Below are 115343 nucleotides of genomic sequence, written 5' to 3'. Positions count from 1 at the left end.
GTAGTGTTTACAAAATTCAAATAAGATACAGGTTATCTACCTGTTAGAAAGAGGAAATAAAATGAAGCATACTAAGAAAATCTTGTCGAAATTTTACAAAGAAGTTATTGTCGGTAACAAGACTTTTGAAATCCGTAATGAAGATGATTGTAGATATGAAGTTGGTGATGTAATTGAACTTGTCGAAGTTGAAGAAACTTCCAGATCGACAGGACGTAAACAACTTGTTGAAGTTACTTACCGATTAGACAGTAAAGACTTTTCGGAAGGCATTAAAGATGGCTATGTTGTTCTCGGAATTAAATTAAGGGGTGATGGAAAATGAAACAAGTAACTTATGAAGAAGCCACATTATCGTTTTTAGAAATACGTAATGGAAACGATGACATTGAATTGGTGAAAACAGTTCTTGATTACATGCACCAACACAAGCCCCCTACATGGGAAGAAGTTGTTAAGGCTTGGGAAGAAGTGGATAAAGATTTGAATGTGTACATCCATAATAACGAATTGTGCGTAACTGATATTGATGAAGAAGAAACAAGTGTATTTTGGTATGACATTATAACAGGTGGGTATGAATTTGAGTGTTCTTCTATGGAAATGATTAACGCAATCAACCTAACAATCAGATACTTAGAAGCACAAAAACATCATGATTTATAAGAAATAGGTTATTTTCTAAAACAATCATTTAAACCGCTTAAATAGTCGTTCATATTACATTATTAAAATTCAAGAAAAGATATACGTATTCTTGAATAATCTAAACAAAGAAAAGAGGACGAATTATGAAAGTTTTAATCGGAAATGCAATCATTGAAAAAGAAAGAATTGAAAGAGTATCAATCGATAGACGACACAACTTTTTAGGATTCAGGTATGTAGATGTTGATGTACTGATGAAGCGTCCATTACCTCAAAATGCATTAGTTTCTCCGCTGCAATTTGATTATCAAACGATTACCGTAGCAACTTTTAGGGGTAGACGTCAAGAAGAAAAGGTATCGAAACTAATTGAAGAAATATACACAATAATCAACCAAGGTGTGACGATCAATGGAGATGAAGAAAAATGATACGTGACACATTTAATAGTTATATTAGCTGCAAGAGATGGCTAGAAGGATATCCAGATTTGCGACGAAGATTTTTTGAGTCATTGCCAGGAACAGGAATATCGGGCATTTCATATGAAGAGTTTGTGTCTACAGGGGCCAACCACGGTATGAAGTTGTCAAAGATATCTGATAAGATGGCTGAGTTCGACAAAATCAATAAGCAAATGATTACTCAATGTAAGAGCACGATACAGATTTGCGAAATATGGTTGGAATTAGCAAGACCTAAAAATAAAGATCTACTTATACAAAAGTTTATGATTGAAAAAAGGACGGATGAAGAAGTTGCTAATATCGTGGGGTATGAACGGTCATGGGTAAAGAGAAGAATTGATAGTGAGATAGAGTACTTGTTGTCAATAAAATAAAGCACAATTGGGCTAAGAAAATCATGATACTATGATAGCGTGAAGTTGTTGCGAACTTCACATCTCCATATTGCCCTTGTTCGCAAATTTCCTCGTTAAGACACACTAGTTGTGTCTTTTCTTTTTGGTTACCATCGGAGGATTGATGGTGATAACGATTAAGAAAGGATGTACATATGTTTATATGCAAAATACACTGTGTTGCTAAAACGGACCATTTAGAAACAATTCAAATTGTTCCAGGTGACATTATTAGTGTTGGGAAGACGATACGAAACAAAGTTAGAGTATTGGTTACAAATAAGGGGATTGGTTATTTGGATTCTGCATTAATTGAAACTAATTTTAACAATTATGGTTAAGCAGAAGAAAAGAAGAGCAAGACGAAAGCCACCAAAGGATTGGATTGTCGAGATCAACAAAGGGAATGTTGATGCATTTTATAAATCAACAGATTGGGATATTGCACGAGAGAGTGCACTGATTCGTGATAAAGGTGTTTGTCAGTGGTTTCTAGGTAAATTCAAACATGAAGTCACTCCAGATCATATAAGCCTTGTAACCGCGACTACAGTCCATCACATTAAACCTCTACGAGAATATCCAGAGTTGGCTCTCGATGTATCAAACTTAGTGAGTTTATCTTTTGAAGCTCATGAGCGTATTGAAGGTAGATGGCGTGATAATTTCAAAAAAAAGAAAGTAATTACGGAGGAGAGGTGGTAATTATGAATACAGACAAGTTAATTAATCTCTTGAAGGTAAAAGGATTTAATCCTGTACTTCAATCTGTAGAACAATACGCATCGGTAATTAATATCACACCTAAGGTTGCTGCAACTATATTCAATGATCATGAAGTTGTAACTGGCTTTATGATTTTTATTGAACCAGGCAATGATCAAGAACATTCAATGATTGCTCTTACCTTGATGGTATTGCTAACCACAACCGTTACTAACTTAACGAATGGTCAAGCTACAGATGTATTAAACTATCTTGGATTAAGTGATGATAAGTTACCAAAGAAACGAAGTGTAGAGCTAGATGGATTTCTATTTACTATCGAATTATTTGGTGGATTAATTTCATATCGCGCAACTGAAGTTACTTGTTTAAGCTAAGATACCCCCGTCAAAATCTACGAATAAAATATTTGTTAATAGGAGCGGATGTGGTGGTTGACTGTACAAAAAAATCAAAACTCTCGTGTGAAAGGGGGTGGGGTCAAAATGCCTAAGAAAATGCCAACTGAAACAAAGAATTCCTATAATAAGGAAAAATCGGGAAAAACAAACCCATCAAAGATTGGTAAAAAAGCTGAAGAAACTCAAAAGAGACTTTCTATCAAAGAAGATCTGATTTATCAATTAGAAGACTCCGGAAGACTGCAAAGTTTTTATACGAATCTTATCGAAGATTATCTTTTCTATTATGACCTCAAAGAAAGATTTCGAAGGGATATTGAGAATCGTGGTTTAATCGTTACAGTTACATCTGGTAATGGTTTTCCAAAGAAACAAACTAACGAATCCGTAAAGGAACTTCGAGAAACAAGTAAGATGATGCTTAAAATACTTCAGGATTTGAAACTACAGGAACCCTCGACTGGAGTAGATAAATACGATGAATCGGATTATACATAAATACATCGATGAATACATTCAATTTGTAAAAGATAATTCAAATGAAGTATCTAGTGACGTCTTGTTGTTAATTGAAAACGTAGTAGAGCCAATCTTGATTGACGAAAATGTATATTTCGATGTCGAAACATACGAAAAATGCATCCGATTTGCTGAGCGTTGGTTCTATAAACTCTTTCCTTATCAAAAGTTTCGGTATGCTTTTGCATTTATGTATCGTAAAGACAATCAAGATATTGTAACCTTTCCTGAACAACTTGATATTATGGCGCGTGGCAACGGCAAAGATGGGTATTTGATGCCACTTGCTTGTTTCCTCCTAACTCCGATGTATGGTGTAAAGAACTATAACATCGATATTGTTGCGATGGCAGAAACACAAGCTCTAGATTCATTCAATGTAGTTTATGACATGTTGGAATCAAACGCGGAGGCCATGAAAAAACTCTTTTATTGGAATAAAACAGTGATCATTGGAAAACAAACAAAATCTAAGCTTCGATTCAATACAACAAATGCAAGAACCAAAGACGGTAAAAAAACTGGCATGGTAATAATCAATGAACTTCATGCTTACGAAAACTACGATCAGATCAATGTATTTACATCAGGTCTCGGGAAAGTTAAACATGCTCGAACGTGGGTGATTTCCACAAATGGAAATGTGAGAGGTGGCCCATTCGATGAAAAAATTGATAATTCTACATCAATTCTGAATGGAGAGCATAACCATTTAGGTATTTTTCCTTTTATCAATAGAATTCGATTAGATGAGGAACCTCTTATCCATGAACCAATGAAGAAGTACTGGGAAACACATGATGAGGCGGATGTTGATATTACACCGTGGTGTAAAGCGAATCCAAGTCTACGTTATATGCCGGTATTGAAGCATCAAGTGATTCAAGATTACAAAAAAATGATCAAACAATCTTCATACAAATTGGAATTTTACTCAAAACGTATGAATTTCACATTAAATGATGAAGAAGTGGCAGTAACAAGTTGGGAAAACATTAGACGTGCTTCATATTCCGATGTAGATCGAAAAATTCCAAGAACACATGATGAATTACGTGGGAAAAATGCTGTAGTAGGAATAGACCTTGCTACGTTCAATGATTTTGTATCAGCAGGATTTTTGTTTAAAGAAAATGATGAATACGTATGGAAATCAAAAACATGGATATGTAAGCGTAGTAAATTTTTCACGGGTATAAAGTTTGATTTTGGTTCTATTGGAAGTAATGGCTTCACAGATTTCGAAATCGTTGATGAAGATTACATTGACGAAAATGATGTTGTTAAATGGATTACAGACGGTATGAAAGAGTATAATGTCCTGAAAATTGTCAGTGATAGCCATAGATTTCCAATGCTCAAAAAGTCGTTCAATGAGTATGGTTTCGATGTTGAGTCTAGAGACAATTCATTTGGACTGCTCAGAATGATTCGTCTTAATACTTCAGTTTACAATATTTTAGGCCCGATGATTGAGCGCCTCTTCGCAGAAGGGAAAATCAATATTGGAGATTCAGCAATGATGCGCTGGTCTATTAACAATACAGCTCTAACGCGTAATAAAAACGGTGATATTACATTTGAGAAAATTGAACCTAAGCTACGAAAAAACGATACATTCATGGCTTTTGTACATGCAATGCAAGCTCATGAATTATTGGAGCAACAAACAATTACTGTCTATATCTAGGAGGTGAGTATGTCACTATTTAGAAAATTATTTAAACGTGATTCAGGCGGTACAATGGTATTCGATGATGGCGATGATATTGCAAAAAAACTTCACATCAAAGAATTTTGGATAGACCATGCGGTGACGCTAATATCCGAAACTATTGGTAAAGCCGATTTTAAAATAAGTAGTAAAAAAGAAATGGGTGGTCAAACAAAATCAGCGCTCTATATACTCAACGTTCAACCAAACCCTAATGAGTCGTCTACAGAATTTTGGATAAAAGTTATTCGAAAAATGATGCTTGATGGGGAGTGTTTAGTATTAAATACAGGAACCGCTCTATTTAGGATTAAAAGTGCCGAAGTAAGCAAATCTGTTACCGTTGGTAGAACGTATTCAAAAATAGTAATTGAGGGTCCTGGTGATGAAATAGAGGAATTAACAAAGTCTTATTCATACAGTGACATTCTTAAATTCACAGTTCCGAATGAGAAATTTCAAAACCTCGTCAACAATTATTATGAAGATGTTGGTAATTACATTGCATCTGCTGCAAAGTCATATCGACGCTCTCAATCACGTAAATCAATATTGAGAACACAAAATCAAAATATTCCTATCGCAGATCAAAAGGGAAACCCGATAACATTTAAAGACTACGCAGATAAACTTGCAGGACAGGTCAATAGTGAAAATGATGAAATTATTCTTCTTCCAGCTGCAATTAATTTGGAAGATCTATCAGATAAAACTTCAAAAAATTCTGAAGATATCACGAAATTCATGAAGCAATTTGGTGACGCGACAGCCGCCGCCGCACGAATACCTCTAGATGTATTTTACGGAACTAAAACTGAAAAATCAGACGGAACCGCAGATCTTATTAACTTTGCATGTATGCCTTATATCAAAATCATCCAGAACGAACTAGATGGAAAATTAAGCACTGAGAAAGAGTATTTTGAAGGGACACGATTTATTTTGAATAAATTTGCGCTTCAATACTTCAATATTATTTCTCATGCAACGTCTATCGATAAATTAAGAAGCGTTGGCTTTAGCCATAACGACATTATGAAGGCATTGGACGAACCGTTGGTTGATGAAGAGTGGGCAAATCGTCGTTATGTTACAAAAAACTATATGAATGTCGAATCGGATGGAAAGGAGGAAGAGAATGAAACAAAAGAGTGATGTATTTCAATTTGTTAAAGAAAATGAAATGAATACTAACATCTACGTTTACGGAGAAATTCGTAAAGGTGACTTTTGGGAGAAAGTATTTGGCCCAGATGAGACACGAGTAGATGCCTATTCATTTAAAGATTTACTTGCATCGGTAGAAACACCTAAAGTCACAGTTCGTATTAATTCTATGGGCGGTTCAGTATCTGAAGGACTTGCGATTTACAATCAACTTACTGATTTTCCTGGAGAAGTGGAAACAATCGTGGATGGATTCGCGTGCTCGATAGCAAGTGTTATTTTTATGGCGGGAACGAAACGTGTTGTTCCTGAGTCTTCATTGGTAATGATCCATAACGCTTGGTCATCTGCTGTTGGTGATGCTAATGCAATGCGAAAAGCCGCTGAGTTACTTGAAAAAGTCACAACTCCAAGCATTAACATCTATCAGTCAAAGACAGGTCTTGATGAAGATTATATTAAGTCTTTGATGGACAACGAAACGTGGCTTACTTCTAAAGAATGTTTTGATTTGCGTTTTGCAACAGCAGTTGAGCGCAATGATGTAAAGCAATCCTTAGATGAACAATATCTTTCTAAGCTAATTCTTGAAAACAAAGAATTACGCAGTCAGATTGGAACAAGTTTTACAAACGAAGTAAATAAAACAGAAATAAAATCATCATGGGATGGTTACTTTGAATAACTAGGAGGACCTTATGAAATTAGGTAAATTAAGTATTGAAGAATTAGTACAATCAGTTGAGAATGCTCCTAAAGAGCATAAATCACAAGCAATCATCGATGCAATTCAAGCATCAGTAGATCAAAAATATCAAGATGTAGTTAATGAATTTGTAACACAATCACAACAAGTGGCAGCAGATGCATCATTAGCTGATAAATTTGGATTACGACAACTTTCAAAAGATGAAGAATCATTCATCGATGCAGCAATTAAACAGGGACTAACTGGATCAGATTCTGCCTTGTTCCCACAAACAACAGTTGAATTCGTGTTTGAAGATCTCAAGAAAAACCACCCATTGTTCATGCATTTGAACTGGGCGCCAGCAGGACTGAAAAAATGGATTTTATCTGAATCTACAGGGAAAGCTGTTTGGGGGAAAATTACTTCATCAATTACATCGGAATTAGAAGCAACAATTAGTGATATTGATCTAACTGCTGCAAAACTCACAGCATTTTCCTTTATTCCTCGTGGAATTATTGATCTTGGGTATAAGTGGATTGATAAGTTCATGCGAACAATTCTTGAAGAAGCACTTTCAGAAGGTGCAGAGGAAGGGTTCATCACTGGTAATGGTAAAGACTCGCCAATCGGAATTGATCGTGATTTGAAAGGTTCTGTGGTAGATGAAGTATATCCAAAACGTACACCTGTTGCGATTACAGACTTTGGTCCAGAATCATTTGGTAAAGATGTATTGCCAGTTTTAAACCGGAAAGGTGATCGTAACGTGGATAAAGTTATTGTTATCGCTAATCAAAATGAAATTGACACACGAATTTTTAAAGCAACTCATGTTCTTGGACCGCAAGGCTATGTAAAAGCGAAGTTACCAAAAGAATTTGTATTTGTTCCAAGTAAACACGTTGAAGATGGGCAAGCACTTGTTCTATTGCCGAAAAAATACAACGCTGGCTTCTCAAAAGTTAACGCAGAATCATCTGATCAATTTAAATTCCTAGACCACACACGTACCTATATCATTGTTGCGTATGGTAATGGTCGTCTTGTATCAAATGATGATGCGGTCTTATTAGACATTAATAAGCTCGAACCGTTAATTCCAAGCGTTATCACTCAAGCAGCAGAAACTGCACCAACAGTTTAGGAGGGTCTTATGCCAAAAGTTAAAAACAAAAAAAGTGAAGTGGGAACTTCAGAAATTGCAACGGATTTAACTAGCGACAATACACCAGAAGCAAAACCTATTGACGTGTCTGAAGATACGCCTAAAGATGAAGTTGTAAATACAAAAGAATTTGTAGTTGTCGTTAGATTTATTGATGCAATTTCTGGAAAAGTTTATGAAGTTGGTGAAACTTATCCAGAATCATCTAATGAACGTATTGAAACACTTCTGGGGAAAAATATGCATCAAACTGCATTTATTAAACTAAAAGCTGATTAGTATGAATGAAATTATCAAGAAAATCATTGAGGAGGTAAGGCAAGAATTTGCTTTATCTCCTTTTGATACTGATTCGATGATTGCGACATACTTAAAAGAAGGCATCTATGACATTGAGCGCATAGCAGGGTCACAAATAGATTACGACAAAGATATGCAGGCTCGTGTGTTGTTGAAGAATTATGTTAATTACAGACGACATGGGCGCCTAGCGGAATTCAAGGAGGTGTATGCTGGTGAATATACCGAAATCCAAATCAAGTACTTCAATCCCATCTTACACGAGCGGAAAGATTGAGCTTTATGAAGAAAATCAAACTAGAGGAGATTATCCGTTAGATTATCTTAAACCTTTGTTTGTTGCAATTTGGTATAACGAAATATCAATCGGGGACAAATTAAAATTTGAGTTTGAAACTCGAAGCAATCATGAAGTTCGAAAAATCCGGATTCAACAGATTCCGAATATTGACTCCAGATATGTAGTCAAATTGGAAGAAGTTTACTATCGAATTTTCAACATTTTTCACGGTTACGATAAAAATGGGTTTGCAATCAGTGACATTACGCTAACATATTACCCAAATCCAATACTGGAGGTATAAGTATGGAGTTTTCTAAAGGAAAATTGAGTGAAATACTCAATGATTTAAAAATCCCTGTTGCCGATTCAATGTTCAACAAGGACTTTGAATCAAAAATACCGCGAGTTGTGTACTGGGATTTTCTGTGGGAACCTAATAATGCATCGGGCTTATCATCATCAACGATAGTTACATACCAGGTGTCATTTATTTCTAAAACACCGCGTAATCCCAAGCTTATGGAGTTATTGCAAAAGTTAAATGAAATAGGAATTACTCCTGTTGTATCTCATGAGCATGATATTGAAACAAGAACCGTACACAGTGCCTTTGCAATACAGGTGATTGAAAATGTCCTTTGACGGACTGTTAGATTTATCTGATCAATTATTAGAGATTGCTAGAAAGCTTGAAAATACAGAAAAAATGCGTGAAGCTGGTGCATCAGAGCTAGTAAAGCACCTAAGGCGATTACCTAAACCGATGTCTAGTATTAGAAGTCCTGGATATACACACCTTATTGATACATTTTCTTATAAGCATGTTGGAAACGAGACAATCGTAGGATGGGGGAAATGGTACGGGCCTCTTGTAGAATTCGGTACTCGAAAATCAAGGGCTCAACCGCATCTAGTTCCAACATTTAATAGAAATGCAGCGAAAATAAACAGAGCCATGCTCGATGTAGTAGGCCTATAGGAGGAATTATGAAACAAAAAAAACCAAAGTTAAAACTTACTGTTGGCGCATTCTTTTATAACATTATGAATCAAGTCGAAAATGATGACTTTGATCCTGTAAATTATCAAGAAACCATTAAGTCACCTATTATTAAATCAATAGGTACTAGTGAAAACGCAGAAAGTACAACAGTCAATTCAAGTGGTATCGATTACGATACAGTAGATCAGAGTTCAAGCATCGAATTAGAAGTTGAGGTCGTAGCATTTGATCCAACTGATCTTGCAAAACTGCGTGCCGAAAAAGTAGATGCAAAAGGTCTAGTCCTTAGCGGGCGATCTGCAACGCGTCCTTACTTCGCGGTTGGAGTTCCTGTGATTAAAAAAGATGGAGTGGTTCGGTATACATGGTATCCGAAGTGTAAACTAGTAAGTAACACAGATGAATCAAAAACATCGGAGGAGTCTTTCTCAGAGCAGAACGAAACACTTTCCATTCGTGCTTATGCATTCAATGAAACAAAAGACTTCAAGACTTATGTTGATACTGAAATGGATATTGCCCCTGAAGGACTTACAGAGGATAAGTTCTTTGCAAAGCCTATTCTAACCCCACAAGATTTAGCTGTTGCTTTAGGAGAAGCACCATTGCCAGAAGTGTAAGAGAGCGTAAGCTCTCTTTTTAATTACAAAAGGAGTCAAATATGACAATCATTACATTAAAAACAGGTGAAAATATTAAACTCGATTGGTCGTTTAATACATCAATGTTACTTGACGAGTACGAAGGCGGTGTTAAAGCGTTCGAAAAAGATATTAAGAATCCTAAGAACAGGGTAAAAGCATATGGTCATTTGGTTTACGCGGTAATCGCATCAAATGTTGACGAAGTCTTAACTGTTAAACAAGCACAACGCCTTATTGGAAACGACCAAACAGAACGCATTAACAAGTTTCTAAAGTTAAATGAGGAAAAAGTTGATGCATTTCAAAAAAAGCAAACATCGTCGAGTACTACAACCCGCAAGAAGAAAAAGAAGAAACAAATTACACAAAAATAAAGTATGCAGGACTTCAAATGGGACTTTCAATTGAAGAAGTTATGAACATGAATCCAACTGACTTTTACGAAATGGCACAATATCACGCTTCAATTAAAGGAGACAAATAATGTCAAACGATATGACAAGAGCAGGGGTCATATTTGATGAACAAGGTGCACAGCGTCTCGTTGGAACACTCAAGGAAGTAAGTTCTGCAGCCAAAGAGAATTATCAATCCTTTCGACTTGCTTCATCCCAATGGGATGAAAACACGAAAACATCTCAAAAGCTTGCAGACAGACTGACATTTTTAAGTGATCGATACACAATTCAAAGTGATAAAGTTCGAATTCTAACTGAAGAACACAAGAAACTACTTGAGGCTGAAAACAAGGACGTCAATGCAATCAGGGATAAAGAAGCACAGCTTAAAGGTGCCCAGGCAACCTTAAATAAATACGGAAAAGATCTAGAGTCGGTACGAAAAGAAATTGATGCAGGTACCGCATCACTAAAAGATATGTCCGATAAGTTAAGCAAGCAAGGGGATGCAATAACTAATGCAGGTAAAAAAATGTCAGTCTTTAGTGCTGCATATGCTGCTGCAAGTGGCATATCAGTTAAAAGTGCTATGGATTTTGAGAAAGCATTTACAGGGGTTAAGAAAACGGTTGACGGAACACCAGAGCAACTAAAAGAAGTTGAACTCGGTATTCGAGATATGGCAAAACAAATGCCAACTGCAGCTGTAAGTATTGCAGGGGTTGCAGAGACCGCAGGTCAACTCGGAATCAAAACTGAAGACATTTTAATGTTTACCGAGACAATGATAAAACTCGGAGAAACAACAAACTTATCTGCAGAAGAAGGTGCAAATGCAATTGCTAGATTTACTAATGTTACGGGAATGTCTGTGTCAAATACTGATCGCCTTGTTTCTTCGTTGGTTGCATTGGGTAATAACTCAGCAACAACCGAAGCAGAAATTATGGCAATGGCATCAAGACTTGCAGGGGCAGGGTCTCAAGCTAAACTTACTGAAGCGCAAATACTTGGTATTAGTGCCTCATTATCGAGTGTCGGTATTGAAGCAGAGGCTGGAGGAAGTGCATTCAGCAAATTACTATCTAATATGCAAATTGCAACAGAATTAGGTGGGGACGATTTAGAAGCCTTTGCAAAAATAGCAGGCATGACCGGTCAGGAGTTTAAAGAAGCCTTTGAGGATAATGCAGCCAATGCGTTGCTAGCGTTCATTGACGGTCTTGCAAATGCTGAAAAGCAAGGCACTAGCGCAATTGTTATGTTAGATGAAATGGGCATCAAAGAAGTGAGAATGCGTGATGCGCTTTTAAAAGCAGCAGGTGCGAATGAGTTATTCTCAAATTCATTGACGATGTCTCAATCTGCATGGGAAGAAAATACGGCACTTACAAACGAGTATGCAAATATTTTGGAAACTACAAGTGCTCAGTGGGAAATAACAAAGAACAGCCTGAATGATCTAGCGATAACAGTAGGAAATATTTTGCTTCCAAGTATTAACTCTATGCTTGAAAAACTACAAGGACTAGCGACGTGGCTATCAAATTTAGATCCTGCAATTCAAAAGATTGTCGTCGGATTTGCAGGTGTAACCGCAGCAATCGGTCCAATCCTAATATTTTTAGGGAAAATCATTACGAGCGTCGGTGCTATTGTTGGTTTGGTTGCAAAAATTATGCCAATATTAAAACCCGCATTTGTGGCCATTAAGGGAGGAATAGCAGCAGTAGCAGCCGCTCTTGCTTCCCCAGTCGCCGCAGTGGTCGCGATTGGAGCTGCAATTGCAGCGTTTGTTGCTATTGTTGTTCTTAATTGGGATGCTATTGCATCATATACAAAGAAACTGGCTGAATCAATGAGTAAAGTATTTGATGATTTTGGGAAGTGGTTTAATGAGTTGGTAACAGGGATTGTTAATTGGTTTATGAGTTCATTCGAATCAATGGCTTCCTGGTTTCAGGGGCTTTTTACAACAATTCGTGCAAACATCGAATTATTTATCGCTTCTATTTCTGAAAAATTCGGTATATTTAAACAATTTATCTTAGATTTTATGACACAACTTATTGAGACTATAGTTACAAATGTTAGTGAATTTATAAGTTCATTACTAATTTTATTAAATGGACCTATTGATTTTCTCAAAAATGTTGGGATTCTAATCGTTGCACTCGTTGCCATGCTTTTAGAATCACTATGGAATATGATCAGTTCATTTATCGATACTTTGATAGTTGGTTTTACTAACTTCAAAGTATTCATAGCAGAAACTGTTGAGTCTATAAAGACATGGTTCAATCAATTTATTGAATCTGTACAGTCTAATTTTGACTCATTTATTGAAATAGTATCTACTAATATTAAATCATTCATAGATGCAGTTACTGAACATTTCAATAATTTTATGAATGCAATTAAGAACATTCTTGAAATAGTAAAAACGACATTTACAGACATATTCACTGCAATCCAATCGTTTGTTATCGGAATATTTACTAATATAAACACGTTCATTCAAAATGTTGCTAATGCATTTAGCAATGCTTGGTCGAGTGCATCGCAGTATGTACAGACTAATGTATTGAATCCGCTCGCAAATTTCTTTAGAAACATATTCAACACAATCTCATCGATTGTTAATGGTGTTATTTCATCAATAATTGATGGATTCAAATACGCCGGTGACTTTATTTATCGGACATTTACGAATATTCGTGATTCGATTGCGACGATTTTCTCTTCGATAGCTGGAATTATTAAAGGACCTATTAATGGTGTCATTTCAATGATGAATGGTGTCATTCGTTCACTCAACAAAATTAAGGTGCCAGATTGGGTGCCTGGCATTGGGGGTGCAGGGGTTAATTTTGGAGAAATCGCATATCTTCAGCATGGAGGGAATCTTGTTCGTGGTTCAGCAATCGTTGGTGAAGCAGGAGCGGAACTTTTAACAGTTGGTGGTGGAAATGCTCAAGTAACGCCATTGACGAGTTCAGGTGGAGCGGCCCAGCATGACCTTATTGATTATGAACAATTTGCCTCTGTGATGCGACGCGTATTCACAGGGTTAAAATTCGAAGTCGCCGACGATGGAATCGCAAAACTAGTAGACAATCGACTCTTGGAGGTAATGTAATGATTAAATTTAATGGAATAACTGAAAAAGAACTTGGAATCCTCATAAAGGAGCCTCATCACATTGTTGGTAGGGCTCCTTTAAAAGTTGAAAAGACTGATATTGAAGGTTCTTCAGAGCAAGTTTATGTTGAACTTGGGTATTCATCTATCGAGAAATCATTCGATATTCAAATTCTCGACATTTCAAAAGTCGATAGATTACTTCAGTTGTTTACTGGAAAGGTAAAAATAGAGTACCAGAATCGGTACACTTTCGGTCACTTTTATTCGCAAATCGATGTCCGAAGGGTTGTAACAATACGAGAAGCGAAAATATCATTTATTCGAGATGCATTTTGGTATGCAGAAGATATATTTGATAAAAGTAGCATCAATACTGGAACAGTATATTCGGAACCAATTATCCGATTAGAAAAAAAACTTGCTGCGAAGGTGGATATTAGTATTAATGGAACAAGGTTTGATTATGAATTTCCTGCCGGTGAAGATTATGTCTTGATCGATTGTCAAACGAAGAATGCTTTATTTGAAAACCTCCTTCGTAATCGCCAACTTAAAATTGGGTGGGAGTATCCGAAATTAAACGTAGGGGAGAACGAGGTTAAATTACATAGTGGTGACTGTAACGTCTTGTTTCGGCGTAAGGATAGATGGTTATGATTCGCATATTTAATCCTACTGATAAAGATTTTAGTAGTAATGGTAACATTGCAATCAAACCACTTAAACTGATCGAGACAAAAAAGAAATCATTGAATGGTTGGTATATCGATGTAGAAGTATCGGTTGAGTATGCAGATCATATCAAACAAGATAATCTCTGCGTTACAAAATCAAAGTCGAAAATTAATTTACAAGCATTTAGAATTGATGGGATAAAGGTTAAAGGAAGAACAATCGTATTTAAGGCTCATCATGTTATGTTTGATGCAGATCGGTTATTCCTTAAAGATGTTCGGCCAGTTAATATGAGTGCTATAAGTGCACTAAACTATATTAATGATGCTACGGATAATCCTAGTCCTTTTACGCTCACTTCAAATGTAGTTGGGGCAAACACAGCATATTTCATTCGCAAAACATTGATTCAAGCTTGGTCTGTAATTGAAGAGCGGTGGGCTGGTGTATTCGATGCAGACAACTTCAATGTAACATTTAAAGAAGATGTGGCAGTAGATCGACAAGTTAGTTTAACTTATGGTTCGCAACTCGAATCCATAGAAGTTGTAGAAAACTGGAACCAGGTAGTAACCATGCTTTATCCCACAGGTCGAGATGGAATCATGCTTCCTGAAAAGGTTCTTGTTTCAAATATTCAATACCCCCAGCCTTATAGCAAGACAGTTTCCTTCGACACAAAACTTGATGATGAAGAACAAACAGAAAATAACATCATTGAAGAACTTCGCGCAAATGCTCTTGCTTATTTGAGAGAAAATGAGGTTCCGAAGGTAATGTATACCGTCAAAAGTGATGTAAATCAAAACTTGGCTATTGGTGATTTAGTTGTTGTGAAACATCCACAATTGGAAATCAATACGACTGTGCAAGAATATGTCTATAATGTCATGACAAATCGTGTAGCGACACTTGTTTTTGGTAACTACAACCGTGATGTAAAAAAACAGTTTGATTCAATGAAAGAATCTATTAATGACGCTGTAGAAAAAGCAAGCACATCAATAAAGCTCAGTAAAGAACAAACTGATTTAATCAATAATCTAAATAAAAACGGTTATGTATACATTGATGATAATGAAATATTGATACTTGACAAACTTCCGAGAGAAGATGCAATAAATGTATGGCGTCTTGGACTTGGAGGTTTAGCGTTTTCTCCGAACGGTTACGAAGGGCCTTACAGTTATGCCTTGACACAAGACGGTAGGTTTAATGCTAGTTTTATTGCTTCTGGTGAAATAACGACTAATATGCTCGCAAGTGACGTTGGTTCGAGTTTAGATATATCTTCAAATAATGCAATCAACATGGAAATTGCTAATAGAGAAGCTGGAGATGAGTTCGTAAAGTCGAGTCTTGAGCAGACAATTAGTGATTTTAATATTCAATTTCAAAAAGAAATTGCGGATCAAAATGGAAAAGTTAATCTACTTACTTCATATTTCAACTTCAGTGATGAAGGGCTAGAAATTGGGAAAAGCGACAGCGATTTTTCGATTCTACAAACCAACGACGGCATCAGCTTGAATTACAAAGGTACCCCAATCTCAAGTTGGAAAATTGTAAATGGGGTTCCGCAGATGGATGTAACCGCACTTATCGTCCTGGAACGAATCGTAATGGGGAATCACATTATTATGAAACATAAAAATGCCAATGAAGCGAAAAGCGGAACGATATGGCAACACACTAGAAAGATTGGGTGATTGAATGGCGTGGATAAAAGCAGAAAGTAGACCGTTTCCAAACGATAATCGATATGTTGCAGAGATTTGGTATGAACTGGGTTCTCAAAGCATCCAAAATAATACAACACCAGTTCGGTGGGAACTCGGTGTTCGGAAGTTAAGCGGAGACGGATATTGGGATAATAGTACAAATAGTAGTATCACTTCCCAATGCTACGGAGAGAGTTACACTACTAACTTTAGTTATGATTTTAGTGGATCTAGTTATAAAGCCGTTGATTCGTGGGGATGGAGATCTGTAGCCCATAATGATGATGGGACAAAGTCGTTTACGATGTGGACAAAGTTCAATCTTACTCGTCTTGGCTATTTAGAATTTGGATTTAATTTGACATTGCCTACAATCCCAAGACATGTGATATTTACTCCAAACTGGAATAAGAGTCTAAAGGCTAGGTCTTTTGGGTATTCCGTATCAATGCCAAGCTCAGTAAGCTCATGCAAAATTACACTTAGAGGTAGCACTGATATTTGGAATAAAATGTTAAGCACCAATGAAACTACAACAGTACCCTTATCAGATTCGCAATACAAAACGATGGTAGAAAGTTTTGGTAATGCTAATGTAAAGGCATTCTCATATATTGTTGAAAGCTTTGTAAATGGAAAATCTATCGGTACTAAAAATTATACATCAAATATAAACTGGGATATTTTTTATAAACTTCCAACTCTTCGTCATGAGTTAGTACAACCTTCATCAATGCACAGTGATGTTAAAGGTCTTGTAATTTTTGGCTTTACTCAGATTAAAGTAACTGCATCATCAACTCCTCAACAATACTCAAATCTATGGGTTGCTGATTCAAACTGGAAAACATCTTTAAATGGCGAGTATAAGAATGGTGCAATTTCTACACATGCGGTTTCTAAAAATCCTTTAGTGATTGGAGTTCAATGGACTGATAACCATCAAAAACCCGGATCCATAAATCAAAATACAGATTTAACTGGGATACCGTATACTCGGCCAACAGTAAAAATTGACCAGTTAAAGCGCGTTAATGCAGCAGGAAACGATGATTTGCTAGGTACTAATGTTTTTGTAAAGGCCAACATAAGTTTTAATCCCCTTCAGCAAAGAAATGGAATACTTTCAGTGCAAGTTGGGATTGGATCATATACGACAATTACACAAGAACAGCTTGCAGTGGGGTATACGATCACTAATGTAGATGTCAATAAAGCACATGTTATAAATATAAAAGTTGCGGATAAAGTAACAAGTGATAATGTACACTCATTTAGTGTATCAAGCGGAAGTGTTGATTTATATATCGGAGGCAATGGCGAAGTCGGCGTTGGTATGATTAATAACAAAGAACCTAACTCACTACAAGTTAAGGGGCAATCATATCAAAATGAAAACGATCCAATTAAGGATTTCTTTGCTCAACCCATTCCATTAACCACCACTATAAATTTCAATGATTATTGGAAAAGAGGAATCTATTCGTTATCAAACACAGTCAATGCAAACAATTCGTTAAACAGTCCTGGAGCAGGTGCTGGTTTCTTGGTTATAAGAAACCTTGGTGATTACTCAGACTTGCAAAACCCTAATAAAACATGGCTTTATGTATGGCAAGAGTTTGAAAGCCTATCAGGAGCAGTTTACTCAAGATACATGGGAACCAGTTCGGGCACAACTCCGGTTTGGTCTAAGTGGCGTAGGGTGGATGTTCCAATTCAACCTGAAGACTTTATTGAAGAACGTGGTTCAAATTATATCAAGTGGTCAAGCGGTGCACTTGAACAGTGGGGGCAAGCGTCGATAACAACTCCAATTAATATTGGATATGGTGGTGGTTTCTATGCAGGAACAAGACCTAATGTAAAGTTTCCGGTTCCGTTTGTTGGAGGTGGTGTAAACTTGCAAGTAACGATACTTGATAATTTCGCAATGGCCGGTGCCCCATATGAATTAAGTAATACAGGTTTCAATGTTCTATATTTGTATTCACTTACAAAGGTAGACGCTTCAGCTGCACGCGCCTACCACTGGCGTGCATTAGGGAGGTGGAAATAATGTTACAGGCACATATTAGTAAATTAGAGAAAGATTTGAAGGAACTTGACCCTGATTTAAAAAAACTTAATGAAATTGTTGAATCAGAGCAATTGAAACTTAGTGAGGCAATGAATAATCGGAATCTTATTAAAAATCAAGTTGATGAATTAAATTCAGAAATTCTTTTCTGGAAAACAGTACAAGAGAAGATTGTTGAAATAAGCAATGAACCAACACAATCAGATGTCGACAACGACACAAAGGAGCAATCATGAACGAAATCATATTATTTATTAAAAGCGATCCATTGTGGGTCGCTTTATCATTATTACCGTTAGCAATCTTAGCGAAGAATTTACTAGGTGCAGGTCATGCACAACAATCTAATCAATTGAATTGGAACTATCTGAAACGTGGATTGTACAAAGGATTACTAATTTACACGGCTATCGCAGTACTATCCGTCATGGCTGCTCTAAGTAATGATTTGAGTGTCAATGTTAACGGAACGAGTTTAACACTCGTACAGGCGGTTACAGTCGTTATTATGGGTGCGGTTGCCGTATACGTGAAGGATATCTTTGCATTATTTCTATTAATCTTTAAACAACCAACAACTATTGATGAAAATAAAATAATTAATACAGAAAGCGGTACGTATGAGTACCTGGAGGACAAGTAATGCCGTGGAATGATAATGGAACATTACGTACAAGCGGTAATGCAGGTTATGTTTTACCGGATAATCCATATCCTGAAGTACCCAATTGGCAATGGGAAAGACGAAATATAACTGGTGGGTTTTGGAGGACAGATCCTAATTACCCTTACCCTCCGCATAGTGGAGTTGATTACGGCGCGAATAAAGGTGAAACAGTAACAACTTATGATTATGGTGAAGTCATTCATTGCGGGTGGGATGACGTATTCGGAAACATTGTTATGGTATATCATCCAGCTATTGATAAGACCACATTGTATGCACATCTACATAGTATCGATGTGTCTAAAGGTCAGCATGTCAATGCACAACAAAAAGTCGGTACAGTTGGTAATACAGGATCAGTAAATGGCGTTGGATATGGAGACCACCTACATATTGGAATCCAAGATGGAAAATCAACCAACCTATTCAAATACGGGAATAATTGGCACGACTTTGATACATTCAGTTATCAAAGTAATTTAATTCAAAAGGAGGAGTCTCAAATGATTCTATTTGATACAAGCAATGGTAAAGATGGTAACTTTACATTTACCCAAGATGCTCATGTCCTAAGTGAACCGAACTGGACAACAGGTACTCGTCTTGCAACATATAAAGCAGGAGAAACTGTTCAATTCGAAGGTATGACCTTTGCGGATAACCACACATGGCTCTTTTATACTAAAGATGGCGCTAAGCGTTATGTCCCAATTCAAAAAGGGAAACCTTTCGGAAGCTTTGTGTAGATAGTCCTATGACAAACTATGAATTTATGGGAATGATTGTTCTTGTTGCTATTCCTACAGTTACAAGTATCTTCAAGTTATCAATTTCAATTGCAAAGTTTGCGAATGCGGTAGAGAACCTAACTGCGTGGCAAAAAGTGAAGGATGATAAAGACGAAGAGCAAGACCGTCGACTAAACAATCATCAGCAAGAAATCGATAAGATTAAGAATACTCATTTTGAGAAAAACAGAATAAACTAGATGCAAGCCACTCTTGATTTGATGATAACATCAGATTGAGGGTGGCTTTTTTACTATGTAAATAGTAGAATTGTATAAAATGATATATCGATTATCATTAAATATATAATTATAAAGTTTGTGAAATGCTGTACTTAAATAAAACTAGTATAAATTACTTGACATATAATTATGTGAAATATTCAATTGTGTTGAAAATAATTCCAAAAGTGGTATATTAATCACAGGAAGATTAACAAATCTAAAGTTGTTCATTTGTTAACCTCCTTTCTAATTGATAGGTTTTACATCTATTAAACTATAATGAAGATAGGCTGCACCAAGCTCGAGTGATCTTCTAGTTTACGAAGGGTTGTGCGTTTTACCTCTACTTGGTTAGAATATTAGATATAGAAGTCTATTATTTGAACGAAAATGCTCGAAAAGGGGTCGTAAGACCCCTTTTTTATTAAAAATTACTAGGAGTGTGTAATTTTGATTGAAAAATGTGTAAGAAGCTACGATAAAATGACAACTAATGTGTATCGTTTTGATTTGATTAAGAAAAAATCTAGACGGAAATTAAATATCGTTTTTAATGATTCTGAATTTTTTCACCTAACTGGACTTCACTATTTAAGAGATATTAAGAATTCTTTAAATGGAAAAAGATCAAAAATATTCGAAAAATTAAAAAATGGGGAAATTGATTTTGATATCATAAGGAATAGTGCTTACTATGAGGATATCGAGTCTAGAGTTTTGCTATGCTTAAACTTGGATAAAATACTTACTGGTCCACTAGAAATATATTCATACAATAAAAATGCAGCAGGATTTTCAAAAATTAAGTCTGATTATATAATTAAGTTTAAATACGATTGGAAACAAGGATACCTATTTATTGTTAAAAGAGATGAATATTTTGAAATATGTAATTGTTTGATAGAGGACAAAAGAGATTTTTGCCAGTTCATGTCTCCTTATGGAATTGAACGTCGAATCGTAAAAGATAAATCCACCTTCGATGTAAAATTTAAGTCTTACAGGTAAATTTTTAGCCAAACTTGTTTAAAGATCAGTTGCATTAGGTTTAATATACAGCAAACCCACTTCTTTTATAGAGGTGGGTCTTTTTTTCTTTGTGTTTAGTAAGTAATACAACAAAAGTGCAATAGGAACTAGGAGCTAATGTGCTATGTTTAATATGGTTGTATACCTTTAAATACATTCTGTTTTTAAAAGACAACCAATATACTCCCGCTGGAGTGTTAGCAGCAGACTTATTCCCGTAAGTTTGCAAAAAAAGAAGGTAACCCCTTCTTTTTTGTTATGAGGAACAAGACAAATTTTGAATATTCCAAATCAATAAAACTACTAATTTTTTTATTTTCGGAATTAAATTATCATAAAATTGAAAACCTGGGTAATGGTTGTGATATAATGGTCACGCTAGGCACAACCTTAACTTTCTTTTTTTTCATACATTAAAAAGAATTTAGCACCTAGCACAATTCAAATTACCGTGGGGGTTATTTGATGAAAGGCATCTTAGAAATAAGGTGCTTTTTACATTTTAATCATCGATTGTGACATTTTAGACAAGTTTAGTAGTTCACAAACAAATGTTATGTTAAGTTTTGTACATAACCGAAAGGTAGAAGGAGGCAATATTTTGAATAAATTATTTAAGATGTTTAGCGTTTCCGTTTTATCTGTATTGATGTTGTTGGTCATGGTTGTTCCTGCAAGTGCAGAAGAAGACGTTGTATCTACATGGTATGACGTTGATATAATTGGGGTAAAAAGAGATTCAATCTTAGAAGAAACTCCAAATTTGTCTGAAGAAGATATAAATTCAATATTAATCGACTATATTTTCTCCGATGAATTTAAACATGACAAAGAAAATCGTGTTCAGGCAAGAAATCTGTATGATCAGTATAGTAGTTTAACGAGTGCTGAAAAAGATTTGGTAAAAAGATATCCATTCCAAGCAGTAACAGTAAGAAAGATTGCCCAGGATGCTGATAGAGCTACAGTTGAGTATTATGCGAATGCACCTTCACATGAATTTCATAACGGTAATGCAGATGCTTACAGACATTGTGTTTGGAATATGTTTATGACTATTCATCTTTCTAGGAGTGAAGCAGAAATGTGGGCAACTGCACATGAACAAAATCCTAATCAACCTCAAATTGAAAAAGAAATGGATTTAATGAATAATTCAGTTGGGAGAAGCCAAGCTCCTAGTGGAGGAAGTGACGTTTTCTATAGAGCCAAGGAAAGAAGTAAGGAACTAGCTAGAAATGGCTCGTTGACAAGGATTTCAAATGGAGTATTAGTAAGAACAAATAGTTAAAAAAGAGGTTTAAACCTCTTTTTTCTTGGTTGAAATTAAAATAGTGTGCAGAGTCAATATAAAAAGTAGTAATTGTAAGATAAATGCGATCCAAAACCAATGATTGATATACGTTTGTGATAAGTCAAGAAGGTCTATATTATTTGTGTTTCCTTCAAAAGAAAGCATCGCAATTGAAAACTGCATAAAGTTCAATTTCATAAGAAAATAGTATAAAAGAACTAGATTTGCAATAATTGTACCACTTAAAAGTATAATTCTTTTTTTCATCATTATCGTATCTCCTTAGTTAAAATTATAACACTAATTTATTTGTTTGGTGTGCAATATAGACGTAAAAAACAACAGTTTAGGCGTTTTTTGATGATTGGAAACTGATATATGTGGCTTGGAACTTGAAAATGAAAAGTTAGAATTGTTTACTGGGTTGATAAGCGTTTTGAAGTTGCTGAGTTCGAATCTAGAGCTCTTTTAAAAAGCGAGACTGGCTACACATGCGAAATGTACCTCGCAACGATTGATGAAAACAAAAGAAAATATACTTCTATGAAGGATTGTTCTTCGTAGAGATTGTAAGATAAGAAAAGGCACGATAACTCGTGCCTTTAATAACCAAAATTGAATTTGTAGGTGTTTTGTAGGTGGTTATGTCCACAAAACCCACTTAATAAGCGATTGGTGGAGTCGGCGAGAGTCGAACTCGCGTCCAGAAAGTGTTCCACATCTCAACGTCTACAGTTTAGTCTCGTGTAAATAATCAAGGCAAGGACATAAGACCAACCATTAACCTTGATGTGCTCTTAGATTTTCGTGTGGTACATCGAGCAATGCAACACCTTATCCTTTGTAGGTTGTTAGATACTATTTGCCCAAAGGCTAAAACGCATAGTATCTGGCTGCAGCGTTAAACGCTAATTAAGCAGCGAATTGTAAACTGTTGTTTCCAGTTATAAGTTTTTTGGCCTTTAGGTAGCCACACCACTGCAATTGAGATCAAACGAAATCCTGTCGAAACCATGACGACCCCATAGAACTATTATATCATGAGATAATAAAGCACACAATTAAGTATGCATATCGAGCTGAAAAACCTCAAAGTTTTTCAGTATAATTGGCAAAACTATCTAGAATGGCTTGCCATCCCGCTTGCTGAAAGGCAGCAGGGTTTGTCGCTTCAGGGTCAAATGTTTGCGTTATAGTAGTAGAGTCGTAGTTTTCAGAAAAGATGACCGAAACCTCACGTCCATCGTCCAAAATGTAGTCAATGCGCGAGAGTGGAATGATTGTAGTGTATGTACCGCCAAAGTCAAAACCCATACTTCCATCTTTTGCTTCCATTCGTGACAATAATTGTCCACCAACAGTTAGATTATTCGAGGCACGGACAGTATGCCAGTCTTCAGATGCTTGGTTCCATTTCATAATGTGCTGTGGATCATTCCAAACCTCCCAAACAAGGTCAATAGGTTGATTAATCCGAGCTGTAATTGAAAGCTTTTCCATAAAGATCCTCCTATATTTACATTCTAGCACTATAGGAAGAAAGAAGACTTGCATAGTGCACTGTATCCAATAAAAAAACTCCTATCATAGGAGTTTTTGTTTATTGTTTATCTTTGTTAATGGTTGCGCGTACCGCTTTACGGACAGTATCTTCAAAATGATTGGCGTCGAGTGAACGGACACCTTCAATCGTTGTACCACCAGGTGAGCAAACACGCTCTGTTAAAATCTGAGCATCGACGCCACTAACACGCAAGTAGTTTGCGCTTCCGGATACAGCGTGGCTGGCAATGCTTAATGCGTCGTCGTAAGCAAATCCCTCTTGCATCGCTTCACTAACCATTGCATCAATAAATTTAAATACAAATGCGGGTGAACTTCCTGCAAGACCGATAAAGCCACTCATCTGCGATTCGTGGATGAGCACAGTTGAACCCAAATTATCAAACATTTCGCGAACATATGTCGCAACTTGACTGTCAACATTATCCGAGGCAGTAATGGCAGTGATGCCTTGTTGGATGGCAACATTTAAATTGGGCATTGCGCGAATTATAGGAACATCGCCAACTTGTTTTTGAATCATCTCAATCGTAAGTTTTGCTGCGATAGACACAATGGTTTTACCTCGTAAATAGGGCCCTATTTCTTCAAAAATAGCACTGAACATTTCTGGTTTGACCGACATCACAATAATATCTGATTCGATAACCAACATATGATGATTGGCAGCAGGGGTAACGTTCAGTTTATTTGCTTTAAACAGCGTATCATCATGCGTTCGTGCGCTAATAATGATATCTTCTTTGTTCGGCATTCCGTGAATGATTGCCTGTGCCATGTTTCCAATTCCAATAAATCCTATTTTCATGATATCACTCCTTTATTTCATTGTGTTCCGAATACAAATAAAAAGCAAGATATCTTGCTTTTTATTTTCGCTTCATTGAAAGGTTCTTGGTTTACCAAGGTTTGGAATGTCGTTAAACGCTACAACCCTTCATTCCTATATCTATTATGCACTTATTTGTTCGAGAATGAAAGTAAAGTGATAACCAATATCATCGAGTGATTAAAAAAAGACTCACACCACTAGGGTGTAAGTCTAAAAATAACTAATTTTTAGAATGTTTGCGTCGTTTCGCAATGATTAAAGCACAGAGTCCCATTAAGGTTAGTGCAGAACCAGAGAAGAGAACTGTATTAGAAACACCAGTTTGTGGGAGTGTTTCAGATGGTTTCTTCGGTTCTTTGCTTTCGCCAAGAACAATTGGTTCTTCATCATTTTCAAATGCAATAGTAATTGATTCGAATTCGCCTGCATAAGTTTCTGGAATTTCGATGGTAATGATTTCCTTCGAAAGAACATAACCTTGCGGTGCAATCGTTTCGCGTAAGCTGTAGGTTCCAGGAGCCAAGTCTTCAAAATGTGCCACACCATCAACAGTTGTTACTGTTGCGACAGAATTTAAAGATGCATCCAATAACTCAAATGTCGCTTCGCCAATAATATTTCCTTTAGGATCAACTTTAGTAACTGTTAATGATCCTTGGTAATTAATATGGTGTGCAACGACAAGAGATGGTTCACCAGCCAATTCAGATTCAATTGTGAATGCTGTTGGGATAGTGTTGATCATAAAGCCGTTTGGTGCTGTTACTTCAACGAATGTATAAGCTCCAGGGGCAAGATCAGAAACTAAGATCGTACCTTGTGCATCCGTCGTATATGTATCGCCGATTGGTTGCTTATCTGCATCGTAAAGTTTATAAACAGCATTTTGAAGACGGTTGCCATGAGCGTCTTCTTTGATCAGTGAAACAGACCCTTTGTAGTTGATATGGTGTGTAACGACAGAGGTTGGTTCACCGTTGGTTTCAGCTTGAATGGTAAATTCAGCAGGAACGGTATTGATAATATATCCGTTAGGTGCTGCAACTTCTACAAATTGATAGGTTCCTGGTGCAAGGTCAGAAACAGAAATCAAACCTGTTTCATCCGTAACATAGGTATCGCCAATTTGCTTCATTGTAGCGTCGTAAAGTTTATACGTTGCGCCTTCAAGTGCATGGCCGCTTGCATCTTGTTTGACCAATGCAGCAGAGCCTTTGTAGTTGATATGGGATGTTTCTACACGTTTTGGTGCGCCAATTGCTTCAGCATCAATCACAAAAGTAATCGGTGTTGTATTAATGACATAACCTTTAGGTGCTGAGATTTCCACAAATGAATAAGTACCCGGAGCTAAGTTTTCGACAGTGATCAAGCCATTGATATCTGTCGTATGCGTATTCCCAATTTGATTCATTGTTTCATCAAAGAGTTGATAGGTCGCACCTTCAAGGACATCTCCGTTTGCATTTTGTTTTGTTAAAGAAACGGATCCTTGGTAGTTTACATGTCGTGCAATTGTATTTGTTAAGTTATCCACTGCTTCATCCATAACCGTGAATGAAACAGGTATTGTGTTAATGAGGTAGCCTTGTGGTGCTTGAATTTCAACGAATGAATACGAACCTGGGGCTAAGTCTGCAACGGAAATAATGCCATTGATGTCCGTTGTATACGTATCCCCAATTTGGGTGTTCGTTGCATCGAAGAGTTTATAGATTGCACCTTCAAGAACAGTACCATTTGGACTTTCCTTAATTAAAGAAACCGTTCCTTTATAGTTAATGTGAGTTACTGTTGTTTCTGTTTGGTTTCCGACGGCTTCAGAAGCAATTGTAAAGCTTGCTGGGACTGTATTGAGTAGGTAACCATTTGGTGCAACTATTTCTACAAATGAATAGTTACCAGGAGCTAAGTTTTCAACAGAAATCAAGCCATTGATATCCGTTGTGTACGTATCGCCAATTTGGTTGTTATTGGCATCGTAGAGTTTGTAGATAGCGCCAGCTAAGACGGTTCCATCTTTATTTTCTTTTGTGAGTGTAACAGAACCTTTGTAATTGATATGGTGAGCTGTGATAGCGATGGGTGTATCAATCGCTTCAGAAGCAATGGTAAAGGTTGCTGGTACGGTGTTAATAAGGTAACCATGCGGTGCACTTACTTCAATGAATGCGTAAACGCCAGGCGCTAAATTTTCAACAGAAATCAAGCCATTGATATCCGTTGTGTATGTGTCTCCAATTTGGTTGTTGTTTGAATCATAAAGTTTATAGACAGCGCCTTCGAGGACATCGCCATTTACGTTTTCTTTTGTGAATGAAACGGATCCTTGATAGTTTACATGTTTTACGACCGTATTTGTAAGGTTGCCCTCAGCTTGAGCCATAATTGTGAAGACAGCTGGTGTTGTATTCACAAGATAGCCATGCGGAGCTGTAATCTCTACAAATGAGTATGTACCAGGAGCTAAATCAGATACAGAGATAATGCCATTAATATCGGTTGTATATGTATCTCCAATTTGGTTGTTGCTCGAATCGTAGAGTTTGTAGACAGCACCTTCAAGGGTTTGACCTGTTGGGGTCTCTTTTATGAGTGAAACTGAACCTTTGTAGTTGATATGGTTTGTAACGACAGGGGTTGGTTCACCGGTAGCACTTGATGCGATTGTAAAGGTAACAGGAATTGTATTTAAGAGATAACCATTTGGTGCAACTATTTCTACGAATGAATAAGTACCTGGAGCTAAGTTTGGAACTGAAATCAAGCCATTGATATCCGTTGTGTACGTATCTCCAATTTGGTTGTTAGATGCATCGTAGAGTTTATAGACGGCACCTTCGAGGACATCCCTGTTCGCATTGTGTTTTTTTAGTGTAACGGAGCCTTGATAGTTGATTCGTGAATCAAGTTCAACTTCAAGCGGTGCGTGAAGGTCGACAACAACTGGTGTAATTGTATTATCAAGAACATAGCCAGGTGCTGCTTGGGTCTCTTTTAAATAATAGTTACCAACAGCAACATTTTCAAAGGATACACGTCCTTGTGTATTTGATGTCGCTTCGTAAACTTGTTGTGTTGCGCCTGCATCGGTAAATAATCCGAATGTTGCACCACTTAGTGTATTGCCAAGCGCGTCCGTTTTCGCAAAGCTTAGTTTCGCTTTGTGGTTAATAACATTGACGGTGGTGAGACCGTTATGGTTGACGCTGACTGTTACAGGGATGTATGCATCATTGTGGATAAATCCATCGGGAGCGTGTGTTTCTTTAAGATAGTATGTAACTCCTGAAGCGGGATTAATATCGTTTGTAAAGACGATACGGCCTTGTGCATCAGATGTTTGTGCAGAACGGAATAAAGTATAACCATCACTTTCAGAGTAGGTATACAGTTCGAATGTTGCACCGGCAAGTGCAGAACCATCCGCAGATGCTTTTAGAACTTCGATTGATAGTGGATAATTAATAACTGTTTCGTGCTTTTTACGTTCTGCCTCAGTATTTGCTGAGAGTACGATGTCACGGGGGGCAATTGAAACATATCCCGGGTATGGAGCAACTTCTTCAATACGATACTTTCCAGGATAGAGGCCTTTAAATGCAAGCTTGCCATCCGTATCGGTCGTTGCTTCACGGATTGTACGTCCGTTCGGTGTGATTAATTTAAATTGAATATTTTCAAGAGGGTCGCCACCATTGAGGGGTTTTCCATTCTTGTCAGTAATATTGCTTTCTGATATTTTGAGAATTTCGAGTTCGAGATTCACAACACCAGAACTACCGCTTCCATATGTATAGGAGTTGTGACTGGAGTCCGTTACAGTTTTTGAGCCACTGTCTGTGATGATTCCTTCCATCGATACATTATTTGTCCATTCAACACGACCTTCAGAGACAATTGATTCTGTTTGGTATGTGACTTTGAATGATGCGTATTCATTATCTTTGGTTACGGGTATTTCGAGTTTAAATCCTTGTCTGTGGGGTTCGTTAATGGGCCCATCTAAAACAGTCTTACCATCGGCGGCATAGTTTAGATAGGTTACAGAGTATTGGTTGGGTTCAAGTAATTCAGCTTTCTCTGGAATTTCTCGTCCCACGCTGTCGTAAACGACTTTGTAAACCTTCAAGGTTTCAGGAAGATAAAGGTGTGTGTCATTCAATAAATCCTGAACTTGAACGGTTTTTTGTAACTTCGAACGTCGTTGGTTGATGTCAATTTGCCATGGAATTTTAACATTTCCAGACGCATCGATATCAATCGCTCCTGGACTGGACTTCACGACGTGATGTCCATCAGAGACTTTGACTTTCGCAGTAATTTCGGTGGGGTAGTCATCGTACGTTACCTGAGCGGTATTGATGACTTCTTGGGGTGCTTCTACATCTTTAATATCGGTTTCAAATATAATTGCGATACGTTGGTCTGGGCCTAATGCCTTTAGGTTAGCGCCATCGATTCGAATAGTTAGTGTTGTTGTTTGTGATTCGGTTTGGTCTTCATTGATTGTTTTAGCGATATCGACAGTGGGGGTAATCGAAAGATCTTTGGTGATATCGTCGCCTAAAACCGTACGACCATTTGAGTCAACCGTATAACGGAAGAAGTTAAGTGATTCAGGATGATAAACTTGATTGTTTTGGAGCACATCAGTGAACACAATAGCGTCTTTTACCGGACGGTTGTTGAAGTTGAGATAGTTTTCCCATTTGATAGTTTTCTTCGAATCGTTGAAATCAAAATGACCACGTTTCTCACCATTGTGTGAAACGGTTGTTTTGATTGAGTCAGAAACGCGTGTTGTATCAATTAAGGTTGTGCTGCCATTTGATAATTCGACAGCGGCATTATTTGCAATACCGATTGATTCACTTGTCTCAAACTTACGAGCGTCAAACTTCGTTGTGTAGGTGAGTACATAACGTTGTTTGGTTGGCTTGCTCGGGTTAATCTCGAATGCGAATCCAGTTACATTGTCACCAGTTTTACTAAATGTTAGCGAACTGTGCGTCGCAGTTGATATTGGGACACCGTCAAGTTTAAGTGAGTCAGTATCGATCGAGAAAATGTTATGGGTTCCTTGTAGCATATCACTCACAAGAAGTTTATCGTGAAGATATTCTTTGTTGTTAATTTCGACGGTCCATGTCATGGTCTCTGTTGTATAATCAATCGCTGGTCTTGATTTCGAAATAATTCGACCGTGGTATCCAGCACCGGTACCGCCACCACTACCAATAACTGTATCACCTATTTTACCAATAATTTGGTTGGTGACATTGCCATCAGGTTGAGTTGTTACGTTGTCACTGTTTCCTTTTTCAGGAAGCGTCACAATTGTATCGTAAGTAATATCTACACGTTCTGATGAATTGCTTAGGTAGGTTAGCTCAAAGTGGGGGTTTGTGCTGCCGTTATTTAATTCAAAACTAAAACGTGTTGTAGTATCTGAACTCGTAAATGTATATTTATTCGGGTTTGTGCTATCTTGTTGTAAATCAGCAAGAGTATACGTTTGGGTTCCAACTTTAAATTTGAAACTGGATGAATCATAGGTACTTGCAATGCCTGAAAGTGTATCTTTGAAGACTGTACCAGTTTTTAAAGTGACTTTATGAGGATTTATCGCAACTGCCCATGAATCTCTGCCGGAATTTTCAACACCTGCTGTATGCTCCTTGGTTACTTTTTCAGGAAGTGTATATTTGAATGATGCTGAATCTTCAGTTTTGGAACCAGGTTTGATTCCTTCGCCAGTAAGTTTGGCATGGTTAATGAGTGTTTCAAATTCTTTACTTTGGTCAATCGATGCGTCATCTGTTTTGGTAGTAACATGAATTCGATATGGTTTATCGATATCGCCTAAGCTAATCTCGACATTACGTCCTGTTTGAGACGCTACATCAAGGGATGTTGTGGTATTAGAAACGGGTTCTAATGATAAATTACCATTTTTTAAGATCGGTTTTAATTCGGTTTTTGTCACAGATACTAATGAACTATGCTCGGGGAGTGTTTCAAGAAGCTTGGCATTGGTAATTGATGTACTACTACGGTTTATATCAATTTCCCAAGTGATTGTTTGCCCATTTGCTTCAGCTGAAAGTACTTTTTTGGTAACATCGTCTTTCACATCCAAACGTGGATTTAAGGTTAAGACGTTTTCATCGGTATAAGGAATGGTGATGTCGAAGGGAACATTTAAATCAACATTATTAAGATCTGCTCGTAAATTTAAATTGAGTTTTCCTTCTGGTAAACCACTCGATGTTGATCCTGAATTGAGCGCTTCGTTGAATGTAAAGCGTACTTTACCATTTTCAATTTTATACGTTCCAAATTCAGTTATAAACAGATTTGCAGTACTTGTAAAATGCTTGGGTAATTCAAACTCGAGATAATCGTGCGGTAAGACAGGGTCATCAGAGTTCGCAATTGTTTCATCAATTTTCCAATTGATTTTGAAACTAAGAACATCGCCATCTTCAATGTTTAGAGGTTGATCAAAATCAGTGATTTCTTGACTGTCTCGATAGGTGAGCTCACCATTATTGTCGATAACATTGTCCTTCTTAGTATGTAATAACGTCAGCATTGGTGCGGTACCTGGTATGATTGCTTTTGACCAATCTTTAGGCACACGTTGGGAACGTGGTGCAGCTTGCTGAGGTTTCACGGATTCAGTCGATGTTTCAGTTGCATTTCGAACTGCATCGCCATCGGTAGAAATCTCACCCTTCTGTGGTTGGGGTGTATCCACAGCAGGATCTAAATCTATATTTGATGTTTTGTTTGTGTTTGCATCATGACTAGTTTCAGAAAGAACTGTGGGGGCGATTTCGTGGGTTGTTTTATCCTCAGCAAGTACGGATACTTGAGAGAATGCGACAAGTAGCGCTAAGGCTAGCGCCAGAAATCTATTCTTCTTCATGTGTATTTTCTCCTTTAGACACAAGGCTCATTATATCGAATTGATGGGTACAAAAGTAGTGATGTGTCTCGTTTCCACAGTCAAAAATGTGTTATTCATACATAATGTAAGAAAATAAACATATTAAATGGGGTAACGCAGAAAAAGATCCGGGGGCGGATCTTTTTAGCTTAATACATGTCAGATGTCGAAGACGTTCTGTACTAAGTCATATAAATGGTGGGGTAAAACGTCATCTTTCGATGATAGTTTTAGTTTACACCACTTTAGGAAGCGTCGTGCATTAATGTCCTAAACACCAATTTTAACGTTCCCAATGCTTAGTAATTGTTTTTGTTACGTGTGTATCGGACAACTTTTGTATAGTCGTCGATCAGCACGTATAACGTATTCGGTTCTGTTTTTAATGGATGCCCATACACACCCGATTCGTAACGACTACGTACGTTATGGTTCGGTTGAGTTGGGGAAATCTCTTCAATACCGGTGACTGTGAATTTATAATCTTTGATATTTGTCACATAAACTGAAGGAGGTTCTAAGTGATTCATCGTATCCAAAGAATCAAGGGTTAGAATACTTTGGCCAGAAAATTTAGAAACAATATTTTCGATAATGTTCAGCATCGGCATTTGATGGAGATAGTGGTCAAATTGGTCATAAATGACGGTGTTTCCCAACATCAGTTCCACAAAGCTGATCGACATCGATAAAACATGTGTCAAACCAGATGGAAGTTCGTTCGCTGGAACATTTACGATACCTAAATCTGTTCGTTTGGAAACCACAAGGTCGTATTGCCATAAATTAGGCTCGATTTCAATGAAGGTATAGTCCACAGAATCAACCAATGGAAAAATACTTTTGATCGTGTTATTCAATACGGGTAAAGAACTTAGAATAAACTGTTTCAACTCAATATCTGCACGTCCACCGAAAACTGAAATATTGGAATTCCAGACAAAGTTATGGAAGTCTAATTGCATATAATGGTTTGGAATTACAACACGCATATGCGCAATGTATTCAATGAAGTCAGAAAGTGTCGATTTAAAGACAATGTCTTTGTGTTCGTAGCAAATATAATTAAGAATGGATAACATTGTGTATTCACCAAATGATTTTTTGTGGAAAACATTGATGGTATCAATATCGCGGACTAAGACCATACTGCGGCCAAAAACAACACCGGCGCAATCAGCTTTATAGATAATATTTTCTTTATTGTTGACACGTTTCATGAGCGACTCTTGAATGAGATTATGACTGTTGTCAAATTGTACTGTATATACAAATATTTGGTTTTTAATTGAGACTTCGAAGGCTAAGACCATGTCTTCACATGCTAGTTTTCGATAGTGTTTTGCAACTTCTCGTTTTAAGTCAAATGGATCTACTTTGGGTGTATGTCGGAAGTGTGTGCGGGTCCGGTAAATATCATTGACACGATATCCATCGGTGAGCCGTCTTAGAAATCCAAAAGCTAAAAGAAACGACGTCTTACCACTTGAATTTTCTCCAAATACACTGACTTGTTGTTTGAATGATCCGCGCTTGTTTTTCAAAGAAACGGTCGTTTCATCGAAACAACGAAAGTTTTTTAAATAAACAGAACCAAACATTTCATCACCTCACATACGAGTATGATACCAATTCTCAAAAGAAAACGCACGACATTTATCATGTCTATGCGTCTAAATCATATTCAAGCTGTTTATCTAAGTCTGGAGGCACTGGTGCGAATCGGTGCATGATTGGAACCAATACTGCAGCAACAATTCCAACAGAAAATCCTGTGTTATAAAGATTCATACCTGCGTGCATCTGTCCTGAGTTTAAGGCCACCGAGGAATTGATGTAACTTGCAAGGATTCCCCAACCCCAACCAAAATGTCCAGCAATCGGTGCAAGCGCTGTTCCGAACAATGCGGCAAAGACAATCGTTGGTGTATCTAATGTCCAGTTTTGGGTCAAACTTCCCAACACAACGCCAACTAAAATAGGCCAAATATTACGGGCGTGTTTCCCCAACCCGGAAAATCCGACAACGGTAAGAATCGCACCAATATAAGGACCGTTCAAACCTGCTTTGGCTATAAATAGGACATAGCCCATCACGATAAAACCGTTAATAGCCATATTAATGAGAACTGTGGAAAGGCCATACATTTTAAGGTAGTCATGGTCTAGATAACCAGGTTCCTTCAGTAGTTGACGATAGTTTTTAAATGAAAAACCATCAAGATAAAATCCATACATAAACATCGCTAGTAATAGTACTGAGAGTGATAATGCGTAAGGCAACGTATTACCGGTATCAAGAATTAAACGCTTTACCGGCTCATAACCATACGACTTCATAATGGATACATATAAAGTAGCTAATATTCCAATCGAAAATCCTGTGTTATAAAGGTTGAATCCTTCATGAACCTTAAATAAATGACGTGATACCGGTTTAATAATAAAACCAGCGGAGATACCAACAATCATACTCAGTGATAAGCGCATCGATAAGGGGGCAGGAATATAAAACAACAATTCTGTAACAATCGGTGCAAAGCTCGTAGCCAGTAGCGAAATGTGGACAATGTCACAATAGCGCTCTTTTGTTATCTTAGAATAAAGGTAGGTACCAAGCAAAATCGGTAAGACATTGAAGATGTTTTTTCCAAAAAAGGCAAAACTTCCCATTAAGTAGACTGAAGCAATCGCTGTACCATTAATTTCTGCTCCGGAGTATTGAATCATCCAAACCGCAAGCAACGATATCAACCCTACATTCAGCAAACTGGCTCCTAACCCTCCAATGGCTATGTAATCTGTGATAAGAATGTCTTGTGCTTGAATAATTGCGATAATACCATTAAAAAGCTCCGTAGGCGAAGCTATCAAAACCGCAAGTACTATCGGTAAAATACTTGAGAATAATAAGAAATTTAGAGTATGGCGTTTCATAAATCACTTCCTTTTCTATATTCTACATAATATTGCAATGCGCTTACAATTCATAAACCCTAAAAAAACAATCGATACAGTAAAAATTACAGAAAAAAACCAGAATGCTGGTTAGCGTTCTGATTTAGTGTGTGTTATTCTTCGTGTTTTTCATCACCATCATCAATGAGTGAGCGAATATCAAGCATTTTTTGATCTGTTTCGGCAATCGTATTGGCACAGTCCATTAATGCTTCAGCAACACTCTCTAAATGCTTGTGTGATTTTTTGTAGCGAATCTCATGTTCAAGACTTGCCCAAAAATCCATCGCAATCGTGCGGATTTGGATTTCGACGCGGACATATTCTTTCCCTGATGAGAGAAAGACCGGTACTTCAACGATCATGTGTAAGCTGCGGTATCCATTGTCTTTAGGATGGGTGATGTAGTCTTTGACTTCAATAATTCGGATATCGTCTTGCTTCTTAATCATTTCAGTAAGTGCAAAAATATCATCGATGTAAGAACAGATAACACGAACGCCAGCAACGTCGTTGAGGTTCTCACGAACCGAATCGACATTCACAGGTTTTTCGATGCGGATAAGTTTGTCAACAATACTTTGTGGACGCTTAACGCGTGACTTTATGGAAGAGATGGGATTGCGTTGTGATACAAATCCTAATTCTTTATCTAAAATATTTAATTTTGTTGTGATTTCGTCAACGGCACACTCGTACAGCAACATCATCTCACGAAAGCGTTTGGCTTGTTGAAGAAAAAGTGACGGGATATTAAAACGTTGGTCACGGTTAATTATGATTTCTTGTAAAGTCTGTTGTGTCATAGTAAAACTCCTTATACCAATATTGTACCAAATAGGTATAAATAAAAAAGGGCGTTCGCCCTTATTTTACAATAACTTCATATTCTGGTTCGTAACCATCTGCACGCATTTTGATGTTAACTTCTTTATCATTAAAGAACCACTCATCAAATTGTTCGACGTAGAAATTTACGCCCTCTTCCGTGATAAGCATAAGTGGGTTGGTAGGCTCCTCTTTAGCAATCGCGAATGAAAATCCACCATGTGGACCATATACTTTACCGAAGAATTTGATGCTATCACCAGGAACTAATCCCATTTCTTCGATATACCATTTTGCGGCCTCGTTTGTAATTGTTAGTTTCATATCAATCTCTCCTAATTTCTAATATCATCATAGCATATTAATCAATGATACGGGTTTAAAGTGCACAGGAGGTACACTAACGATACGATTGCATAATTCCTTTAAAAAGACTTGCAGTTGAAGGTGGTGTGTAGGTAATCGCGTTGGCACCGGCTTCAATTGTTTCTTGAATAGATTCTTCGGTTGGACCACCCGTTGCAATAATCGGAACATCCGGATAGGATTCGCGAATATGACGGACAATTTCTGGGGTCTTAGCGGCAGCAGACACATTTAAGATTGCTGCACCAGCATTTATACGTGCTGAGATATCTGTATCAATATCGGTGATCGTGATAATGATGGGAATCTCAAGACTCTGTTTTGCAAGACGGATAATTGTATTTGAGGTCGGTGCATTCACGACAACACCATGTGCGCCTTGACGCTCTGCATCCATAGCGAGTCCAATGACTCGAGGTCCACGCGTGGTACCACCACCAACACCAGAGAAGACCGGTTTGTCAGACGAAGCAACAATCGCATCCGTAATAATTGGTTGCGGTGTAAACGGATAAACTGCCATGACCGCATCAGCATTGCAATTTCGGATAATTGCAATGTCTGTTGTAAAGACAAGTGACTTAATGACACGGCCGAACACACGAATGCCGCTTGCCGTATCGATAATATCAGGAACACGTAGGATGTGTTTTCTTAGGTTACCACTATATTCTGGAATATTTTTCATTATAGACTCCACTTCTAAATAAGACGTTTTTCGAAACCACCATCAACCTTAAGGTTTTTGGTTACAATAACAAATGCACTCGGATCATGGTGACGAATTAAGCGTTTAACATCACTCAATTCGGATTGCGCAACAATTGTAACAAAGACATCCATACTTGTTCCTGTATAGGCTCCAAAACCTTCCCAGTGTGTAACACCACGGTGAATCTCGGAGATAACATGTGCTTTAATATCTTTGTTTTTTGTAAAGACCATGACACTGGCTTCCAAGTTATGTTCATGGAAACGATCAAGTCCCCACGAAAACACAAAGGAATATACCAACGAATAAATTGCAGTCTGAACATCGTAAACAATGAGACAGATTAAGTATATGATACTATTAATAATTAAGTAGATTTTACCAAGACTTCCCTTTCTCTTCTGGGAATAGTAGAATCCGATAACATCTAAACCACCACTAGATGCTTTTGCACGAAAGGCAAGAGACGCACCAAATGATCCTATAATTCCTGCTAATACAATCGCAATAAAGACATCCTCCACTAATGGCGATTTTGGTATGGGTATTAACGTCAGCGCTACAGTTTGTGTTATAATACTGAGTAAACTTAATTGAACGAATTTAGGGGATAAACGACTCCAAGCAAAGATAAAAATTGGAATGTTAAGACCCAAATTGATGAGGCCAAAGATATCAAATGACGGATGAATATTGAATGTATTCATAATCCCATCACGAAGCAACTGGGCTATACCTGTTATCCCACCATTATAAATGGAGGCAGGAATCAAAAATAAGTTAACGGACATTGCAAATAAACATGATCCTACAATGACATAGGAAATTCTCTTAATATTGTTCATGTCCTTATTATAGCAATCAAACCGACGAATGTCTTTATGCGAGGTTAAAAATGACATATCAAATTCGAAAAGCAACCGACACGGATCGCAAAGCGATTATGGAAATGTATCGAAATGCTTCAGCGATGCTGAAGGAAGCGGGTATTGATCAGTGGCAAGATGGGTATCCTAATATAGAAACACTGACACAGGATATTGATGCAGGAACATCATTTGTTTATGTTGAGGATGGGACTGTTCTGGCAAGCGGTATGGTCTCCACAATGGGAGAGTCGACCTATGCAACAATTAATGGTGCTTGGGGTTATGATGCACCGTATGCGGTCATCCACCGGTTTGTCGTTGCTTCACGACATCAACGCGGTGGACTTGGAAGTCAATTTCTCCAAGCGATAGAAACAGAAATTGGAATTCCGTATTATCGGATTGATACACACGTTCAAAATATAAAGATGCGTAGATTCTTAGAACGTAACGGTTATATCGAACGTGGGGAAATAACCCTTTTAAATGGCAGTAAACGCATCGCATACGACAAGTTAATCGTGAAATGATGTCACTGCATTAAAAATAGTGTAAAATATACAATGGAAATACAAGGAAAGAGGCGCTTATGGTACTATTCAACAATCAAGCAGCATCTGTAAAACATCGCTTTACGATGTCCATCATTGCTGGTGTGATTTCGGCAGTGCTTTTAGGGGTGGTTAGTGGTTACTTCAGACAATATGTCTTTAACCATGCGATCGTTCTTACAGGTGTGGGCTTACTCATCGCAATGCTAATCAATCGCGTTGGGCGAGGCATTCAATTAAAATTCGCAATTGTAGCGGTATTATCAACATTACTTGCAATTATCCTTTCTGATATTATTTCAGAGTTTGGAATTTTGGGACTCATCAACATGGAATCCATCCGTTTAACATTTAGTTCAATGTTAAAGGAAAGTATTTCATCAGTTTTATGGTTTTTATACCGTGCGCTGGCACTGTATGTAGCTTATATATATTCGAGGGTTGTTTAATGGGATTTAGAGAAACATGGGCAGAAATAGATTTGGATAAACTGGAACGTAATTATAAACGCATCCAAGCTTATACAAATACAGAAGTGTTTGGTGTAGTGAAGGCTAATGCATACGGTCACGGTGATATTGTTATTGCGCGCGAACTGGAAGCTTTGGGAGCACCTTTTTTGTGCGTATCCTCCTTTGATGAAGCACTTCGACTCCAAGAAGCGGGAATTACCCAAGATATCCTTATCTTTAGCTATGTTTCTGCGGCGGTGATTCAGAAACATCATCATCCGCAATTTGTGTATACTGTTCCATCTGAAGCATGGTATGCATCAATCCAAGCATTAAATATGCAACTTCGATTACATATCGAAGTAAACACTGGGATGAACCGCTATGGTATTAAGGATGCAGCAATCATTCGAGATATCGTTGCAAACCATGACGTTGAAGGAATTTATATGCATTTTCAAAGTCCTGAAAATCTTGAAATAGGGCACCGTCAGCTACAAACTTTTGAAACGATTGTGACTTCTTTAGAGAAAGCAGTAAAATGGATTCATGTAGGCAATGCGCCAACTGCGCTGATTGCAGATAAAGCATGGATTAATGGATCACGATTGGGGATTGCGTTGTATGGATATCGCGTTGATATGCCTGATTTGGAACCTATCCTTACACTCAATGCATCCGTAACTCATTTGGATCATATCCAAGCAGGGGAAACGGTGGGGTATGACTATACCTACACTGCAACAGTGGACGAGATGTTCGCAACGATGCCTATTGGGTATGCGGATGGCTTTGATGTTCGCAATCATAGCGTTCCTGTTTCAATCAACAATCACACGTATCCAATCATTGGTAAAGTGTGCATGGATCAGACAATGATTCGCGTCGATGAATCGGTAAAGTTTGGGGATACTATTCAGTTACTTGGTCCCAACCGAACTGCAAAGATGATTCATGAAGCGACAGGGATTATGCCGTACATTCAACTTTCAACATTAAGTGATCGGATTGAACGGCGCTATCTTCGTAATCAACACGTTGTCTTCGTAAACGTGCGTTAATCAAGTGTTTATAGGCTAACTCAGGTTTGACTACAAACACTTTTTTCAAAAAAAAACAACAATAGGGGGCTTGTGATGAAAAAACGAATTAAATTTATATCATTTTATTTGATTGGATTTTATGTTGGGGCAATGATACTCGCAGCATTGTTACCATATAATCCAGAAATGAATGCACTTCTAGGTACAATAGTGGCAGGGGCGATTCTTTTGGTCTTTGTTGGCTACGAGATGGTGCTGCGACTTTTCTACGATCCACTGATACTTCCAACCTATGAACATATTGAAGATGGATCAAACTTTAGTTTGGGTCGTGCTGCTCTCACAATCTTACAACTATTCCTTTTTGAGATGGTACTCAGTACCATGTTTGTAACGATATCAATGGCAGCTGGTGGAACTGAAAATATCGGCGTGTATTCGCAAATTGTGATGGGTTTAATCAGCATATACTATTTGGTGTACAAGATGCGGGTGGTTATTTATGAATCATGGCAAAACTTTAAAAATAGTGATAAGAAATACCGATATGTTTTCATGGGCCTAGGGCTTGTATATCTGGGTAATGTTGTGACCGCAATGATTACCCAAACAATGGGCGTTACAGAATCAACAGTCAACCAACAAATGGTTGAAACAATCATCCGTTCTGTTCCTATCTATGGTTTCTTCATGGTTGTGCTTCAAGCACCAATCGTTGAAGAGATTACATATCGTGGTATTTATTTCCGCCAAATATATGGTAAACATAAAATTCTTGCCTATATTGTTACCGGTGTTATCTTTGGTTTACTACACATAATCCCAGGACTTCTTGCTGGTGTAAAAGTTGAATGGATTATGTCGCTGAGTTATATATGGGCTGGACTGGTGATGGCATGGGTTTATGCTAAAACAGGCAGTATGGTTTATAGTATTCTGCTTCACGCATTGATGAATGGTATTTCATTCTTTGTGTTGATTGCAATGTAGATAAGAGGGTTTAAATATGGATCGCGTTACTTTTTATAATTATATGTCGACGGCAGGATATTTAGTTTTCATGGCATGTATTGCTGTCATGATATCCGCATACGGTGATCGTCTTAAAGGCAAGGACGAAAAAGATGAAGCGTTATTAAAACGCTCAAAAATCAAATTTATCGTTGCGCCCATCGTAATGATTGGATATGTCGTTTTATTGTTTGCAATTTTTGCATAAAAAAAGCTTGCCTCATCATTGAAGCAAGCTTTTTTTTATTCGTTGGAAATGGCTTCCGTATTTTGAACATCCACATTTGAAATGTCATCAAAGCGTTTGGTGATTTTCTCGGTGGTAATATCGAGTTGTTTAAAATCAGAATGGAGTGTGTCCATATGTCGTGATAAATTGTTCCAACGGTTCCGATAGCGGTCGAATTCAACGGATAATTTGCGCAAGTGGTCGTGGATTTCAGCTGCATACTTCTCACGTTCAAGATTAATGAGAATTGTTTGAATGGTGGTCAAGGTGCTCATCAGTGTTGTTGGTGAAGCAAGCCAAACCCGTCGTTTTTGAGAGTAGTCAATAATATCTTCGTGATATGCATTGATGGTCGCAAAGATTGCTTCTGCCGGAACGAACATAATAGCTTGGTTGGAGGTTTCGTTTGGGATGATATATTTATTGGCAATTGCATCAATATGTGCCTTCACATCACTCACAAATGTTTTGGTGGCAAGTGTGCGAGCCTCGGGGCTGATGTTTACGTCGACCATCCGACGGTAGTTTTCTAACGGAAATTTTGAATCAATTGCAAGTGTTCCTAAAGGTTCAGGTGCAAACAAGACAGCATCAGATCGTGAACCTGTAGAGAACGTATACTGAAGTTGGTAAATTTTGTCGTTTTTCTCCCCAAAGATTGACGCGAGAATGTGGGCAAGTTGCACTTCGCCAAAAGCACCGCGTGTCTTTTTATCAGTAAGGACATTTTGTAACGAGACAATTTCAAATGAAAGAGCATCGATTTTCTTTTGTGCCTCATCAATTTTGCTAAGTCGCTCAACAATGTTAGTGAAGGTTTGATTGGTCTTCTTAAATCCTTCTTCAAGACTTTCAGACATGCGCCGATCCATGAGCATCAATCGTTTTTCAACAGACTCTTGGAGCTTATCGAATTGAGTTCCCATGGTTGCTGAGGTGCGGTCATGAAATTGTATTAAACTTGAAGTGATTGTCCGCTCAAACTCTACATTTCTCTGATTCAAATCATTTATCTTTGTGTCCAAACGATCCGTTAAATTATTGAAATTACGATTGAGAAGATCCTGTTGGTTCTGTGTATTATCAGTTTTAATATAACTACGGATTAGGAGTAACAGAATTCCCAATGCAATTAGAATGAGTAATACAAGTTCAAGTGTAAGTGTCATGGTTTCACATCCTTTTTGTAATTGTATCATAGAAGATGCGGTATAATTAAAAGTAGAGGTGATAAACATGACAAAAATTGGAATTGCATTATCGGGGGGCGGTATTCGTGCATTCTCTCAACTTCCGATATTAGCAGCCTTACATCGTGAAGGGGTTGAAATCGATGCGATAGCAGGAACTTCAATGGGTTCTGTTATTGCGGCATTGTATGCCAGTGGTGTAGACATTGAAACAGTTAAAGATGTGGCTTTAGAATTAGAGAAGGAAATTCAAGACAAGAAGATTATGAGTCGTCCATCGATGAAGCTACTGCCATTTTCAAAAGATAAACTGGTAGGTGGTCTTGTCGACGGTCAAGACTTAGAAGATGTGCTGGATGTCTACCTAAAGAAACTTGGACTCAATATGATTCAAGATGCGAAAATTCCACTTGCAATTAACGCTGTTGATATTATCACTGGGCGAACGATTATGTTTGTGTCTCATCCGGAGCTTTATCAAAATTCCGATCCCGAAACGCTTGTAATTGATAACATCAAGCTTTCAACGGCCGTACGAGCATCGTGTTCGTTCCCGTTCGTCATTGCGGCAACGCCTTTTGAAGAAATGATGCTTGTCGATGGTGGCGTTCGTCAGAATTTACCCCTTGTTCCGATTAAGGACTACGGTGTTGATCGAACTATAGCGATTACAATGCACTCGAATGAACCCTTCAAAGATTTCGATTCAATGATTGGATTAGGAACTCGTGTCATGGATATTATGCGGATTGAAGCAGATCAATTAGTACAAAAACAAGCCGATGTACATATCAATATTCCCCTTGATAAAGTCGGTATCTTTGAGATTGGTCGTGGGCAATTTACAATGATTCAAGGGGCCCGCGTGATACGATATCACATGGACGATATTCGCAAACTCACGAAGAAAGAATCGTGGTTTGATCGTTTGAAAAGGAGATGATGTATCATGCTTTATCAAACTTTAAATAATGGGGTTTCTATTCCGGTTCTTGGTTTAGGAACGTATAAATTAACTGGTGAAGATGGGTTAGTCGCAATTATGCATGCCATTCAGACGGGTTATCGCCATATCGACACAGCATCTTATTATGATAATGAAGCCATAATTGGAACAGCAGTTAAAAATAGTGGTATCCCGCGCTCAGAGTTCTTCTTGACCTCCAAAGTGTGGGAAACAGATCAGGGTTACGATGCAACACTGCAAGCGTTTGAACGAACGCTTGAAAATCTGCAAACGAATTATCTTGATTTGTATCTGATTCATTGGCCTCATGCACTCTCGAAGTCAACATGGCGTGCATTGGAGTATTTATACGAACAAGATAAGGTCAAGGCGATTGGTGTTTCTAATTTTAGTAATAACCAACTTGAAGTTTTAATGGAAGATGCGGTTGTTGCGCCGATGGTCAACCAGTTGGAACGGCATCCGTATATGATTCAAGCTGAAGCGTATGCTTATAATCATGACCATGGCATTGTCATGGAAGCATGGCGCCCTTTGTTGCGTGGTGCGTTGGAGGAAGAACCGATTCTTGTTGCGTTATCACAGAAGTATGGAAAGTCAGTGTCGCAAATCGTGTTGCGTTGGCAAATTCAAACAGGATTTGTGGTCTTTCCGAAATCAGCAAACGTTCGTCGTCAAGCCGAAAATTTTGATGTCTTTGATTTTGAATTAGCGTCATCAGAGTGTGACGAAATCTCGTCGCTCCACAAAGAAAATTCACCAGCGAGTGACATAATCATTGCACGATAGGGATCATTGGATTCCTATCTTTTTTGTTCGGGATGCTGAAGAAAAAAATCAAATCGGCAATTCACTAATGCAAAAATTAATGGTTCATACATAGTGATGGATAAACTATCGCACCCATGCAGCAAATACTTTGTGAAGTTGAATAATTAATGGTTCGCACTTCAAAAGCATAAGAACGTATGATACAATCTACATATAGTGATAATCATTATCAATATCAATTGTGAGAGAAGGTAGATGTATGAATTATATTAAAGAATTTTGGGATACGATTACATGTGGAATACTCCTAGTACTAGGATTCGTAACCAACAGTCCTGTATTTTTTGTGTTGGCGATTGTAATCGGGGGATACAAACAAACACTAGAAGGGATTCAAGACACACTAGAAAATAAACATTTAAACGTTGAACTGTTGATGATTTTATCCGCATTAGGGGCATGCTTGATCGGTTATTACTCCGAAGGTGCGGTACTAATCTTTATCTTTGCTGTATCGGGTGCTCTTGAAGCAATGACATTGGATCAGAGCAAACGTGAAATCAATTCGTTGATGGCGATGCAACCAGAAACGGCGCAACAATTACTCAAAGATGGAAGTACGCGTACCGTTCAAGTAGAGACGCTTAAAATTGGCGATAAAGTCATTGTTGCTCGTGGCGCAGGTGTTCCGATTGATGGAAAAATTGTAAGCGGAGAAACCGCACTCGAAGAAGCGGCGATTACAGGAGAAGCAGTTCCTCGTGATAAAACAATTGGGGATCGTGTCTTCGGTGGAACATTGAATGTGTCGAATCCAATTACGATTGAAGTCGACGAAGAACCAGGGAATACAATGCTTCAGAAAATCGTTAAAATGGTTGATGATGCACAAAATTATCCGTCAAAAACAGCACGTTTCATTGATAAAATTGAAAGTTATTATGCTGCAGGGGTTTTAGTTGTTGTTGCATTGTTTATTGCGATTCCGACATTATTGATGAATGTGCCCTTTGAAGCTGCCTTCTACCGTGGCATGATTTTACTCGTCGTTGCTTCTCCATGTGCATTGATTGCCTCAGTCACACCAGCAACCCTTGCTGCAATCTCAAATGGTGCAAAACATGGTATTTTAGTTAAAGGAGGCATTCATTTCGAAAACCTCATGGATTTAAAAGCAATTGCTTTTGATAAGACTGGAACATTAACAGAAGGTGAAATGCGTGTCACTGATGTTCATTTAAACGATGAAATGTTACGTGGCATCATTGTTGCGTTAGAACGTCATTCCACACACCCGCTTGCACAAGCTATCGTCAAAGAAATGCATACGGGAGCTGTTGATGTACAAGATATTGAAGAACTTCCAGGTTTTGGAGTTCGTGGATCATATCAGGGCAAACAGTACAAAGTTGGCCGTAATGAATCGACAGAACCTCTTAATGAAACGATGACTGCTTTAGAAGCTGCTTGGATGGCGGAAGGGAAAACATTAGTCTATATTCAAGAAGGAACAACAATTGTTGGTATAATCGGATTAATAGATACTTTGCGTCCTGATGCAATCGCATTAATCTCTTGGCTGAACGCGCAAAATATTCAAACCGTCATGATTACCGGTGATAACCAAGAAACTGCAAACAAAATAGCAGAAGCGGTAGGAGTCCAACGCGTTATAGCGCGAACACTCCCAAACCAAAAAGCAGATATTATCAATGCTTTAATTGAAGAATATGGTGATGTTGCGATGGTTGGTGATGGGATTAACGATGCGCCAGCACTTGCGAATGCAACGATTGGAATTGCAATGGGCGGCGGAACTGATATAGCGATTGAGGCCGCAGATATCATTCTTGTTCACAATAACATTGAGAACATTCGCTACGCATATACCTTGTCACAACGACTCCGTCGTATTGTCATTCAAAATATTGTCTTCTCGTTTAGTGTGATATTGCTGCTTGTGTCAGCGAACTTTATGGGCGATATTTCATTGCCACTTGGCGTCGTCGGGCATGAAGGAAGCACAATCCTTGTTATCCTCAACAGCTTGCGTTTGTTGAAACCATTAGTGATGAAAGATACTGTAAAATAGTATCTTTTTTTGTAAAGGGTTGCACTTGTTACATTAGTTAAATATTTCACATACTATATAATATGGATACCACTCATGCACAAAAAATGACATAATATGATAAAAACCGATAAAACACCCTATATATATACCTATTTATCTCTTATGATTAATATCTCAAAGCACTTCAAAGCGGAATTTGAAGTCGTGATGAGGATAATGGAGGAAATAGAATATGGAAATTATGAAACAGGTCCTTTCGGATCAAGCATTTCTAGGGGCGATTTTTTCAACAATTTCAATTATCCTTTTAGGATACTACTTGAAAAAATCAAATAAAGTTACAGACCAAGCGTCTAAAGCATTAACAGCAGTCTTGTTAAATGTTGCGTTACCAGCGTTAGCATTCCAAGCGTTTATGACAGAAATTAAACCTGAGACATTTACAGTCGGACTCAACACATTTATCTTCGGCTTTGTCGCATACGTAATCTTAATTATCATCACATTTGGCTACATGTTCATCTATAAAGGGGACAAATTAGATGCCATTCGTGGAATCACAATTTTTGGATCAACAACATTCTTCGGAATTCCTATTATTTCAGCATTCTTAGGTACAGAAGGAACACTTTACGCAAACTTATTTAACATTGCTTACCGTGTCTTCTTATACTCATATGGATTTATTCTCTTCTCTGGATTAAAACTCGAAAAGAAAAACTTAAAACAAATCATCTTGAACCCAATCATTCTTGCAACATTTATTGGATTTGCAATTTGGATGTTCCAAGGTAGTTTACCTCAAGTAACAATTGGTACTGGTGATAAAGCATGGACTGGTGCATTCTTGCGTTTGGATAAAACACTACCATGGTTCATGAAATCTGTTGGATATTTAGCATCACTTTCATCACCATTAGCATGGTTGGCAATCGGGATGACACTTGCAAAAATTTCATTAAAAGATGCTGTGAAAGACAAAGCAGTTTGGATTTATTCAGCAGTAAAACTTGTTATAATCCCAGCTATCTTATTAGTTATGATGATCATCTTCAAAAAAATCGGATTCTTACCTTTAGACTCTGTCGCAATTACAGGAATTATCATTATGTTAGCAACACCACCAGCAACTGTTTGTGTTAGCTACGCAATCAACTTTGATAAAGAAGCACTCTTCGCATCCAATGCATCACTCGTTGCTACCGTCTTATCAATCGTTGCTATTATTGTTTGGTTAATTATCTTAACAGCTCTTGGTACAGCAGGTATTATTTAATTTTGAAAGGATAAAATTATGAAACTCTTATGTTATGGGGTACGCCCAGTAGAAAAACCATTCTTTGAATCATTGAATGAAAAATTTGGTTATGACTTAGTTCTAACTGAAGCAATGTTAAACGATGAATCTGTTCACCTTGCAGAAGGTTGTGATGCAGTTATGCTTCGTGGAAATTGCCCAGGAAATCGTAAAAATTTAGAAATCTATAAAAATTATGGTGTTAAATATGTATTAACACGCACAGTTGGATACAACCATGTTGATTTAGAAGCAGCAAAAGAATTCGGATTGAAAGTTGCTTATGTACCTTTCTATTCACCCAATGCGATTGCTGAACTTGCATTAACCATGGCATTAACACTTGCACGTCATACATCTTATACAACAAATAACACGCAACAAGGAAATTTCAAAATCGACGACTTTATGTTTAGTAAAGAAATCCGTAAATCAACAGTCGGAATTATCGGTCTTGGTAAAATTGGATTTACAGCAGCAACAATCTTCAAAGGGGTTGGCGCAAACGTTATCGGATATGATGTTGTGGAAAAAGATTACTTAGGTGATACATGTACACAAGTAGACCTTGAAACACTTCTTAAAGAATCAGACATCATCTCAATGCATATGCCTTACTTTAAAGGTTCAAATGACGAATTCTTAAATGCAGACTTAATTTCTAAAATGAAAGACGGTGTTATTTTAATTAATACGTCACGGGGTGAACTCCAAGATATCGATGCAATTTTAGATGCTGTCGAATCAGGAAAAGTTCAAGCATTTGGTACAGATGTTCTCGCAAACGAAACAGCTTACTTTAATAAAGACTTACGTGGAACTGATGTTGATGCGTTGATGACACGTATCATGAACTTATACCCACGCGTACTAGTAACACCACATGTTGGATCATATACAGATGAAGCCGTCAGCAATATGGTTGAATACTCATATGAAAACCTACAAGAGTTCATCAATACAGGAACATCAAAAAACGAATTAGCATAATGAGAGAGCGCGAAAGTGCTCTTTTTTTATCGTATAAAAATTCATGTGAAATCTATGCGTAAAGCATAGAAATTAGGGAATAGATTGCCTACAATAGTTATATAAGGGGTGGTTACTATGATTAAGTCTATAGATTATGATACAAATTCAGCACTACTAAATGTCCTACTTGATGAACATAATGCCGCATTGTCCGTCTTTCCATCACAAAAATACGAAGCGCTCTCAAATGTCTATTCGATCGACAACGAATACATTGGTGGGATTACTGGAAAAATATTTTATCAGCGGCTTAAAATAAGCATGCTTGCAGTTAAGGAGGGCTACCGCGGCCAGGGAATCGGCTCAAAACTAATGAAATCGGCGATTGATTATGCGAAAGCCCATAACTGTAAATCGATTACGGTCTCAACACTGAATTTTCAAGGGCCTGAATTCTACGAGAAACTAGGGTTTACACAGTATGCGGTCCTCGAAAATGTTCCGGCCGTCGGAATCACAACGCACTTTTACATTTTATATCTCGATTAAACTGCTTCGGCAGTTTTTTCAATCATTCGCAAAGGTTCACTTGACAATCAATAGTTGTGTTCATATACTGTAAATGTATTAATTAGCCGAATTTAATACCCGAAATATGGTCGGGTAGTCTCTACCGATACACCGTAAATGTATCGACAATCGTGGTGAAAACTCTCAAGATCGTTTTCTCCCGATCTTTTTTATTTGGTTTTTTAATCATTTGAGACGAAAGGGAGCAAGAATAAATGGAAAAATTCTTTAAACTCAAAGAAAATAATACAACCGTAGGTACAGAAGTATTAGCAGGGATTACAACCTTCTTTACGATGGCCTACATTTTATTTGTAAACCCACAGATCTTATCCGAAGCTGGATTACCGATCAATGGTGTTTACATTGCAACAATCCTCGCAGCAATTACAGGGACCATGGTTATGGGGTTGTTTGCGAACGTGCCGTATGCACAAGCACCTGGTATGGGGCTTAACGCGTTCTTCACCTACACTGTTGTTATCATTGGGGGGTTTACACCTTATGAAGCATTAGCGCTTGTGTTTGTATGTGGTGTCATTAATATCTTGATTACTGTTACTCGCATTCGTAAACATATCATTAAAGCGATTCCAGAAACATTGCAACAAGCAATCGGAGCTGGTATTGGACTGTTCATTGCCTATATTGGTCTATTGAACATCAACTTTGTAAACTTTGGAGCAGGGGTTCCTGCATTATCGAATTTTAGTGACCCAAATATCTTGTTGGCATTAATTGGATTGGTCTTGATCCTTGTATTAATGCTTCGCAAAATAAAGGGAGCAATGCTTATCGGAATTGTACTTACAACATTAATTGGTATCCCAATGGGCGTTGTTAATCTTGGCGGTGCAGCACAGACTGCGAGTTTCGGAGAAATCTTTACAGAGTTTGGTAGCGTTTTTGGTAAAGCGTTGGGAAATGAAGGGATTGTCAGTCTCTTTACAAACCATAGCTTAATGACAGTATTCCCAATCGTATTTGCGTTTAGTTTAACGGATACTTTTGATACAATCGGTACTTTTATTGGTACAGGACGCCGTTCAGGCATCTTTACTGCTGAAGATGAACGTGCACTTGAAGAAGGGAAAGGTTTTTCTTCAAAAATGGACAAAGCGATGTTCGCAGATGCAATTGCTACATCAGTTGGGGCTATCTTTGGTACCTCCAATACGACAACTTTTGTAGAAAGTTCAGCTGGAATTGAAGCAGGTGGACGTACCGGGCTTACATCGGTCGTTACTGCAATTTGTTTTGGCCTCAGTATTTTCCTTGCACCTGTCGTCTCATTAATCCCTGCAGCGGCGACTGCGCCTGCATTGATTGTTGTTGGGATCCTCATGAGTGCTTCCTTTGGCGACGTTCAATGGAGTGACTTTGAAACTGCAGTACCTGCGTTCTTTACAGTCGTTATGACAGTACTTACATACAGTATTTCAAATGGTTTAGCCTTTGGATTTATGGCATATATCATTGTTGAAGTAGCGAAAGGTCGTGCCCGTAAAGTCCATCCAATTGTCTATATTTCAACCGCATTATTTATGATGAACTTTATCCTTGAGGCATTAAAATAAAATCCTATTACTTTTGTAGCTAACATGTCTTAACTCCTTATAAAAACATAAACCTCTAATGGTGCCACATTAGAGGTTTTTTCTTGCCAATGTGACCACAAAAAAAGAGTACCCGTAGATACTCTTTTATACGACTAGTATTTTCTGAAATGCGGGGTCATAAATGCACCTTTGAACATCAAAACACGGTCTTGGGGAACACGTGCGATCGCATGTGCCGAAGATTCGGCTTTCACGAAGAGAATATTCGCACAGTCACCAATTTTTGGCCAAACCCTTTCGCCAGAAGGTGTGAGCGGGGTCTTCCCTCTGGTCACAAGTCCTAATGATTGTGATAGTGCTATTTCATCAGTCAAATTGAAACGTTCAGCTGCACGACTTGCACGTTGGATGAGATCACCTGTCCCAAAAGGGCTCCAATGATCATTGATATTATCATTAATGACATGAACGCGGACGCCAGCGTCTTGAAGTGTTGGAATATGTGGTGCAGGCGTATCAATCGGAACTGTAGTGTTAATTGCGATGTCGAATGTAGCGAGCCGTTGGGCAATCTTCGCAACCACGTCTAAAGAAACATCACCTAAGGCATAAGCATGACTAATTTGGACATGGCCTTTTAATCCATACTTTTCAGTATAATCAACAATTCTCTCAATCTCGAAGATCCCGAGGGTACCGTGGTCATGAAGGTGAATGTCAATCTCTTTGTGATATGTTTGCGCAAGCTCAAACAATACCGTTAAAGATGCGTCTATATTACGATCAATTGTGGCAGGGTCGAGACCACCGATTACATGAACACCGGGTTGTTGCATGGCTTGTGTTAACCATTTGTCATTTTCAGTTGCAAGTGTGCCGTGTTGTGGGAAAGCGACAAGTTCAAAGTCCATGCGATGTGCATTACTTTCTAACACGTCACGGATGCACTGCAGGTTTTGCAGTCCAATGACTGGATCAACATTAACATGTACTCTTAAAAAAGTAGCGCCATAACTACCCACAAGATCAATCAATGCTTGCGCACGTTGTGGTGTCTTCACTAAAAACGATTCTAAAAATCCCTCTTCTTCATGAATTCGATCTGCCACAGTCTGCATCGGCACCACAGCTTGCCAAGGACCACCCAGATGGCCTTTATCTAAATGAATGTGATTGTCAACAAGACTGGGAATTGCGAGATACCCTTGGGCATCAAAAATATCTGTTGCATTATCTGGCAATGTATCAGAAATAGTAACGATTTTTCCGTGATCAATACCTAAGACACTAAGTTCTGTGTCAGTTTTATAGCCGAGAGAAGGATGCTCAACATATCCCTTCTCCAATAAAACATTTTTAATCCATAACATCGTATCACTCCATTCCTAACTTATTTATATCATGTCACTGAATGAAAAGCATTATCCGAAGTAGTAAAAAAAATTCACACTTTTGAATTTTTAATGACAAAATCACATTTTATGTCGAAAAATGCAACAACCCTATTATTTACCACAACATAGTGCAAATTGAACTGTGCTAAAATTAAAGTACGAGGTGAAAGTATGAAAAAAAATCCATTGTTTTTATTAAGCAATAAACGCCCAGTCGGGGTTTATTCAGCATGTACTGCGAGCGATCTTGTACTTGAAGCTACATTAGAATTCGCAAAAGAACACAACTCATCAGTAGTTATTGAAGCAACAGCGAACCAAGTTAACCAATTTGGTGGTTATACAGGAATGAAACCTGCAGATTATCGTGAATTTGTTTATGGTTTGGCTGACAAAGTAGGGTATGATAAGTCACGTATTATTTTAGGTGGAGACCACTTAGGTCCGCTTACATGGACAGATTTAAACGAAGACGAAGCTATGAAAAATGCTGTTGAACTTGTTTATGATTATGTACGTGCCGGTTTTACAAAAATCCATTTGGATACATCAATGCGTGTCGCTGATGACAGTACAACGGAGATGCTATCAAACGAAACGATTGCACGTCGTTCAGCAATCATGGCTAAAGCATCACTAGAAGCGTATGATGAACTCTTAAAAGAAAACCCAGACGCAATCTTCCCAGCATTCATAATTGGTAGTGAAGTTCCAATCCCAGGTGGTGCGCAAGAAAAAGAAGAAACATTAGCAGTTACAAGCCCAGAAGACTTTAAAGAAACATACCGTGTCTTTAAAGAAACATTCACAGAGTATGGTGTCGAAAAAGTTTTTGATGCTGTCATCGGTATTGTTGTTCAACCTGGTGTTGAATTTGGTGATGAAGACCTCTTCCAATACAACCGTGAAAATGCGAAAGTCTTAACCGCAACATTACGTGATGAGTTTGATAACTTTGTATTCGAAGGTCACTCAACCGATTACCAAACACCAGAACATTTACGTGAAATGGTTGAAGACGGAATCGCTATCCTCAAAGTAGGACCTGCATTGACCTTTGCGTTACGTGAAGCATTATTTGCCCTCTCACATATTGAAGATCAAATTACAACGGATCCTTCACACTTTATTGATGTTCTTGAAGAAACAATGTTAGCAAGTCCAGGAAACTGGCAAAAACATTACCACGGAACGGATGCAGAACTTGCAATCAAACGTAAATATAGCTACTCCGACCGTGCACGTTACTACTTGCCAACACCTGAAGTGCAAGCTGCTATCAGTAAACTTGTTGCTAATTTAGAAGCAACACCGATTCCAATGACATTACTATCACAATATATGCCTTACCAATACCGCCGTATCAAAGATGGCAAAGTATCCAATGATCCATTGTCATTGATCAAAGACTACGTCAAACTTTACTTAGATGACTATCAGTTCGCAACGCATGTTGATGAATTAGAAGCAAAATAGATTCTCTAAGTCACAAAGACTTCCGCAAGGGAGTCTTTTTTTATGTGCAAAGTCTGGTTTCGGTTCCGTTTATAAACTTTTCGTTTGAATTATTTGGAAAATAATGATTTGCGCTTACATCGCAAAAATGTTGGTATTTATTACATATTAATGTTGTTTTGTGACATTTCATACATAAAATCTCTCAAATTGATATTATTTGCGTGCAATCGAAATTAAAAACAAAAGGTTTATATATTAACGAAATATAAACAAGAGCAATCGGAAGGGAACGGAAAGCAACATGAAAAAAAATAAAACGGTAATAACATTTATCATAGCACTAATGATTATGGTCGGAAATATAAGCACAATCAGTGCAGATGCCTATGAGAAATTCTCAATTAATCCTATTATTCCTAATAATCAAATAAATCAAAATGTTGGCTACTACGACCTTAAACTCGAACCAAACATGAAACAGACACTTGAACTCGAAGTCATCAACCAAGGGAACGAAACAATGGTTGCGACAGTGCTACTTGCAGATGCGACTACAAACAATAATGCATCAAAACAATTTAGTACTATCAAGGAACCGGATACCTCACTGACAACACCGCTCACAAGCTTTACGAAAGTACGCGAAGAGTCAGTCGAAGTTGCTCCAAACGCAACGGAAATTGTACACATTGAGATAGATACAGACGGTGTTGACTTCGATGGTATTCGGTTAGGTGGGATTACGATTATTGCAGATACAGATGCTAATAAGGAACAAACAGGATCTCAAGGTGTAACATTAAATAACCGTGTTGCTTATACATTGGGTGTTCAGACACGGATGCATGATAATGTTGAGAACAGCAATCTAAATTATATTAAAACAGAAATTGAAGTTATTGATCTTAATGCACGGTTTGTCTCAGTTATCCAAAACGATCAACCGATTTTGATGAACGGTATTACCTTGAATGGAACGATTCGTGATACAAAAACAGGTAAAGTGGTAGCAAGCGTGATTAAGCAAAATGGTTCAATATCACCCAATACCAACTTCAAAGTTGTATACGCCAGTGAGCAACAAACAATCGAGCCTGGAACCTATGCAATGGACTTGGAAATTAATCATGAAACCTCCAGTTGGCGCTTCAGTGATACGATTGAGGTGTCGGAGGAGACATCGACCAATACAAACCATGAGGTCATTAACTTTAACCAAAATTCAAATATGCTTACATGGATGCTACTAAGTATTATGGGAATCATGTTATTTATCATTATTCTATTAGTATGGAAGCGACGTAAGGATAAAAACAATCATATATAAAAAGGAGATATATATAATGAGAACATCACTAAAAAAAGTAACCTTATTTGTATTAAGCACAGCATTAGTAGTGTCAGTTATGTTTATGGGTGGTACTACAACTTCAATCAATGCTGAAGAAACCAAAAAATATACAACAACAGTTAACAGTGGTGATGTTCTGACAGAGAATGTAACACAAAGTGACGTGAATGAAAAAGAATCGAATATAACTGAAGAAGAGTTGAAAAAAAATCTCGAAGATAAAACAACAAAAATCGAGACATCTGAAGCGGAAGCGCCTAACGAAGAATCAGTACTCATTGAAGATTCAGAAGTGACTCCAGAAACACGAGTTCTTAAAGAAAATGAAGTAATTGTGAGCTCATATGATGAATTTCATGCTTATGTAACGAACCTCGGACAGGGTAAATATGATACGTACTACATGAGTTCTGATTTTGAAATCACGAAAGCGTTAACGGTACCATCAGGATATAGTTTTATTCTTGATGGTAAAGATCCAGTAACAAATGAAAATCACTCTTTAACGGCACCTACTAACGACGACTTTTTTAATCTTTCGATTAAAGCACGAGATAATAAAGAAACAACGATGCATTTCAAGAATCTTACAATTTTATCAAGTGGCAAATATGGGCTTATGTACTCGTCTTATGAAAACACAACATTTATCTATGAAAATATTGATTTCTATGGCACAACGCTTGCACATAATACAAAAGGAACTAGCATCTTGCATAATGTTTCGGCAACGATGGCATCACGATATGGTCAAGAATTGATTCGGTCGAAAACTTTAGTTTTTAAAGGCGATATACTTATAAAAGGACTATCGAATAACAGTGGAACAACGTTTAATACCGCGGATTCGAATCTAATCTTTGAAGAATATTCGCAAACAACAATCCAGACAGATTACCGTGCTGTTTATGCAAATTCTATTGATATGAAACCCGGCTCAATTCTTAATATCGAAGTTATTGTTAATGAGGGGACGAGTGCATTGACGCTTGTAAGTACAAAGTCATTTATTATGGAAAAGGCAACACTAAACGTCCATATGATGTCTAATACAAGGACCTCTGCAATCATATCATCGGATGTCATTGCAATTAATCAATCAGAAGTAAACATAGAAGGTGGCAATACATGGCAAGCATTAACTGCTAAACAACAGCTAAAAATTGTAGGAGGGTCTCGAGTTAGCATAAACACCAAACTCCAAACGACTGCTTCAATTGACCAAACTGAACCTGCATCTGTCTACGAGACAGGTTTGATTATTGAAGATTCAACTGTGGTTATTAATACAGAATCGACAAGTGGCGATATATTAGCCGCAAAAAAAGATATCATAATCTCGAATTCAGAAATCGAGATGCATGCTGATAAAATCAGTCGAAATGCAATTTCGACTAATGGAAACTTATCCATCATCAACCAAAGTAAAATCATTGCAGATTCCGATAATCCTCGAATTGGAAGTGTTCTCGTTGGGAAAAAATTTAGGGTGAATGATTCAGATATTCTTGTGGATGCGGAAGGAAAAGTTCCAACATCATCACGCTATTATATGATTACCGCAAAGGATGTCGAGTTTATCAATGCTAGAGTTGCGTTGTACCTAAATGATATGGAATATGTCGGTATCTTTGATGTTGCGAACAGCATCACGATTACAGATGAAGGCATGAAACCAAGTTGGTTTGTGGCAGAAGCAAATCATAAAGTGGACTTCACTAATAAAGCAAAAACACCAATTATTGAAATCAACAGTCAACAAATCAACGTATGGAATGAAGTAAACGCCATGGGAACACCCGATTACAAAATTTACAATTCTGATAATCGGATGGGAACCTTAAAATTCAGTATAAATAAAGATGGTTCAATCAAAATATACGCAAATACATTTGAAAACGAGAATGGTCTAATGGACATTAAAGCTGGAACATTTACCGAACATGCAATCTACGCGATAGGACATATCGCGTTTAGCAATCAGGCTAACGATGATTTATCGGTCCTAGATATTAAAACAAATCCCAATGCGGAAATTGTTATGAACTACAATAAAACAGAACAACTACAGGGAACTGCAGATGATGATGGCCAATTTTTCAGTAAACTGGAGCACCCCCTAAGTGTCGATTACCATACAATCACAATTACCGATGGCCGTTTTCAAATAGTCGAAGTATTAGACTACACCATTTATGGAAGTGTCGACCTCGTAAACTATCCAAGTTCCATTCAATTCGGTAGCATTGACATTACAAATGCTGCAGGTACTCATCATCGCGATGAGGCAATGACACTTCGTGTTGAAGATACGCGTTATGAGCGAACAGGTTGGAAATTGGAAGTCAGAGCAAAACAAGAAATGACAGATACCGCAGGTCGGGGATCGACACTCAATAACAGTCTTATCTTCAAAAATAATTCAAGTCATAACGGCAACGCCATCACAAACAAGCCAATTGTTGTCTATGAAACACCAGAACATTATGATGCCGTAACAGAACTTCAATTTGATCAAGATCTTGGTGTCTTGCTTCTACTCACTGGAGCGAATGGAATTTACGGTAATACTGGTTATACAGCAGAGTTAGAATGGATTTTAACATTTAACTAGGCACAATCAGTTTGTGAAAAAAATGAGTTTCATTACAAATGCAACTACATTTGTGACAAAAACCACAAAAAATATCACAACTATCTATAATTAAACTAGATTTAAATAACAAATTTAAACATATAAGGAGAAAATGAAATGAAAAAGAAATTATTGATTCCCGCACTAATTATGGCAATGATGGTCCCAACTGCAGTTTTTGCAGACGGCAACGAAGCAACCAAAGCAACCTCGAATGTCGGTGTAGAATTCGTGGCAGAATCACCTACCGAACCAGTCAAGCCAGTTGATCCAACCGATCCAACAAAGCCTTTAGAACCTGAGGATGGTGGTGAAGGAACTGGAAATGTTGGATTCCTTACCATTGACTATGTACCTAATATTTCATTTGGTGAACAGAAACTGAACCGTAAAGTCACAACCATGAACTCAACGACTCAAAAACCATTTGTTCAAGTAACGGATGTTCGTGGAACAGGTCAAGGATGGAACCTTCAGGCAAGTCTTGGTGAATTTACAAACGGAACACACACGCTTCCCAATGCAAAGCTAACACTTGAAAATGGTGCAGTAAAGACAGGCGATAGCGTCGATAAAAATGCACCCATCACATCAAATAAGATCGAACTAACATCAAGCAAGGATAGTAACTATGTTGATATCATGGGCGCACAAGTAGACCACGGTATGGGTACATGGATTACAACATGGCTTGCACAAGACACCAAGTCTAATGACAAAGTAACGCTAAACCTTGATACGCGCGATGCGCGTGTTGGAACATACAACGCAACAGTGACTTGGAATCTAATCCAAACACCTTAATAACTACAAAGAAAAGCTACAGATCATCAGTCTGTAGCTTTCTTTTTTTAGTATTTTTGAAAGGAGAGTTTCTGAAATACTATGTTTTTAGTTTTTTGGTTTCTCTACACCGTATTCATACCATTTTAGAAGTGGGTTATAGCCACCAGGGATTGCTTCGTTTGTTTCAGGGTTGATAGCTTTTGAATCACCAGCTAAGATACCTGTTGCAGTTCCGCCAATTCCGATAACTAATAAGAGTACGATACATTTTGTAGGAGTCCAGTTACGTTTCTTGAGTAAGAAGTACATTAACATTGTTAAGAGTAATGGTAAAAGTTTTGGTAAGATTCCGTCCATAATTTTTTGAACGTTTGTTACCATATCACCATCAACTATTGAGATACGAATTTGTGTTGCACCGAAGATAGAAACCATCGCACCAACAATGAATACCCCTAGGATACCAGCTGCTCGTGTAAATTCTTTAGCATTTTCTGTAAAGACATCGATTGCTTGTGCACCAAGACGGTATGACATGTTCATTAACCAGAAACGAAGTGCAAATTGTACCACGTTAAAGATTAATAAGAACAAGATAGGACCCATAATCTGTCCACCAATTGCCATGTTAGCTGTGATACCAGCTGTAATAGGAACAAGTGTCATCCAGAATAGAGCATCACCAATACCTCCAAGAGGACCCATTGCAGCAACACGTACGGCACGGATTGTTGGGATATCAGCTTTGTTTTGTTCTAAGTTAAGAACAATACCCATAACAAATGTAACTAAGAATGGGTGAGTGTTGAAGAACTCAAGGTTATGCGTCATAGATGCTGAGAGGTCTTCTTTGTTTGTATGGATTTTTTCTAATCCAGGAAGAATACCATAGAGCCATCCAGCTGCTTGCATACGCTCATAGTTAAATGATGCTTGCAAGAAGAGTGAACGCCAAACCATTTTGTTGAGAGTTTTCTTGTCCAGCGGTTGTGCTGGAGTTAAATCTTTGTAGTGTGTTACATTAGATTCCATCTTCTTCACCTCCACCGAATGTTGCATTTTGTGTTAATTTACGTAGTTTTGTATTTTGTTGGAAGTCATAGATAGCAATAGCGCCACCGATCATTGAAAGGATGAGCAATGCTGCTCCTGAAAGTCCAGGAACCATGTTGACGATTGTAGCAAATGCGAAACCAAGGAAGAAGAATCCCCATAGTTCGCCAGATAGCATAATCTTCATCAAGATACCGAAACCAACATATTTCATCATACCACCAGCAACATCAAGACCAGCCATTAACCAGCTAAGGTTATAGGAAGCTTCTGCTAATTGTTTACCGATAACTTGTCCTGATAACATTCCAAGTAAAACGATAAATGCGAAGAGTGATCCTAAGATTGCCATTGAGATAATGTTAACGCGTGTAATTCCTGCTGGGTTTGCTTCTTCAGCAGCTTTATCAGCTAATGCCATCATTGGTGACATTAATGTAAATGTCAATGTAACAGCATATTGTCCGAATAAAGCAAATGGAACTGCTAAACCAACAGCTGCATCAGGTGCCATGTTTGATGAAATTGCAAACACAGTAGCCATGATACCACCGATAATTACGTTAGGTGGTTGTGCTCCACCAACAGGCATACTACCGATTGAGATTAATTGGTAAGTACCACCAACAACCATTCCGGCCTTAATGTCTCCGAGAATAGCACCAACAATTGTACATAATACGATTGGTTGATAGAGGGATTCTAGGAAACTAAATTGGTCGATCGCTGCGATAAATGTAACGATCATTACGAGAATGATTGGAATAATTCCAAAATCCATAATCTTTTCCTCCTTGAGTATTATTTAAATAATTTTGCGACGTCTTCAGAACCTTCCTGAGGAACGCGTCGGATTTCAAGCTCAACTCCAAGTTCTTGGAGACGTTTGAATGCAGCAACATCTTTGTCATCAACAGCGACAACAGTTGCTACTTGGCGTTTCCCCTCCGCCATGTGCATGTTCCCGATGTTTACCTTTTTAATAGGCACACCGCCCTCAACAAGTGTTAAGACATCTTGAGGTGATTCGCAAATGATAAAAATCATTTGACGATCGGATGCTTTGTGAATTGTATCAATTGTCTTTTGGAGTGACCAGTAACGTGTTTGTGCGTATCCTGGGGCTGCCATATCCATGAGACCTTGACGCATTTTGTTGGTTGAAACTTCATCATTAGCAACTAACAGTAAGTTAGCACCAATAACTCCTGACCATTGTGTTGCGACTTGTCCGTGGATGAGACGATTGTCAATTCGAGTTAAAACGATATTTGGCATAATTCATGCTCTCCTTTCATACCCATAAGAGATGTAAGCGCTCTTATAGTGTAATATTACAATAGATAGGTACATTTTTATTTGCATTATTTTACATATCCTTTGCACTTTTGATTAATCGGCTGTAATTATTTAATGAAAAAGCACAATGTTGTATAATAGAGCTATAGAGAGAAGTTTAGGTAGGTGAATTATGTATTTAAAGACAACAAGTCCACAGTTTCTTAAATTTGGTTCAATTGCTGAAGAACCGTCAGAATATGTATCACATCGTAGGATTATTGAAGGAAAGAATCCAGACTATCTAGAAGTTAGTGAAGTGCCAATTCGTATCGAGTTATTAGAAGGTATTGCGATCTTGGTAGTTCAGGAAGAGTTTGGAAGCCGCGAACAATTTGTTATCCACCGTCCAATTATGTTGAAAGAGAACACACCGTATACGGTTATTCCCTTAACACAAAGTGTCGTTGTGGATTTCTCATATCAAACACCGATGGCTCAAGAGCTAAAGCGGATCGACTTGCCCAACCAATTGGCATATGAGCCGATTCGGCCAAAGTTTGCTGTTACAGATATTTATTCATATTATTATAGTGTAAAAGGGAAAGACTATCACTTTGATGGCGAATCCCATTATTTCTGGGAATTAACGTATGTGGATACGGGAGAGTTAGGGGTTGAAGTGGATGGAATTGAGCACATTCTATCCAGCCAACAAATCATGCTTTATTTTCCGGGCCAATTTCATAAACAATATATTCGAGGCGATAAATCGTCATCTTATCTCACAATTATGTTCGATATGAATATTCGTACTAAGGATATGGCGCATCTCAAAAATCGAATCATTGACTGTACTCCAGAGTTGTATCAATTGACGGATAAATTCATTCGTCACTCGACCATCATGGAATCGCATAATGTTCCCTATTCACGCGATCTTATGGTTTCCTATCTCCAAGAATTAGTAATTCTTCTGATTCAGCTTGAGAATCAAGATCAAACAAAAGTCACGACCAACAATCCAATTCAAGAAAATTTTGAAAATGAGTTGATGAACGAAATTAGTACCTACATTCATAATAATATTTTCGAACCAATCTCGGTTGAAGATATCTGTGATCAGTTCTCAATTAGTCGCTCAACGTTACAAGGAATTTTTAAGAAGAATCTCAATATGCCACCCAAACAGTATATTAACGAGTTAAAAATGGCGAAAGCCCAGCACATGATTCTAGAAGAGCGCTATCCAATTACAGAAATTGCGTTAAAACTTGGTTTTAGTTCGATCCATTACTTTTCTCGCAAATTCAAAAAACGCTTTGGTTTAGCCCCCAGTGAATTCTCACAATCAATTTATAAAGAATCTATCGAATCAATTACAGAAGAAAATAAAAACGAGCACAAAAAAAGCTGAAGTCTTGAAGACTCCGGCTTTTTTAACGATCTAAAATATTGGTAATGCTATACATTGCAATTTCAACGACAGTATTATCACTGAGACGTACTTTTGCAAAGATTTTTTCATCATCGGTACTTACAAGTTTCCCGACAAATCCTCCAGCGAATACAATTTCTACTCCTGGTTTTAATTCATTAAGAATATCAGGCATACGGCTGTGTTGCTGCTTAATCTTACGCGCAGTTGTAATATAGTAAATGATTGCGAATGAAACTAAGAGCACTCCAACTGTTAAGCTTGAATATAAAACTACTGACATTGGTGTCATAGTTAGCCTCCCTAGATACCATCTCCATCAAAATCATCTTCTGATGTTTCTAAAACTAATTCAAAGAAATCAACTTGTGATGCTCCAGTTTCAACTAATGAACGTGAGAACGCTTGAACTTCAACATCTCCCATACGCATTAGACTTGCTTCTAATAACATCGCTAAGTTTGTTCCTGTTAAGACTTCAATGTTACTGAATGAAGCAGATAACATTGCGGATTCTTTAAAGGGTGTACCCCCTTTTAAATCTGTGAATACTAAGACCCCTTCGCCCGTATTAACACGTTCGATTGCTGCCTTTAAGTCTTCAGATAAAGCTTCCGGCGTTTTATCTTGGTTGAATGTTACAACCTCATATTGTTCTTGACGTCCAGCGATTAATTCGACTGCTGATGTTAAACCAGAAGCAAATTCGCCGTGTCCTGTTACAACGATACCGATCATTATTTTGTGCCTCCATTATGATATGGATAAATGATAACTCCTTGAACAACACGGTTTACAAGTCCTGATGGCCAAGGGTTGTCTGGTGATTTATTCAACTTGATTGATTGGTATAGTGAGAAGATTTGAGCATACATCACCATATTTAAACCAACAAGGTCCATATTCATAGTTTCATTATATTCGATGACTTCGTAGACATCAACTAAGTCTTTAATTTGTGAATCGTGACGTGTGTCAATAACCATAATTCTGTTTCCAGCACGTTGTCCACTCATTTCACGAATTAAATCGATTTGATATTTACGAACATATTCTGATTCTTTCATGTAAATGACAGTTAGTGTTTTGTCATTAACGATTGATTTTGGTCCGTGACGGAATCCAAGTGGTGAGTTGTGCATGGTTACTGTTTCACCAGCTGTAAGTTCTAACATCTTTAATGCACTTTCTTGGGCGAAACCGTTAAGGTCTGCATCTCCAAGATAAACGATGCGATCAAAATCAAAACTATCAACTGTGTCTTTGACAATTTCGAAACGGTCTGACTCGATATGTTTTCCTACACGTACAACTTCGTTGACTGCATCTGTGTAGCTCTCTAATTTATCAATGTTAAATGATAGGTAAGCTGCAAGGAACATATTTGAGAAGCTGCTTGTCATTGCGAATGATTGGTCATTGGTTTCTTTTGGTAATTTAATTGAGTAGATGTTTTCATCATCACGCAATGCTAATTTACCTTCGTGGTTACATGTAATGACTAAGTGTTTTGCATTTTTATTGACTTCATTAACAACATCTACTGCGGCAATGGATTCGGGTGAGTTACCTGAACGTCCAAATGACACAAGTAATGTAGGGCGTGTTGGATGAACATAGACTTCAGGAGTTACTACAATGTTTGTTGTTGCAACTGATTTAAAGTTGCGTCCATAAGCTGCTTGAAGGATTGGTGCAAGTGAGTTTCCAACAAATTCACTTGTTCCAGCTCCAGTAAAAATAACATCAAAATCTTCCTGGCCAGTAACTTGGTTAATGAACGCTTCAATTTCGGAACGTTTAGAAGTTACGATGTCCAAAGTCTTCAACCATGTTTCAGGTTGCTGTGCAATTTCATTTGCTGTATGGAAACCAGCAAGTGCTTCCCAATGGGCTTTATCTTGTTTAAACATATACAAATCTCCGTTTCTTATATTTTTTATCATCTCCATTATAGGATTGGAATGGGTGTGCCTCAACCAAATTGGTTAAAGATGCAAAAAGCAAACTGAAAAAGACAAATGAATTGGTGCTACACTATAAAATATAAGGTAGAATAGGTATATAGAGACGGAGAATCATCGAATGGCAAAAACAGAAGAAACTATGTTTATTGATTTTTTTAATAAGAATGTATATCTTGTCCCCAAGGATAAAGAGGCACTTGCAAAGGTATTTCAAAGCCGTTTTGCGATTACCTTAGCACTTGTCGTTGTAGTAAATGGACTGTTTTTTGATACACCAGCCTCATTGGTGTTTGGTCTTGCGACACTCATTATCATGGAAATCATTTATCGTAAACGTTTTTTGCAAGGACTCACAATTGTACCAAAAGAACGTTTTGTAATGAATGATAATCTAAAACCACAAGCACTAATGATGAATATTGGCTTGTATGCGTTGTTTGGTGTGCTGCTAACATATTATGCAATGACGGGTGTTTCTCAAGAGGCATCGAAATGGGGACTCCTAGCCCTCGGTGTTGGCTCTTTGGGTTTGAGTGGAACCTATTTGCTTACATATTTATCAAGTAAATAATCATGGGAAACCATGATTATTTTTTATATGCAAAATAAGCTATAATAGATGCATTATGTGGAGGATCTATGGAACATATTAGAATAATCGTTACAGATATTGATGGTACACTAATTTCGTCCGATGGAACACTGGATGAGACTACAAAAAAGGCCTTGATTAAGGCTCAACAAAAGGGAACACGTGTTGTTTTAGCGTCGGGAAGACCGACAAGCGGTATGCTTCCACTTGCAGCCGAACTCGATATTGCGAACTATGGCGGTATGATTGTTTCTTACAATGGAAGCAAGGTTCTAAATCCGGCAACTGATGAGGTTCTCTTTCATCAACCATTATCTCATGAAGAAGTACGTTCAATTATTGATCACCTCGAGCAATTTGACGTCAGTATGATGTTTGATGATGGAACCTATTTATACACGAATAACGAAAATGGGTATATGGTTCAACATGAAGCAGAAATGTGCTACCTAGAGCTTAAGCCAATTCAAGATTTACGCGAAGTCGCAACATTTACGTTAAGTAAGGTTTTAGTAAGTGCTACACCAGAATATCTGCAAGAGCATCACGACGCGCTTGTTGCACCGTTTTCAGGCAAACTCAATTGTGTCTTTTCCGCACCATTTTACCTCGAATATACAGCGCAGGGAATTGATAAAGGAAACGCGTTGGCTCAAGCATTAGAGCCTCTTGGGTACCATCCAGATGCGATGATTGGTTTTGGTGATGGTCATAATGATAAGTCGTTCTTATCCTATGTTGGTCATGCTATCGCAATGGGTAATGCAGTCGATGCAGTTAAAGATATGGCCCATTTTGTAACACGTTCCAACGACGAATCGGGAATCGCCTACGCACTTGAAACTTTAAAAATTATATAAAAGAGTTCACCACTGGTGAACTCTTTTATAATATCTTCTGATTTTGTAGAATCTTGCGATGGGCTGTCACAAGCGGATACGTATCCACAATTTCTTGAAGAGGCACAAAGAACCAATTGTGATCTCCAATATCTAACGAATCAACTTGATACGCTTCAATATTCCAATGTAAATGAGAAAACTTATGGATTAGTGTTGTGACAGGTTCCAAATCTTGGTGACCATCAATTTGTGGTAAACGGAAGAGACCTTCCATTAAACCATCATCGTGCTCATTCGAAATAAGCAATTTTCCATCTTTAACGAGGATAAAGACTGACTTATCATACGCTTTCACAGGTTTACTTTTGGGAATAAATGGAACTTGCCCAACGACTTCGCCACGCCAACAAGCACACATTTCCTCAAATGGACACCCTTCGCAGGTTGTGTTACTGGGAGTACATACAAGGGCCCCTAACTCCATTAATGCTTGATTGAATTCATTAGGATCCGCACCATCCTTAATAAGCTGTTCTTTAAGGAACGCATCAAAGACCTTATGAGCTGCTCGTGCATTCACGTTCTCGGTATAATTAAGATATCGTGCCATGACACGCTTAACGTTGCCGTCAATCACTATTTCTGGCAAGCTAAAAGCAATTGAGGCAATCGCACTAGAAGTGTAGTCACCGATGCCAGGAATACTCATAAGGGCCTGTTTATCCGCGGGCAGAACACCATCAAAATGTTCTACAACAAACTGTGCCCCCGCATATAAGTTACGAGCACGACGGTAATAACCCAATCCCTCCCACATTTTGAGGATTTCGTCAATATCAGCTGCCGCTAAATCTTGAACAGTAGGATACTTGGCGACCCATTTTTCATAGTAAGGGAGCATCGTTGCAATTTGTGTTTGTTGAGCCATGATTTCACTGACCCAAATTTTATAGGGATCACGCTCACGACGAAACGGCAAGTCTCGTTTATTCGCACGATACCATGTTATTAATCTATCTGTAAATGTCATGCGTATAGTATAGCCCATATTTTTGACTTTGGGTATTTGAACGCAAAAAAAGAAATGGACGGGAACCCATTTCTTTTAAGAGAGATAGTGCGTAACATCGTAGTGTGTTCTTCATAAGTGGTTAAGAAGGAAATTATGAAGTCATCTACGACGGATGCAGTAACAACTTATCTATTATTTGAAGTTGTTACTTACATAATACCTTTTTGTAAATTAAAAATCAACCAATTACCACCAATAACATTATGTGTAATTTTGGTATTCTATCATATTGTAAAGATAATGTGAAGAAACCTAACGAAGCGTCAGAAGTTCTTGAAAAGATGGTGAATTCTTGAAAAAATCATCACTTATTCAATTGCTAGGGTTAGAATTCAACGGTGAGTATGATACGATTGTTAAGTAGAGGTAATGATAAATGGCAAAGCGAAGACGTTACAGAATTAATTATAAATTTGCGATTCCGTTTGTATTATCAATCCTGCTGATTGTGGGCTTAGGTATCCATTTTGTAAGTGGTTTGTTCCCAAAATATCCAAGTCATCTCAAAAACGTGGATTCTGATAATAAGCAAATAGGAACACAGTTAAACGACTTACAAACAATGGATCAGGGGTATTTTGCATACCATTATCCAAAGACTGGATATAAGTCAGCGGATACATTTGTGGAGGATGTGCTTAAAAACACTCAAACACGGAATCAAGAAACATTCAAAGATAGTGAGCGTAAGGACATTGAGTTTCTTCAGGACTATGCTGTTTCAACATTCAAAGATAAATATCTAAGTGTAACCTTTTATCAACAACTTGATGGTGCCCTAACCAATGTCGAAAGCCGCGTTTTTGACATGAAATTGGATAAAGAAGTCAGTCCGATAGATTTACTTGTCGATAAAGCCGATCGCAAAGTCATGAGTGATTATCGAAAGATTTTGGAACCAGTAATGTCTCGTAATCAAGTAATCGCATCCTCAACGTTGGATGGGAAAACAAATTGGCTCCTCAATGATCAGAAAATGTGTCTGTTTTCGAATGATCGTAAAGTCGAGTACGATTTAAAAGAGTCAGCCCATTTTTTTAATGAACCACCGTTTGAAACTGATAAGACTGCAGCCGATGTTCCATCTGCCTATCTTGATCAAGGAATCGATGGTAATGAGAAATTAATCGCATTCACATATGATGATGGACCTCATGGTGAGAATACTTTGGCGCTGATTGATTTGTTTGCTAGCTATAATGGCAAAGCAACATTCTTTACTGTTGGGAGCAGAGTGGCAAGCTATCCAGACATTGTGAAACAAATTCTTGATTCCGGAAATCAAATTGCAAGTCATACACTTTCACATCCAAACTTAAATAAAGCGACACCGGAGCAAATCCAACAAGAAATTGCGAGTACGGAGCAGGCTATCCGAGATGCTTCAGGGTATGATGGTCAAATTATGGTACGCCCACCATACGGAAATGCGAACGAGTATGTTCGCGAAAATTCAGATGTTACATTCATTAACTGGTCGATTGATTCAAATGACTGGCGTTATAAAGATGGCAAATCAGTCTGTGATACAGTGGTAGAATATGCACATGATGGTGGAATTGTCCTTATGCACGATTTGTATTCAAGTACTGTTGAAGGGTCTAAATGTGCGCTTGAAAAATTGTCGGCGGAAGGGTATAAATTCGTTACAGTCGAGGAATTACTCAAATCACGTAACATTCCAATTGAACCAAAGAAAATTTACTATAACGCATAAAAAAAGGCACTTGACGTTCGTCAAGTGCCTTTTGATCTACTAGAATGTTGCTTCTTGTGAGTTGTTTGGGTAACCATAGTTGTTCATGTGGTCATCACCAGGACTTACTAAGAAGAAGATAAATACGAATTGTCCAATAACTGGAATCATATTTACGAGTAGGTACCAAGCAGATTTATTGGTGTCATGTAGACGACGAACTTGCATCGATATTGTCCCAAGGAAAATGATTGCTTGAATAACGATGACAGCTGCACCTAAGAGTGTAGGTAATTTAACAACCAATCCAATTAATCCAACAGCAACTCCAAAGAGTGCTGCAAAGAGATAAATGTATAAGATTGTAAACCAGAATTCACGACGTGATGTGCGACCATCCATGATTGCCATGTTAGCTACAAATTTCTTTAAATAGTTCATAAGTTTTCCCCCTTTATTGTCCTATTCTATAATATCCGCGATCAGAAAAACAGTAATATGTATACAATATTTAAAAATTTATGAGAATATGAAAGTATGTGCCGAAAATGTATAGGCTTTTTTCAACGACGCGTGTATCTTTCGATGGTATAATAAAGCAAAGAGGTATTGTATGAAACATGTGTTTTCACGGGAAGAAAAATCAATTTTATGGATACAGATACTCGTATCTGTAGTTTTAATCGTTATTGGGGTCCTTTTTATTTATCGTGATAACCTCATGTGGTCGCTTATCTATCTCGCCATCCGGATTGCGTTGATTGCATCGTTTGTGGTTTCGATTTATCAAAGTATCCGGAATCGAAATGTCTTTAATGGGTTGATTGGATTAGGTGCATTGGGGCTTTTTATACTGCTGGGATTAACGGAGTATCTCTATATCGAGATTATTGCAATCATTTTTGGGATGTGGGCAATGTTTAACGCAGCAGTCCATGGACTTGAACTTTATGTAAAAATTAAGGACAACGAACCCGGGAAGTTTGGAAAGATTATTGCATTTCTAATTTCATTTGGCATGGGTTTATTACTGATTTTTAGTGGTGTTCAAAACCGTTTTATTATTAATTTACAAGTTGGATCGTATATTATTTTATACGGCATAGTAGAAGGTTTTTCGGCAGTTCAAGTACTTTTCCACAATAAAATTAAGATTAGTTTTTCTTTGCCTGTATTCTTTGCTGCATTAATTCCGAATTTTTTAATAAAGAGCATTAATCGTATTGAGTTGGAAAATCCAGGCAGTTTTTCCAGCGAAGTTGAACCATCAACGGGTACAATGTTATCAGTATATCTTTATGCTAAAGATGAAGGACATAGCCGAATTGGGCACCTTGATATAGGATATCGCGGTAGTATTTATTCGTATGGAGCTCATGATAACTTCAACCGTGCAAAATCAATGGCATATGGCGATGGTGTCATGATTATCGGGAGTGAAAAAGACTTTGTTCAATATGCAGTTGATACAGGAACAACGGTTTTTCGTTTCTTTATTCATTTAACGCAAGAACAAGCGAGCCAAATAGAAGCACGAATTGACACAATTCTAGAAGATGCGTTTTACTATGATTATCCTTATCAGGAGGATACTGAAGGTGAAAACTATTTAACGCGTCTACGCCAGGCCAATCTAAAAGTAGATTTCTACAAGTTTAAGCGCGGTAAATTCAAGACATACAATGTATTTACGACCAATTGTGTGCTTGTCGCGGATCAAATTATTGAATCGAGTGGAATGCGACTAATACAAATAAGTGGTGTTGCAACTCCGGGTGCTTACTATGAATACCTTGAAAGCCAACTCAAGAAACCTGGTTCAGGTGTAATTCAGAAAAAAATATATACATCAAAGAGCTCGTAGGAGCTTTTTTTATTGAAATCCAAACCATATTGGTGCGTCAAAAAGCAAGGTCATAACGAACCCAAAAGTGATAAATGGAACAAAGGGGATGGTATCACGCATTGAACGACGACGCATGGCAATGAGTAAAATGGAGCAACCGGTAGCACTCATCACCGCGATTACAAGTGTGATGTAGAATGAAACTAAGTTTAGATAAAGTGCACAAATGAGGAGCAAAATAACATCACCAAAACCCATATACTTATTATTTTTTAATACGATTAATAATAGGGGGACAACACAGGTTAAGAAGATGAAGTGGTTTTGGGATAAGGGATTTATTACACGATGAAGCAGTGATATCACGAAGCAGATGAGTAGGTGTTGGTTCAATATACAATAGGTATAAGTGTCAATTAAACTCATCAACACGAGGACAACTATAAACAAACCGTGGGCTATCCAAACAAACCATGGAATGTCCATTTCCATCAAACGACGGAAAATCAAGAACAGGTTGAATGCCATGAAAATAAAGACTGAGAAATGTCGTTGAACCTGAAACCGATTGTTGATTGCGTGGATAATGTGGAATCCCCAACACCACACTAAAAATGTCAGGAATAAGCAAAAAATAGAAGTTAATACAGATTTCATTGATTTCACCTCTATCTTATAAATAGAGGAAGCTGTCAATAAATCCTAAAAAAGCAGAGGTTATTCTCTGCTTTCATATTTCATAACTATTTTGTTGGCTGCTTCCAGATTCATAGGTTGTGTTTGTGTTAGCTCGATCACGATTGCGTCGAGATATTCAGTCGGCGCACCGGCTTGAAGAGCGAGTGATCGTGCATGAAGTGCCATGTGTCCTTTTTGAATGCCGTCAGTCGTTAATGCATAGATGGCTGCGAAGTTTTGAGCAAGACCGACACTCGCAATCATCATCATGAGTTCTTGAGCATTCTCAAATTTCATAATTTTACGTGCTAATTGAGCTTTTGGATGAATGCCCATCGAACCACCAACCGAACCAATTGGCATCGGTAAAGTTATAGATCCAAGGATATCACCATTATCGGCTACAGCCCATTTCGTTAAGGGTTGATATGTTCCTGAAAGTGAAGCGTAGCTGTGAACTGCAGCTTCGATTGCCCGCCAATCATTGCCACTTGCCAAGACGACAGCATCAATGCCATTCATAATCCCTTTATTATGTGTTGCTGCTCGATATGGGTCTACCATCGCAAGATCGGATGCCTGTTTAATGCGTGAGGCAATCAGATCGGAGTGTTTAAGTGTGCCTGGATTTAAACGTACGGAAGCATGAACAACGGATTCCGTTGTAAGGTTTGATAAAATCCCCATTAAGGCATCTGTCCCAAATGTTTCGGCTAAGGACCCTTTTACAGCTTCCAACATTGTATTTATCATATTTGCACCCATGGCTTCTTGTGTATCTACAATTAAATAGACAATCAGGAAGTGTGTTTTATCGGGATTCATCACATACTTGGTCTCTATTTTGTGAAGTCCACCGCCTCTTTTCACAATTGAAGGGTAAGCAGTGTGGGCGATATGCTGTAATTCTGAGAAATTATTCTCAATATAATGCATCATTTCATGTGGATTTTCGGGATTAGCAAATGCAATTTGCCCACGCATGAACCGACTCTCTACATGACTCGATATACCGCCGTTACGTTGAAATATCTTTGCTGCATTACTTGCAGCGGCAATTACAGAAGGTTCTTCTGTGACCATTGCCATCACGACATCTTTTCCATTAATAAGAAATCCAGGGGCAACACCCATTGGAAGTTCATAGGTTGTAATTGCATTTTCAATCATATTGTCATAAACAGATTCCGGTAAAGGCGTATCCAAGGTTACGTCGTAACGCTCGTCTTGAACAAGTACGGCTTTTCGAGCTGCAATATCTTTCTTATAATACTTTGTATACATGTGAATCACCTCATAGATTAAGAATAACTTATCACAATGAAATTGCAAGCAAACTCTACCGCTTCTTAACACAGTTTTGGTATGATGAAGACAGACAAAAGGAGAGATTCTATGAAAGCAAATAAAGTTTCAATAATTGGTGCAGGTTTTGTTGGTTCAACCACTGCATTTGCGTTAATGAATAGTAATGTCGTATCCGAAATTGTAATTGTTGATATCAACAAAGATAAAGCGAAAGGTGAGGCAATGGATCTGGATCAAGGTCAAGTATTTGTTTCTCCCGTAAAGGTTGTAGCTGGTGATTATCCGGAGACAGCAGGTTCTGATATCGTAATTATCACCGCAGGTTTGGCACAAAAACCTGGGGAAACACGGATTGATCTTGTAAACCGTAATATTGAAATCTATAAGCAGTTAATTCCAAGTATCGTTGAGTACAATCCAGATGCAATTCTCTTGGTTGTTTCGAATCCAGTTGATATTTTGGCGCAAATAACCTACCAACTTTCAGGTTTCCCAGCGAATCGCGTTATTGGTTCAGGAACAGTTCTTGATACCGCGCGTTTCCAATCAATCTTAGCAAACAAATTTGCTGTCGATCCTCGTAATATCCACGCGAACATTATTGGTGAGCATGGTGACAGTGAGATTGCTACATGGTCACTCGCGACAATTGCAGGACTCACAATCGAGCAGTATTCACGCAATATGAATATCGAATTTGATGACGCAATGCGTGATCAAATTACACATGATGTCAAAACTGCTGCATACGAAATTATTGATCGTAAGGGATATACCAATTATGCGGTCGCACTTGCAGTAACACATATCGTGAAAGCAATTCTTCGTGATGAAAAATCAATCCTAACCGTTTCTTCATTACAAAGTGGTGACTATGGAATTGAAGATGTTTATATTTCAGTACCAACAGTCGTTGGTCGCCAAGGCGTTCTTAATACCGTTGAAGTTCCGTATAGCACAAACGAAGTGTCAGCACTTCGAGAATCTGCAGATATGCTTAAAGAAATTATCAACCAATCAAATCTATAAAGTATACGAATAGTCCGCCGTTATGGTGGGCTATTTTCGTAGTGGAGCACACGTGCAAATCTTAACCAAGGGTGATGAACACGAGAAAAACAGAGCAAATTGCTTGAAAACAGAACTTTTTTCGTCTGTAAACGCACTCATGATTGCATTTTCTACACTTTTACTACGAATTCGTGTATAATAGACCAGTTGTAGAAAAGGAAAATGTAATATATGAAAAAAATAATAAACATAGCAGTTATTGCTCACGTTGACGCTGGTAAAAGTACACTCGTAGATGCGATGTTAAAGTCCGCAGGTGTATTTCATGAGAATCAAGTGGTCGTGGACCAAGTTATGGATAGTGATGATATCGAGCGTGAGCGTGGTATTACAATCTATTCCAAAAACTGTAGTGTCGAATATGGCGACATTAAAATCAATATTGTGGACACACCAGGACATGCTGACTTCTCAAGTGAAGTTGAGCGTATCATCAAAACTGTTGATACAGTTATCTTAATTGTTGACAGTGCAGAAGGACCAATGCCACAAACACGTTTTGTTCTAAACAAAGCGCTTGAAAATGGTTTAAAACCAATCTTATTAATTAATAAAATTGATAAACAAGACCGTCGTGTTGAAGAAGTCATTGAAGAAGTTTACGAACTCTTTATGGATCTTGACGCAACCGACGAACAACTCGAATTCCCAATTCTTTACGGAATTACGAAGAAACAAATTGTTCAAAGATCATTAGATCAAGATGCTACAAACATCAAAGATCTCTTTGATACCATTGTTGAACATACACCACTTTACCCAGATTATGATAATGATCCACTTCAATTCCAAGTATCATCATTAGCCTATGACGAATACGTTGGACGTCTTGGAATCGGCCGTATCACTAAAGGTCAAGTTAAAAAAGGACAACAAGTAGCAGTTGTTGACAATAATGGAAATGTTAAACGTCAATCAATTTCAAAAGTCTATGTCTATGAAGGTCTAAAACGTGTGGAAACACAAGTAGCATACGCAGGTGACATTGTCATGGTTGCTGGTATCGATGATATCTCAATCGGAAACACATTAAATAATGTTGATCATATCGATCCATTGCCACCAATTATTATTGAAGAACCAACACTATCCATGAACTTCATGGTTAATGCATCACCATTCGCAGGTCGTGATGGAAAATACGTCACATCCCGTAACATTAAAGAACGTCTTGAGAAAGAACTTGAAGTTAACGTGGGATTACGTGTTGATGATACGGGATCAGCAGATTCATTTAAAGTCTCTGGTCGTGGGGAACTTCACTTATCAATCCTTATTGAAAACATGCGTCGTGAAGGATACGAGCTTGCAATTTCAAAACCACAAGTTATTACGCAAATCATTGATGGCAAGAAACACGAACCAATCGAAACTGTAATTATCGAAGTACCAGAAGCATATTCGGGAACAATGATCAGCCAAATTAGCCTTCGTCAAGGAGAAATGACTGACATGACTGAAGACCGCGGTATGGTTAAACAATACTGGCGAGTTCCAACACGTGGTTTAATTGGTTTCCGTGGAGACTTTATTAACTCAACACGTGGGGAAGGTACAATGGTTCGCCAATTCTTTGGTTACGAGCCATATAAAGGTGCTATCCAACAACGTCAAAACGGTTCGATGGTTTCAACAGAACAAGGTGTCTCAATGGCATACTCAATCTTTAACCTTCAAGAACGTGGCCAATTCTTTATTGGTGCACAAACAGATGTCTATGAAGGAATGATCGTCGGAATTGCCGCACGTGATACTGACATGGATGTTAACCCAACAAAAAACAAAAAACAAACAGCGATTCGTAGTTCAGGACGTGATGAAGCTATGAAACTTACACCACCAGTCCAACTAACACTTGAATATGCACTTGAGTTCATTCGTGATGATGAATTAGTCGAGGTCACACCTCTAAATATTCGTCTACGTAAACGTTTCCTAAAACCACACGAACGTAAAGCTGCAATCCGAAACGTACAAGAATAATTAATGAGAGAGGTGTCGTACTATGGCATTGGATAACCAACCACTAAAATATACGTTGCTGAAAACTGAAAAAGATACAGGTGCTCGACTCGCATCCATTGAAACGCCACACGGCGTTGTGCAAACGCCAATGTTTATGCCAGTTGGAACACTTGCAACTGTAAAATTCTTATCACCTGAAGATTTATACAATATTAATTCTCAAGTGATTTTGAGTAATACATATCACTTATGGCTCCGTCCTGGATCAGATATTGTTAAAGAAGCGGGTGGATTGCATAAATTTATGAATTATGACGGACCTATCCTCACGGATAGTGGTGGATTCCAGGTCTTCTCTTTAGGAAAAATTCGGAAAATTGTGGAGGAAGGTGTTCATTTTAAGAATCATCTTAACGGTGACGCGCTCTTCTTAACTCCAGAAATTTCAATTCAAGTCCAAAACGATTTAGGAGCAGACATCATCATGAGTTTTGATGAATGCCCCCCATATCCTGCAACTTATGAGTACATGAAAGAAAGTATCGAACGAACTGTTCGCTGGGCAAAGCGTGGTCAAGAAGCACACCAACGCCCACATGATCAAGCACTCTTTGGAATTTGCCAAGGTGGAGAATTCTCGGATCTTCGGGAATGGCATGCCAAACAACTTGTTGATATGGACTTCCCAGGATACTCAATTGGAGGAACCAGTGTTGGCGAACCCAAAGATGTCATGTATAAAATGATTGAAGATACTATCAAACATTTGCCTGAAGACAAACCGCGATACTTGATGGGAGTTGGGAGTGTTGACGGATTGTTTGAAGGAGTATTACGTGGTGTTGACATGTTTGATTGTGTGTTACCAACACGTATTGCACGTCATGGTGCTGCGATGACAAGTGTCGGACGTATCAACATGAAGAGTGTAAAATATGAACGTGATTTCTCACCGCTCGATGCAAATTGTGATTGTGAGGCATGTACTAAATACTCTAAAGCCTACTTACGTCATTTAATGCGTACAAACGAAGGTCTCGGAATGCGTTTACTGTCTATTCATAACTTACGTTACTTATTAAAACTGATGGAAGATATTCGAGAAGCAATTAAAGACGATCGTCTCCTTGCACTTCGTGATGAAGTCTATGAAGCGTATGGAATTGCGGATGGAAGTAACACTTCTGGTTTCTAATTCAGAAAAGCTTTGACACAACGTGTCGAAGCTTTTTTATTGCTAGAAGAAGGGGGAATACCCACATATTAAAAACGCATACATATTCTATTGAATCTAATGAATATAATGTTATAACGTTTATATAGGAGGATTCACTATGAATGCATTAATGACATTTTTGGAAGCTAAAATTATGCCTTATGCGACAAAAATCAGCGGACAGCGCCACATGTCCGCAATCCGTCATGGAATTATTGCTACGCTTCCATTAACGATTGTAGGATCGTTTTTTACAATTTTGTTGAATATTCCCGTACCCGAAATTGCTGCGGTCATCGAACCGTACAAAGCAATGCTTGATATACCTTTCCGATTTACAGTTGGAACGATGTCGCTATATTGTACCTTTACCATTGCGCAACATTTGGCAGGAACGTATCAATTGGACAAAGTTTCAACGGGTTTACTTGCTATTTTGGCCTTTCTCATTTCGACAGTTGAACCAGTCCATGTTACACAAGCTGTCGATGGTGTCATTGGATCAGGCCGTTACATCAATATTGGAGCCTTGGGCTCTTCATCGTTATTCGCAGCCATTGTCACGTCGATAATTACTGTTGAGATTTTCCGTTATATGAAGGCAAAAGATTGGACAATAAAAATGCCAGATGGTGTTCCACCCGAAGTCACAAACTCATTCATTGCGCTACTTCCAACTGCAGTGGTAATTCTATTCTTCTAGACGATACGCTATCTCTTAGGCTTTGATATTAATGGTTTTCTCACCACAATCCTAATGCCGTTGAAAGGCCTATTAACAGGAAACAGCTTAATTGGTGGATTACTTACAGTATTCTTAATCTGTATTTTCTGGGTAATGGGAATTCATGGTCCTGCTATTTTAGGCCCTATTATTCGTCCATTCTGGGATATGTCGATCGCTGAAAATATGGAAGCGTTCACTAATGGCGTACCTGCATCGCAATTACCCAATATATTTACAGAACAGTTTATTCAATGGTTTGTTTGGATTGGTGGATCCGGGGCAACGTTGGCTCTGGTCGTTCTCTTTATGTTCTCAAAATCTAAATATTTGAAGCAATTAGGAAAACTATCGATACTTCCAGGGCTCTTCAATATTAACGAACCCATTATTTTTGGAGCGCTAATTGTCATGAACTCAATTCTCGCAATTCCATTCATTGTTGCACCATTAGTTATGACAACAGTTTCATCTATCTTCTTAAAACTTAATTTGATTCCAATGATGGTCGCGAAGCTACCATTCACCGTGCTCTCGCCAATTGCAGCCTGGATTAGTACTGATTGGACAATCATGGCGGCAATCTTGGTAATTATAAACTTTGTAATCTCGTTACTCATATACTACCCATTCTTTAAAGTATTCGAGAAACAACAGCTAGAACGTGAGCTCGAAGCAATTACGGAGACATCAGAAGAGTAAAAAACCGCTATTAAGCGGTTTTTTTATCGTTCAATTTTAATTGTACCTCAGTTAAAAACTCGGACTCATTTTGGGTGTAGCGGTTATCGATACGATAAATTTCAAAAGGACGATTGTCGGATGTATAGCCGTGCTCATGTGCAACATTAATAATTTTCTTCAAATTAGTAACACTCTTTTTGTACGATCCTTGATAGAAAATAGAGATATAGGTACCGGCCGGAAGGATAAAATCATAATCGTCAGTTTCTTCATCACCAATGAAAAATACCGATTGCATAGTGTTTAAGATTCCTTGATTTGCATCATCATAAGAAGGAATGGCGCCAATGTCTAAATCCCCTAATTCATCTAATTCTTCTTGGTGTTTCCTGTGTAGTTGTTTAATCACAAAGTCAGTTTCTTCATCGCTTCGCATTTGTGATTCGAGCTCATAACCGTAGCGAATAGGATATTCTTTGATGGTGATCGTGGTGGCGTCTAAATGATGGTAATGACGCAGCATATCACTACGATAGTTTAGTGATTCATAGATTTCATTTAGTTTTGATATTTCCGCTTTGACGCGTTTTTTCTCGGTTTCATAGAGTGTAATTGTATGGCTGAGTGAAAAAGCATCTAAATAGTCTTTAATCTGTTCAGTGGAAAAATCTAAGGCCAAGAGATCACGAATGATGTTGAGGATGAAAATATCATTAAGAGAATAATAACGGTAATTGTTGTCCCCACGTTGCGGTGTAATCAGTCCTTTAGTTTCATAATAACGAATAGAATCTACTCCAATACCGTATAACTGCGAAATTTCTTTGATCGTATAAAGTTGCTTCATGGGCATCCTCCAAAGTTCTTCATTTGACTCTAGTATAGTACTAGGGTTTAAAATGGTCAATATATAGAAAAAGGAGAAATACAATGTTTCGCAATAAAGAAAATAGGAAGACTGTTGGGGCAATGTTACTAGGATCTCTGATCCTATCATTCGGTCTTTATAATATTCACCAACCCCTACAAATCACCGAAGGTGGTGTCATTGGTGGGATTCTACTCATCAACCACTGGACAGGGATTAACGCTTCCTACATTTCCTTTGCATTGGATCTATTGTGTTATGCTTTTGCATTCAAATTCTTAGGTCTCGACTTCATTAAAAAATCGGCGATTACATCATTTTTTGTGGCTGCGTTTTTAAGGATGTGGGAACTTCAACCTCCATTAATTACCCATCTATTTACGAATCAGTTCATTGCTGCAATTGCTGCAGGGATGTTTGTGGGTGTTGGGGTCGGAATTATTGTTCGGAGTGGTGGTTCAAGCGGTGGAGATGACGCACTTGCACTCATTATCTCAGAACGTACAGGCTGGAAGCTTGCGAAAGCGTACATGATTACCGATTTTTCGGTGCTGATTCTATCGTTATCGTATATACCGATGTCCCGAATAGTTTACTCATTAATCACGGTAACCGTATCATCGGTCTTAATAGATATGATTAGTACCTACCGTGTTCAACCAATCAAAACAACTATTCCCCAAACTTAGTGAGATTGTGTGTTAACACATATTTCGCTCAATTTACACATAAATAATGCATAATGGGGTTACGGAGGTGGTAACGATGTCCAAAAAATTTAGACAAACGCAGACCCCAAAAGTAGTGCCAATTGTAACGTTATTGGCCGTAGATAAAGAAGGAAACGTCCTTCTCGCAAAAAACGACCGCGGGGTATACTCGCTACCCAATATAGAATTAAAACAAAAGCAAACATTAGAGAGTTCAGTCCGTATGGATATGAAAGACGTGCATAATTTGGAAGTAGGAACTTTATCACTAATGAATGAGTATTCAGATTCCGAGTTTAGTCCAAGTAAGTGGCTCGTGGAAGTTCATACGATTTACTATACTGAAGATTTTGAACCAAATGGCAGTCAAACTTTTTATCCAATGTATGATGTTCCAGAAAACATTGATGCATTTTCAAAACGTGTTATTTGCAAGTATTATGATGATGTCCAAAAATCATTCATGGATTACATTCGAGTCCATGGCGACTTATACTAAATCCAAAAGCTCGAGGTTCATGAACCCCGAGCTTTTTTTACGTTAAAGATTTGACAATAAATTCATTTAAACGATACAATGCACACAGGAGAACACACGATGGAAAAAACGTACCGAATAAAAAAAATACTCAACAATAACGTTGTGAGTGCCATGAGTGGACTCCAGGAAGTTATTATCGTTGGGATGGGTGTTGGCTTTCAGGGGAAAGTTCATGCCAAAGTTGATAACCGAAAAATTGAAAAAGTCTTCGAACTCAAACAAGAAGACGTTTTAAAGACGTCTCAGCTTGTTCGGGACATTCCTGAAAGTATGTTCTATGACATGTATCGTCTGATTGATAATGTGTCGAAGCAAACTCGAATCAATTTGGATGCTCATGCGTATGTAACGTTGATTGATCATATTAATTTTGCGATGGAACGTCATCGAAGTGGTCAAGATATTAAAAACTTGATGAACTATGATCTTCAAATTCTATATGGTGATGAGTTTCAATTTGGCACTCGATTACTAGAATTGGTTAACACGAAGTATCAAATAGAGATGCCTGACGATGAAATTGGATTCCTTACAATGCACATTGTGAATGGTGCGAATGCAGATATTAAGAACCAATCGTCAATTCTAACAGACACGGTTTTAAATTGTTTGAATATTGTTAGGGATTACTATTTAATTTCATTAAAACTTGAAGAAGCAGCAACACAACGAATCACGATACATATAAAAATGCTCGTCCAACGGGCGCTAAGTGACACACAAATTGACTTCGAAGAAAATATCTTGTACAATGTTATTGAAGAATTTGATAGTGCTTACAGATGTTCGCTACAAATTCAGGAATACATTGAAAATCGTTTAAAGAAAAAACTAAACCCACAAGAACTTGTCTATCTTACAATTCATCTAAATCGTTTGGAGATGATGAATAAAGGCAAGTGAGGATTTGTTACCGGAATTATGGGCAAGCCTCTCAAGTGCGTCTTTTATGGCGTCTTGGGAGGCTTTTTATGTTTTCTTCTTTAAACCCCATTTCAAAGGAGGAGAGAAGATGGGAAAATATCAAAATGACGCACGTGATTTACTCAAACACGTGGGTGGCAAGGATAATATTGGGGCTGTAACACACTGTGTTACACGTATGCGCTTTGTACTGAATCATCCTGATCAAGCTGAGATTGAAGCAATCGAGAAGATTCCGGCAGTTAAAGGGACCTTTACACAAGCGGGTCAATTTCAAGTTATCATTGGTAATGATGTCGATCTTTTCTACAATGATTTTGTAGAGATATCAGGAGTTGAAGGAACCACAAAGGAAGGTGTCAAAACATTAGCCAAAACCAACCAGGGTAAAGTTCAACAACTCATGAGCAACTTGGCAGAAATCTTTGCGCCACTTATTCCTGCATTGATTATTGGGGGATTAATTCTTGGATTTAGAAATATTCTTGAGGGTGTTACCTGGGGCGAGTGGGGTAGAATCGTCGATAACTCGCAGTTTTGGGCAGGAATTAACCACTTCTTGTGGCTCATTGGAGAGGCAATCTTCCAATTCCTTCCAGTAGGAATCACATGGTCAATTTCACGGAAGATGGGAACAACCCAAATTCTAGGAATTGTTTTAGGGATTACTTTAGTTTCACCACAATTGATGAATGCCTATGAGGTAGCTGGAGCAACTTCAATTCCATTCTGGGATTTTGGGTTTGCACAAGTTCAAATGATTGGGTACCAAGCTCAAGTTATTCCCGCAATGCTTGCTGGATTTACCTTGGTCTATCTGGAACGCTTCTGGAAGAAAATCATTCCAAGTGCTGTTTCGATGATTTTTGTTCCGCTGTTCGCATTAGTACCTGCGGTCTTAATTGCACACGTTATTTTAGGTCCTATTGGATGGACAATCGGTTCATGGATTTCGAATGTCGTCTACTCGGGTCTAACATCATCATTTAGAATTCTCTTTGCAGGAATCTTTGGTTTCTTCTATGCACCCCTAGTCTTAACGGGATTACATCACATGAGTAACGCGATCGATATGCAGCTCGTTAATGATTTTGGCGGAACACTCTTATGGCCAATGATTGCGTTTAGTAATATTGCTCAAGGTAGTGCTGTTCTTGGAATTTGGTGGCTTCACAGAGGAAATACTGAAGAAGAACAAGTGTCGATTCCTTCGATCATTTCAGCATATCTAGGTGTTACTGAACCTGCGATGTTCGGAATAAACTTAAAGTATAACTATCCATTTATTGCAGCAATGATTGGATCATCAATTGCAGCTGTGATCTCAGTTGGGTTTGGATTAATGGCAAACTCAATAGGTGTTGGAGGATTACCAGGATTCTTGTCATTTAACATTGACCGTTGGCCATTGTTCTTTATAATTGCCTTCGTTGTCATTGTTGTTCCATTTGTTATTACTGTTGCATACGGCAGAAAGGTTGAGGGCAATGCAAAATAAGTTACCAGTAGTTTATCAAATTTATCCAAAGTCATTCTATGATACGAATGGTGACGGTATTGGTGATGTCCAAGGGATTATTGAAAAGTTAGATTATCTCCAATATTTAGGTATCGATATGATTTGGCTTACACCTATCTTTACCTCGCCACAGCGAGACAATGGATACGATGTTGCGGACTATCTTGCGATTGATCCTGTATTCGGGACCATGGAATCTGTTGAAGTGTTGATCGAAGAAGCGAAGCGCCGCAATATTGGAATCATGTTTGATATGGTTTTAAACCATACATCAACAGAGCATGCATGGTTCAAACGAGCACTTGAAGATCCGCAATATCGAGATTTCTATTTCTTCCGTGAGAAACCAACAAATTGGGAATCAAAATTTGGTGGGAATGCGTGGGAGTACATTGAATCACTCAATCTGTATTACTTACATCTTTTTGATGTGACTCAGGCGGATTTGAATTGGGAACACGAACCTGTTTTCCAAGCACTCGTTGATGTTGTAAATTTCTGGTTGGATAAAGGCATCCAAGGGCTTCGTTTTGATGTTATAAATCTGGTATCAAAACCAGATCCAGATTTATTTGAAGATGACCATGAAGGGGATGGACGTCGATTCTATACTGATGGTCCGCGTATTCACGAACACCTTCACCGCTTAAATCAAGAAACTTTTGGAAAATATCCCAATATCACCACCGTCGGTGAACTCTCATCGACTGATGTTCACAATGGTGTTGCCTATGCGGCACCCAAAAACCAAGAGTTATCCACAATCTTCAATTTTCATCATCTAAAAGTGGACTACAAAGATGGAAAAAAATGGGAGCTGATGCCATTTGATTTCTTGCAGTTTAAGACATTAATGAAGACGTGGCAAGATGCGATGGCAGCAAGCAATGCGAACATGTCATTGTTTTTAAACAATCATGATCAACCGCGCTCGGTGTCGCGTTTTGGAAATGATCGTGAATACCCATTCGAATCTGCAACCGCGTTAGCAACCGCGATGCAATTAATGCGAGGAATGCCTTATATTTTCCAAGGTGAAGAGATTGGGTTGCCAAACGCGTACTTTGATACAATCGATGATTATCGCGATGTAGAGTCAATTAATTACTATGAAATTCTCAGAGCATCAATGACGGATTCTGAAGCACTCGAAATACTCAGACAGCGGTCACGAGACAACTCACGAACACCGATTCCTTGGGATGATACAATGCATCATGGCTTTACGACAGGAACACCGTGGCTTGGATTAACAAAATATCCGAAGGTTCAAACAGTTGCGGATAACCTTAGTAATCCCAATTCAGTCTTTCATTATTATCGAAAACTGATTGCCTTACGGAAAACGTCGCGCATCATTGAATCTGGATCGATAACATTTGAAGCGATGCACCATCCCGAACTGATGATCTATACCCGCGAATACAACGGGGAAACAATCGTAGTGGTCATTAATTTCTATGGTCATACGGTTGCATACCAACCTAAAGAAAACATCAAAGAAATATTACTTTCCAATGTGGGACGTACGACTTTAGCGACACCCTGTGAATTGAAACCGTATGAGGCATGTGTTTACACGCTTGTAGCATCATGCTAGGTATCGCATGATACATCGCAAAATGTCATTGCAATTTCATAATAATTAGTCGTTAACGTATCTATTGGGCGTGAATAAATGATAAAATAGATACACGAGCGGAAACAATCAATTTAAATGACTTGATGCGGCGTAGCGCCATTTGGAGGTATGTATATGTTTTTTAAACGTAAAAAGAAAGCAACAGATGAATCTTATGGAGCATTTGGAACTGGAACAGTTTTATCATTAGAACAAGTCCCCGATCCAGTCTTTGCCCAAAAAATGATGGGTGACGGGTATGCGATCGAATTAACCGACGGAACAATTGTCGCGCCTTCTGAAGGTGAAGTAACGGTTGTGTTCCCAACGGGTCATGCCTATGGTATTGTCAGAGAAGATGGTGTCGAAATTCTCGTACACTTAGGAATTGATACAGTACAACTTGAAGGGAAAGGGTTTGTATCGCACGTTAAAGTCGGTGATAAAGTATCACGCGGCGATACACTTGCGACCATGGATCTTGAACTCATCAAGGAAGCTGGGAAATCAATTATTAGTCCAATGATAATAACATCGGGACAAGCGATTACATTACATCGTGACGGTGAAACAGTAACACCAACAACTGATGATATCTTCTCAGTAAACGCATAATTTAAAGCTTAGGATATCCTAAGCTTTTTTGTATTGCCATTGTCGAAAGGAGCTATCGATGGAATATTACAAATACTTAAGACAATTTGTCGGGCACCGTCCAATTATATTGCCAGGATCAGTTGTACTTGTTTTTGATAGTGCTGGAGCAGTTCTTTTGGAGCAGCGTACTTCAGGCCACTTTGGCCTCCCAGGGGGAATGATGGACCTTGGGGAAAGTTTCGAAACAGTTGCCATCCGCGAAGTTAAAGAAGAAACCAACTTGACGATTCGAACGCTAGCGTTTTTCAAAAATTACTCAGGACCAACGCACCATGTAGTTCTCGAAAATGGGGATGAGATGTATGTCGTAACTGCGGTTTTCTATACAACGGATTACGAGGGTGATTTGCAACATAATCCTGATGAATCTCTACGTGTTCAGTTTTTTCCGCTGGATCAATTACCGGAATTAATGGTTCCCGTTCATTTGCGAATGATTCGAGAATTTCAAGAGTTCGCAATCACAAAAGGGAATGTGTTAAAATAGTAAAGAACTTTTTAGGAGAACACTTATGAACGTAAATGATTTTGATTTTTACCTTCCAGAGTCACTGATAGCACAAACACCTGCAGCCAAACGCAGTGAGTCGCGCTTATTGGTTGTGGACGGTATGAATCTTGAAGATAAACACTTCTACAATATAACCGACTACTTGCATGAAGGGGACGTTTTAGTGGTCAATAACACACGGGTTATTGCTGCTCGTCTTTTTGGAGAAAAACCGGAGACCGGCGCGCATGTCGAGCTGTTGATTCTTAAATTTGAAGGAAAAACAGCAGAATGTCTTGTTGGAAACGCTAAAGTTGTAAAATTGGGAACTGAACTAAGTTTTGGCGGTGGGAAACTGAAGGCTATCTGTACAAAAATTGGCGATGAAGGAATTCGTTTCTTTGATCTTATTTTTGAAGGGATATTCTTAGAAGTACTGGATGAACTGGGGCAAATGCCTTTACCACCGTACATCCATGAGCGCCTCGAAGATAAAGAACGCTATCAAACAGTTTATTCGGAAGTTGCGGGAAGTGCTGCGGCACCAACTGCTGGATTACACTTTACGGAAGAAATCCTTGACCAATTGAAAGCAAAAGGTGTTATGATTGTTCCTGTAACATTACATGTTGGATTGGGAACGTTCCGACCTGTCAAAGTGGATAATATTTTTGAACATACAATGCATGCTGAATCATACTTCATGACCCAAGAAACTGCGGATGTTCTAAATGAAGCACGTGCTGAAGGGCGTCGTATTGTCGCCGTTGGAACGACATCAGTACGAACTTTGGAAACCATTATGACCGAGCACGGAACATTTTTAGAAACTGAAGGCGAAAGTAAAATATTCATCTATCCAGGATATGAATGGAAAGCGGTGGACGCAATCATTACGAACTTCCACTTGCCAAAATCTACACTCATTATGCTTGTCAGCGCCTTTGCTGGTAAAGCTGAAATTGACCACGCGTATGCCCATGCAGTTGAGACAGAATATCGTTTCTTCTCCTTTGGCGACAGCATGATCTTGACCCATAAAAAATAAAAGAGGAGTCTTATGAAAATCAATAAAAATCCAGAGCGGTTAAAAATGATTCTAATAGTGATAGGAATTCAGTTCATTGTCGCAACAATAACGCTCTTAATGTATGGAAACGGTCATCCTTTAATTCAATATATTAGAGGTATTCATGTCGGTTTCCAAGTGATTATAATTAGTATTATAGGATTTATCATTTATGCAATTCCGGGTTATCTATTAGTTATTTCAAAATCTAATAAGCGTAACCTTATCGAAACGATTGATTCAGCAGTTCTCGTCCTAACGGGGATCTTACTTGCAACGTTTTTGATTATTTTTGTATATAGTTACCTGTTACACTTAAAAACGCCATGGTTATTCTATAGTCTCATGAACCCAATTTTTGGGAACTTAATGTACGACACGATGCAGATTCGATCTTTTATGAATCTTGTCTGGTTGCCATCGACAATTATTCCAGGACTCGGAATATTGTTTGGTGCGTTTGTACGCCTTAAACAAGAAGGAGTTGTGAAAGTTTGAAACGTCATTGGACCGCATTACTGGCGATTGTTGCATCCGCAATAATCTACAGTCTGCTTTTAAAATTTATACCTGGAACCTTTACATGGTTTCTGACATTTATTTGGATGGTTATGCTCCTGGTAATTGGACACTTCATGTCTCCACACAGCAAAGCAAATAACCGTTGGTTAGGAAAAGTTATCATCGCAATTATCGTTGTTTTTATCTTTGGATTCCAACTGAATATTCTCCAAGTTCCAGAGTTTCGGCAATTACTTGGAACCCTCGGAATAACCGGTGGGTTCTTAGATTTGCTCTTATTGTACTGTGGATGGGCATTTTTCCAAGTTTAAAAGAGTTTTCGAACTCTTTTTTTCATTGAAACATGTATAATAAAATAAATGGGGTGACTGAATATGAGATTAAAGAAAAATGCGAACATCGTGCTACTGGGTGATAATACGTTTGTGAGTACATCGCTAACACGATCACTGACCAAAGCGTTGCCAAATTATAACATTCATAATAGTGCCCAGAAGCACTATCTGACCGAAGATGTATTAAACAATTTTCAATCAGACTGTACAACACTGAAACCCAGCGTTGTTTTTGTGTCCCTTGGTAATGAAGATAGTTTGAACTTGCGTCGAGACATCTTGTCTGGGACAACTGCTTCCATGCTTAATTTTGAAAACCAATATCATGAACTCGCTCGTAAATTGGATGCATTGACGCTCAAACGTGTTGTCTTGATTGAGCCTTTCTATGTTTCACGCTATGCAATCCGTGATCACGTTCGTTACGATATTCAGGATAAAATATACATTACCCGTAAAATTGCGAAGTCGTATGGGTTTGAATTAATTACATTGGATGGATTGTTGAATCAAGCGGCATTCGATACCGGAGCTTATAATATCGTCAAACCAAACGGTTTGCAGTTAAAAAAACCAGGTGTTCGTGTTCTAGAAACAGCGATCTTGGATAAATTTAAAGAGTGGAGTATTCTATGATTGTATCAGGTAAAATAAGTGTTAAAGCAATTCTAAAAGAGCGAAAACGAGAAATCAGTGCGGTCTATATTCTTGATAAGCATCATGATCGTGAGTCACGTTATGTTTTGGGAATCGCGCAGGGTTTACCAATTGAACGGTTAGATCGGGAAGCTATGGATCAATTGGCTGGGAATACGAGTCATGGCGGATACTTGGTTGCATGTGGACCACGACTATCGGATGGTTTCGACACGCTAAAACAAGGATCACTTGCACTCATGTGTATTGAAGGGGTAACTGATCCTTTTAACCTTGGTGAGATTTGTCGTACAGTAGCATCTTTGGGTTTTGATGGGATTGTGACCCCAAACTATGATTTTTATGATAATGAAGCAAAACTGATTCGCGCGAGTGCCGGTGCAAGTGAATCGTTATGGTGGCTAAAATCTGACGACTTAACGCATGATATGGCGATTGTAAAAGAACACGATGTTCGCATTGTTGCTGCTTATCGAGGCGATGAGAGTGTTGCGCTTCATCACTATCAAATGCCAAACCGTGTATGTATTGCTTTGGGTGGTGCACTTCGTGGCCTTTCACGTTCACTTCTTGATTTAAGTGAAGATCATGTTCGTATTGACTATGATGCAAGGGTCTCATTAAGCACTGTTGGTGCAGCAACATCCTTTGCCTATGAGCACTATCGTCAAAAAGGAGTATCCGAATGAAACTAGCAATTATACAACAACGTATTTTTTCAAATAATCCCCTACGAAACTTTGAAGTCATGAAAGCGGCGATTCTAGCGCATAAGAATCAAGCTGATATCATTGTCTTTCCAGAGATGGCCGTAGGTGGTTACATGTTGGGCGATAAATATAATAATCTGGATACGATTCATGATTTCATGCACTATAACGACCAACTAAAGGCGCTCTCTGAGGGAACCGCAGTCATTTGGGGAAATGTTCATCATGATGGAAAACATTTATATAATGCTGCGTATTTTGCGGTTGATGGCGATTGGGCACACCGTGCTTCGCAAACCGATGCGGGAATTTATCTAAAACATTTATTGCCTAACTATACATTCTTTGATGATAAACGTTACTTCCATGCGGGTCATGGTAATTTTGAACCATTTGAATTTAAAGGGCAAAAAGTAGCGATTCAAATCTGCGAAGATATGTGGGATGAAACGCATGATATGTCACCTACGACACAAATGAAAGCCTATAATCCTGATGTAATGATTAATATTTCTGCATCACCATGGGTTAAGGGCAAAGAGACATCACGCCTTGACACAATCCGTCGTCACAATTTATCAATGCCATTTGTTTATGTGAATGCTACGGGTATGCAAAACAATGGTAAGAATGTCGTCGTGTTTGATGGAGGGTCCTTGGTTGTGACACCAACGACAATTCATGAGTTACCACAAAACTTTGAACAATCAGAAACCGTGATTGATTTGATAGCCCTTGAGCCACATCAAAATCCAGTCGACCATAAACTTTATGAAGCACTCATTCACGCAATTCGTTATTTTGATGAGGAAACACTTGCATACGGTCCAAAATGGGTTGTGGGTGTATCGGGTGGTCTTGATAGCAGCGTAACGGTATCGCTCTTAGTTAAAGCATTGGGCGCAGATCGTGTATTGGGTGTTACAATGCCAAGTAAATTCACACGTGACATTACCAAGAGTAATGCCTATCATCTCAGTGAGAAACTTAACTTTAAATTATTGGAAATTCCGATTGCCTCCATGGTTGATGCGACACTTGAAAGTTTGGGTCATGGTGGTTACGAAACCGTAGAAGGATTGTCCTATGAAAACATTCAAGCACGATTACGAGGGCATACTCTGATGAGTGTTTCAAGTTTAGAAAATGCAGTCGTCTCGAATAATGGAAACAAAATTGAGGTTGCGTTGGGCTATGCAACACTTTATGGTGATGCAATTGGTGCGTTGGCGATACTTGGCGATCTTACCAAAATGGAAGTGGGAAAAGTCGCACAATCGTTAAACGACATCGCGCAGTCGGAACTGGTCCCACAAAATCTTATTCCGCTTGATGAAGCAACACATGTCTCTTGGGAATTTGCACCCAGTGCAGAATTAAAGGATGATCAGTTTGATCCCATGAAATGGGGCTACCATGATGCCCTCATCGAATTCTTACAAAAAGATTCTTTGGAGGATTTGCTTGCGTCATATTTAGACGGTACCATTTACAATACCAAGCTCGGTAGTTATCTTAAGGCCTATCAATTAGATAAGCCCGAAGCGTTTATCGAAGATTTGCAATGGGTCATTCGAACGATGAATGTTGCTGTCTACAAGCGGATTCAAATGCCACCGATTGTTTCAGTGAGTGATTATGCGTATGGCATGACGTATCGTGAAAGCCAACTTCCGCAATCATATACACAAAAACAACGTGTACTTATGGCGTCAATTCTTGAAATGTAAGAAGATAACCTCGGTTATCTTTTTTTTTTATGCGCTTGAACTCAAATCTTAATTTCTAAATCACAAGAAAAACACAAATCAAACGGCAAATTATTACCAAATAACCCTTAAATACAGCAGGTTAGTCAATATACACCGAACATGATTTAATAATTGTACGATAAACCTTATAATGTGACAGACACAATGGTATTATAATCCTATGTTCAAGATAGGGATACCTTGTTGTTTAAAACAACCCTTAGTATTTTTTTTTTGAAGGGGTGATGATGTGGAGAAAACACTACTGCTACTGATAGTAGTTTTACTTATCACGGGTTGTGTCTCAAATCGACAACTGGGTATGGTAGTGACAGGTGACACAGTGACCAGTTGTTCCAAAGTAATTGATGAGAGAATTGAGCCTATCTACTATGAGACAATTGAAAGGCCCTCAGGACTATTGTTTGTTGGTGATTCGCGAATTGTTGAATCGGGAGCGGATGGGTATTATCGTTATGAAATCATTCAGTTAGAACATAATGGTGACATAACGACATATGAAAATCTTGCAGAGACAGTTTCTGCAACAGCAGAAATTATAGAAGTTGGAGTTAAAACCTTGGAAAGTGTGACACAAGGTGTTTATGATGATGTTCTTGCAAGTGCATTATTCGAATCAATTAATCAATCCCGACGGGATGTTTATTTATCAGAGCTAACGTGGTCAAAGGAATTATCGGATGCTGCTAAAACAAGAGCTACAGAGCTTCTTATTACATTTGATCATAAACGTCCTGATGGACGCTTATGGGATACTGTGAGTAGCCATGTCTATGCTGAAAATATAGCATACGGGCAAAAGACCTCTGAAGAAGCACAAGCAGGCTTCATGCAATCTGAATCACATCGTGACAATATTCTCTATGGCGATTTTGGGACGGTTGGAACTGCCGTAATTCGAGATGTTCGAGGCATGCATTACTACGTACAACTGTTTGGTTATTAGTAATGCCCTTGAACCGAAATAAAATACCGTACTGTGTGGGGACCAGTGCGGTATTTTATTTATGACATAATTATAAGAAAATAAGTGTCAATCATGCGTATAATAGAAGTATGAAACTCTTATTAGTCGAAGACGACCAATCCATAGTGTTTGGATTGCGTACATTTTTTAATCAAAACGGATGGGATGTATCCGTTGCTTTAAGCGTACAAGAAGCGGAGCGAATGCTCAATGAAACTCTTGATGTCGTATTGCTTGATATTGGACTCCCTGATGGGTCGGGATTTGATGTGGCGGCCCTTCTCAAGAAGCGCGTCACGTGTCCATTTATTTTTATTACGGCAATAGATGATGAACAAACTTTGCTCGAAGGTTTTGATGCAGGGGCAGATGACTACATCGTGAAGCCATTTCGTTTGAGCGAACTGAAACGACGAATTCTCGCGGTGACCAAACGCCAACAAGCAACCATTCTCGAAGATGACCATATCATGATAGATCTCAATAAGGGGTTGGTGTGCGTGGATCAAAAACCGATTCAATTAAGCACACAAGAATACCGACTATTACTCCATTTTTTTAACCATAAAAACATGATATTAACACGTGAATCTTTGAATGATGTTTTGTGGGAAAGTGGGGACTATATTTCTGATAATGCACTATCTGTTACCATTAAACGACTGCGTGAAAAAATTGGATATCACTCTACAATCAAGACGATTCACGGGAAAGGGTATATGATGCTATGATGAAACACTTAAGAGATAAAGCAGTAAGGGTATTGCTCTATTGTTTATTTGGATTGAGCGTTGCTGCATTGATAATCCAAAGATGGAGTTCAATCGCTGCGATTGCTCTTTTTGCAGTGGGAACGGTAGTTTCCATAGTTTTCTTTTTAGAATCTCGAAGTCGTCACGTAGCAACGGTAACTGAATACCTTCAAGCTCTGAACCGTGGTGACTACAGTTATGATTTAAATGCATATGATGAGGGTGAATTGAACGTACTCCATTCAGAATTGAATAAAACGACTGTACATCTTCAGATTCTTAACCAAGAACTTCTTAAACAACAATCGTTACTTAAAACATCTCTCGAAGATATCTCACATCAGTTGAAGACGCCCCTCGCATCACTTTCAATACTCAATGATCTTGATGATCAGGAATCATTAATCGTTCAAAATAGTCGGACTCAGATTAATCGAATGAATCGACTGGTAAGCTCGCTTCTTAAGCTTGTCCAACTGGAAGCTCAAACATTACCGTTTAACCTTGAAAAGATAAAGGGCAAAGACTTTGTTCTCGAGTTAGTTTCAGAAATGAGGCCGCTTATTGACCATCATCAATTAGACGTTCACCTAGAACTTGAGGATGTGATGATTGTTTGTGACCCACAGCAGACGGCAGAAGCCTTCTCAAATGTCATCAACAATAAATTACGATATGCAAAACAAGTCATTAAGATTTCCCTTAAACGAAGCGGATTGTCTGCGGAGCTCAAAATATCAGATGACGGTCCAATGATTGAATATGGACTTCGCGAACGAATATTTGAACGTTTTTTTAGTGGTCCTGATAAAAGTCCAGAATCAGTCGGGATTGGACTCGCGTTGTCCAAAGCAATCATGAGTCAGCAAGACGGAAGACTTTACATAACTGATACTAATACATTTGTCTTTCGATTTGAGAGAATGACAGAAGTGTAAGAACTTATCTACAATTCATGAACTATACTGAGTTTAGCGAGGTGAATTCTATGGAAATATTAAAAGTAGACCAAGTATCAAAAATATATAAACAAGGGAAAGAACAAGTATATGCCCTTAATGATGTTTCCTTTTCGGTTCAAAAAGGAGAGTTTATAGCAATTACAGGACCAAGTGGGAGTGGGAAGTCGACGTTACTCCATATTATTGGATGTGTTGATCAAGCAAGCGCTGGATCTGTAACGATTGATGGGATCGATGCATCAACAATGAGCGAGGAAAAATTAACAATTTTCCGTCGACGTCATATTGGACTTGTATATCAATTCTACAACTTAATTCCAATTCTTAATGTTGAGGAGAACATAAAGTTGCCCATTGATCTTGATGACGCAAAAGTTGATGCGGCATACTATCAAGAAATCATAACGACACTTGATTTAGAAAATCGGGTAAAACATTTGCCCAATCAGCTGTCAGGCGGACAACAACAACGTGTTTCGATAGGTCGAGCACTTATGAATCGACCTTCAATTCTTTTGGCGGATGAGCCGACAGGGAATCTCGATCAGGCCAATTCATTGGAAATTTTAAAGATTCTCAAAGCATCGCATCAAAAGTATCATCAAACGATCATTTTGATAACGCATGATGAATCGATTGCGATGGAAGCGGACCGGATTATAAGCATTGAAGATGGTCGTATTGTTCGTGATGAGGTTATCCGATGAAAACGTTCCAGAAAATCGGGTTTCGTAGTTTGCTAAAAAATCGTAGCACATCTTTGATGACGATACTAACAGTCGCACTTTCAGTTTCTATGACCACAATGGTTGTTGCGGTGTTCTTTGGGTTAATTCGAAACTATGAATATCAAATCCTAAACACATCAGAGCAGTATAATGTAAGGATTCATAGACTACAGGATCCAGAATCTATAATAAAACGAATGGAAGGGTCCATTGACTACACCGACATTCGAGGAGAGGCTTACAATATAGAGTTTGAAGCCGGTCCAGCAGGTCCTGCCGAAATGACAACCAATAGTGTAGAGTCCGTAAATTTTGAAACAAATTACAAAACATTGCCTCGAGATATGCAACAAGAATTCCCTACTTATGAATCAATGCTTGCAAGTGGAAGATTGCCTCAAAATCAAAACGAAGTCGCCATAAATGCAATTGAGGCAAAAAAATTTAATGTTGAAGTGGGTAACACTTACCCGTCATTTGTTTTTGAGGAGTGGACAGATCCAGCACAAGAAGGGCATGAACGACAACGTATTTATGGAAGTGATGTGACAGTTGTCGGTATATACAAAGAAAACGCTCATTATAATCGAACTCAGACAGTCAATTCTCCACTTGAACTGTCAAATGTATCAATAGCATTTAAACCAGGGACCAAGAATATCGAAAAATTAATACGAGATAATCTACAAGCCACGGATTTTATTGATGAAAATTCTGTTGAAGATATAAGTTCATGGTATGTTAACTATAATAGTGAATATAATACAATCTTAGGTATGCAATTTATACTGAGTGAAGCGAAGCTCGCGTTGGGAACAGCATCACTCGTGTTTATACTCGTTCTTCTCGTAGCTACGTTTTCAATGATTTTTAACGCGTTCAATAATAATGTCGAAAAACAAATGCACAACTACGGTTTGATACGGAGTATTGGTGCTACGAAACGTCAATTACGAGGCATGATCTCAGTAGAAGGATATTTGTTGGGAGGCGTCGGTATTGCATTAGGAATTGGGGTCGGGTATGGCATAGCATACGTCCTTGCTCAGTATTTGAATAATCAAATAATCGAAGCGAACTTAGAACATAATTCATTTCTGTTTGATGCGTACATTCCGCTAGCTGGTTATTTGTTTATCGTTATAATCGCAGCAATAATTGTCACAATTCCCCTGCATCGTGCAATTTCACGTATGTTTAAGATGACATCCATTGAATCAATTCGCGAGAGTAAACGTTATAAAGATTCAAAAAAACGGAGACCGTCGCTTCTTGGTTGGATGATGGCAAAATCTCCAGAAGGGAAGCTTGCACAAAAATATGCGTACTCGGATTCAGGGAAATTCAAAGGTGTTAAAATGTCGCTAGCAATTAGTATTGTTATTTTTATTGCGTTAATGTCTTTTATCAAGATCGGTTTTTCAGTGTCAAAACGTTATGATACAGGGACGAATAACCTTGAGGTATTATTAAAGCGAACTGAAATTACATCATTCAGCGATATCGATTCATTAGAGAATAAACTTAAAGAAGACTTGAATCAAGGAAATCAACCGATTGATAGTTTTGGAATGAAGTCATCCCTGCACCTCGCGGTTACAGAATCCGATTTGTCACCGAAAACATTTGTTCCTGGGCTTGAGTCGCAAATTGATAATAAACGATATCCCGGAATTTTTATTACAACCATTGACGATGGCGCATTTCAAGAACTTGCAAAATCGTATGGAGTAAACCCAGAGTCCAGTGCTGATGGCATTCTCATGAATTACTATGCTAGTAGAAGCGACGGTGCATATAGGTATGAAGGGCCGATATATGATGTGTCAAAGAACCCAATATTGCATGTAGGTTTTCTCGAAAATGAGTCATTCGAGCAAATCGGTGGCGTGAATGAGGCACAAGAAGTTCGGATTATTCACGAAGTAGATGTACTACCCAACAATGTGTTAGGGAATAACTATACTGATAGCACACCGCTTGGAAGTATCATCATGTCCCATAAAATTTATGAAGATATGACAATAGAGTATCCAAACCGTGGAAATACACTGAGATATGGAGAAATTCAGGTTGTTGCGCAAATTCAGGCGCGAGACAGTTTCCAGACTGAAGATTATCTAAAGGAATTGGGATATCATGTCAGTAATTTGGATCGAGAATTTGCCAATGCTCGAGCTATCGAATCGACAATGCAAAATGTTCTCTATGCGATTCTAATTTTTATTAGTGGAATCTGCGTACTTAACGTGGTAAGTTTGACAGCGTCTAGCCTTAATGAACGACGGGCGGAACTCGCAGCACTACGATCGGTTGGTATGTCACAACGATCGGTTGAAAAAATGTTGTTGTGGGAGACTGTGGCGATAATGGTAAAACCTGTTCTATGGGGAACGATTATCGGACTTGGATTATCGTACGTTTTCGTTTACGCTGTGAATACAGTCAATCAACAAACACTGTTTGTCTTTTCGATCGACGGTAAAGCAGTGGCTATCTCCTGGATTTTTACGCTTGTTATTGTGATTGTAAACCTTGTTGTTTCGGTGACTCAATCACGCAAACAAAAAATTGTTGAAGACATGAGACGTTTCTAAATTCATGAAAGTTGTTATCCCGTGATAACAACTTTTTCTATGGGAACGTGAAGATTTGTTAAAATCGAACCATTAAAATTGTCATGACTGAAAATTTGTAATATAATAGTAAATGAACATGGTTCATTTTATGAAATTTATGTGAAGATTACGAGAGAGAGGTACATGAATGAAACGTATTCTGAAGAATATGAAACCATTCATACTCTTAGTTCTGGTAGCAATTTCGCTCTTGTTTGTTCAGGCGTGGGCCGACTTAAAACTTCCGAATTATATGTCGGATATTGTAAACGTCGGAATCCAACAGTCGGGGATCGAACATGCAAGTCCAGAAATAATGAGTAAGAATGGCTACGATTTAATCGCTGCTGTACTTCCAGAAACACAATCAAATGCATTTAAAGATGCATATACAGTATCTGGTAATGAAGCAGTCATCAACGATGATGTAAATCGAAAAGAAATCGATGTGTTAGTGGGAGAATCCATTTGGACATTGATGAACTACGAAATTCCCGGAACCGAACCGATGAACGGTCAAATGTCCGAAGATTTCAATATCACAGATCTTTACCCAGCAATTCCACTCTTTGAGTCCTTAGACAATTCAATCAAAGAAGCGGCATTTGCAAAGGCTGAAGAAACTCAAGATTCTTTAAAAGCACAAACCGGCGTCATGGTCGCAAAAATGCTTTATGAAGAACAAGGGACGGATATATCAACGTTACAACGTGACTATATCTTTAAAACCGGATTGCAAATGCTAGGAATAACATTTGTTGGGGTTATTGCTGCCGTGTTAGTTGGTTTATCCGCAACACGTACAGGGGCAGGATTCTCCCGCAATCTACGTCGTGAAGTCTTTGAGAAAATTCAGGGCTTCTCAAGTGCAGAGTTTAATAAATTCTCACAATCGTCAATGGTTGTTCGATCAGCCAATGATGTGACACAAGTACAAATGATGATCATGATGTCCATACGAATCTTCTTCTATGCGCCAATTATGGCGATAGGTGGAATTGTCATGATTCAAAATAAAGCCGATTCCATGACGTGGTTAATTGGTGCAGCATGCGCCGCTCTCTTCGTTGTTCTTCTCTTTATTTATTTTGTTGCAATGCCAAAATTTAAAATTCGACAATCACTCGTCGACCGTCTAAACTTAGTTTTCCGCGAAAACTTAAGTGGTGTCATGGTTATGCGAGCATTTGGAAATACAGACTTTGAGAACAAACGATTCGAAAAAGCAAACGTTGATGTTGCTGACCTAACATTGTTTGTAAACCGTGTCATGTCAATTATGATGCCAATCATGATGTTAATTATGAACATGACAGTTGTTGGTATCATTTGGTTTGGTGCAGGCGAAGTGTCCAATGGAATTATTCAAATTGGAGACATGATGGCATTTATGCAATATGCAATGCAAATTATTATGGCCTTCCTTATGATTTCGATGATGTTTATTTTCATTCCACGTGCAATGGTCTCATTGAACCGTATTAACGAAATCCTTGAAACGGAAAATTCAATTGAGGATCCACAAACAAGCCTTTCATTGGATGATACAAAACGTGGTATTGTTGAGTTTGAGAATGTCTCATTCAAATACGACGGTGCGGATGAGTATGTCTTGAAGGACATAAGCTTTACGGCACGACCTGGACAAACAACCGCATTTATTGGGTCAACCGGATCTGGGAAATCAACTCTGATCAACTTGATTCCACGCTTTTACGATGCAAGTGAAGGTGTTGTTCGTGTTGATGGTGTCGATGTGCGAGATGTCGATCAGAAGACGCTTCGGGAAGATATCGGCTATATTCCTCAAAAGGGAATTCTACTGTCTGGAACTGTTGAAGAAAACCTGAAATATGGAAATCAAGGGGCAAGTGATGAACAAGTCCTTAAGGCATTAGAAATTGCACAAGGAAACTTTATTCTTGATAAAGAAGAAGGCCTCCAGTATCGCATTGCACAAGGTGGGACAAACGTATCTGGTGGACAACGTCAGCGACTCAGTATTGCGCGTGCATTAGTTCGTGATGCGTCTATCTATATCTTTGATGATAGTTTCTCAGCCTTAGACTTCAAAACAGATCAACTTTTACGAAAAGCAATTCATGAAAACTATGAAGATGCAACATTGATGATTGTTGCACAACGTGTCAATACAATTATCGATGCAGATCAAATCATCGTATTGGACGAAGGAAAAATGGTAGGAATTGGGACTCACCAAGAACTCCTCAAATCAAGCGCCACATACTATGAGATTGCTGCGTCACAATTATCAGAGGAGGAATTGAATTATGGCAAGAAATAACAGTTCAGCTCCATCTGGAAAAGCAAAAGACATGAAACAAACAATTCGCAAGCTTGCGGGATTGATTAAACCACATATGGCTAAATTTATCTTTGTCTTGATTGCGGCACTCATCTCGACGGTTTTAGCAATTATCGGACCGAAAATTCTGGGACAAGCAACAACCGTTCTTTTTGAAGGTTTGGTGTCACGTGTCCAAGGACTTGGAGGTGTAGACTTTGAGAAGATTGGACGAATTCTTATCTTCCTCTCAGCAATTTACGGATTTAGTTTCTTTTTTAGTTATATTCAAGGGTTTGTGATGGCGCGAATTTCTCGTGATATTACATTTAAACTGCGTAAAGATATGCAAGTTAAAATTGACCGTCTGCCCCTTAGTTATTTTGATAAAACAACAGTTGGAGATACACTTTCAATTGTAACGAACGATATTGATGTTATTGATACAAACTTGACCAATAGTATTACACAGATTCTTACATCAGTAACAACCATTGTTGGGGTCTTATATATGATGATAACGATTAACTGGCAAATGACGCTTGCGGCATTGCTCGTTATGCCGATATCATTCGGAATTATGGTCTTTATCTTTAGTCGTTCACAAAAATTCTTCCAAGCCCAACAAGACAACTTGGGAGAGTTGAACAGTCACATCGAAGAAATGTACGGAAGCCAAATTGTTGTTAAAGCGTACAATGCGGAAGATATTTCATTAGCAAAACATGATGAAATCAACAACCGTCTCTACGATTCAACATGGAAGAGTAACTTCTTCTCAGGTTTAGCACAGCCAATGATGAACTTTATTGGGAATGCTGGCTATGTTGTAATTAGTATTCTTGGTGGTTGGTATGCAACGCAAGGCATAATCAGTGTTGGGGATATTCAATCCTTTATCCAATATATGCGTAACTTCTTGAACCCGATTGCACAATTGGGAAGTATTTCAGCACAATTCCAACAATCTATCGCAGCTGCAGAACGTGTCTTTGAATTCTTAGAAGAAGATGAAGAACCAGCAGAAACACCTGTCGACTACGATTTGGAAACACTGCAAAGTTCTGTTATGTTTGAAAATGTAAATTTTGGTTACCTTCCAGGACAAACAATTATCAATGACTTTAGTACCTACGTTAAACCAGGTCAAAAAGTTGCGATTGTTGGACCTACGGGTGCAGGTAAAACAACCATTGTTAAACTCTTAATGCGTTTCTACGATGTTACGTCCGGATCAATTATGATTGACGGTATCGATATCCGAAACTTCAAACGTGAAGATTTACGTTCGACCATTGGTATGGTTCTTCAAGATACATGGTTATACAGTGGATCCATTAAAGAAAACATTCGCTACGGTAATCTCGATGCAACGGACGAAGAGGTTTACAATGCTGCTCAAGAAGCACAAGTCGACCACTTTGTTCGAACCTTAGCCGATGGTTATGATACAGTTCTTAATGAAGAAACATCGAATGTTTCTCAAGGTCAAAAACAATTATTAACGATTGCGCGTGCAATTCTCGCCGATCCAAAAATTATGATTCTTGATGAAGCAACAAGCTCAGTAGATACCCGTACTGAAGTACTTATCCAACAAGCGTTGGATAAATTGATGGAAGGACGTACAAGCTTTATTATTGCACACCGTCTCTCAACGATCCGTAACGCAGACATGATTCTCGTTATGGATAAAGGTGATATTATTGAAGTGGGAAATCATGAAGAGCTCATCGCCAAAGATGGCTTCTATGCAACCCTCTACAACAGTCAATTTTCTGAAGACTAGTTTAAAAGTCCGTGAACTAACCTCACGGACTTTTTTTTAAGTATACGATACAAAACGTCAAGAATGTTGTATTATTAGAAGTATGAAATAAGCGGGGTTTAAGATGAAGTATAAAACTATATTACTAGATATCGATAATACATTACTCGATTTCACAGCATCACAAGACATTGCTTTTGGAAAATTACTCAACGATGTGGGCATTCCTTACAGCGATGCACTCAAAGAAAAATATTTAGCCATCAATCACCAATTATGGCACGACCATGAAGCGGGCCATATTCCGAAAGAGACCATCATGGAACAGCGGTTTGCACGTTCATTTGAAGACTATGAAATCAATATGAGTGGGTATGAAATGGATGATAAATTCCGACAACATGTGGAAAACCATCCCATATTAATGCCCAATGCGAAGGAATTACTTGCAAAAATTACAGATAAGTATACACTAGCAATAGTGACTAACGGTATTAGTCGAACGCAACACAAACGCTTGCATAACGTTGGTATTCATGATATTTTTGAAGCCATTGTCATTTCGAGTGATGTTGGGGCGACAAAACCAAGTCCTGTTTTCTTCGATTATACATTCAAACAATTACCGCATGCGGACAAAACGACAACGTTGATTATCGGGGACTCATTGAGTGCAGATATTCAAGGGGGTAATCTTGCGGGAATAACGACCGTCTGGTACAATCCAAAACAAATCGAAAACACCAGTAACATTATTCCTGATTATGAAATTACGGACTTAATGGAACTACTCAGTATTGTGGAATAGGAGGATCTATGGCACAGAAGCGTAAAGACAAATCGACATATACAAGTATTGTAGGATTAGGAATACTTATTACCTTAATGTGGATTTCAGATCGCATCTTATATCCTTTTGGCGGATGGCCAATGCTACGTATTATTAATTATGTATTAATGATTGCGGCAGTCGTGCTTATCATCCAAAAGTTTATAAAATTAACGAAACAAGCCAATAAATAGTGCTTGTTTCTTTTTCTATGAGGAGGAAACTATGGGCGTTATAGTTGTAGGAGTTAGTATCGTAGTAAGTGTGCTGGTCATTATCTTTTTGATTGCGAAATTTCAAAGAGAACAAACAATTCAAATAATTAAACAACAGTATGGAGAGAAACCGGAGTTCGATTCACGTTTTTTTGAAATGGCGAATGCACGGTATCTTTTTGATCATTTTACACCCGAACAGGCAATTGATGAAACAACTTTCCAAGACCTGGACATGGAGGCATTGTTTCATCGTATGAATGTAACGCAGTCCTCGCTCGGAGAAAGCATGTTATATTATCGCCTACGGGATATGCGCAAGCACAATCGCGATGATTTCGAAATAAAGGTCACAGCAATGGAAGATGAGGCAACACGGTTAAAAGTGCTGTTGCCACTCAACCGCATCGGAAAACAGCGTGAGAAGATGCTGCAAGCATACTTTGATGGCTATGAGCCCATTGATCATAACTTGAATATAATACTTATATTAGCGAGAGCCTTCGCGATTGGATCAATTCTTATGCTTTTCATCGATCTAACAGCAGGAATATTAGGGGTTACCTTTTCATTCATTGCCATGTTTGCCCTTAATGAAAAAGTTACGGATCAAATTAAAGCAAACATAAGCAGTGCATCCTATTTTACGGATGTTATTAAATGTGGTCACAAAATTACGAAGATTGAGCACGAATCTTTTGAAACAGAAATGGAGCATTTGCGAGCATCCTTAAAACCATTTAATGGTGTATCCGCAATCCTTAGCTTTGCAATGCCAACCAATCAAAGTGATGTAATGGGTCTCAGCTTCTTTACAAGTATCTTATCTACTTATTTTTTGATAACACCGTTAGCCTATGGTCGCGTCATCAAAATATATAATTCGAATCAAGAAGCTATGAGAGATGTAGTCGAAATCATGGGTATGCTTGAAGTCTATATTGCGACAGCTTCTTATCGTGAATCGTTGCAAAACTATTCGCTTCCAATTGAATCCAATCGTTCAGCTCCCAAATTTACGAACATCGTCCATCCATTGCTTGAAGATGCGGCCATCGCAAATACTGCTGAATTGGACCAAAGATGTCTAATAACAGGATCAAATGCGAGTGGGAAATCGACCTTTGTCCGTGCGTTGGCATTAAATACAATTTTAGGACAAAACTTCAATACATGTACTGCAGATTCATTCGAGTTACGACATGCTCACGTCATTACATCGATGGCAATGCGTGACAACATTGAATCGGGTGATAGTTATTTTGTGACTGAGACAAAATCGATAAAACGAATATTGGATGCCGTAAAGCATGAAACCTTCACACTTGTGTTTATTGATGAAATTCTAAAAGGAACCAATACAATCGAGCGGATTGCAGCATCTGCGTCAGTCCTTTCGGCTCTTTCCCATGAATCGTGCTTTGTGGCTGCTGCGACGCATGATATTGAACTGACGGAGATGCTAGGTACTATCTATACGAATTATCATTTCCGCGAAACGATCACCCATGATGGGATCGAGTTTGATTATCAACTTCGACAAGGACCATCCAACACAACCAATGCAATTCGATTGCTTGAGCACTATGGATATGATCAAGAACTTGTTGCTGTTGCAGATGCACTGGCCTCAGAGTTTAGAGAGACCCGTTCGTGGCCCAATGTAACCTTAAACGATAAGTAAGCTTATCGTTTTTTTATACAAGATAAACACTAAAATTGACCACCTAACCAAGAAACCTGTAGGTATCTTCATGGATTGCTATACTTAAACTAATGTGGGGTATATCTATGAAGAAAAAACAATCCAGTCTCGTTCTAAGTATTATTGTTGTAACAATCGCATGCTATATGGGATTTAAAGTAATCCTCTTTTTGATTATCAAAAATATGGATGCTGCAGCCACCCAACACCTTGATTTTATGAGCTTTATGACCGTTGATATTGTCGTGACTTTTATCGTTATTATGGTGATTGCAATTATCGCATGGCTGGTTAAATATACCAATTCAAAAACATAAAAATGATGCAATACTAAAAAGCATCCTCCATTTGTACCCGTGTGTTAAGACAAGATACTAATGGAAGATGCTTTTTTACTGTTTCTAATAGACTTGGATCAATACCAAATCGTATTGTAATTATAAATCGTAGTCTTCGGCAATGACACCGGTGACTTCTTCGATTTCATCCATGAGCAGTGCCTCAACACCACCACGAAGCGTGTAGTCAATTAGTCCACATCCAATGCAAGCTCCAAGTAGTCGAACTGTTACAACGCCTTTGTCGTTGACACTTACGAATTCCATGTCACCGCCATCACGTTGAATATATGGTCTGATTTTATCTAACGATTGAATAATACGTTCTTCTAATGTCATGTGAATCACCCCTGAAAGAAATACAGAACAGATGCTGTGATTAATCCCAATAAGAAACCACCAATTACTTCAACCCATTTATGACCTAAAACATCTTTAATCTTTTCGCGATACACAGGATTTTCCAATGTAGTTTGTGTCAAGATTTCGATATCCTGGATGAGTTGTTTGGTCATCTTAATGTTTTGACCTGCATAATAGCGAACGTTCGCAGCATCATAAATAACAGTTAATGAAAATACCAGTGAAATAAAGAAATACTGTGATTGGAATCCTGAGAGATACCCATAGGACATCGTAAGCCCAACAACCAAGGAAGTGTGCGAACTTGGGAAACCACCACTTTCGAAGATCGAACTCAAGTCTTTCTCCCCGGTTCTTAAATAGTAAAACAATGGCTTCAAGAGCTGTGCGAGCACATTCGCCAAGATTGCTGAAATGATTGGATAAAAATTTGAACTCATAGGATCCACCTCTGACTTTTATTATATCATACAAAAAAGGATGTGTTATAATATATAAGATATTGAGGTATGAAAATGAAACATAAGTATACAAATGGACAGATAGTTGAAGGTGTCATAACCGGAATCCAACCGTACGGTGCTTTTGTTGTCTTAGATGAAGAGACCACTGGTCTTATCCATATCTCAGAAGTTTCGGATGATTTTGTACGTGATATTCGTCAATATATAACACAAGGGGAACATATTATTGCGAAGATTATTGATGTGAGTGAAGGTCCGAGTCAATTGCGCTTATCATTGAAAGCATTGAACTATTCTTCACGAAAAGATCGCACCGATAAAGACAATAAACGACCTTTAGTACCGGACGCTGAGTTGGGTTTTGAAACACTTGAGACAATAATGCCTCGATGGTTGAAGCAAAAGGAGAAAGATATGGTTAAAGTAGATTTAAGCCACGCACTATTAGAAGGTAATGTATTAGATTATCAAGATGACGTGAATCGTATTCATGAAATGCTACATGCAGGTACTGGAAAAGGAAGCGATTATACCGGATGGTTAGATTGGGCAAATCGTTACGATAAAGATGAATTTGCACGTATCAAAGCTGCTGCTAAACGCATACAAGAACAAGCTGATGTTCTCTTAGTATGTGGAATCGGTGGATCATACTTAGGCGCTCGCGCAGCAATTGAAATGCTGCAAGGACCTTATGCACAATCAGACTTAGAAATAATTTATGTGGGAAATACATTCTCATCAACTGCAATTGTTCGTATCTTGAACTATATTAAAGGGAAACGCGTTGCAGTGAATGTCATATCCAAATCTGGAACAACAACAGAGACAGCACTCGCATTCCGTATGATTCGTCAGCACATGGAAGCTGTCTATGGTGAAGAAGCAGCACAACGCATCTATGCTACAACGGATGCAAAGAATGGTCTTTTAAAACCATTAGCCGACGCCAAAGGGTATGAAACGTTCGTGATTCCTGATGACATTGGCGGTCGCTTCTCGGTCATAACACCGGTAGGACTTTTACCAATTGCGGCTGCTGGAATTGATATTGATGCACTAATGCAAGGTGTCAAAGACGCTACATTTGAATTTAATACTCCTGACCTTACCGCAAACCCTGCTTACACTTATGCAGTAGCACGCCGTATGCTTGAAAAACAAGGCAAGGTTACAGAGATGTTTGTGAGCTATGAAACACACATGCTCTTTGTTGCTGAATGGTGGAAACAACTCTTTGGCGAATCTGAAGGAAAAGAAGGAAAAGGTATTTTACCTGCAAGTGTCAACTTCTCAACAGACTTGCATTCAATGGGGCAACACATCCAAGATGGAACCAAAAATATATTTGAAACGGTCGTACTCATCGATAATCCAATCGAAGATATGTTAGTACCTGAAGAATTAAATGATCTTGACCAAATGAACTATCTAGCAGGCAAGAGCCTACACTGGATAAATCAAAAAGCATTTGAAGGAACGCTTGAAGCGCATGGAGTTACAGGTGGTGTTCCTAACATCTTAATTTCAATTGAGAAAGCAGATGCCTATACATTCGGCTATATGGTCTATTTCTTCTTTACGGCACTTGCTATGTCAGTTTACATGCTGGATGTGAATCCATTTGATCAACCGGGCGTTGAAGTTTACAAAAAGAACATGTTCCGCTTACTCGGAAAATAAGTCAAAATAAAACCCTCTATTGATGATAGCGGGTTTCTTTTTTCTTTGTGATGACATAAAAAAAAGGAGTTCGACTCCTTGCTTTTATAGTTAGTCTATCAATAGAGATTGATATGAAGAAGATAGACTAAACGGAAGTTCAATTGGAGATTGATTCTATTATGCATGTAATGGCACTTACATGGATATTATTATAAGACTTCCGAAAGTTATTGTTCTAACGCCTACCAAAACATTAGAAACGATTTAACTTACAAGATTATTATACACAATATTTGAGAGAAAACATAACAAATGACCGTGTCTTGATAATAATTTATTAAAAGTAGTCTGAAATAATAAAAAAAGCAACGTTTTAACGTTACTTTGTGAAAAATATACTTTACTTTATATAATTATCTTTCAATTCATCGGCATTTGCGACACTAAAGTCAACATGGCAGTACCCACCTGGGTTCACATTTAGGTAAAGCTGATGCTCATCTTCTGCGATTGTAAAGTTTTCAAGAGCCTGAACTTCCACAGCAAGTGGGCCATCAATTGATGATGCGAGTGTCGCAATTGTCGCCTCGATAATGTTTCGGTCATTATCATCAGTATAGTAAATACCGGTTCGATATTGGGGACCAATGTCATTACCTTGGCGGTTTAAGGATGTGGGATCAATAATTCGGAAGAGGTGATCAATGATTGCCTCCAATGGGAGCACGACAGGATCATAAACGAGTTCGACCGTTTCTGTATGACCCGTTGTACCTGAACAAACGTCGCGATATGTTACACCATCACGGATACCGTTGGCGTACCCAACTTTTGTATTCACTGTACCTTTGAGGCGTCTAAAGTATTCTTCTACACCCCAGAAGCAACCACCAGCTAAATAGATTTTTCGTGTTGTATTGGACATCATGTATCCTCCTTTTCAAAAATTGTAGCACAAAGGCAACCATCTCGTGGACATTTCGCTCATAAAAAAGAGGTCGTAATGACCTCAATAAGGGCTCAGTGGTCTAGGCTGGCCGTTCTCAAATACCAGTGATGGAGATCCTAGGTACTTGCCGAGCATGCGCTCTTGGTATTATACTATCTTTTAAGTATCTAGTTTTCGTCAATGATACGTTAAGTTTAGGTTAATTTGGATAAATTATGATACAATTTGAAACAACTTGGAGGTTTTCTATGAAAAGTGAATTAATCAATTTTAGAGATTTTGGCGGGTATCCGACACAGGATGGCCGTTTTATTAAAGAATCAATTTTTTTCCGTTGTGGATCCTATCGTGATCTTACAGAGGAAGATCGTGACTACATTCGTTCGTTAAACATTCAAAACTTATGTGACTACCGAGAAGCGAGTGAGCTTGATCGGGATGAACTTCGCGAAACGTTTGCGAAAAAGGTTTATACTATCTCAGCGTCTGAACATCTTGGAGGCTTTGAAGATGATAAGAACCTTCCGTACACAGCATTGTCATCGGAAGACATGGAAATTTTCTATACTAAATTAGTCTTTGATAATCCGGCATACATCAATGTCTTCCAAATACTACAAGAAGATAATTCGGTTCCTTATCTTCATAACTGTACAGCAGGCAAAGATCGTACAGGTGTTGGAACAGCACTCATTCAGTTAGCGCTTGGAATGAGCGAAGAAGATGTCCTCTTTGATTTCTTGAAATCAATTCAAGCCTTTGATGCGATTGTGGAGAACGAAGTCCGTCGCTTGAAATATGGCCGTAGTATTGAAACCTTATATCACAAAATGCCAGGCTTAATTGTGAAACCTTCGTACTTAAATGCGGCACTTGATACGATTAAAGCCAAACATGGAACTTATGATGCTTACTTCGAAGCAGAGTATGGATTAACAGCAGATAAAATCGCGGTACTTCGTGACCGTTTCACAGAAACACGCTAAAAGACATCTTTAGATGTCTTTTCTTATATAAAAACACTCCCGAAGGAGTGTTAAATAAAGATATCATGGTCTCGGTCTGATTCATCCTCAACGGGATCAACAAAGACAGTAGAGACAACAACTTTTCCAGCTGCAAGAGATTGTGGTACATCAATAATTCGTTGATTTGACGAGCCACGAAAGAGTGCAGCCATACTTTTCTTACGAATCATAAACCGTCCGTCAATTAGAATATCCAAACAGCCTAAGAATTTTTGAACATAAGGATCTTGATGTCTCATAAGTGCTTCATACTTAAAACCTGTGTAGGACCAAAGGTTGTACCCTTCTTCTTTGAGTCTTTTAGCAATTTGATATAATGCCTCTGCTTGAATAAATGGTTCACCACCGGAAAATGTTACTTTACCGAGATTAGCATCTAAAACTTGAGTAATCACATCTTCAACTGCGATAAGTTCACCACCATCGTACGGTATCGATTTTTGATTGTGGCAACCAGGGCAATTATGTGGACATCCCTGTGTGAAAATTACGGAACGGATGCCTTCTCCATCCACAATTGAATCTGAAATGAAAGATGAAAGTCTTATGTTCATAGACTATGTTTTACACGTTCACTTTCTTCTGAACGTTTCGCATCGTTAAAGCGGTCCAGTGTTCCGACGAGGTATCCGGTGATACGACGGATGCGTTCAAAACCGTAATCTCCTTCAGATTCGTGACGACCACAGCTTGGGCATTCGTCATTAATAATTCCAGTATAACCGCATGCTGGATCACGATCTACTGGGTGGTTAATCGCACCATAACCGATTTCAGAATCGTGCATCATACGTACGACTTCTTCGAATGCTTCAAGGTTTTGTGTCGTATCGCCATCGAGTTCCACATAACTGATATGACCACCGTTTGTGAGTGCGTGATACGGTGCTTCAATTGCGAGTTTGTCTTTAATTGAAATGTCATAATAAACGGGGACATGGAATGAATTGGTGTAGAAGGAGCGATCTGTTACATCCTCAATACTTCCAAAAATCGAACGATCAATACTTACGAAGCGTCCGGATAAACCTTCAGCAGGTGTTGCAATTAATGAGAAATTGAGGTGTGTTTCTTCCGTAAAGGCATCAGCACGATCACGCATGTGTTGAATAATTTCTAATCCAAGACGCTGTGCTTCTTCACTTTCTCCGTGATGTTGACCAATTAATGCTTTCAAGCATTCAGCAAGGCCGATGAATCCAAATGCCAAAGAACCGTGTTTCAATACTTTATGCAAGTTGTCTTTTGGTTTCAGTGATTTTGAGTTTTTCCAAACGCCTTGACCTAATAAGAACTTAAAGTTTGCGACCGATTTTCCACATTGGATACGGTAACGTTCAAGTAGTTGGTGCTTCGTCAGATCAATGAGGTGATCTAATTCTTCATAGAAGCCTTCAAAGTTTGGAGTTTCATGTGTAAGAATTCCGTGTTTGATTCCTAAGCGAACAAGGTTAATTGAGGTAAAGCTAAGGTTACCACGACCAATTACTTCTTCGTTTTCGGGGTCATTGATATCACTCATGACACGAGTGCGACATCCCATATATGTAATCTCTGTTTCATAGCGGCCTTCTTTATAATATTGTTTATTGAAGGGACTATCGATGAATGAGAAGTTAGGGAAAAGACGCTTAGCGGAAACTTTAATGGCTAGTTTGAAAAGATCATAGTTAATATCTTCTGGGAAGTAGTTAACACCTTCTTTTACTTTGAAAATTGCAATTGGGAAAATTGGTGTTTCACCTTTTCCAAGACCTTTGTCGAGTGCTTTAAGATAATTCTCGACAACCATCCGACCTTCAGGAGTAATATCTGTACCAAAGTTTATCGAACTAAATGGTACTTGCGCACCTGCACGAGAATGCATGGTATTTAAATTATGGATAAATGCTTCCATGGCTTGGAAGGTGATTCGGTCTGTAACACGTAGCGCTTTATCATACGCTTTATCAATAATTTGGAGAGACTTTTCGTCATCTTTAACGAATTTACCAAAATCTTTGGTATCAATGGTTATTGAATCTAATTTGTCGATATGTTTGATGATTCCTTTAATATCGGCAGTTTCAAGTAAATCGGCAATTTCAAGGAAGTCATAAACACGTTGTTTGAGTTGCTTCTTGAAAGTGAGGAGTACGCCAGGGGCCATGTAATGATCAAAGGCAGGGATACTTTGTCCACCATGTTGATCGTTTTGGTTTGATTGAATCGCAATAGCAGCGAGTGCGGTATACGACATAATGTCTCGTGGCGAACGGAGATGACCGTGTCCTGTTGAGAATCCATTTTCAAAAAGTTGTTCGAGATTGATTTGGTTGCAGGTTGTTGTTCCCATTGGAAGGAAGTCCATATCATGAATATGAATTTGACCCGAATCATGTGCTTCATAAAAATCTTCATCCATTTGGTAAGCTTTCGCAAATTCTTTAGAAATGGTTGATCCGAATTGTAACATCATTCCCATTGGACTGTTTCCATCGACGTTTGCATTCTCACGTTTATCGTCGTTATCAATTGCTTCTTTTTGGTTCAATTTTTCGATTGCTTTGAGGAACTTGTGTTGTTTTGAAATAAAAATTTTACGGGATTCGTTACGACGGTTTCGATAGGACGCAAAGGACTCGTAAACATCCGTAAAGTTTTGGCGCAATAATTCACGCTCAATTAAATCCTGAATGTGTTCAATCGAGATGTACTCTTCACGTTTGGATAGTTCTTCGATTTGTGTCAATACAGCATTATAGACGTGGTTGACATCATCGCCGTTATACTTGTCAGACTCTAAAGAGTCAAAGCCTTTTTTGATTGCAACCGCAATCTTTTCACCATTAAATTTGGCTTTTTGGTTGTCACGTTTTAAGATTGTAATATTAGTCATGTAGTGCGACCCTCCCTGATGTATCTATCATAAATAATTAGAAATAAAAAGGCTATCAAATTTCGGGTGTAAATCGATAGTACATCATTTCACAAACTTTAAAGTTAAATATTTAACGATAAAAATTAAACTTATGCTATACTTTGTTAAAGAGGAGGGGTTTTTATGATTATTGTTAGGTTAGATCGGGTCATGGCAGATCGTAAAATGACACTGCGGGAACTCTCGGAGCGAACACAAATTTCTGAGGTCAATCTCTCGAAATTAAAAAATTCAAAGGTGAAGGCAATTCGCTTCACGACTTTGAATTCGATTTGTACAGAATTGAAATGTCAGCCTCGTGACATCTTAGAGTTTGTTTACGATCTCTAAGACACGATCACATGCTTCGACGATGTATCGTTGTGGGCCTGCAAGGTTCATCCGTAGGAATCCTGCACCGTTGGCACCAAATGCCTCACCATCGCTTGCAAAGAAATACGCTTCAGACTCTAATCGTTGTAATAACGTAGGGTCTTTTTTAATGACTTCTCGGAAATCCATCCAAATAAGATATGTTGCCTCAAGGGGAGAAACAATAATATCAGTTTTGTCAAAACGCTCGGTAACGATTGCGGCATTCGCTTCAATTTCCTGAAGGGCTTGATCTAACCAAGGTTGTCCCTTTCGATATGCAACTTCAGCTGCTTGAATCGCAAGCGCATTTGCGCCAATGGTTCCGTATCGTTCGCCATGATTGACGAATTGGTGGCGAAGTCGTTCATCTTTTATAATAATATTAGAAATTTTTAAACCTGCGAGGTTAAAAGTCTTGCTGACCGATGTACAGATGATAGCCTGAGGGTCAAGGGTCCCATAACTCACATGGTGATATCCAAAGAGTGTTAAGTCGGCATGAATCTCATCAGAAATTACAGGGACATTATATTGTAGACTAAGTGCGTGGATGCGCTCAAGCTCATCACGAGTCCAGACCCGGCCAATTGGATTATGAGGATGACACATAATCATGACAGTATTTGCAGGGTCTTTAAATTTCGCCTCAAGATCTTCAAAATCAATACTGTATATACCGTTGTGATTGATAAGATTTGATGTAGCTGGTATTCGATGAACTGCTTCCAACATTTTGAAAAAAGAGTGGTAGACAGGTGTCAATAAAATAACCCCATCACCTTCAGTTGTCATAACCTCTAAAGCCATTTTTATAGCAGTAATGACACCAGGTGTCGTGATAATATCATCACATTGAATATCGAGGTGGTAGTGATTGTGCATCCATTGGCATACAGCCTTAGTATACGTTTCAGACGCTTTCGTATATCCTAATATATCCTCAGCCAGATAAGTCTGTAGGGTTTGCGTAATGATGGGGTCTGTTTGCCATTCCATTTCCGCAACCGTAAAGGGCATGATGTCCATTGTTTCTGTTTCTGGATAGGCTTCTAACATTGCATCCCATTTGTAACTACGCCCAAAGCGTCTAATCGCATCATGATTAAAGTTCATTGTTATCGATCCTCCATAATAACATTATCATAACAAATATCATCGAGAAATCGTAAGAATTCGCTTAACATGTTATACTCGAAATAGGAATGCTACGGAGGAACGAATGATTCATCATCTTGAAATATATGTAAAAGATTTAAAGCGGACACGGTTATTTTATGAACGGTTGTTTGTCCTTTTAGACTATGAATTGTACCAAGAATGGGAAAAGGGCTTCAGCTATCGGAAACAGGGATCATATCTAGTTTTTGTGCAAGTGGAAAAAGCGTACGAAAGCGCGGGCTATCATCGCAAGCAAATTGGGCTGAACCACCTTGCTTTTGGGGTCACTACACCGCACGATGTTGATTGTATTCGTCAAGCACTCAGTGGGTTTGTCGATGAACTGTATGCTGATGCTTACCCCCATGCAGGAGGGCCGGATGTGTACACTTACTTTTTTGAAGATCCAGATCGGATCAAATTGGAAGTTGTTGCACTGGAATCCTAATTTTTATTTGCTGATCAGTAGTGGAAGAATTGCAAGTCCACATAAAATCATCCGAATTGCATGGTGAGACCAGTTAGTTTGCCCTTGCTTATAACCATTGTAGATTGCACTATCTATAATGAGAACAAGGCCACTAAGTATCAACCACCATTGGGTAGTTTCACTGTGTATGCCTTGGTAAACACCTCCAAGAATCAATAGAGATCCAAGTAGCATCGTCCATGGTCCGATGTGTTTCAGTCGCAGATTTGCAAGTGCAGTCATGCCATGTAAGGTCGCGAGGATGAGTAAAGGCGCATAGTTCATAGTTCAAAGGTTTCCTTTGATGCCATTATTTCCAATTTTGTCAAAATGTTTGAAAGTCGTTGTTCTGCAATGTCGATATGGTGTCGCTGAATGCGTAAAGCAGACTTTTTCGCTTCGAAAAAGTCTATATATGCAGCCAAATTCTCGTGATTCACACGTGTGCCGTCGAGCAAAGCCTCGCTCGCATCGAACACAAATCGGATATCGCGAATCGAAAACCCCAAATTCCGAAGTAATTGAATATGTTCAGCAAGCACGATTTGGTCATCGTTAAAGTCCCAAAAATGATGTGCATGCGTATATGTTAAGAGTTTTTCTTTGGTGTAGAAACGAAGTGTGTCTACACGAATGCCAGTTCGTTTTGATAATTCGCCAATTTTCATAATGGTCACCTCTATCTTGATTTTATGATATAGAGTGCACTCCATGTCAAGCCGATAATTCCAAAGTCGAAACACAAATGAAAGTCTCGCAGCAACAAACATTGTGTTTTACCCGATACTTTGATAAAATATTCAGTGAATATAAACAGAAAAATAGAAAAGGTGCGATATTATGGAAAGAATATTATTACTTATTGTATCCGCGGTTATTATTATTTTATCTCTATTACAAAGTGGAAAAACAGAAGGATTCACAGGGGCATTCTCAGGAAGCAAAGGGTTAGATTTATTTTCAAACTCTAAAGAGCGTGGCGCAGAGAAAGTTCTCTCAAACGCAACATTTGTTTCAGGTGCATTATTTATTGTACTTGTGGTCGTTACACTTTTAAATCAGTAAGAGGATAAGAAACCGCGATAAGCGGTTTTTATTTCGTTAGATGACACATTACGATAAAATACGCGAAGGCTTAATTAAAGTAAAAGAACCGAGAACGTTGGAAGTCTTAATAGAGAGCTTCAAAACAATGTTCAATTTAAGCGAGAAAGAGATTAATAAAGAATTAGAAGCAATGATAGAAGCACAAGAAATTGTGTTGGATGAGGGCATCGTCTTTGTCATTGATAATATCCATTATGCGATTGGAACGTTTAAAGCGGTCCGTGATACATTTGGATTCGTAGAAAATGAGGCAGTTTCGATTTATGTCGGAAGTGCTGATTTTAAAGATGCCTTGGATTCCGATACAGTGCTTGTTGAGATTAAGAGTGCTGAAAAACAATATGGAATTATTCGGAAGACCCTCCAACGCAACAGAACTGTCCTTCTAGGTACAATGAAACAAAAAGGGAAACGTATTTTCTTTGTCCCCTATGATAATAAGATTTCAAAACTGGTGGATTATGATGCGAATGGCCATAACCTTGAGGCTGACCAACGGGTTATTGGGGATATCACAGCAATTGATGATCGCATTCATGTAAAGATTACATCAGTGTTGGGTCAAGCAGATGAGCCCGGAATGGATGTGCGTTCGGTCCTCTTTGTGTATGGTATTGATGTGCCTTTTGATGATGAAGTCATTGAAGCTGCGAAGGCTGTACCAGAAAGTATTGATCAAAACGAAACGAAGGGCCGTATGGATCATCGTGATCAGTTCGTCATCACCATTGATGGTGAAGATGCCAAAGACTTAGATGATGCAATCTATATGGAAACACTTGCGAATGGTTATCGCTTGTATGTACACATTGCCGATGTTGCACATTATGTGCCTGAAGGAAGTGCGATTGCGACAAGTGCCTACAACCGCAGTTCATCCGTTTATATGGTGGATCGTGTTGTGCCAATGTTACCCAAAGTACTGTCAAATGGAATCTGTTCTCTCCATCCCAATGTTGATCGTCTAACCATGACAACCCAAATTGATATTGGATTTAACGGAGAAATTCTTGACTATAATATTTATGAGTCTGTCATTCATTCCAAACGACGTATGAGCTATCAAGAAGTTAACTCAGGTCAAGATTTGGGAAGTGTGCAGCCTATGATTGATTTAATGATGGAATGCGCACGCCGTCTCAAATACAAACGCGAACAAGCAGGTTCGATTGGTTTTGATTCAGATGAAAGTAAGTTTGTGATTGACAATGATGGCAAAGTCTTGGATATTTACCGTCGCCAAACTGGTGAAGCCGAGGAAATGATTGAAATGTTTATGGTTACAGCGAATGAAGTTGTAGCACAACAAGCCCGTTATGCCTTCATTCCTATTTTATACCGTGTCCATGAACATCCTTCAAAAGAAAAAATGCAGGATTTATCCCACACACTGCGTATCTTAGGATATGTCATGAAAGGGAATTTAGAAGAAATTCATCCCAAAACACTTCAAAAAGCCCTTGAGTATTTTGAAGGAAAACCGGAAATGCCAGTTGTCTCGAAGCTAATGTTGCGTTCAATGAGTAAAGCGAAGTATAGTGAAGAACCGTTAGGTCATTTTGGACTAGCATTGGAAGACTATACACACTTTACATCACCAATCCGCCGTTACCCGGATTTACTCTTGCACCAACGTTTGAAAAAGTATCTCGTACATCAAGATCGTCGTCATGAAGCAAAAGACGAACAATTTACAATTGAAGCGGGAAAACATGCATCATCCAAAGAACGTTCTATTCTTGAGGCTGAACGTCAAGTTGAAAAAATCAAGAAAGCACAATTTATGGAAGATAAAGTTGGCGAAGTCTATATGGGTTATATCAGCGGTGTTTCAAATTTTGGTATATTTGTAGAACTTCCCAATACCGTAGAAGGATTAGTTCATGTTCGCAACCTTAAAGATGACTTTTACCAATACGATGCAACGGCCCAGAAAATGATTGGTGAGCGCACCAAGAAAACGTATGCGATCGGCCAAAAAGTCAAAGTAAAACTTATGAATGTCGATATGTTGGAGCATGTTGTGAATTTTGAGTTTATAGAACCACGAGTACGAAAGGGGCGTCGAAAACCGAATGAGCGTCGTCGCAAAAAATCGAAAAGCATATCATGATTACTTTATCGAAGATGAATTTGAGGCTGGAATGGTTCTACTTGGAACTGAAATCAAATCTATCCGTGACGGTAAAGTACAATTAAAAGAAGCGTTTATATCCATCAAAGATGGCGAAGCGTGGGTAAAGGGCATGCACATTGGTTTGTATGAACAAGGGAATCGTTTTAATCACGACGAACTTCGAGATCGCAAACTACTC

Annotated in this window: 115 protein-coding genes, 1 other RNA gene, 2 pseudogenes and 1 riboswitch (1 of these 119 running past the window's edge); of the genes and pseudogenes, 86 read left to right on the top strand and 32 right to left on the bottom strand. The window is 38.3% G+C overall.

Annotated elements, in window-relative coordinates:
• Positions 1–61 precede the first annotated feature (61 nt).
• The 29 genes from GVV22_RS05475 to GVV22_RS05335 all read left to right on the top strand — a co-directional run bounded on the left by GVV22_RS05475 (position 62) and on the right by GVV22_RS05335 (position 22143).
• On the top strand, positions 62–325 hold the full coding sequence (locus GVV22_RS05475) for a DUF3850 domain-containing protein (protein WP_159649118.1): 264 nt from the start codon (positions 62–64) through the stop codon (positions 323–325).
• A complete protein-coding gene (locus GVV22_RS05470) occupies positions 322–666 on the top strand; it encodes a hypothetical protein (protein ID WP_159649117.1) in 345 nt (114 codons plus the stop codon). Before GVV22_RS05475 ends, GVV22_RS05470 begins: the two co-directional genes overlap by 4 nt.
• 125 nt (positions 667–791) lie before the next feature.
• A complete protein-coding gene (locus GVV22_RS05465; protein ID WP_159638294.1) occupies positions 792–1079 on the top strand; it encodes a hypothetical protein in 288 nt (95 codons plus the stop codon).
• Positions 1076–1489: a hypothetical protein gene (locus GVV22_RS05460; RefSeq protein WP_159638296.1), complete on the top strand. Its 414-nt coding sequence runs from the start codon at positions 1076–1078 to the stop codon at positions 1487–1489. The genes GVV22_RS05465 and GVV22_RS05460 overlap by 4 nt, the downstream gene beginning before the upstream one ends.
• Before the next feature lie 176 nt (positions 1490–1665).
• On the top strand, positions 1666–1851 hold the full coding sequence (locus GVV22_RS05455) for a hypothetical protein (protein ID WP_159649116.1): 186 nt from the start codon (positions 1666–1668) through the stop codon (positions 1849–1851).
• Positions 1823–2215 carry an HNH endonuclease gene (locus GVV22_RS10970; RefSeq protein WP_201290688.1) on the top strand — a complete coding sequence of 131 codons (393 nt, stop codon included), beginning with the start codon at positions 1823–1825 and terminating at the stop codon, positions 2213–2215. Before GVV22_RS05455 ends, GVV22_RS10970 begins: the two co-directional genes overlap by 29 nt.
• Positions 2216–2217: 2 nt before the next feature.
• A complete protein-coding gene (locus GVV22_RS05445; protein ID WP_159649115.1) occupies positions 2218–2613 on the top strand; it encodes a hypothetical protein in 396 nt (131 codons plus the stop codon).
• A gap of 108 nt (positions 2614–2721) precedes the next feature.
• Positions 2722–3135 (top strand): P27 family phage terminase small subunit, encoded by a 414-nt coding sequence (locus tag GVV22_RS05440; RefSeq protein WP_236261722.1) that lies wholly within the window; start codon positions 2722–2724, stop codon positions 3133–3135.
• Positions 3116–4846, top strand: a complete 1731-nt coding sequence (locus tag GVV22_RS05435) for a terminase TerL endonuclease subunit (RefSeq protein ID WP_236261923.1) — start codon at positions 3116–3118, stop codon at positions 4844–4846. Before GVV22_RS05440 ends, GVV22_RS05435 begins: the two co-directional genes overlap by 20 nt.
• A 9-nt stretch (positions 4847–4855) precedes the next feature.
• A complete protein-coding gene (locus GVV22_RS05430; protein ID WP_159649114.1) occupies positions 4856–6025 on the top strand; it encodes a phage portal protein in 1170 nt (389 codons plus the stop codon).
• Positions 6009–6722: a head maturation protease, ClpP-related gene (locus GVV22_RS05425; protein WP_159649113.1), complete on the top strand. Its 714-nt coding sequence runs from the start codon at positions 6009–6011 to the stop codon at positions 6720–6722. Before GVV22_RS05430 ends, GVV22_RS05425 begins: the two co-directional genes overlap by 17 nt.
• Before the next feature lie 13 nt (positions 6723–6735).
• On the top strand, positions 6736–7875 hold the full coding sequence (locus GVV22_RS05420) for a hypothetical protein (protein WP_159649112.1): 1140 nt from the start codon (positions 6736–6738) through the stop codon (positions 7873–7875).
• 9 nt (positions 7876–7884) lie between these two features.
• Positions 7885–8175, top strand: a complete 291-nt coding sequence (locus GVV22_RS05415; protein ID WP_159649111.1) for a hypothetical protein — start codon at positions 7885–7887, stop codon at positions 8173–8175.
• Position 8176: 1 nt separating this feature from the next.
• Positions 8177–8473, top strand: coding sequence for a hypothetical protein (locus GVV22_RS05410; protein ID WP_159649110.1), 297 nt, complete (start codon positions 8177–8179; stop codon positions 8471–8473).
• Positions 8412–8780, top strand: a complete 369-nt coding sequence (locus GVV22_RS05405; RefSeq protein ID WP_159649109.1) for a hypothetical protein — start codon at positions 8412–8414, stop codon at positions 8778–8780. The genes GVV22_RS05410 and GVV22_RS05405 overlap by 62 nt, the downstream gene beginning before the upstream one ends.
• A 2-nt stretch (positions 8781–8782) precedes the next feature.
• The gene (locus tag GVV22_RS05400) at positions 8783–9121 is read left to right on the top strand and encodes a hypothetical protein (protein ID WP_159638312.1); all 339 of its coding nucleotides are present in this window, start codon (positions 8783–8785) and stop codon (positions 9119–9121) included.
• Positions 9111–9458 (top strand): HK97-gp10 family putative phage morphogenesis protein, encoded by a 348-nt coding sequence (locus GVV22_RS05395; RefSeq protein ID WP_159649108.1) that lies wholly within the window; start codon positions 9111–9113, stop codon positions 9456–9458. The genes GVV22_RS05400 and GVV22_RS05395 overlap by 11 nt, the downstream gene beginning before the upstream one ends.
• Before the next feature lie 8 nt (positions 9459–9466).
• Positions 9467–10102, top strand: a complete 636-nt coding sequence (locus GVV22_RS05390) for a major tail protein (RefSeq protein WP_159649107.1) — start codon at positions 9467–9469, stop codon at positions 10100–10102.
• Positions 10103–10143: 41 nt separating this feature from the next.
• Positions 10144–10500 carry a hypothetical protein gene (locus tag GVV22_RS05385; RefSeq protein ID WP_159638318.1) on the top strand — a complete coding sequence of 119 codons (357 nt, stop codon included), beginning with the start codon at positions 10144–10146 and terminating at the stop codon, positions 10498–10500.
• Positions 10501–10609: 109 nt separating this feature from the next.
• The gene (locus GVV22_RS05380; RefSeq protein WP_159649106.1) at positions 10610–13663 is read left to right on the top strand and encodes a phage tail tape measure protein; all 3054 of its coding nucleotides are present in this window, start codon (positions 10610–10612) and stop codon (positions 13661–13663) included.
• Positions 13663–14325 (top strand): phage tail domain-containing protein, encoded by a 663-nt coding sequence (locus GVV22_RS05375; protein WP_159638322.1) that lies wholly within the window; start codon positions 13663–13665, stop codon positions 14323–14325. Before GVV22_RS05380 ends, GVV22_RS05375 begins: the two co-directional genes overlap by 1 nt.
• Positions 14322–16052, top strand: a complete 1731-nt coding sequence (locus GVV22_RS05370; protein ID WP_159649105.1) for a phage tail spike protein — start codon at positions 14322–14324, stop codon at positions 16050–16052. The genes GVV22_RS05375 and GVV22_RS05370 overlap by 4 nt, the downstream gene beginning before the upstream one ends.
• Positions 16053–16056: 4 nt before the next feature.
• Positions 16057–18123: a pyocin knob domain-containing protein gene (locus GVV22_RS05365; RefSeq protein ID WP_159649104.1), complete on the top strand. Its 2067-nt coding sequence runs from the start codon at positions 16057–16059 to the stop codon at positions 18121–18123.
• Complete coding sequence (locus GVV22_RS05360) at positions 18123–18380, top strand: hypothetical protein (RefSeq protein WP_159649103.1); 258 nt, start codon at positions 18123–18125, stop codon at positions 18378–18380. Before GVV22_RS05365 ends, GVV22_RS05360 begins: the two co-directional genes overlap by 1 nt.
• The gene (locus GVV22_RS05355; protein ID WP_159649102.1) at positions 18377–18787 is read left to right on the top strand and encodes a hypothetical protein; all 411 of its coding nucleotides are present in this window, start codon (positions 18377–18379) and stop codon (positions 18785–18787) included. Before GVV22_RS05360 ends, GVV22_RS05355 begins: the two co-directional genes overlap by 4 nt.
• Positions 18787–19557, top strand: coding sequence for a M23 family metallopeptidase (locus tag GVV22_RS05350; RefSeq protein WP_159649101.1), 771 nt, complete (start codon positions 18787–18789; stop codon positions 19555–19557). Before GVV22_RS05355 ends, GVV22_RS05350 begins: the two co-directional genes overlap by 1 nt.
• Before the next feature lie 8 nt (positions 19558–19565).
• Complete coding sequence (locus tag GVV22_RS05345; protein ID WP_159649100.1) at positions 19566–19799, top strand: hypothetical protein; 234 nt, start codon at positions 19566–19568, stop codon at positions 19797–19799.
• 474 nt (positions 19800–20273) lie between these two features.
• The gene (locus GVV22_RS05340) at positions 20274–20831 is read left to right on the top strand and encodes a PBECR4 domain-containing protein (protein ID WP_159649099.1); all 558 of its coding nucleotides are present in this window, start codon (positions 20274–20276) and stop codon (positions 20829–20831) included.
• A gap of 622 nt (positions 20832–21453) precedes the next feature.
• Positions 21454–22143 carry a DUF6973 domain-containing protein gene (locus GVV22_RS05335; protein WP_159649098.1) on the top strand — a complete coding sequence of 230 codons (690 nt, stop codon included), beginning with the start codon at positions 21454–21456 and terminating at the stop codon, positions 22141–22143.
• 9 nt (positions 22144–22152) lie between these two features.
• Here the strand turns inward: GVV22_RS05335 and GVV22_RS05330 are convergent, their stop codons facing one another.
• The 11 genes from GVV22_RS05330 to GVV22_RS05280 form a co-directional block, all read right to left on the bottom strand.
• Entirely contained in the window at positions 22153–22416 is a 264-nt protein-coding gene (locus tag GVV22_RS05330; protein WP_159649097.1) for a hypothetical protein, read from the bottom strand.
• Between the two features lie 403 nt (positions 22417–22819).
• Positions 22820–23170, bottom strand: a transfer-messenger RNA (tmRNA) gene (ssrA, locus tag GVV22_RS05325).
• 65 nt (positions 23171–23235) lie between these two features.
• Complete coding sequence (locus tag GVV22_RS05320; RefSeq protein ID WP_159649096.1) at positions 23236–23646, bottom strand: SRPBCC family protein; 411 nt, start codon at positions 23644–23646, stop codon at positions 23236–23238.
• Positions 23647–23746: 100 nt separating this feature from the next.
• Positions 23747–24517: a pyrroline-5-carboxylate reductase gene (gene proC / locus GVV22_RS05315; RefSeq protein WP_159649095.1), complete on the bottom strand. Its 771-nt coding sequence runs from the start codon at positions 24515–24517 to the stop codon at positions 23747–23749.
• A 244-nt stretch (positions 24518–24761) separates the two neighbouring features.
• Complete coding sequence (locus GVV22_RS05310; protein ID WP_159649094.1) at positions 24762–31475, bottom strand: SpaA isopeptide-forming pilin-related protein; 6714 nt, start codon at positions 31473–31475, stop codon at positions 24762–24764.
• A 320-nt stretch (positions 31476–31795) separates the two neighbouring features.
• Complete coding sequence (locus GVV22_RS05305) at positions 31796–33097, bottom strand: AAA family ATPase (protein ID WP_159649093.1); 1302 nt, start codon at positions 33095–33097, stop codon at positions 31796–31798.
• A 64-nt stretch (positions 33098–33161) separates the two neighbouring features.
• Entirely contained in the window at positions 33162–34433 is a 1272-nt protein-coding gene (locus tag GVV22_RS05300) for a DUF1576 domain-containing protein (protein ID WP_159649092.1), read from the bottom strand.
• A gap of 134 nt (positions 34434–34567) precedes the next feature.
• Positions 34568–35260, bottom strand: a complete 693-nt coding sequence (locus GVV22_RS05295; RefSeq protein ID WP_159649091.1) for a GTP pyrophosphokinase — start codon at positions 35258–35260, stop codon at positions 34568–34570.
• A 61-nt stretch (positions 35261–35321) separates the two neighbouring features.
• Positions 35322–35606: a HesB/YadR/YfhF family protein gene (locus GVV22_RS05290; RefSeq protein ID WP_159634638.1), complete on the bottom strand. Its 285-nt coding sequence runs from the start codon at positions 35604–35606 to the stop codon at positions 35322–35324.
• 76 nt (positions 35607–35682) lie between these two features.
• On the bottom strand, positions 35683–36336 hold the full coding sequence (locus GVV22_RS05285; protein ID WP_159649090.1) for a hydrolase: 654 nt from the start codon (positions 36334–36336) through the stop codon (positions 35683–35685).
• A 14-nt stretch (positions 36337–36350) separates the two neighbouring features.
• On the bottom strand, positions 36351–37205 hold the full coding sequence (locus GVV22_RS05280; RefSeq protein ID WP_159649089.1) for a YitT family protein: 855 nt from the start codon (positions 37203–37205) through the stop codon (positions 36351–36353).
• Positions 37206–37255: 50 nt separating this feature from the next.
• Here GVV22_RS05280 and GVV22_RS05275 point away from each other — a divergent pair, with 50 nt between their 5' ends.
• From GVV22_RS05275 to GVV22_RS05255, 5 genes are all read left to right on the top strand, one after another.
• Complete coding sequence (locus GVV22_RS05275) at positions 37256–37759, top strand: GNAT family N-acetyltransferase (protein WP_159649088.1); 504 nt, start codon at positions 37256–37258, stop codon at positions 37757–37759.
• A 59-nt stretch (positions 37760–37818) separates the two neighbouring features.
• Entirely contained in the window at positions 37819–38229 is a 411-nt protein-coding gene (locus GVV22_RS05270; protein ID WP_159649087.1) for a hypothetical protein, read from the top strand.
• Positions 38229–39293 carry an alanine racemase gene (gene alr, locus GVV22_RS05265; protein WP_159649086.1) on the top strand — a complete coding sequence of 355 codons (1065 nt, stop codon included), beginning with the start codon at positions 38229–38231 and terminating at the stop codon, positions 39291–39293. Before GVV22_RS05270 ends, alr begins: the two co-directional genes overlap by 1 nt.
• 75 nt (positions 39294–39368) lie before the next feature.
• Positions 39369–40265: a CPBP family intramembrane glutamic endopeptidase gene (locus GVV22_RS05260; protein WP_159649085.1), complete on the top strand. Its 897-nt coding sequence runs from the start codon at positions 39369–39371 to the stop codon at positions 40263–40265.
• Between the two features lie 16 nt (positions 40266–40281).
• A complete protein-coding gene (locus GVV22_RS05255) occupies positions 40282–40494 on the top strand; it encodes a hypothetical protein (RefSeq protein WP_159649084.1) in 213 nt (70 codons plus the stop codon).
• Between the two features lie 35 nt (positions 40495–40529).
• Here the strand turns inward: GVV22_RS05255 and GVV22_RS05250 are convergent, their stop codons facing one another.
• A complete protein-coding gene (locus GVV22_RS05250) occupies positions 40530–41684 on the bottom strand; it encodes a DNA recombination protein RmuC (RefSeq protein WP_159649083.1) in 1155 nt (384 codons plus the stop codon).
• A gap of 67 nt (positions 41685–41751) precedes the next feature.
• Here GVV22_RS05250 and GVV22_RS05245 point away from each other — a divergent pair, with 67 nt between their 5' ends.
• The 7 genes from GVV22_RS05245 to GVV22_RS05215 all read left to right on the top strand — a co-directional run bounded on the left by GVV22_RS05245 (position 41752) and on the right by GVV22_RS05215 (position 49933).
• Positions 41752–42648, top strand: a complete 897-nt coding sequence (locus GVV22_RS05245; protein ID WP_159649082.1) for a patatin-like phospholipase family protein — start codon at positions 41752–41754, stop codon at positions 42646–42648.
• A 6-nt stretch (positions 42649–42654) separates the two neighbouring features.
• The gene (locus GVV22_RS05240) at positions 42655–43461 is read left to right on the top strand and encodes an aldo/keto reductase (RefSeq protein ID WP_159649081.1); all 807 of its coding nucleotides are present in this window, start codon (positions 42655–42657) and stop codon (positions 43459–43461) included.
• A 241-nt stretch (positions 43462–43702) separates the two neighbouring features.
• Entirely contained in the window at positions 43703–45535 is a 1833-nt protein-coding gene (locus tag GVV22_RS05235) for a heavy metal translocating P-type ATPase (RefSeq protein ID WP_159649080.1), read from the top strand.
• A 214-nt stretch (positions 45536–45749) separates the two neighbouring features.
• Positions 45750–46793 (top strand): AEC family transporter, encoded by a 1044-nt coding sequence (locus tag GVV22_RS05230; RefSeq protein ID WP_159634610.1) that lies wholly within the window; start codon positions 45750–45752, stop codon positions 46791–46793.
• Positions 46794–46811: 18 nt separating this feature from the next.
• A complete protein-coding gene (locus tag GVV22_RS05225) occupies positions 46812–47804 on the top strand; it encodes a 2-hydroxyacid dehydrogenase (protein ID WP_159634607.1) in 993 nt (330 codons plus the stop codon).
• A gap of 117 nt (positions 47805–47921) precedes the next feature.
• Positions 47922–48335, top strand: coding sequence for a GNAT family N-acetyltransferase (locus GVV22_RS05220; protein WP_159649079.1), 414 nt, complete (start codon positions 47922–47924; stop codon positions 48333–48335).
• 68 nt (positions 48336–48403) lie between these two features.
• A riboswitch (purine riboswitch) is annotated at positions 48404–48506 on the top strand.
• Between the two features lie 65 nt (positions 48507–48571).
• Positions 48572–49933: an NCS2 family permease gene (locus GVV22_RS05215; protein ID WP_159649078.1), complete on the top strand. Its 1362-nt coding sequence runs from the start codon at positions 48572–48574 to the stop codon at positions 49931–49933.
• A gap of 134 nt (positions 49934–50067) precedes the next feature.
• Here the strand turns inward: GVV22_RS05215 and GVV22_RS05210 are convergent, their stop codons facing one another.
• A complete protein-coding gene (locus tag GVV22_RS05210) occupies positions 50068–51285 on the bottom strand; it encodes an amidohydrolase (protein WP_159649077.1) in 1218 nt (405 codons plus the stop codon).
• A gap of 195 nt (positions 51286–51480) precedes the next feature.
• On the opposite strand from GVV22_RS05210, the gene GVV22_RS05205 reads away from it, so the two are divergent.
• The 4 genes from GVV22_RS05205 (at position 51481) to GVV22_RS05190 (ending at position 57557) form a co-directional block, all read left to right on the top strand.
• Positions 51481–52785, top strand: coding sequence for a class II D-tagatose-bisphosphate aldolase, non-catalytic subunit (locus GVV22_RS05205; RefSeq protein ID WP_159649076.1), 1305 nt, complete (start codon positions 51481–51483; stop codon positions 52783–52785).
• Between the two features lie 283 nt (positions 52786–53068).
• Positions 53069–54094, top strand: coding sequence for a DUF916 domain-containing protein (locus GVV22_RS05200; protein WP_159649075.1), 1026 nt, complete (start codon positions 53069–53071; stop codon positions 54092–54094).
• A 16-nt stretch (positions 54095–54110) separates the two neighbouring features.
• On the top strand, positions 54111–56732 hold the full coding sequence (locus tag GVV22_RS05195; RefSeq protein WP_159649074.1) for a hypothetical protein: 2622 nt from the start codon (positions 54111–54113) through the stop codon (positions 56730–56732).
• A 138-nt stretch (positions 56733–56870) separates the two neighbouring features.
• Positions 56871–57557 carry a WxL domain-containing protein gene (locus GVV22_RS05190; protein WP_159649073.1) on the top strand — a complete coding sequence of 229 codons (687 nt, stop codon included), beginning with the start codon at positions 56871–56873 and terminating at the stop codon, positions 57555–57557.
• An 87-nt stretch (positions 57558–57644) separates the two neighbouring features.
• On the opposite strand, the gene GVV22_RS05185 is transcribed toward GVV22_RS05190, so the two are convergent.
• From GVV22_RS05185 to agaV, 3 genes are read right to left on the bottom strand one after another with little or no spacing between them, the layout of a single operon-like run.
• Positions 57645–58571, bottom strand: coding sequence for a PTS system mannose/fructose/sorbose family transporter subunit IID (locus tag GVV22_RS05185; RefSeq protein WP_159649072.1), 927 nt, complete (start codon positions 58569–58571; stop codon positions 57645–57647).
• Positions 58561–59373: a PTS mannose/fructose/sorbose/N-acetylgalactosamine transporter subunit IIC gene (locus tag GVV22_RS05180; RefSeq protein ID WP_159649071.1), complete on the bottom strand. Its 813-nt coding sequence runs from the start codon at positions 59371–59373 to the stop codon at positions 58561–58563. Before GVV22_RS05180 ends, GVV22_RS05185 begins: the two co-directional genes overlap by 11 nt.
• A gap of 20 nt (positions 59374–59393) precedes the next feature.
• Entirely contained in the window at positions 59394–59870 is a 477-nt protein-coding gene (agaV, locus tag GVV22_RS05175) for a PTS N-acetylgalactosamine transporter subunit IIB (protein ID WP_159649070.1), read from the bottom strand.
• Between the two features lie 193 nt (positions 59871–60063).
• On the opposite strand from agaV, the gene GVV22_RS05170 reads away from it, so the two are divergent.
• On the top strand, positions 60064–61287 hold the full coding sequence (locus GVV22_RS05170; protein WP_159649069.1) for a helix-turn-helix domain-containing protein: 1224 nt from the start codon (positions 60064–60066) through the stop codon (positions 61285–61287).
• Between the two features lie 22 nt (positions 61288–61309).
• Here the strand turns inward: GVV22_RS05170 and GVV22_RS05165 are convergent, their stop codons facing one another.
• From GVV22_RS05165 to GVV22_RS05155, 3 genes are read right to left on the bottom strand one after another with little or no spacing between them, the layout of a single operon-like run.
• Entirely contained in the window at positions 61310–61600 is a 291-nt protein-coding gene (locus GVV22_RS05165) for a preprotein translocase subunit YajC (RefSeq protein WP_159634578.1), read from the bottom strand.
• 11 nt (positions 61601–61611) lie between these two features.
• The gene (gene agaF, locus GVV22_RS05160) at positions 61612–62046 is read right to left on the bottom strand and encodes a PTS galactosamine/N-acetylgalactosamine transporter subunit IIA (RefSeq protein WP_159649068.1); all 435 of its coding nucleotides are present in this window, start codon (positions 62044–62046) and stop codon (positions 61612–61614) included.
• Entirely contained in the window at positions 62046–63221 is a 1176-nt protein-coding gene (locus GVV22_RS05155; protein WP_159649067.1) for an SIS domain-containing protein, read from the bottom strand. Before GVV22_RS05155 ends, agaF begins: the two co-directional genes overlap by 1 nt.
• A gap of 172 nt (positions 63222–63393) precedes the next feature.
• On the opposite strand from GVV22_RS05155, the gene GVV22_RS05150 reads away from it, so the two are divergent.
• Positions 63394–63846, top strand: a complete 453-nt coding sequence (locus GVV22_RS05150; protein WP_159649066.1) for a hypothetical protein — start codon at positions 63394–63396, stop codon at positions 63844–63846.
• Positions 63847–63914: 68 nt separating this feature from the next.
• The gene (locus tag GVV22_RS05145) at positions 63915–64727 is read left to right on the top strand and encodes a Cof-type HAD-IIB family hydrolase (RefSeq protein WP_159649065.1); all 813 of its coding nucleotides are present in this window, start codon (positions 63915–63917) and stop codon (positions 64725–64727) included.
• A 25-nt stretch (positions 64728–64752) separates the two neighbouring features.
• Here GVV22_RS05145 and mutY read toward each other — a convergent pair whose 3' ends face one another.
• Positions 64753–65757 carry an A/G-specific adenine glycosylase gene (gene mutY / locus GVV22_RS05140; protein WP_236261922.1) on the bottom strand — a complete coding sequence of 335 codons (1005 nt, stop codon included), beginning with the start codon at positions 65755–65757 and terminating at the stop codon, positions 64753–64755.
• Positions 65758–66157: 400 nt separating this feature from the next.
• Between mutY and GVV22_RS05135 the strand changes: the two genes are divergently transcribed.
• On the top strand, positions 66158–67498 hold the full coding sequence (locus GVV22_RS05135) for a polysaccharide deacetylase family protein (RefSeq protein WP_159649064.1): 1341 nt from the start codon (positions 66158–66160) through the stop codon (positions 67496–67498).
• A gap of 39 nt (positions 67499–67537) precedes the next feature.
• Here GVV22_RS05135 and GVV22_RS05130 read toward each other — a convergent pair whose 3' ends face one another.
• Positions 67538–67918: a DUF805 domain-containing protein gene (locus GVV22_RS05130; RefSeq protein WP_159649063.1), complete on the bottom strand. Its 381-nt coding sequence runs from the start codon at positions 67916–67918 to the stop codon at positions 67538–67540.
• A 172-nt stretch (positions 67919–68090) separates the two neighbouring features.
• On the opposite strand from GVV22_RS05130, the gene GVV22_RS05125 reads away from it, so the two are divergent.
• A complete protein-coding gene (locus tag GVV22_RS05125; RefSeq protein ID WP_159649062.1) occupies positions 68091–69341 on the top strand; it encodes a hypothetical protein in 1251 nt (416 codons plus the stop codon).
• A gap of 9 nt (positions 69342–69350) precedes the next feature.
• Here the strand turns inward: GVV22_RS05125 and GVV22_RS05120 are convergent, their stop codons facing one another.
• Together GVV22_RS05120 and GVV22_RS05115 are read right to left on the bottom strand one after the other, a co-directional pair.
• Positions 69351–69980 carry a prepilin peptidase gene (locus GVV22_RS05120; RefSeq protein ID WP_159649061.1) on the bottom strand — a complete coding sequence of 210 codons (630 nt, stop codon included), beginning with the start codon at positions 69978–69980 and terminating at the stop codon, positions 69351–69353.
• Positions 69981–70040: 60 nt separating this feature from the next.
• On the bottom strand, positions 70041–71285 hold the full coding sequence (locus tag GVV22_RS05115; protein WP_159649060.1) for a hydroxymethylglutaryl-CoA reductase, degradative: 1245 nt from the start codon (positions 71283–71285) through the stop codon (positions 70041–70043).
• 111 nt (positions 71286–71396) lie between these two features.
• Here GVV22_RS05115 and GVV22_RS05110 point away from each other — a divergent pair, with 111 nt between their 5' ends.
• The 4 genes and pseudogenes from GVV22_RS05110 (at position 71397) to GVV22_RS05095 (ending at position 76987) form a co-directional block, all read left to right on the top strand.
• Complete coding sequence (locus GVV22_RS05110) at positions 71397–72338, top strand: L-lactate dehydrogenase (protein ID WP_159649059.1); 942 nt, start codon at positions 71397–71399, stop codon at positions 72336–72338.
• A gap of 213 nt (positions 72339–72551) precedes the next feature.
• Positions 72552–74363, top strand: a complete 1812-nt coding sequence (typA, locus tag GVV22_RS05105; protein ID WP_159649058.1) for a translational GTPase TypA — start codon at positions 72552–72554, stop codon at positions 74361–74363.
• Between the two features lie 28 nt (positions 74364–74391).
• Positions 74392–75540 (top strand): tRNA guanosine(34) transglycosylase Tgt, encoded by a 1149-nt coding sequence (tgt, locus tag GVV22_RS05100; protein ID WP_407925787.1) that lies wholly within the window; start codon positions 74392–74394, stop codon positions 75538–75540.
• A gap of 139 nt (positions 75541–75679) precedes the next feature.
• Positions 75680–76987, top strand: a pseudogene (locus GVV22_RS05095) (PTS sugar transporter subunit IIC).
• 10 nt (positions 76988–76997) lie between these two features.
• On the opposite strand, the gene GVV22_RS05090 reads toward GVV22_RS05095, so the two are convergent.
• A complete protein-coding gene (locus GVV22_RS05090; RefSeq protein ID WP_159649057.1) occupies positions 76998–77816 on the bottom strand; it encodes a MerR family transcriptional regulator in 819 nt (272 codons plus the stop codon).
• 83 nt (positions 77817–77899) lie between these two features.
• On the opposite strand from GVV22_RS05090, the gene GVV22_RS05085 reads away from it, so the two are divergent.
• The 24 genes from GVV22_RS05085 (at position 77900) to GVV22_RS04970 (ending at position 102530) form a co-directional block, all read left to right on the top strand.
• The gene (locus GVV22_RS05085; protein WP_159649056.1) at positions 77900–78526 is read left to right on the top strand and encodes a YitT family protein; all 627 of its coding nucleotides are present in this window, start codon (positions 77900–77902) and stop codon (positions 78524–78526) included.
• Positions 78527–78602: 76 nt separating this feature from the next.
• Positions 78603–79046, top strand: coding sequence for a hypothetical protein (locus GVV22_RS05080; protein WP_159649055.1), 444 nt, complete (start codon positions 78603–78605; stop codon positions 79044–79046).
• Positions 79047–79145: 99 nt separating this feature from the next.
• Entirely contained in the window at positions 79146–79991 is an 846-nt protein-coding gene (locus GVV22_RS05075; RefSeq protein ID WP_159649054.1) for a PRD domain-containing protein, read from the top strand.
• Positions 79992–80100: 109 nt separating this feature from the next.
• On the top strand, positions 80101–81510 hold the full coding sequence (gene treP, locus GVV22_RS05070; RefSeq protein WP_159649053.1) for a PTS system trehalose-specific EIIBC component: 1410 nt from the start codon (positions 80101–80103) through the stop codon (positions 81508–81510).
• Positions 81500–83131 carry an alpha,alpha-phosphotrehalase gene (locus GVV22_RS05065; protein ID WP_159649052.1) on the top strand — a complete coding sequence of 544 codons (1632 nt, stop codon included), beginning with the start codon at positions 81500–81502 and terminating at the stop codon, positions 83129–83131. The genes treP and GVV22_RS05065 overlap by 11 nt, the downstream gene beginning before the upstream one ends.
• A 156-nt stretch (positions 83132–83287) precedes the next feature.
• Positions 83288–83767: a PTS sugar transporter subunit IIA gene (locus GVV22_RS05060; protein WP_236261921.1), complete on the top strand. Its 480-nt coding sequence runs from the start codon at positions 83288–83290 to the stop codon at positions 83765–83767.
• A 58-nt stretch (positions 83768–83825) separates the two neighbouring features.
• Positions 83826–84296: an NUDIX hydrolase gene (locus GVV22_RS05055; protein WP_159649050.1), complete on the top strand. Its 471-nt coding sequence runs from the start codon at positions 83826–83828 to the stop codon at positions 84294–84296.
• A gap of 25 nt (positions 84297–84321) precedes the next feature.
• Positions 84322–85347, top strand: a complete 1026-nt coding sequence (gene queA, locus GVV22_RS05050; RefSeq protein ID WP_159649049.1) for a tRNA preQ1(34) S-adenosylmethionine ribosyltransferase-isomerase QueA — start codon at positions 84322–84324, stop codon at positions 85345–85347.
• 12 nt (positions 85348–85359) lie between these two features.
• Positions 85360–85866 carry a hypothetical protein gene (locus GVV22_RS05045; RefSeq protein WP_159649048.1) on the top strand — a complete coding sequence of 169 codons (507 nt, stop codon included), beginning with the start codon at positions 85360–85362 and terminating at the stop codon, positions 85864–85866.
• Positions 85863–86201, top strand: coding sequence for a hypothetical protein (locus tag GVV22_RS05040; protein ID WP_159649047.1), 339 nt, complete (start codon positions 85863–85865; stop codon positions 86199–86201). The genes GVV22_RS05045 and GVV22_RS05040 overlap by 4 nt, the downstream gene beginning before the upstream one ends.
• A gap of 63 nt (positions 86202–86264) precedes the next feature.
• Positions 86265–86861 carry an SGNH/GDSL hydrolase family protein gene (locus GVV22_RS05035; RefSeq protein WP_159649046.1) on the top strand — a complete coding sequence of 199 codons (597 nt, stop codon included), beginning with the start codon at positions 86265–86267 and terminating at the stop codon, positions 86859–86861.
• Positions 86858–87571: a TrmH family RNA methyltransferase gene (locus GVV22_RS05030; protein WP_159649045.1), complete on the top strand. Its 714-nt coding sequence runs from the start codon at positions 86858–86860 to the stop codon at positions 87569–87571. The genes GVV22_RS05035 and GVV22_RS05030 overlap by 4 nt, the downstream gene beginning before the upstream one ends.
• Positions 87568–89322 (top strand): NAD(+) synthase, encoded by a 1755-nt coding sequence (gene nadE, locus GVV22_RS05025; protein ID WP_159649044.1) that lies wholly within the window; start codon positions 87568–87570, stop codon positions 89320–89322. Before GVV22_RS05030 ends, nadE begins: the two co-directional genes overlap by 4 nt.
• 271 nt (positions 89323–89593) lie before the next feature.
• Positions 89594–90310: a CAP domain-containing protein gene (locus tag GVV22_RS05020; protein WP_159649043.1), complete on the top strand. Its 717-nt coding sequence runs from the start codon at positions 89594–89596 to the stop codon at positions 90308–90310.
• 110 nt (positions 90311–90420) lie between these two features.
• A complete protein-coding gene (locus GVV22_RS05015) occupies positions 90421–91062 on the top strand; it encodes a response regulator transcription factor (RefSeq protein ID WP_159649042.1) in 642 nt (213 codons plus the stop codon).
• A complete protein-coding gene (locus tag GVV22_RS05010) occupies positions 91062–92021 on the top strand; it encodes a sensor histidine kinase (protein ID WP_159649041.1) in 960 nt (319 codons plus the stop codon). Before GVV22_RS05015 ends, GVV22_RS05010 begins: the two co-directional genes overlap by 1 nt.
• A gap of 50 nt (positions 92022–92071) precedes the next feature.
• Positions 92072–92752: an ABC transporter ATP-binding protein gene (locus GVV22_RS05005; RefSeq protein WP_159649040.1), complete on the top strand. Its 681-nt coding sequence runs from the start codon at positions 92072–92074 to the stop codon at positions 92750–92752.
• On the top strand, positions 92749–95370 hold the full coding sequence (locus tag GVV22_RS05000) for an ABC transporter permease (protein ID WP_159649039.1): 2622 nt from the start codon (positions 92749–92751) through the stop codon (positions 95368–95370). Before GVV22_RS05005 ends, GVV22_RS05000 begins: the two co-directional genes overlap by 4 nt.
• A gap of 169 nt (positions 95371–95539) precedes the next feature.
• Positions 95540–97696: an ABC transporter ATP-binding protein gene (locus GVV22_RS04995; RefSeq protein ID WP_159649038.1), complete on the top strand. Its 2157-nt coding sequence runs from the start codon at positions 95540–95542 to the stop codon at positions 97694–97696.
• The gene (locus GVV22_RS04990) at positions 97683–99485 is read left to right on the top strand and encodes an ABC transporter ATP-binding protein (RefSeq protein ID WP_159649037.1); all 1803 of its coding nucleotides are present in this window, start codon (positions 97683–97685) and stop codon (positions 99483–99485) included. The genes GVV22_RS04995 and GVV22_RS04990 overlap by 14 nt, the downstream gene beginning before the upstream one ends.
• A gap of 103 nt (positions 99486–99588) precedes the next feature.
• Positions 99589–100272, top strand: coding sequence for a YjjG family noncanonical pyrimidine nucleotidase (locus tag GVV22_RS04985; RefSeq protein ID WP_159649036.1), 684 nt, complete (start codon positions 99589–99591; stop codon positions 100270–100272).
• 8 nt (positions 100273–100280) lie between these two features.
• Entirely contained in the window at positions 100281–100487 is a 207-nt protein-coding gene (locus tag GVV22_RS04980) for a hypothetical protein (RefSeq protein WP_159649035.1), read from the top strand.
• 31 nt (positions 100488–100518) lie between these two features.
• On the top strand, positions 100519–102192 hold the full coding sequence (locus tag GVV22_RS04975) for a MutS-related protein (RefSeq protein ID WP_159649034.1): 1674 nt from the start codon (positions 100519–100521) through the stop codon (positions 102190–102192).
• 107 nt (positions 102193–102299) lie between these two features.
• Positions 102300–102530 carry a hypothetical protein gene (locus GVV22_RS04970; RefSeq protein ID WP_159649033.1) on the top strand — a complete coding sequence of 77 codons (231 nt, stop codon included), beginning with the start codon at positions 102300–102302 and terminating at the stop codon, positions 102528–102530.
• Positions 102531–102650: 120 nt separating this feature from the next.
• Here GVV22_RS04970 and GVV22_RS04965 read toward each other — a convergent pair whose 3' ends face one another.
• Both GVV22_RS04965 and GVV22_RS04960 read right to left on the bottom strand, forming a co-directional pair.
• A complete protein-coding gene (locus GVV22_RS04965) occupies positions 102651–102890 on the bottom strand; it encodes a NifU family protein (protein ID WP_159649032.1) in 240 nt (79 codons plus the stop codon).
• Positions 102891–102895: 5 nt separating this feature from the next.
• Positions 102896–103354, bottom strand: coding sequence for a divergent PAP2 family protein (locus GVV22_RS04960; protein ID WP_159634470.1), 459 nt, complete (start codon positions 103352–103354; stop codon positions 102896–102898).
• 69 nt (positions 103355–103423) lie between these two features.
• On the opposite strand from GVV22_RS04960, the pseudogene GVV22_RS11040 reads away from it, so the two are divergent.
• Together GVV22_RS11040 and GVV22_RS04955 are read left to right on the top strand one after the other, a co-directional pair.
• Positions 103424–103600: pseudogene (locus GVV22_RS11040) on the top strand (S1 RNA-binding domain-containing protein); the annotation flags it as partial.
• A 192-nt stretch (positions 103601–103792) separates the two neighbouring features.
• The gene (locus GVV22_RS04955) at positions 103793–105061 is read left to right on the top strand and encodes a glucose-6-phosphate isomerase (protein WP_236261930.1); all 1269 of its coding nucleotides are present in this window, start codon (positions 103793–103795) and stop codon (positions 105059–105061) included.
• 382 nt (positions 105062–105443) lie between these two features.
• Here GVV22_RS04955 and msrA read toward each other — a convergent pair whose 3' ends face one another.
• Entirely contained in the window at positions 105444–105968 is a 525-nt protein-coding gene (gene msrA / locus GVV22_RS04950; RefSeq protein WP_328603016.1) for a peptide-methionine (S)-S-oxide reductase MsrA, read from the bottom strand.
• A gap of 272 nt (positions 105969–106240) precedes the next feature.
• On the opposite strand from msrA, the gene GVV22_RS04945 reads away from it, so the two are divergent.
• Positions 106241–106978: a tyrosine-protein phosphatase gene (locus GVV22_RS04945; protein WP_159649029.1), complete on the top strand. Its 738-nt coding sequence runs from the start codon at positions 106241–106243 to the stop codon at positions 106976–106978.
• 50 nt (positions 106979–107028) lie between these two features.
• Here GVV22_RS04945 and nrdG read toward each other — a convergent pair whose 3' ends face one another.
• Together nrdG and GVV22_RS04935 are read right to left on the bottom strand one after the other, a co-directional pair.
• Entirely contained in the window at positions 107029–107574 is a 546-nt protein-coding gene (gene nrdG, locus GVV22_RS04940) for an anaerobic ribonucleoside-triphosphate reductase activating protein (RefSeq protein ID WP_159649028.1), read from the bottom strand.
• A complete protein-coding gene (locus GVV22_RS04935) occupies positions 107571–109898 on the bottom strand; it encodes an anaerobic ribonucleoside triphosphate reductase (RefSeq protein ID WP_159649027.1) in 2328 nt (775 codons plus the stop codon). The genes nrdG and GVV22_RS04935 overlap by 4 nt, the downstream gene beginning before the upstream one ends.
• A gap of 165 nt (positions 109899–110063) precedes the next feature.
• Between GVV22_RS04935 and GVV22_RS04930 the strand changes: the two genes are divergently transcribed.
• Entirely contained in the window at positions 110064–110270 is a 207-nt protein-coding gene (locus tag GVV22_RS04930) for a helix-turn-helix domain-containing protein (RefSeq protein ID WP_236261783.1), read from the top strand.
• On the opposite strand, the gene GVV22_RS04925 is transcribed toward GVV22_RS04930, so the two are convergent.
• Positions 110247–111407 (bottom strand): MalY/PatB family protein, encoded by a 1161-nt coding sequence (locus GVV22_RS04925; protein ID WP_159649026.1) that lies wholly within the window; start codon positions 111405–111407, stop codon positions 110247–110249. The genes GVV22_RS04930 and GVV22_RS04925 overlap by 24 nt on opposite strands.
• Positions 111408–111513: 106 nt before the next feature.
• Between GVV22_RS04925 and GVV22_RS04920 the strand changes: the two genes are divergently transcribed.
• Entirely contained in the window at positions 111514–111900 is a 387-nt protein-coding gene (locus tag GVV22_RS04920; RefSeq protein WP_159649025.1) for a VOC family protein, read from the top strand.
• Between the two features lie 3 nt (positions 111901–111903).
• On the opposite strand, the gene GVV22_RS04915 is transcribed toward GVV22_RS04920, so the two are convergent.
• A complete protein-coding gene (locus tag GVV22_RS04915; RefSeq protein WP_159649024.1) occupies positions 111904–112206 on the bottom strand; it encodes a hypothetical protein in 303 nt (100 codons plus the stop codon).
• Positions 112203–112589, bottom strand: coding sequence for a MerR family transcriptional regulator (locus GVV22_RS04910; protein WP_159649023.1), 387 nt, complete (start codon positions 112587–112589; stop codon positions 112203–112205). The genes GVV22_RS04915 and GVV22_RS04910 overlap by 4 nt, the downstream gene beginning before the upstream one ends.
• Before the next feature lie 172 nt (positions 112590–112761).
• Here GVV22_RS04910 and secG point away from each other — a divergent pair, with 172 nt between their 5' ends.
• The 3 genes in view from secG to smpB are tightly spaced (at most 40 nt apart) and all read left to right on the top strand, a layout consistent with a single transcriptional unit that may run on beyond the window.
• Positions 112762–112986, top strand: coding sequence for a preprotein translocase subunit SecG (gene secG / locus GVV22_RS04905; protein WP_159649022.1), 225 nt, complete (start codon positions 112762–112764; stop codon positions 112984–112986).
• 40 nt (positions 112987–113026) lie between these two features.
• Positions 113027–115141 carry a ribonuclease R gene (gene rnr / locus GVV22_RS04900; protein ID WP_159649021.1) on the top strand — a complete coding sequence of 705 codons (2115 nt, stop codon included), beginning with the start codon at positions 113027–113029 and terminating at the stop codon, positions 115139–115141.
• A protein-coding gene (gene smpB / locus GVV22_RS04895; RefSeq protein WP_159649020.1) for an SsrA-binding protein SmpB crosses the window boundary here: on the top strand, positions 115104–115343 show its 5' portion. The gene runs 207 nt beyond the window's last position; 240 of the gene's 447 nt are visible here — the first part of the coding sequence; its start codon is at positions 115104–115106; its stop codon lies beyond the right edge, outside the window. Before rnr ends, smpB begins: the two co-directional genes overlap by 38 nt.

Source organism: Erysipelothrix aquatica, assembly GCF_009828825.1.
Classification (GTDB): domain Bacteria; phylum Bacillota_I; class Bacilli_A; order Erysipelotrichales; family Erysipelotrichaceae; genus Erysipelothrix; species Erysipelothrix aquatica_A.
The sequence above is the reverse complement of the archived record's forward strand: the minus strand, read 5'-3'. Positions and strand labels throughout refer to the sequence as shown.

Bases quoted from the DNA above. Each gene is read 5' to 3' on its own strand.
- GVV22_RS05475 (WP_159649118.1), top strand. From the start codon at position 62: ATGAAGCATACTAAGAAAATCTTGTCGAAATTTTACAAAGAAGTTATT.
- GVV22_RS05470 (WP_159649117.1), top strand. From the start codon at position 322: ATGAAACAAGTAACTTATGAAGAAGCCACATTATCGTTTTTAGAAATA.
- GVV22_RS05465 (WP_159638294.1), top strand. From the start codon at position 792: ATGAAAGTTTTAATCGGAAATGCAATCATTGAAAAAGAAAGAATTGAA.
- GVV22_RS05460 (WP_159638296.1), top strand. From the start codon at position 1,076: ATGATACGTGACACATTTAATAGTTATATTAGCTGCAAGAGATGGCTA.
- GVV22_RS05455 (WP_159649116.1), top strand. From the start codon at position 1,666: ATGTTTATATGCAAAATACACTGTGTTGCTAAAACGGACCATTTAGAA.
- GVV22_RS05445 (WP_159649115.1), top strand. From the start codon at position 2,218: ATGAATACAGACAAGTTAATTAATCTCTTGAAGGTAAAAGGATTTAAT.
- GVV22_RS05440 (WP_236261722.1), top strand. From the start codon at position 2,722: ATGCCTAAGAAAATGCCAACTGAAACAAAGAATTCCTATAATAAGGAA.
- GVV22_RS05435 (WP_236261923.1), top strand. From the start codon at position 3,116: ATGAATCGGATTATACATAAATACATCGATGAATACATTCAATTTGTA.
- GVV22_RS05430 (WP_159649114.1), top strand. From the start codon at position 4,856: ATGTCACTATTTAGAAAATTATTTAAACGTGATTCAGGCGGTACAATG.
- GVV22_RS05425 (WP_159649113.1), top strand. From the start codon at position 6,009: ATGAAACAAAAGAGTGATGTATTTCAATTTGTTAAAGAAAATGAAATG.
- GVV22_RS05420 (WP_159649112.1), top strand. From the start codon at position 6,736: ATGAAATTAGGTAAATTAAGTATTGAAGAATTAGTACAATCAGTTGAG.
- GVV22_RS05415 (WP_159649111.1), top strand. From the start codon at position 7,885: ATGCCAAAAGTTAAAAACAAAAAAAGTGAAGTGGGAACTTCAGAAATT.
- GVV22_RS05410 (WP_159649110.1), top strand. From the start codon at position 8,177: ATGAATGAAATTATCAAGAAAATCATTGAGGAGGTAAGGCAAGAATTT.
- GVV22_RS05400 (WP_159638312.1), top strand. From the start codon at position 8,783: ATGGAGTTTTCTAAAGGAAAATTGAGTGAAATACTCAATGATTTAAAA.
- GVV22_RS05395 (WP_159649108.1), top strand. From the start codon at position 9,111: ATGTCCTTTGACGGACTGTTAGATTTATCTGATCAATTATTAGAGATT.
- GVV22_RS05390 (WP_159649107.1), top strand. From the start codon at position 9,467: ATGAAACAAAAAAAACCAAAGTTAAAACTTACTGTTGGCGCATTCTTT.
- GVV22_RS05385 (WP_159638318.1), top strand. From the start codon at position 10,144: ATGACAATCATTACATTAAAAACAGGTGAAAATATTAAACTCGATTGG.
- GVV22_RS05380 (WP_159649106.1), top strand. From the start codon at position 10,610: ATGTCAAACGATATGACAAGAGCAGGGGTCATATTTGATGAACAAGGT.
- GVV22_RS05375 (WP_159638322.1), top strand. From the start codon at position 13,663: ATGATTAAATTTAATGGAATAACTGAAAAAGAACTTGGAATCCTCATA.
- GVV22_RS05370 (WP_159649105.1), top strand. From the start codon at position 14,322: ATGATTCGCATATTTAATCCTACTGATAAAGATTTTAGTAGTAATGGT.
- GVV22_RS05365 (WP_159649104.1), top strand. From the start codon at position 16,057: ATGGCGTGGATAAAAGCAGAAAGTAGACCGTTTCCAAACGATAATCGA.
- GVV22_RS05360 (WP_159649103.1), top strand. From the start codon at position 18,123: ATGTTACAGGCACATATTAGTAAATTAGAGAAAGATTTGAAGGAACTT.
- GVV22_RS05355 (WP_159649102.1), top strand. From the start codon at position 18,377: ATGAACGAAATCATATTATTTATTAAAAGCGATCCATTGTGGGTCGCT.
- GVV22_RS05350 (WP_159649101.1), top strand. From the start codon at position 18,787: ATGCCGTGGAATGATAATGGAACATTACGTACAAGCGGTAATGCAGGT.
- GVV22_RS05345 (WP_159649100.1), top strand. From the start codon at position 19,566: ATGACAAACTATGAATTTATGGGAATGATTGTTCTTGTTGCTATTCCT.
- GVV22_RS05330 (WP_159649097.1), bottom strand. From the start codon at position 22,416: ATGATGAAAAAAAGAATTATACTTTTAAGTGGTACAATTATTGCAAAT.
- GVV22_RS05320 (WP_159649096.1), bottom strand. From the start codon at position 23,646: ATGGAAAAGCTTTCAATTACAGCTCGGATTAATCAACCTATTGACCTT.
- proC (WP_159649095.1), bottom strand. From the start codon at position 24,517: ATGAAAATAGGATTTATTGGAATTGGAAACATGGCACAGGCAATCATT.
- GVV22_RS05310 (WP_159649094.1), bottom strand. From the start codon at position 31,475: ATGAAGAAGAATAGATTTCTGGCGCTAGCCTTAGCGCTACTTGTCGCA.
- GVV22_RS05305 (WP_159649093.1), bottom strand. From the start codon at position 33,097: ATGTTTGGTTCTGTTTATTTAAAAAACTTTCGTTGTTTCGATGAAACG.
- GVV22_RS05300 (WP_159649092.1), bottom strand. From the start codon at position 34,433: ATGAAACGCCATACTCTAAATTTCTTATTATTCTCAAGTATTTTACCG.
- GVV22_RS05295 (WP_159649091.1), bottom strand. From the start codon at position 35,260: ATGACACAACAGACTTTACAAGAAATCATAATTAACCGTGACCAACGT.
- GVV22_RS05290 (WP_159634638.1), bottom strand. From the start codon at position 35,606: ATGAAACTAACAATTACAAACGAGGCCGCAAAATGGTATATCGAAGAA.
- GVV22_RS05285 (WP_159649090.1), bottom strand. From the start codon at position 36,336: ATGAAAAATATTCCAGAATATAGTGGTAACCTAAGAAAACACATCCTA.
- GVV22_RS05280 (WP_159649089.1), bottom strand. From the start codon at position 37,205: ATGAACAATATTAAGAGAATTTCCTATGTCATTGTAGGATCATGTTTA.
- GVV22_RS05275 (WP_159649088.1), top strand. From the start codon at position 37,256: ATGACATATCAAATTCGAAAAGCAACCGACACGGATCGCAAAGCGATT.
- GVV22_RS05270 (WP_159649087.1), top strand. From the start codon at position 37,819: ATGGTACTATTCAACAATCAAGCAGCATCTGTAAAACATCGCTTTACG.
- alr (WP_159649086.1), top strand. From the start codon at position 38,229: ATGGGATTTAGAGAAACATGGGCAGAAATAGATTTGGATAAACTGGAA.
- GVV22_RS05260 (WP_159649085.1), top strand. From the start codon at position 39,369: ATGAAAAAACGAATTAAATTTATATCATTTTATTTGATTGGATTTTAT.
- GVV22_RS05255 (WP_159649084.1), top strand. From the start codon at position 40,282: ATGGATCGCGTTACTTTTTATAATTATATGTCGACGGCAGGATATTTA.
- GVV22_RS05250 (WP_159649083.1), bottom strand. From the start codon at position 41,684: ATGACACTTACACTTGAACTTGTATTACTCATTCTAATTGCATTGGGA.
- GVV22_RS05245 (WP_159649082.1), top strand. From the start codon at position 41,752: ATGACAAAAATTGGAATTGCATTATCGGGGGGCGGTATTCGTGCATTC.
- GVV22_RS05240 (WP_159649081.1), top strand. From the start codon at position 42,655: ATGCTTTATCAAACTTTAAATAATGGGGTTTCTATTCCGGTTCTTGGT.
- GVV22_RS05235 (WP_159649080.1), top strand. From the start codon at position 43,703: ATGAATTATATTAAAGAATTTTGGGATACGATTACATGTGGAATACTC.
- GVV22_RS05230 (WP_159634610.1), top strand. From the start codon at position 45,750: ATGGAAATTATGAAACAGGTCCTTTCGGATCAAGCATTTCTAGGGGCG.
- GVV22_RS05225 (WP_159634607.1), top strand. From the start codon at position 46,812: ATGAAACTCTTATGTTATGGGGTACGCCCAGTAGAAAAACCATTCTTT.
- GVV22_RS05220 (WP_159649079.1), top strand. From the start codon at position 47,922: ATGATTAAGTCTATAGATTATGATACAAATTCAGCACTACTAAATGTC.
- GVV22_RS05215 (WP_159649078.1), top strand. From the start codon at position 48,572: ATGGAAAAATTCTTTAAACTCAAAGAAAATAATACAACCGTAGGTACA.
- GVV22_RS05210 (WP_159649077.1), bottom strand. From the start codon at position 51,285: ATGTTATGGATTAAAAATGTTTTATTGGAGAAGGGATATGTTGAGCAT.
- GVV22_RS05205 (WP_159649076.1), top strand. From the start codon at position 51,481: ATGAAAAAAAATCCATTGTTTTTATTAAGCAATAAACGCCCAGTCGGG.
- GVV22_RS05200 (WP_159649075.1), top strand. From the start codon at position 53,069: ATGAAAAAAAATAAAACGGTAATAACATTTATCATAGCACTAATGATT.
- GVV22_RS05195 (WP_159649074.1), top strand. From the start codon at position 54,111: ATGAGAACATCACTAAAAAAAGTAACCTTATTTGTATTAAGCACAGCA.
- GVV22_RS05190 (WP_159649073.1), top strand. From the start codon at position 56,871: ATGAAAAAGAAATTATTGATTCCCGCACTAATTATGGCAATGATGGTC.
- GVV22_RS05185 (WP_159649072.1), bottom strand. From the start codon at position 58,571: ATGGAATCTAATGTAACACACTACAAAGATTTAACTCCAGCACAACCG.
- GVV22_RS05180 (WP_159649071.1), bottom strand. From the start codon at position 59,373: ATGGATTTTGGAATTATTCCAATCATTCTCGTAATGATCGTTACATTT.
- agaV (WP_159649070.1), bottom strand. From the start codon at position 59,870: ATGCCAAATATCGTTTTAACTCGAATTGACAATCGTCTCATCCACGGA.
- GVV22_RS05170 (WP_159649069.1), top strand. From the start codon at position 60,064: ATGTATTTAAAGACAACAAGTCCACAGTTTCTTAAATTTGGTTCAATT.
- GVV22_RS05165 (WP_159634578.1), bottom strand. From the start codon at position 61,600: ATGACACCAATGTCAGTAGTTTTATATTCAAGCTTAACAGTTGGAGTG.
- agaF (WP_159649068.1), bottom strand. From the start codon at position 62,046: ATGATCGGTATCGTTGTAACAGGACACGGCGAATTTGCTTCTGGTTTA.
- GVV22_RS05155 (WP_159649067.1), bottom strand. From the start codon at position 63,221: ATGTTTAAACAAGATAAAGCCCATTGGGAAGCACTTGCTGGTTTCCAT.
- GVV22_RS05150 (WP_159649066.1), top strand. From the start codon at position 63,394: ATGGCAAAAACAGAAGAAACTATGTTTATTGATTTTTTTAATAAGAAT.
- GVV22_RS05145 (WP_159649065.1), top strand. From the start codon at position 63,915: ATGGAACATATTAGAATAATCGTTACAGATATTGATGGTACACTAATT.
- mutY (WP_236261922.1), bottom strand. From the start codon at position 65,757: ATGGGCTATACTATACGCATGACATTTACAGATAGATTAATAACATGG.
- GVV22_RS05135 (WP_159649064.1), top strand. From the start codon at position 66,158: ATGGCAAAGCGAAGACGTTACAGAATTAATTATAAATTTGCGATTCCG.
- GVV22_RS05130 (WP_159649063.1), bottom strand. From the start codon at position 67,918: ATGAACTATTTAAAGAAATTTGTAGCTAACATGGCAATCATGGATGGT.
- GVV22_RS05125 (WP_159649062.1), top strand. From the start codon at position 68,091: ATGAAACATGTGTTTTCACGGGAAGAAAAATCAATTTTATGGATACAG.
- GVV22_RS05120 (WP_159649061.1), bottom strand. From the start codon at position 69,980: ATGAAATCTGTATTAACTTCTATTTTTTGCTTATTCCTGACATTTTTA.
- GVV22_RS05115 (WP_159649060.1), bottom strand. From the start codon at position 71,285: ATGTATACAAAGTATTATAAGAAAGATATTGCAGCTCGAAAAGCCGTA.
- GVV22_RS05110 (WP_159649059.1), top strand. From the start codon at position 71,397: ATGAAAGCAAATAAAGTTTCAATAATTGGTGCAGGTTTTGTTGGTTCA.
- typA (WP_159649058.1), top strand. From the start codon at position 72,552: ATGAAAAAAATAATAAACATAGCAGTTATTGCTCACGTTGACGCTGGT.
- GVV22_RS05090 (WP_159649057.1), bottom strand. From the start codon at position 77,816: ATGAAGCAACTTTATACGATCAAAGAAATTTCGCAGTTATACGGTATT.
- GVV22_RS05085 (WP_159649056.1), top strand. From the start codon at position 77,900: ATGTTTCGCAATAAAGAAAATAGGAAGACTGTTGGGGCAATGTTACTA.
- GVV22_RS05080 (WP_159649055.1), top strand. From the start codon at position 78,603: ATGTCCAAAAAATTTAGACAAACGCAGACCCCAAAAGTAGTGCCAATT.
- GVV22_RS05075 (WP_159649054.1), top strand. From the start codon at position 79,146: ATGGAAAAAACGTACCGAATAAAAAAAATACTCAACAATAACGTTGTG.
- treP (WP_159649053.1), top strand. From the start codon at position 80,101: ATGGGAAAATATCAAAATGACGCACGTGATTTACTCAAACACGTGGGT.
- GVV22_RS05065 (WP_159649052.1), top strand. From the start codon at position 81,500: ATGCAAAATAAGTTACCAGTAGTTTATCAAATTTATCCAAAGTCATTC.
- GVV22_RS05060 (WP_236261921.1), top strand. From the start codon at position 83,288: ATGTTTTTTAAACGTAAAAAGAAAGCAACAGATGAATCTTATGGAGCA.
- GVV22_RS05055 (WP_159649050.1), top strand. From the start codon at position 83,826: ATGGAATATTACAAATACTTAAGACAATTTGTCGGGCACCGTCCAATT.
- queA (WP_159649049.1), top strand. From the start codon at position 84,322: ATGAACGTAAATGATTTTGATTTTTACCTTCCAGAGTCACTGATAGCA.
- GVV22_RS05045 (WP_159649048.1), top strand. From the start codon at position 85,360: ATGAAAATCAATAAAAATCCAGAGCGGTTAAAAATGATTCTAATAGTG.
- GVV22_RS05035 (WP_159649046.1), top strand. From the start codon at position 86,265: ATGAGATTAAAGAAAAATGCGAACATCGTGCTACTGGGTGATAATACG.
- GVV22_RS05030 (WP_159649045.1), top strand. From the start codon at position 86,858: ATGATTGTATCAGGTAAAATAAGTGTTAAAGCAATTCTAAAAGAGCGA.
- nadE (WP_159649044.1), top strand. From the start codon at position 87,568: ATGAAACTAGCAATTATACAACAACGTATTTTTTCAAATAATCCCCTA.
- GVV22_RS05015 (WP_159649042.1), top strand. From the start codon at position 90,421: ATGAAACTCTTATTAGTCGAAGACGACCAATCCATAGTGTTTGGATTG.
- GVV22_RS05010 (WP_159649041.1), top strand. From the start codon at position 91,062: ATGAAACACTTAAGAGATAAAGCAGTAAGGGTATTGCTCTATTGTTTA.
- GVV22_RS05005 (WP_159649040.1), top strand. From the start codon at position 92,072: ATGGAAATATTAAAAGTAGACCAAGTATCAAAAATATATAAACAAGGG.
- GVV22_RS05000 (WP_159649039.1), top strand. From the start codon at position 92,749: ATGAAAACGTTCCAGAAAATCGGGTTTCGTAGTTTGCTAAAAAATCGT.
- GVV22_RS04995 (WP_159649038.1), top strand. From the start codon at position 95,540: ATGAAACGTATTCTGAAGAATATGAAACCATTCATACTCTTAGTTCTG.
- GVV22_RS04990 (WP_159649037.1), top strand. From the start codon at position 97,683: ATGGCAAGAAATAACAGTTCAGCTCCATCTGGAAAAGCAAAAGACATG.
- GVV22_RS04985 (WP_159649036.1), top strand. From the start codon at position 99,589: ATGAAGTATAAAACTATATTACTAGATATCGATAATACATTACTCGAT.
- GVV22_RS04980 (WP_159649035.1), top strand. From the start codon at position 100,281: ATGGCACAGAAGCGTAAAGACAAATCGACATATACAAGTATTGTAGGA.
- GVV22_RS04975 (WP_159649034.1), top strand. From the start codon at position 100,519: ATGGGCGTTATAGTTGTAGGAGTTAGTATCGTAGTAAGTGTGCTGGTC.
- GVV22_RS04970 (WP_159649033.1), top strand. From the start codon at position 102,300: ATGAAGAAAAAACAATCCAGTCTCGTTCTAAGTATTATTGTTGTAACA.
- GVV22_RS04965 (WP_159649032.1), bottom strand. From the start codon at position 102,890: ATGACATTAGAAGAACGTATTATTCAATCGTTAGATAAAATCAGACCA.
- GVV22_RS04960 (WP_159634470.1), bottom strand. From the start codon at position 103,354: ATGAGTTCAAATTTTTATCCAATCATTTCAGCAATCTTGGCGAATGTG.
- GVV22_RS04955 (WP_236261930.1), top strand. From the start codon at position 103,793: ATGGTTAAAGTAGATTTAAGCCACGCACTATTAGAAGGTAATGTATTA.
- msrA (WP_328603016.1), bottom strand. From the start codon at position 105,968: ATGTCCAATACAACACGAAAAATCTATTTAGCTGGTGGTTGCTTCTGG.
- GVV22_RS04945 (WP_159649029.1), top strand. From the start codon at position 106,241: ATGAAAAGTGAATTAATCAATTTTAGAGATTTTGGCGGGTATCCGACA.
- nrdG (WP_159649028.1), bottom strand. From the start codon at position 107,574: ATGAACATAAGACTTTCATCTTTCATTTCAGATTCAATTGTGGATGGA.
- GVV22_RS04935 (WP_159649027.1), bottom strand. From the start codon at position 109,898: ATGACTAATATTACAATCTTAAAACGTGACAACCAAAAAGCCAAATTT.
- GVV22_RS04930 (WP_236261783.1), top strand. From the start codon at position 110,064: ATGATTATTGTTAGGTTAGATCGGGTCATGGCAGATCGTAAAATGACA.
- GVV22_RS04925 (WP_159649026.1), bottom strand. From the start codon at position 111,407: ATGAACTTTAATCATGATGCGATTAGACGCTTTGGGCGTAGTTACAAA.
- GVV22_RS04920 (WP_159649025.1), top strand. From the start codon at position 111,514: ATGATTCATCATCTTGAAATATATGTAAAAGATTTAAAGCGGACACGG.
- GVV22_RS04915 (WP_159649024.1), bottom strand. From the start codon at position 112,206: ATGAACTATGCGCCTTTACTCATCCTCGCGACCTTACATGGCATGACT.
- GVV22_RS04910 (WP_159649023.1), bottom strand. From the start codon at position 112,589: ATGAAAATTGGCGAATTATCAAAACGAACTGGCATTCGTGTAGACACA.
- secG (WP_159649022.1), top strand. From the start codon at position 112,762: ATGGAAAGAATATTATTACTTATTGTATCCGCGGTTATTATTATTTTA.
- rnr (WP_159649021.1), top strand. From the start codon at position 113,027: ATGACACATTACGATAAAATACGCGAAGGCTTAATTAAAGTAAAAGAA.